This window comes from Methylicorpusculum oleiharenae (assembly GCF_009828925.2).
GTDB classification, from domain to species: Bacteria; Pseudomonadota; Gammaproteobacteria; order Methylococcales; family Methylomonadaceae; genus Methylicorpusculum; species Methylicorpusculum oleiharenae.
Genome location: NZ_WUTY02000001.1, coordinates 4,093,193 through 4,208,535, shown reverse-complemented (window position 1 = coordinate 4,208,535; position 115,343 = coordinate 4,093,193). Strand labels below are relative to the sequence as shown.

99 protein-coding genes, 1 tRNA gene, 3 pseudogenes and 1 CRISPR repeat array (2 of these 104 running past the window's edge) are annotated in these 115,343 nt (G+C 46.2%); of the genes and pseudogenes, 62 read left to right on the top strand and 41 right to left on the bottom strand.

Going from position 1 to position 115,343, the window contains the following annotated elements; translation table 11 throughout:
• On the top strand, positions 1-647 hold the final stretch of the coding sequence (locus tag GO003_RS18885; RefSeq protein WP_159659293.1) for a SulP family inorganic anion transporter. It extends 928 nt beyond the left edge of the window; 647 of the gene's 1,575 nt are visible here — the last part of the coding sequence; its start codon lies off the left edge, out of view; it ends in the stop codon at positions 645-647.
• Between the two features lie 257 nt (positions 648-904).
• Here GO003_RS18885 and GO003_RS18880 read toward each other — a convergent pair whose 3' ends face one another.
• The 4 genes and pseudogenes from GO003_RS18880 to GO003_RS18860 form a co-directional block, all read right to left on the bottom strand.
• Positions 905-2,653, bottom strand: a complete 1,749-nt coding sequence (locus GO003_RS18880) for a sulfite reductase subunit alpha (RefSeq protein WP_159659294.1) — start codon at positions 2,651-2,653, stop codon at positions 905-907.
• Positions 2,654-2,738: 85 nt separating this feature from the next.
• Positions 2,739-8,214: pseudogene (locus GO003_RS26675) on the bottom strand (glutamate synthase-related protein).
• A 619-nt stretch (positions 8,215-8,833) separates the two neighbouring features.
• The gene (locus tag GO003_RS18865) at positions 8,834-9,739 is read right to left on the bottom strand and encodes an NAD(P)-dependent methylenetetrahydromethanopterin dehydrogenase (protein ID WP_159659295.1); all 906 of its coding nucleotides are present in this window, start codon (positions 9,737-9,739) and stop codon (positions 8,834-8,836) included.
• 44 nt (positions 9,740-9,783) lie between these two features.
• Positions 9,784-10,692, bottom strand: a complete 909-nt coding sequence (locus GO003_RS18860; protein ID WP_159659296.1) for an NAD(P)-dependent methylenetetrahydromethanopterin dehydrogenase — start codon at positions 10,690-10,692, stop codon at positions 9,784-9,786.
• Positions 10,693-10,924: 232 nt separating this feature from the next.
• On the opposite strand from GO003_RS18860, the gene GO003_RS18855 reads away from it, so the two are divergent.
• Together GO003_RS18855 and GO003_RS18850 are read left to right on the top strand one after the other, a co-directional pair.
• Positions 10,925-11,551 carry a 5-formyltetrahydrofolate cyclo-ligase gene (locus GO003_RS18855; RefSeq protein ID WP_159659297.1) on the top strand — a complete coding sequence of 209 codons (627 nt, stop codon included), beginning with the start codon at positions 10,925-10,927 and terminating at the stop codon, positions 11,549-11,551.
• The gene (locus GO003_RS18850) at positions 11,548-12,693 is read left to right on the top strand and encodes a type III PLP-dependent enzyme domain-containing protein (RefSeq protein WP_159659298.1); all 1,146 of its coding nucleotides are present in this window, start codon (positions 11,548-11,550) and stop codon (positions 12,691-12,693) included. Before GO003_RS18855 ends, GO003_RS18850 begins: the two co-directional genes overlap by 4 nt.
• A 72-nt stretch (positions 12,694-12,765) precedes the next feature.
• Here the strand turns inward: GO003_RS18850 and GO003_RS18845 are convergent, their stop codons facing one another.
• Positions 12,766-13,227, bottom strand: a complete 462-nt coding sequence (locus tag GO003_RS18845) for a lysozyme inhibitor LprI family protein (RefSeq protein ID WP_159659299.1) — start codon at positions 13,225-13,227, stop codon at positions 12,766-12,768.
• A 913-nt stretch (positions 13,228-14,140) separates the two neighbouring features.
• Positions 14,141-14,530, bottom strand: a complete 390-nt coding sequence (locus tag GO003_RS18840) for a hypothetical protein (RefSeq protein ID WP_159659300.1) — start codon at positions 14,528-14,530, stop codon at positions 14,141-14,143.
• Between the two features lie 188 nt (positions 14,531-14,718).
• Here GO003_RS18840 and GO003_RS18835 point away from each other — a divergent pair, with 188 nt between their 5' ends.
• From GO003_RS18835 to GO003_RS18820, 4 genes are all read left to right on the top strand, one after another.
• Positions 14,719-15,996: a dicarboxylate/amino acid:cation symporter gene (locus GO003_RS18835; protein WP_159659301.1), complete on the top strand. Its 1,278-nt coding sequence runs from the start codon at positions 14,719-14,721 to the stop codon at positions 15,994-15,996.
• 111 nt (positions 15,997-16,107) lie between these two features.
• Positions 16,108-17,670, top strand: a complete 1,563-nt coding sequence (gene lnt, locus GO003_RS18830) for an apolipoprotein N-acyltransferase (RefSeq protein ID WP_159659302.1) — start codon at positions 16,108-16,110, stop codon at positions 17,668-17,670.
• A gap of 196 nt (positions 17,671-17,866) precedes the next feature.
• On the top strand, positions 17,867-18,349 hold the full coding sequence (locus GO003_RS18825; protein WP_159659303.1) for a flavin reductase family protein: 483 nt from the start codon (positions 17,867-17,869) through the stop codon (positions 18,347-18,349).
• Between the two features lie 61 nt (positions 18,350-18,410).
• The gene (locus GO003_RS18820) at positions 18,411-19,106 is read left to right on the top strand and encodes an SDR family oxidoreductase (RefSeq protein ID WP_159659304.1); all 696 of its coding nucleotides are present in this window, start codon (positions 18,411-18,413) and stop codon (positions 19,104-19,106) included.
• On the opposite strand, the gene GO003_RS18815 is transcribed toward GO003_RS18820, so the two are convergent.
• The 4 genes from GO003_RS18815 to arsC all read right to left on the bottom strand — a co-directional run bounded on the left by GO003_RS18815 (position 19,089) and on the right by arsC (position 21,511).
• The gene (locus tag GO003_RS18815; protein ID WP_159659305.1) at positions 19,089-20,042 is read right to left on the bottom strand and encodes a ketopantoate reductase family protein; all 954 of its coding nucleotides are present in this window, start codon (positions 20,040-20,042) and stop codon (positions 19,089-19,091) included. The genes GO003_RS18820 and GO003_RS18815 overlap by 18 nt on opposite strands.
• Positions 20,029-20,733, bottom strand: a complete 705-nt coding sequence (hda, locus tag GO003_RS18810) for a DnaA regulatory inactivator Hda (RefSeq protein WP_159659306.1) — start codon at positions 20,731-20,733, stop codon at positions 20,029-20,031. Before hda ends, GO003_RS18815 begins: the two co-directional genes overlap by 14 nt.
• 9 nt (positions 20,734-20,742) lie before the next feature.
• On the bottom strand, positions 20,743-21,084 hold the full coding sequence (locus GO003_RS18805) for a DUF2069 domain-containing protein (protein ID WP_206444817.1): 342 nt from the start codon (positions 21,082-21,084) through the stop codon (positions 20,743-20,745).
• Positions 21,085-21,163: 79 nt separating this feature from the next.
• Entirely contained in the window at positions 21,164-21,511 is a 348-nt protein-coding gene (gene arsC, locus GO003_RS18800; RefSeq protein ID WP_159659307.1) for an arsenate reductase (glutaredoxin), read from the bottom strand.
• 112 nt (positions 21,512-21,623) lie between these two features.
• Here arsC and ubiA point away from each other — a divergent pair, with 112 nt between their 5' ends.
• From ubiA to GO003_RS18780, 4 genes are all read left to right on the top strand, one after another.
• Positions 21,624-22,496 carry a 4-hydroxybenzoate octaprenyltransferase gene (gene ubiA / locus GO003_RS18795; RefSeq protein WP_206444818.1) on the top strand — a complete coding sequence of 291 codons (873 nt, stop codon included), beginning with the start codon at positions 21,624-21,626 and terminating at the stop codon, positions 22,494-22,496.
• A gap of 10 nt (positions 22,497-22,506) precedes the next feature.
• Positions 22,507-23,319 carry a YdcF family protein gene (locus GO003_RS18790; RefSeq protein ID WP_159659308.1) on the top strand — a complete coding sequence of 271 codons (813 nt, stop codon included), beginning with the start codon at positions 22,507-22,509 and terminating at the stop codon, positions 23,317-23,319.
• A gap of 54 nt (positions 23,320-23,373) precedes the next feature.
• Positions 23,374-23,449, top strand: a tRNA-Thr gene (locus GO003_RS18785).
• Between the two features lie 586 nt (positions 23,450-24,035).
• Positions 24,036-24,233, top strand: coding sequence for a helix-turn-helix transcriptional regulator (locus GO003_RS18780; protein WP_159659309.1), 198 nt, complete (start codon positions 24,036-24,038; stop codon positions 24,231-24,233).
• A gap of 33 nt (positions 24,234-24,266) precedes the next feature.
• Here GO003_RS18780 and GO003_RS26670 read toward each other — a convergent pair whose 3' ends face one another.
• Complete coding sequence (locus tag GO003_RS26670) at positions 24,267-24,494, bottom strand: helix-turn-helix domain-containing protein (protein ID WP_159659310.1); 228 nt, start codon at positions 24,492-24,494, stop codon at positions 24,267-24,269.
• A 111-nt stretch (positions 24,495-24,605) separates the two neighbouring features.
• Here GO003_RS26670 and GO003_RS18775 point away from each other — a divergent pair, with 111 nt between their 5' ends.
• The 17 genes from GO003_RS18775 to cas2 (GO003_RS18695) all read left to right on the top strand — a co-directional run bounded on the left by GO003_RS18775 (position 24,606) and on the right by cas2 (GO003_RS18695) (position 45,978).
• Positions 24,606-25,190, top strand: a complete 585-nt coding sequence (locus tag GO003_RS18775) for a hypothetical protein (RefSeq protein ID WP_159659311.1) — start codon at positions 24,606-24,608, stop codon at positions 25,188-25,190.
• A 446-nt stretch (positions 25,191-25,636) separates the two neighbouring features.
• Positions 25,637-26,596: a CRISPR system precrRNA processing endoribonuclease RAMP protein Cas6 gene (gene cas6, locus GO003_RS18770; protein ID WP_159659312.1), complete on the top strand. Its 960-nt coding sequence runs from the start codon at positions 25,637-25,639 to the stop codon at positions 26,594-26,596.
• 17 nt (positions 26,597-26,613) lie between these two features.
• Complete coding sequence (gene csm6, locus GO003_RS18765) at positions 26,614-27,723, top strand: CRISPR-associated ring nuclease Csm6 (RefSeq protein WP_231089083.1); 1,110 nt, start codon at positions 26,614-26,616, stop codon at positions 27,721-27,723.
• Entirely contained in the window at positions 27,720-30,392 is a 2,673-nt protein-coding gene (gene cas10 / locus GO003_RS18760; RefSeq protein ID WP_159659313.1) for a type III-A CRISPR-associated protein Cas10/Csm1, read from the top strand. The genes csm6 and cas10 overlap by 4 nt, the downstream gene beginning before the upstream one ends.
• 49 nt (positions 30,393-30,441) lie before the next feature.
• Positions 30,442-30,822 (top strand): type III-A CRISPR-associated protein Csm2, encoded by a 381-nt coding sequence (csm2, locus tag GO003_RS18755; protein WP_159659314.1) that lies wholly within the window; start codon positions 30,442-30,444, stop codon positions 30,820-30,822.
• A 14-nt stretch (positions 30,823-30,836) separates the two neighbouring features.
• Complete coding sequence (gene csm3, locus GO003_RS18750) at positions 30,837-31,535, top strand: type III-A CRISPR-associated RAMP protein Csm3 (protein ID WP_159659315.1); 699 nt, start codon at positions 30,837-30,839, stop codon at positions 31,533-31,535.
• Complete coding sequence (gene csm4, locus GO003_RS18745; protein WP_159659316.1) at positions 31,535-32,509, top strand: type III-A CRISPR-associated RAMP protein Csm4; 975 nt, start codon at positions 31,535-31,537, stop codon at positions 32,507-32,509. Before csm3 ends, csm4 begins: the two co-directional genes overlap by 1 nt.
• A complete protein-coding gene (locus tag GO003_RS18740) occupies positions 32,509-34,158 on the top strand; it encodes an RAMP superfamily CRISPR-associated protein (protein WP_159659317.1) in 1,650 nt (549 codons plus the stop codon). The genes csm4 and GO003_RS18740 overlap by 1 nt, the downstream gene beginning before the upstream one ends.
• Positions 34,159-34,374: 216 nt before the next feature.
• Positions 34,375-36,471: a CRISPR-associated ring nuclease gene (locus GO003_RS18735; protein WP_231089082.1), complete on the top strand. Its 2,097-nt coding sequence runs from the start codon at positions 34,375-34,377 to the stop codon at positions 36,469-36,471.
• Positions 36,468-37,607: a Card1-like endonuclease domain-containing protein gene (locus GO003_RS18730; RefSeq protein WP_159659265.1), complete on the top strand. Its 1,140-nt coding sequence runs from the start codon at positions 36,468-36,470 to the stop codon at positions 37,605-37,607. The genes GO003_RS18735 and GO003_RS18730 overlap by 4 nt, the downstream gene beginning before the upstream one ends.
• Before the next feature lie 73 nt (positions 37,608-37,680).
• A CRISPR array of direct repeats spans positions 37,681-40,769; the repeat unit is 37 nt; unit sequence ATATAAATAAGAGACCTTAATAAGAAGGGATTAAGAC.
• A gap of 571 nt (positions 40,770-41,340) precedes the next feature.
• Positions 41,341-41,529: a hypothetical protein gene (locus GO003_RS18725; protein ID WP_159659266.1), complete on the top strand. Its 189-nt coding sequence runs from the start codon at positions 41,341-41,343 to the stop codon at positions 41,527-41,529.
• A 104-nt stretch (positions 41,530-41,633) separates the two neighbouring features.
• Positions 41,634-41,924 (top strand): type II toxin-antitoxin system TacA family antitoxin, encoded by a 291-nt coding sequence (locus GO003_RS18720; RefSeq protein WP_159659267.1) that lies wholly within the window; start codon positions 41,634-41,636, stop codon positions 41,922-41,924.
• 270 nt (positions 41,925-42,194) lie between these two features.
• Entirely contained in the window at positions 42,195-43,466 is a 1,272-nt protein-coding gene (locus GO003_RS18715; protein ID WP_159659268.1) for a TIGR02710 family CRISPR-associated CARF protein, read from the top strand.
• Positions 43,467-43,590: 124 nt separating this feature from the next.
• Positions 43,591-43,875, top strand: coding sequence for a CRISPR-associated endonuclease Cas2 (gene cas2, locus GO003_RS18710; RefSeq protein WP_159659269.1), 285 nt, complete (start codon positions 43,591-43,593; stop codon positions 43,873-43,875).
• A 1-nt stretch (position 43,876) separates the two neighbouring features.
• Positions 43,877-44,836, top strand: a complete 960-nt coding sequence (gene cas1, locus GO003_RS18705) for a CRISPR-associated endonuclease Cas1 (RefSeq protein WP_159659270.1) — start codon at positions 43,877-43,879, stop codon at positions 44,834-44,836.
• Positions 44,837-44,905: 69 nt separating this feature from the next.
• Entirely contained in the window at positions 44,906-45,649 is a 744-nt protein-coding gene (locus tag GO003_RS18700; RefSeq protein WP_159659271.1) for a CRISPR-associated endonuclease Cas1, read from the top strand.
• Positions 45,649-45,978, top strand: coding sequence for a CRISPR-associated endonuclease Cas2 (gene cas2, locus GO003_RS18695; protein WP_159659272.1), 330 nt, complete (start codon positions 45,649-45,651; stop codon positions 45,976-45,978). The genes GO003_RS18700 and cas2 (GO003_RS18695) overlap by 1 nt, the downstream gene beginning before the upstream one ends.
• Before the next feature lie 1,131 nt (positions 45,979-47,109).
• Here cas2 (GO003_RS18695) and GO003_RS18690 read toward each other — a convergent pair.
• The gene (locus GO003_RS18690) at positions 47,110-47,526 is read right to left on the bottom strand and encodes an acetate and sugar kinases/Hsc70/actin family protein (RefSeq protein WP_231089081.1); all 417 of its coding nucleotides are present in this window, start codon (positions 47,524-47,526) and stop codon (positions 47,110-47,112) included.
• A 66-nt stretch (positions 47,527-47,592) separates the two neighbouring features.
• Here GO003_RS18690 and GO003_RS26430 point away from each other — a divergent pair, with 66 nt between their 5' ends.
• Both GO003_RS26430 and GO003_RS18680 read left to right on the top strand, forming a co-directional pair.
• Entirely contained in the window at positions 47,593-47,916 is a 324-nt protein-coding gene (locus GO003_RS26430) for an HU family DNA-binding protein (protein WP_456238218.1), read from the top strand.
• Between the two features lie 388 nt (positions 47,917-48,304).
• Entirely contained in the window at positions 48,305-48,871 is a 567-nt protein-coding gene (locus GO003_RS18680; RefSeq protein WP_231089080.1) for a reverse transcriptase domain-containing protein, read from the top strand.
• Positions 48,872-48,903: 32 nt separating this feature from the next.
• Here the strand turns inward: GO003_RS18680 and GO003_RS18675 are convergent, their stop codons facing one another.
• Together GO003_RS18675 and GO003_RS18670 are read right to left on the bottom strand one after the other, a co-directional pair.
• Positions 48,904-50,700 carry a recombinase family protein gene (locus GO003_RS18675; RefSeq protein ID WP_159659467.1) on the bottom strand — a complete coding sequence of 599 codons (1,797 nt, stop codon included), beginning with the start codon at positions 50,698-50,700 and terminating at the stop codon, positions 48,904-48,906.
• A gap of 143 nt (positions 50,701-50,843) precedes the next feature.
• Positions 50,844-51,173: a ribbon-helix-helix protein, CopG family gene (locus GO003_RS18670; protein ID WP_159659468.1), complete on the bottom strand. Its 330-nt coding sequence runs from the start codon at positions 51,171-51,173 to the stop codon at positions 50,844-50,846.
• A gap of 65 nt (positions 51,174-51,238) precedes the next feature.
• Between GO003_RS18670 and GO003_RS18665 the strand changes: the two genes are divergently transcribed.
• From GO003_RS18665 to GO003_RS18630, 10 genes and pseudogenes are all read left to right on the top strand, one after another.
• Positions 51,239-51,880: a reverse transcriptase domain-containing protein gene (locus GO003_RS18665; protein ID WP_231089079.1), complete on the top strand. Its 642-nt coding sequence runs from the start codon at positions 51,239-51,241 to the stop codon at positions 51,878-51,880.
• Positions 51,881-51,981: 101 nt separating this feature from the next.
• Positions 51,982-52,056 (top strand): annotated as a pseudogene (locus tag GO003_RS26265) (DNA-binding protein HU); the annotation flags it as partial.
• A 252-nt stretch (positions 52,057-52,308) separates the two neighbouring features.
• On the top strand, positions 52,309-53,523 hold the full coding sequence (locus GO003_RS18660) for an ABC-three component system protein (protein WP_159658293.1): 1,215 nt from the start codon (positions 52,309-52,311) through the stop codon (positions 53,521-53,523).
• Entirely contained in the window at positions 53,520-53,963 is a 444-nt protein-coding gene (locus tag GO003_RS18655; protein WP_159658292.1) for a three component ABC system middle component, read from the top strand. Before GO003_RS18660 ends, GO003_RS18655 begins: the two co-directional genes overlap by 4 nt.
• A complete protein-coding gene (locus tag GO003_RS18650; protein WP_159658291.1) occupies positions 53,960-55,813 on the top strand; it encodes a DUF3732 domain-containing protein in 1,854 nt (617 codons plus the stop codon). Before GO003_RS18655 ends, GO003_RS18650 begins: the two co-directional genes overlap by 4 nt.
• 829 nt (positions 55,814-56,642) lie before the next feature.
• Positions 56,643-58,103: a sel1 repeat family protein gene (locus GO003_RS18645; protein ID WP_159658290.1), complete on the top strand. Its 1,461-nt coding sequence runs from the start codon at positions 56,643-56,645 to the stop codon at positions 58,101-58,103.
• Positions 58,100-59,476, top strand: coding sequence for a hypothetical protein (locus GO003_RS18640; protein WP_206444743.1), 1,377 nt, complete (start codon positions 58,100-58,102; stop codon positions 59,474-59,476). Before GO003_RS18645 ends, GO003_RS18640 begins: the two co-directional genes overlap by 4 nt.
• 137 nt (positions 59,477-59,613) lie before the next feature.
• Positions 59,614-59,736, top strand: a complete 123-nt coding sequence (locus GO003_RS26260; protein WP_269144425.1) for a hypothetical protein — start codon at positions 59,614-59,616, stop codon at positions 59,734-59,736.
• Positions 59,737-59,804: 68 nt separating this feature from the next.
• A complete protein-coding gene (locus tag GO003_RS18635) occupies positions 59,805-60,011 on the top strand; it encodes a hypothetical protein (protein ID WP_231089078.1) in 207 nt (68 codons plus the stop codon).
• Between the two features lie 146 nt (positions 60,012-60,157).
• The gene (locus tag GO003_RS18630) at positions 60,158-61,837 is read left to right on the top strand and encodes an NUDIX hydrolase (RefSeq protein ID WP_159658289.1); all 1,680 of its coding nucleotides are present in this window, start codon (positions 60,158-60,160) and stop codon (positions 61,835-61,837) included.
• Positions 61,838-62,612: 775 nt separating this feature from the next.
• Here GO003_RS18630 and GO003_RS18625 read toward each other — a convergent pair.
• A complete protein-coding gene (locus GO003_RS18625) occupies positions 62,613-64,697 on the bottom strand; it encodes a GGDEF/EAL domain-containing response regulator (RefSeq protein ID WP_159658288.1) in 2,085 nt (694 codons plus the stop codon).
• Positions 64,697-68,194, bottom strand: a complete 3,498-nt coding sequence (locus tag GO003_RS18620; protein ID WP_159658287.1) for a PAS domain S-box protein — start codon at positions 68,192-68,194, stop codon at positions 64,697-64,699. Before GO003_RS18620 ends, GO003_RS18625 begins: the two co-directional genes overlap by 1 nt.
• A 902-nt stretch (positions 68,195-69,096) precedes the next feature.
• Between GO003_RS18620 and GO003_RS18615 the strand changes: the two genes are divergently transcribed.
• Positions 69,097-69,723 carry a transposase gene (locus GO003_RS18615; RefSeq protein WP_231089077.1) on the top strand — a complete coding sequence of 209 codons (627 nt, stop codon included), beginning with the start codon at positions 69,097-69,099 and terminating at the stop codon, positions 69,721-69,723.
• Between the two features lie 168 nt (positions 69,724-69,891).
• On the opposite strand, the gene GO003_RS18610 is transcribed toward GO003_RS18615, so the two are convergent.
• The 4 genes from GO003_RS18610 to GO003_RS18595 all read right to left on the bottom strand — a co-directional run bounded on the left by GO003_RS18610 (position 69,892) and on the right by GO003_RS18595 (position 76,223).
• Positions 69,892-70,167 (bottom strand): MafI family immunity protein, encoded by a 276-nt coding sequence (locus GO003_RS18610; protein ID WP_159659462.1) that lies wholly within the window; start codon positions 70,165-70,167, stop codon positions 69,892-69,894.
• A gap of 6 nt (positions 70,168-70,173) precedes the next feature.
• The gene (locus GO003_RS18605; RefSeq protein WP_231089076.1) at positions 70,174-70,569 is read right to left on the bottom strand and encodes an EndoU domain-containing protein; all 396 of its coding nucleotides are present in this window, start codon (positions 70,567-70,569) and stop codon (positions 70,174-70,176) included.
• Positions 70,570-70,704: 135 nt separating this feature from the next.
• Positions 70,705-71,046: a hypothetical protein gene (locus GO003_RS18600; protein WP_159659461.1), complete on the bottom strand. Its 342-nt coding sequence runs from the start codon at positions 71,044-71,046 to the stop codon at positions 70,705-70,707.
• Positions 71,043-76,223 carry a golvesin C-terminal-like domain-containing protein gene (locus GO003_RS18595; RefSeq protein WP_331001645.1) on the bottom strand — a complete coding sequence of 1,727 codons (5,181 nt, stop codon included), beginning with the start codon at positions 76,221-76,223 and terminating at the stop codon, positions 71,043-71,045. The genes GO003_RS18600 and GO003_RS18595 overlap by 4 nt, the downstream gene beginning before the upstream one ends.
• Before the next feature lie 822 nt (positions 76,224-77,045).
• Between GO003_RS18595 and GO003_RS18590 the strand changes: the two genes are divergently transcribed.
• A complete protein-coding gene (locus GO003_RS18590) occupies positions 77,046-77,975 on the top strand; it encodes a hypothetical protein (RefSeq protein WP_159659459.1) in 930 nt (309 codons plus the stop codon).
• Positions 77,963-79,384, top strand: a complete 1,422-nt coding sequence (locus GO003_RS18585) for a hypothetical protein (RefSeq protein WP_159659458.1) — start codon at positions 77,963-77,965, stop codon at positions 79,382-79,384. Before GO003_RS18590 ends, GO003_RS18585 begins: the two co-directional genes overlap by 13 nt.
• 115 nt (positions 79,385-79,499) lie before the next feature.
• On the opposite strand, the gene GO003_RS18580 is transcribed toward GO003_RS18585, so the two are convergent.
• The 6 genes from GO003_RS18580 to GO003_RS18555 all read right to left on the bottom strand — a co-directional run bounded on the left by GO003_RS18580 (position 79,500) and on the right by GO003_RS18555 (position 85,494).
• Positions 79,500-80,977 (bottom strand): IS3 family transposase gene (locus tag GO003_RS18580; RefSeq protein ID WP_407942120.1). Its coding sequence is split into 2 segments (ribosomal slippage): positions 79,500-80,531 and positions 80,534-80,977, totalling 1,476 coding nucleotides; the frame shifts between segments, so codons are not numbered across the junction.
• 234 nt (positions 80,978-81,211) lie between these two features.
• On the bottom strand, positions 81,212-82,168 hold the full coding sequence (locus tag GO003_RS18575) for a DUF4145 domain-containing protein (protein ID WP_159655362.1): 957 nt from the start codon (positions 82,166-82,168) through the stop codon (positions 81,212-81,214).
• An 85-nt stretch (positions 82,169-82,253) separates the two neighbouring features.
• Positions 82,254-83,396 carry a DUF3800 domain-containing protein gene (locus GO003_RS18570; protein WP_159655364.1) on the bottom strand — a complete coding sequence of 381 codons (1,143 nt, stop codon included), beginning with the start codon at positions 83,394-83,396 and terminating at the stop codon, positions 82,254-82,256.
• Between the two features lie 80 nt (positions 83,397-83,476).
• Positions 83,477-84,103: a DUF4760 domain-containing protein gene (locus GO003_RS18565; RefSeq protein WP_159655366.1), complete on the bottom strand. Its 627-nt coding sequence runs from the start codon at positions 84,101-84,103 to the stop codon at positions 83,477-83,479.
• Between the two features lie 757 nt (positions 84,104-84,860).
• Positions 84,861-85,274, bottom strand: coding sequence for a PIN domain-containing protein (locus GO003_RS18560; RefSeq protein WP_159655368.1), 414 nt, complete (start codon positions 85,272-85,274; stop codon positions 84,861-84,863).
• Positions 85,261-85,494, bottom strand: coding sequence for an AbrB/MazE/SpoVT family DNA-binding domain-containing protein (locus GO003_RS18555; RefSeq protein ID WP_159655370.1), 234 nt, complete (start codon positions 85,492-85,494; stop codon positions 85,261-85,263). Before GO003_RS18555 ends, GO003_RS18560 begins: the two co-directional genes overlap by 14 nt.
• 971 nt (positions 85,495-86,465) lie before the next feature.
• On the opposite strand from GO003_RS18555, the gene GO003_RS18550 reads away from it, so the two are divergent.
• Positions 86,466-89,612, top strand: a complete 3,147-nt coding sequence (locus GO003_RS18550) for a tyrosinase family protein (protein ID WP_159655372.1) — start codon at positions 86,466-86,468, stop codon at positions 89,610-89,612.
• An 809-nt stretch (positions 89,613-90,421) separates the two neighbouring features.
• Here the strand turns inward: GO003_RS18550 and GO003_RS26665 are convergent.
• Positions 90,422-90,529: a transposase family protein gene (locus GO003_RS26665; protein WP_159655374.1), complete on the bottom strand. Its 108-nt coding sequence runs from the start codon at positions 90,527-90,529 to the stop codon at positions 90,422-90,424.
• Between the two features lie 360 nt (positions 90,530-90,889).
• Between GO003_RS26665 and GO003_RS18545 the strand changes: the two are divergent.
• The 4 genes and pseudogenes from GO003_RS18545 to GO003_RS18530 all read left to right on the top strand — a co-directional run bounded on the left by GO003_RS18545 (position 90,890) and on the right by GO003_RS18530 (position 95,332).
• Positions 90,890-91,703 (top strand): annotated as a pseudogene (locus GO003_RS18545) (IS5 family transposase).
• A gap of 236 nt (positions 91,704-91,939) precedes the next feature.
• Positions 91,940-93,649: a M64 family metallopeptidase gene (locus GO003_RS18540; protein WP_159655376.1), complete on the top strand. Its 1,710-nt coding sequence runs from the start codon at positions 91,940-91,942 to the stop codon at positions 93,647-93,649.
• 11 nt (positions 93,650-93,660) lie between these two features.
• Positions 93,661-95,037, top strand: coding sequence for a hypothetical protein (locus tag GO003_RS18535; RefSeq protein WP_159655378.1), 1,377 nt, complete (start codon positions 93,661-93,663; stop codon positions 95,035-95,037).
• Complete coding sequence (locus GO003_RS18530; RefSeq protein WP_159655380.1) at positions 95,027-95,332, top strand: hypothetical protein; 306 nt, start codon at positions 95,027-95,029, stop codon at positions 95,330-95,332. The genes GO003_RS18535 and GO003_RS18530 overlap by 11 nt, the downstream gene beginning before the upstream one ends.
• Before the next feature lie 170 nt (positions 95,333-95,502).
• Here GO003_RS18530 and GO003_RS18525 read toward each other — a convergent pair whose 3' ends face one another.
• Genes GO003_RS18525 through GO003_RS18515 form a run of 3 tightly spaced genes read right to left on the bottom strand, consistent with a single transcriptional unit; the run spans position 95,503 to position 97,097 of the window.
• Positions 95,503-95,937: a hypothetical protein gene (locus GO003_RS18525; protein WP_159655382.1), complete on the bottom strand. Its 435-nt coding sequence runs from the start codon at positions 95,935-95,937 to the stop codon at positions 95,503-95,505.
• Entirely contained in the window at positions 95,934-96,437 is a 504-nt protein-coding gene (locus tag GO003_RS18520; RefSeq protein ID WP_159655384.1) for a hypothetical protein, read from the bottom strand. The genes GO003_RS18525 and GO003_RS18520 overlap by 4 nt, the downstream gene beginning before the upstream one ends.
• Positions 96,438-96,494: 57 nt before the next feature.
• Positions 96,495-97,097, bottom strand: coding sequence for a hypothetical protein (locus tag GO003_RS18515; protein WP_159655386.1), 603 nt, complete (start codon positions 97,095-97,097; stop codon positions 96,495-96,497).
• Between the two features lie 554 nt (positions 97,098-97,651).
• Here GO003_RS18515 and GO003_RS18510 point away from each other — a divergent pair.
• The 6 genes from GO003_RS18510 to GO003_RS18485 all read left to right on the top strand — a co-directional run bounded on the left by GO003_RS18510 (position 97,652) and on the right by GO003_RS18485 (position 100,907).
• Complete coding sequence (locus tag GO003_RS18510; RefSeq protein ID WP_159655388.1) at positions 97,652-97,873, top strand: hypothetical protein; 222 nt, start codon at positions 97,652-97,654, stop codon at positions 97,871-97,873.
• Positions 97,874-98,191: 318 nt separating this feature from the next.
• A complete protein-coding gene (locus GO003_RS18505; RefSeq protein ID WP_159655390.1) occupies positions 98,192-98,485 on the top strand; it encodes a class I SAM-dependent methyltransferase in 294 nt (97 codons plus the stop codon).
• A 273-nt stretch (positions 98,486-98,758) separates the two neighbouring features.
• On the top strand, positions 98,759-99,256 hold the full coding sequence (locus GO003_RS18500) for an amine oxidase (protein WP_231089075.1): 498 nt from the start codon (positions 98,759-98,761) through the stop codon (positions 99,254-99,256).
• The gene (locus tag GO003_RS18495; RefSeq protein WP_206444647.1) at positions 99,253-99,873 is read left to right on the top strand and encodes a glutathione S-transferase family protein; all 621 of its coding nucleotides are present in this window, start codon (positions 99,253-99,255) and stop codon (positions 99,871-99,873) included. Before GO003_RS18500 ends, GO003_RS18495 begins: the two co-directional genes overlap by 4 nt.
• Before the next feature lie 39 nt (positions 99,874-99,912).
• Entirely contained in the window at positions 99,913-100,308 is a 396-nt protein-coding gene (locus tag GO003_RS18490) for a bacteriohemerythrin (protein ID WP_159655393.1), read from the top strand.
• Positions 100,308-100,907: an alpha-ketoglutarate-dependent dioxygenase AlkB family protein gene (locus GO003_RS18485; protein WP_159655394.1), complete on the top strand. Its 600-nt coding sequence runs from the start codon at positions 100,308-100,310 to the stop codon at positions 100,905-100,907. The genes GO003_RS18490 and GO003_RS18485 overlap by 1 nt, the downstream gene beginning before the upstream one ends.
• A gap of 92 nt (positions 100,908-100,999) precedes the next feature.
• Here the strand turns inward: GO003_RS18485 and GO003_RS18480 are convergent, their stop codons facing one another.
• From GO003_RS18480 to GO003_RS18470, 3 genes are read right to left on the bottom strand one after another with little or no spacing between them, the layout of a single operon-like run.
• Complete coding sequence (locus tag GO003_RS18480; protein WP_159655396.1) at positions 101,000-101,815, bottom strand: symmetrical bis(5'-nucleosyl)-tetraphosphatase; 816 nt, start codon at positions 101,813-101,815, stop codon at positions 101,000-101,002.
• A 32-nt stretch (positions 101,816-101,847) separates the two neighbouring features.
• Positions 101,848-102,222: a hypothetical protein gene (locus GO003_RS18475; RefSeq protein ID WP_159655398.1), complete on the bottom strand. Its 375-nt coding sequence runs from the start codon at positions 102,220-102,222 to the stop codon at positions 101,848-101,850.
• On the bottom strand, positions 102,219-102,581 hold the full coding sequence (locus GO003_RS18470; protein WP_159655409.1) for a NifB/NifX family molybdenum-iron cluster-binding protein: 363 nt from the start codon (positions 102,579-102,581) through the stop codon (positions 102,219-102,221). Before GO003_RS18470 ends, GO003_RS18475 begins: the two co-directional genes overlap by 4 nt.
• A 308-nt stretch (positions 102,582-102,889) precedes the next feature.
• Between GO003_RS18470 and GO003_RS18465 the strand changes: the two genes are divergently transcribed.
• Positions 102,890-103,276, top strand: coding sequence for a NifB/NifX family molybdenum-iron cluster-binding protein (locus GO003_RS18465; protein WP_159655400.1), 387 nt, complete (start codon positions 102,890-102,892; stop codon positions 103,274-103,276).
• Between the two features lie 138 nt (positions 103,277-103,414).
• Here GO003_RS18465 and GO003_RS18460 read toward each other — a convergent pair whose 3' ends face one another.
• The gene (locus GO003_RS18460; protein WP_159655402.1) at positions 103,415-103,552 is read right to left on the bottom strand and encodes a hypothetical protein; all 138 of its coding nucleotides are present in this window, start codon (positions 103,550-103,552) and stop codon (positions 103,415-103,417) included.
• A 162-nt stretch (positions 103,553-103,714) separates the two neighbouring features.
• Between GO003_RS18460 and GO003_RS18455 the strand changes: the two genes are divergently transcribed.
• The 3 genes from GO003_RS18455 (at position 103,715) to GO003_RS18445 (ending at position 104,970) form a co-directional block, all read left to right on the top strand.
• Positions 103,715-104,269, top strand: a complete 555-nt coding sequence (locus GO003_RS18455; protein WP_159655404.1) for a flavodoxin — start codon at positions 103,715-103,717, stop codon at positions 104,267-104,269.
• Positions 104,270-104,347: 78 nt separating this feature from the next.
• Entirely contained in the window at positions 104,348-104,548 is a 201-nt protein-coding gene (locus tag GO003_RS18450; protein ID WP_206444648.1) for a hypothetical protein, read from the top strand.
• A gap of 14 nt (positions 104,549-104,562) precedes the next feature.
• Positions 104,563-104,970 carry an ankyrin repeat domain-containing protein gene (locus tag GO003_RS18445; RefSeq protein WP_159655405.1) on the top strand — a complete coding sequence of 136 codons (408 nt, stop codon included), beginning with the start codon at positions 104,563-104,565 and terminating at the stop codon, positions 104,968-104,970.
• Between the two features lie 30 nt (positions 104,971-105,000).
• On the opposite strand, the gene GO003_RS18440 is transcribed toward GO003_RS18445, so the two are convergent.
• From GO003_RS18440 to GO003_RS18430, 3 genes are all read right to left on the bottom strand, one after another.
• Positions 105,001-105,957: a hypothetical protein gene (locus GO003_RS18440; RefSeq protein WP_231089074.1), complete on the bottom strand. Its 957-nt coding sequence runs from the start codon at positions 105,955-105,957 to the stop codon at positions 105,001-105,003.
• Positions 105,941-106,087 carry a hypothetical protein gene (locus GO003_RS18435; protein ID WP_159658550.1) on the bottom strand — a complete coding sequence of 49 codons (147 nt, stop codon included), beginning with the start codon at positions 106,085-106,087 and terminating at the stop codon, positions 105,941-105,943. The genes GO003_RS18440 and GO003_RS18435 overlap by 17 nt, the downstream gene beginning before the upstream one ends.
• A 147-nt stretch (positions 106,088-106,234) precedes the next feature.
• Positions 106,235-107,452, bottom strand: coding sequence for a Fic family protein (locus GO003_RS18430; RefSeq protein ID WP_159658551.1), 1,218 nt, complete (start codon positions 107,450-107,452; stop codon positions 106,235-106,237).
• Between the two features lie 394 nt (positions 107,453-107,846).
• Between GO003_RS18430 and GO003_RS18425 the strand changes: the two genes are divergently transcribed.
• A complete protein-coding gene (locus tag GO003_RS18425) occupies positions 107,847-108,194 on the top strand; it encodes a hypothetical protein (RefSeq protein ID WP_159658552.1) in 348 nt (115 codons plus the stop codon).
• 190 nt (positions 108,195-108,384) lie between these two features.
• Here GO003_RS18425 and GO003_RS18420 read toward each other — a convergent pair whose 3' ends face one another.
• Both GO003_RS18420 and GO003_RS26425 read right to left on the bottom strand, forming a co-directional pair.
• Positions 108,385-108,513, bottom strand: coding sequence for a DUF3047 domain-containing protein (locus GO003_RS18420; protein ID WP_231089214.1), 129 nt, complete (start codon positions 108,511-108,513; stop codon positions 108,385-108,387).
• A 205-nt stretch (positions 108,514-108,718) separates the two neighbouring features.
• Positions 108,719-109,873, bottom strand: a complete 1,155-nt coding sequence (locus tag GO003_RS26425) for a tyrosine-type recombinase/integrase (protein WP_331001669.1) — start codon at positions 109,871-109,873, stop codon at positions 108,719-108,721.
• A gap of 631 nt (positions 109,874-110,504) precedes the next feature.
• On the opposite strand from GO003_RS26425, the gene GO003_RS18410 reads away from it, so the two are divergent.
• The 3 genes from GO003_RS18410 (at position 110,505) to GO003_RS18400 (ending at position 114,183) form a co-directional block, all read left to right on the top strand.
• Positions 110,505-111,476 (top strand): AcrVA2 family anti-CRISPR protein, encoded by a 972-nt coding sequence (locus GO003_RS18410; RefSeq protein WP_159658554.1) that lies wholly within the window; start codon positions 110,505-110,507, stop codon positions 111,474-111,476.
• Positions 111,477-112,260: 784 nt separating this feature from the next.
• A protein-coding gene (locus GO003_RS18405; RefSeq protein ID WP_407942126.1) for an IS3 family transposase occupies positions 112,261-113,744 on the top strand; the annotation gives its coding sequence in 2 pieces (ribosomal slippage) (positions 112,261-112,672 and positions 112,672-113,744; 1,485 coding nt in all).
• Positions 113,745-113,937: 193 nt separating this feature from the next.
• The gene (locus tag GO003_RS18400; protein ID WP_159659455.1) at positions 113,938-114,183 is read left to right on the top strand and encodes a hypothetical protein; all 246 of its coding nucleotides are present in this window, start codon (positions 113,938-113,940) and stop codon (positions 114,181-114,183) included.
• A 25-nt stretch (positions 114,184-114,208) separates the two neighbouring features.
• On the opposite strand, the gene GO003_RS18395 is transcribed toward GO003_RS18400, so the two are convergent.
• Positions 114,209-115,222: an IS3 family transposase gene (locus tag GO003_RS18395; RefSeq protein WP_407942104.1), complete on the bottom strand. Its 1,014-nt coding sequence runs from the start codon at positions 115,220-115,222 to the stop codon at positions 114,209-114,211.
• Positions 115,222-115,343: the final stretch of a hypothetical protein gene (locus tag GO003_RS18390; protein ID WP_231089073.1), read on the bottom strand. Its footprint extends 187 nt past the window's final position; 122 of the gene's 309 nt are visible here — the last part of the coding sequence; its start codon lies off the right edge, out of view; its stop codon occupies positions 115,222-115,224. Before GO003_RS18390 ends, GO003_RS18395 begins: the two co-directional genes overlap by 1 nt.

Sequence of the window (115,343 nt, the reverse complement as noted above, 5' to 3'; positions counted from 1 at the left end):
TGATCAGCGGTTTATTAGGTGGTTTGCCGATAACTGCGGTGATTGTTCGAAGCGCGGCCAATATCAATGCAGGCGGGCAAACAAAAGTGTCATCTTTTGTCCATGGCTTGCTTATTTTAATCAGCGTCATGTTTTTTGCTAACTACCTTAATTACATCCCTTTATCGTGTTTAGCGGCAATTTTATTGCAAACAGGTTATAAGCTGGCCAAACCCAAATTATTTATTGAATTTTTTCATAAGGGGATGAATCAGTTAATACCCTTTGTACTAACTATTGTTGCTATTTTGTTGACGGATTTGTTGAAAGGAATCATCGTAGGCATTGTGATTGGCTTGTATTACGTTATCCGCGCCAACTATCATGCGGCAATTTCCATGACACACACGGATCAACATTATGTTATTAGTTTAAATAAGGATGTTACCTTTCTCAACCGGTGGTTGCTGCGTAAACTATTAAATCAGGTGACTGAAAACAGTACTGTTTTGATAGACGGAACAAAGTCGCAATTTATTGATTACGATATTATGGAGGCGATTGATGACTTTCTACTTTCAGCCCCTGACAATAATATCAAAGTAGAGACTATTGATTTGGCAGGGAAAGAAAAGATACAGGATACACCCGCATTGTTAGAGAAATGAGTAAAGATGACAGCCGATAAAGTGTTGAATATACCTTTTGCACTTCAAATTTCGGCAGTGCCTAAGGAGGCAACGGGTTGTTCAGCAAAGGCTTTGCCAGCATGGATGCTGGCATAGAGCCTACATGGATGTATTTACGGCGTCCTTTGACGGACACCCCGGTGCTGAATTTCGATCTACGATGGGTATAGTCAATGCAGGTTGTTAGGTTGCTAAAAGCAGGCAACCCAACCTACGTTGAATAAGTACCTTAATTTTTAATAAACGTCTCTGACGTAACGTTTATCTTTTTTCAGTTGATTAACATAGTCAACGGCTTGTTGATCGGATAATTTTCCGTGTTTGGCTATGATTTCGTGCAAAGCCTTATCGACGTCTTTCGCCATCTTGTAGGCATCGCCGCAGACAAAGAAATAGCCGCCTTCTTCCAGCCATTGATAAAGTTCGGCACCGTATTCATACATAAGGTCTTGAACATAAATCTTTTCTTCTTGATCTCTGGAGAAAGCGAGGTCCAATCGAGTCAACAAGCCGCTTTGTTCCATGGTTTCAAGTTCTTCCCGGTAGATAAAATCAGTTGCAGCATTTCTGTCGCCAAAAAATAACCAGTTTTTACCTGTGGATTTGCGAAAGGCACGCTCCTGTAGAAAGGCGCGAAATGGGGCGATACCGGTTCCAGGTCCCACCATGATCATCGGCAAAGTATCATCTTCCGGTACACGAAAGACTTTATTGGGGATGAAAAAGCTGCGGACCTGAGTGTCGCTGTTTACAAGATCCGCCAAATAGGTGGAACACACGCCTTTATGCTGACGGTTGAAACTTTCGTATCGCACTGAAGCAACGGTTAAATGAACTGAATCGGGAAATTGTTTACCGCTGGACGAAATGGAATAAGCCCGGTGTTGCAAGGGTTTGAGTAAGGCGATAAATTCAGCACCTGAAAACTCCATACTTGGAAATTGTAACAACAGGTCAAGAATATCCCGGCCCCATAGGTATTGGGATAACGCTTCCTTATCACCACTTTCAAGCAAACTGTTGAGTTCTTGGTCTCCAGAGCGTTTACCGATTTCTTCTACCAGTTCCTTGCTGGGTAATTTTATTTCGTAATGGGAAAGCAAGGCATCATTCAAGGTCATTAATTCGCCATTGACGGGAAACTCCTCTTCGCCCTCATAGCCAATGGCTTTGATGACATCGGCGACCAGGTCAGGGCAGTTAGTGGGAATTACACCAAACGCATCGCCTGCTTCATAGGTCATTTCTGAACCGGCGATAGAAATTTCATAATGGCGGGTTTCTTTGGATGAGCCCGGCGCTGTTAACAAACGGTTAACGGTAAGACGCGCTGGGAACGGATTTTTTCTGCTAAACTTCGGCGCTTCTTTTGTCGGTGACTGCGTGTCGATAATGGCAGTAGTGCTGCTTGATGCACCTTCGGCCATATGCGGTATGACTGCAGAGATCCAGTTTTCAGCGGGTTCTTCAAAATCCACGTCACAATCAATCCGATCATAAATGCGGGTTGCACCCAGTTCGGCCAGTCTGTTATCCCAGTCGATACCCGCTTGGCAAAACTGATCATAACTGGTGTCTCCTAATGCCAATACCGAATATTGGGTATTCTCAAATTTGGGTGCCGACTCGGTTGAGACCGCATCCCACAACATTTGAGCATTATCAGGCATATCGCCTTCACCGTAAGTGCTGGTGACGATCAATAGATATTCCATTTTGGCAAGTACGGCTAGGTCGATTTCGTCCATGCTCTGAACAATCGGTTTCAAGCCATGCGTTTTAGCGACATTAGCGGCATCATTAGCTACAGATTCAGCGTTGCCGGTTTGTGAGCCGTATAAAATGTTGATAACGCGAGCATTGGCTTGATTCACGGAACCAGCACTCTGAATCATCTGTGTGTGCATGCCGGCAAAAAAACCATTCAGCCAAGCGCGTTGGCTATCGCTATAAGGTGCATCTTGAGGAATATGAGGTGTCTTCATCTTTAAATATGTCAAATAAAAAACCATGCGTTTCCAAACCGAATAGTGGATTCAGTTTGGAAGTGCATGAAAAGAGGGATTGGTATCAAGCCGCGTTAACGCTCATCATCTCTTGAACAATACCTGAGCCTACAAGCGCAGCCAGGTATTCTTCAATACGAGGAATTCCGGCGAGCGCGTCGCGGTTGATCTTGTCTTGTTCGATAATCCAGGCAGTGGAGCCCAATGAATAAATGCTTTGGACGTCACGGTTAGCTAGAGCCGTTTTGTAATCGTTAAGACGTTTGCTGGCTAATAACCAGGATAATTGATTGTCCGAGTAATTGCTGTAGGCTTCTCTTGTTTGTTTGACAAGAGCGTCCTGAATTTTTCGCGGACGTTTCTCTATTAATTTACGTGCGGATTTCTCAATTAACTCTGAAGTGAGAAGGGTATTGCCTTGCTGTTTGAGCAGTTCTTTTGCAATTTGGCACGCTTTGTCTATCACCGCAAAACTGTTTACCAATCTGAAAGTCAATTGTGTATCAGCGGCACCAAAATCAGGGATAGCTCCGGCAAACAAAGGCTTGTTAGCCTTGTAGGCTAATTTCATCTGATCGATTTGTTGAGCCGCGTAAGAAATGGCCAGCTCCTCGATCATCGCTTTCCGGTCAACGGTGCTGCTTAAAAGTTCGGCTGTTTGTGTCTTGTAAAGCCAAAGCGGCAGCGTAAATTTAAAATGATGACGTTCAGTTTCCCAATTGCTGAGAATGTTTCTCGCTTTGCTCGAGTTCGCATACTGTTCATGCTGTTCGAGCATGTAAACAACGAATTGCTCATGAGCACGGGCAATATCGGTGTTTTCAGTCAGGCTGTGAATTTCAACTGATGACTTGTCATACAGACTGGGCAGCAGATTGTCAGGGTCATACTGATAGGCATTGCCGCCAGACATGCCGTTGCAAAAGCCCTTGCCGAAGCGGCCCAGGTTCAATACTGCGCCGTTGGTCATATATTCGCAGGCAAAATCGCCCACACCTTCGACCACTGCCATTGCGCCTGAGTTTCGAACTGCAAAACGATCGCCCGCCTCACCGTTAATAAAGGCTTGACCGCCGGTTGCCCCAAACAGCGCGAAATTACCAATCAATACGTTTTTACCGGGGGTTTTGATACCGCCTCCAGGCGATTCTACGATCAACGTTCCCCCGCACGCCGATTTCCCTACGCCATCATTACAAGTGCCGGTATGCTCCAGACGCATGCCGTCATTCATAAAAGCAGCATAGCTTTGACCGGCTGATCCTGTGGTCCGGATAGTGATGGTATCCGGAGCGAAGTAACGCCGGCCATGTTGATTGGTATAAATATTCCGTGACGATTTGACCTGATCTTCCGTTAATTCATAAGCCAAAATGCGTTCAATATCAATCGCCGTTTGGCCGCCCACGGTTTTATTGCAATTGTTCAGTTTAAATTTTGATCCTTCGATCAAGATTGTTTCTTGGTTACCGTCAATGATCTCCGATTTGACCAGATCAATAATTTGATCATCAATGTGAAAATTGGCTTCCAGATAAATAGGCTTCTCAATTTTGACTTCGTTGACATAAGCCAACAGTTTGGTCAGATCAAGTTGACCTACCATCGTTTTATGGTTGATGAGGTGCAATAAATCGGTTTTACCTCTAATCTCCTTTAAGCTGCTGTAACCCACTGAAGCTAAAAATTCCCTGACTTCGTGAGCAAGGTTCATGAAATACTGAGCCAGAACGCGTGGGTCGCCTTTAAACTCCTCATGAGTTGTCGTGAGTCCGGCCGGGCATTTGATATTGCAATTTTTGGCCATCACGCAGCGAAGCATCATTAATGCAGTTGTTCCAAATTCAAATGAATCCCCGCCGAGTATGGCTGACTTGATGACATCCAGACCGCTTTGATGCGCCGCACTGCAACGGAGTATGACTTTGTCGCGTAAACCATTTGCAGCAAGCGCCTGATGAACTTCGGCGATACCAATTTCTGCAGACCGGCCTGTGTTCTTTAAACTGGTTACTGCAGCAGCTCCTGTACCGCCGGTATTGCCTGCGACATTGATGACATCCGCACCGGCTTTCGCGACACCGACGGCTATCGTTCCAATACCTTCTGAGGAAACGAGTTTGACGACAACCCTGACTCTGGCTGCTTTGGCATCGTGTATCAATTGGCCCAAATCTTCAATAGAGTAGGTGTCATGAGGCGGCGGTGGGCTGACCAGTTCAACTTGTGGAGTCCCCACCACGGAGGGCTGCAATCTCAACCGAAACTTTAGGTGCAGGAAGCTGACCGCCTTCTCCTGGCTTGGCGCCCTGGGCAATTTTGATTTCAATTTCTTCAATATTCAGGTCCGCCAGATAACCAGCCCAGACGCCGAAACGGCCTGAGGCAAATTGTTTGATCTTGCTGGAACGGATGGTATTGAATCGGCTGGAATGCTCGCCGCCTTCTCCGGAGTTACTGAAAGCGCCGACAATGTTGGTCCCATGCGCAACGGCTTCATGAGCTTCGGCAATTAAAGCGCCATGACTCATCGCTCCTGAAGCGAGACAGGTGGTTATTTCATGGGCAGGCTGCACATCCTTGAGAGCAATCGGTTCACGCGCTGTAATGATTGAACTGATATAAAAATTCAACAGGCTTGCTGAATCCTTGATCTGGAATTCACAGCCATTTTCAGTGACAGAAACAGTGAAATCTTCGTTATTGAATCTGTTTTTAAAGTAATTGGCCAGGCTTTCCAGTCGTTGCTGAGACGCGTGGTTTGTCAATGTCACAGTGTTGCCATTGATGACTTTCAAGCCACGGATAACAAAATTGTTATTCCCGATCAAACTTTGTTTACCCAATACCCGCTCGAATTCTTCGGTGGTCTCGCAATGGCTGACATCGGCAGGTAACTCCATAATGTCTCTAAGCGCAGCAGGACGGCTGTCTCTTTCTTTATAGAGATTCTCAACAAAACTGCGATACGCGGGTGTTATACCGAAACAATCGATTTGCTCAGGCGTGCGTTTGTCATAACCAAAATCAACATAAGCGGTGTCTTTGGCTTCAGGTGCTTTTTCTTCCGGAATATATAAAATGGGTTCGTCAGTCATATTGATATATTCTCTGACAGCCGTATTGCCAAACGTATGCCCCGCACCGTCCTGACGTTCCTTAAATAGACCCAGAAATGGAATATCCTTTTCGTCTACCACGGATAACGCTTTTTTATGCCAGTCTGCTGCACTTTTGGCAATGTCGGCATATTGAACGCCGCCTACCGGCGAATTAATGTTTGGAAAATAGACATGCAGTTTAGGCTCGTTCGTATCCAGGTAGTTGGACTCGAAAAATTCACCGCCGATATAGCTTTCAACAGTACACAGGCCGAATTTGCCCATGGTCTTCATCAAGGATTTTTCAGCCGCCTTTTTGAAGTTGACCAGGATTTTTTCATGCTTTTCAGCCGGATACTGAGAAATCACGCGATTGTAAACGCTGATAGGGCAGAGTGCCGATGCGCCAAATCCTAAAATTGTTGCTACATCATGTGCACTGACAACTTGTCCGGTTTCAGCAATCAGTGAAGAATTAAAACGCAAACCTTCTTTGACCAGATGCTGATTGGCTGCGGCAATCATTAATAACGCCGGTATCGCGGCTTTTTTGTCCGTTATACCGGTATCGCTCAGGATAATGATGCCCGTCTTGTCTTTGGCAGCCACTTCTACTTGGCGGCATACCTCTGCAATAGCTTCTTCAAGGACTTCTTCGTTTTTCCGGTAATCATCAAGTACAGGCGTAAACAGCATATCCAGCGTAACAACCTTAATGCTGGTTTGTCTGCGTATTTGCTCAAGGTCAGTTCTTTGCAGAATAGGCGAATCGAGCATCAATTGCTTGCTGGTTGCTTCTGAAAAGGTCGGTTTGGCACCGAGAGCGACTCTCAATGTCATGCCGTCACTTTCTCTCAACGAATCCAATGGCGGATTGGTGACCTGTGCAAAACGCTGACTGAAATAACGCGACATGCCGCCTTCATTGTCTGAAAGCGCGTTGGGTGCAATGCCGTATCCCATGGCGGACACTTTTTCAAGGCCGGTTTCCAGCATAGGGTCCAACAGAAATTTAAAGCTTTCCTGATTAAGCGAATAAGCCGTATGTTGCTGATCGATGTTAAAAAAAGTATTAGGTGCGGTTAACTCATTTTGAGTGACCGGGGGAAGTTCCGATTTATAAATACAACGGGTACGCAAGAGCGTTTCGTAGTCTCTCTCGTTGGCCAATCGTTCCATGACTTGATAATGGTCATAGGCTTCGCCGGTGCTGTGATCAAAATACAGCATACCGCCTGCCTCAATCCGGCCGCGTTTCAGCACTTCTTTGGGCGGGAAATCTATTTGTCCTGCCTCTGACATGACGGCCAGATACTCTCCTGTTTCAACGGAACGAAGCGGTCTTAAACCGAGGCGATCCAGCCTTGCGCCAACGCGAATCCCGTCGTTGAAAATTAACGCGGCCGGGCCGTCGTTTTTTTCTTCATACAAGCTGAAATATTCCAGCATTGCACGGACCTTGGGGGATAAAGTCGTATCGTTTTCCCAGGCGGGAGGCATCATCGCAATAACAGCGGTGACGATGTCGAGTTCGTCTTCATTGATACGCCGGGTCAGGGTTTGATCAAGACGTCCCGAGTCTGACTGTCCGCAGGGAAACACAATGTGTTTGTTATGTTGGCGGGCAATCGCATTTTCACTGAGCCGGTTTTTTTTATCGGTGTTCAATTCCCCGTTATGCGCCATGTAGCGGAACGGTTGAGCCATCATTGTGGCAGGTGCGGTATTGGTCGAAAAACGGGTATGAAAAAATAAGGTGCTGACTTCGTGGTCAACATCATACAAATCTTTAAAATACGGAATAACTTCAAAGGAGTTCAAACGGCCCTTGTAAACCTGAGTACGCGAACTCATCGATAAAGGATAAAAGCCATCTAATTCGGTTCTTGTGAAACCATCCGCTTCAATATTCAGCAAGGTTTGTTGAATGTGTTTTTCGAATTCGGCGTGCGATGCGTCTTTCAATTGCGCCGGACGTCCGAAAATCACCTGCTTGATCGGTAACTGGGCACGGCGCGATGCTTCATTAATGACTTTGTCATCAACCGGAATATTGCGCCAGGTGATAACTGGAAAATCTGATTTTCTTAGATGACTTTCAACCATTTCGATAGCGACTGAATCATATCGGTCGTGATCTTCGGGAAAGAAGAAATTTGCGACCCCGAAATCGCCGATTTTTAATTCAGCATTGCCGGTAATTCGGCGAAAAAATTTAAGCGATAAGTCAATGTTGACACCGGCTCCGTCCCCTATACCTTCCGCGCTCATGCCGCCGCGATGGGGAATTGTGCACAAGGCTTGATGAGACCTGACCAGCAGGTCATGTGTTTGTAAGCTTTTCTTATGAGTGATAAAGCCCACTCCACAGCTGTCTTGAGATAAGTCAGCGTCATAAAGCATGTTTACATTATTTTCTTGTCTGAAAATCATATTCATTTATCAAGCCTGTGCTAATCAGCCATTTTTGCGGTATTGGATTTGATTTAGATCAATGCATATCACTATCAAGTATACGTAATTCAATGAATTACATCCGATCAAGCGGCATGATTTAAATTAAAGTGTGTAGGATAAAAACAGGATAGATAATACCATGCAGTTATATCCCTGTCATTTTGAACAAAGTGATTTGGCTGTAACAACGAGTTTATAAAGGCTGGGCGGCCTTTGGCGTTTTGTAAGCGCCTTGTTAACCGATGTGTTTGCAGGATTAAAATTAGGCGTAAAGGCTAATGGAAGACTCGTAGTGCAAAGAGGTTTGCCCGCTAGGTAATACAGTTTCAGAAATATATACCTTTCGCACTTCAAATTTCGGCAGTGCCTAAGTAGGCAACGGGTTGTTCGGCAAAGTCTTGGCCAGCATGGATGCAAGCCGTCAAGCCCCCACGGATGGGTTTACGGCTTCCTGGCAAGGCTTACGCCAACTTCAAAGCCACATAAAAGTTCATACGGGGAGTTGCTGAGATCTTAGGATTTGAGTGTTTAATGTAAAGAAACCCGTAAAATCAAGCCATTGACTTGATTTAACAGGTTTCTATAACGGCAGCCTGGAAAATCAGATAATCGCCCTGGCTTTTTCGAAAGCATCTCTAAAATCAAGATAAAGCGGGCGCTCAGTTTCCAACATGGATTTAAGCAGTACCTGTTGCAATTTATATTTAATGTTCCCAACAGCTAAAGCACCTACGCCGACAGCGCCTGTGGCATTAATCGCATGAATCAAGGGCTTACCTAAATCCGTTGATTTGATCCCCTCAATTCCCATTGGCGGGACTGCATTCACATCACCGGCCACTTTCAGTAAGCGGGCATTTTCAAGAACCTTTGCGTTTAAAACCTGAATTCCCGCTTTCGCTGTACAGAAGACGATGTCATGATCGGCAATCAATTCAGCCTTTTGTTCATCAGAGCTGGCTTTTGCTGCTTTTAATGTCGCTTTAAAACGGCGGTTGTATTCTTTGACAATATCGTTAGCCGTATCAAAGGATAAATGATCTACGATCGTTGTTTCAGCACCGGCCAGTGAAGCAATTACACCTGTAGCGACACCTACCGGACCGGTGCCACCAAAGACAATTGCCTTACAGTCTTGCAAAGTTTTATTGTGATGTGTCACTAATTCTTTTTCTACGCAGGCAACCAACGCCGCAGCAGTGGTGAATGCGCCGCTGGGGTCAGCGAACACCGATATTTCAAAAGGTGGAACCATGGCCAGTTTGGCGGCATTGAGCATGTCAATTGCCAAGCCCATGTCTCGTCCACCGATAAACAGACCCGTCCGTTTTACTCCGGAGGGGCTGCGGGAAAATATGGCATCTTGCGTCAGTCCATACACACTATCCAGTTTCACATTGCTGTAAGGCATGAGTACTTCAAAACCGGCATCCAGCGCCATGTTGACGTCAAATGGACTGTTGTTGGGCATGGGGTCAAGCATGTGGAGTATGCTTCGTTTCTCCATGAAATTTCCTCTAAAAGTGGATGAGCTGTTAATTGCTAATGCATTCAGCCGTTTGCTTTGAAATATTCTCTAGCTACTTCAAACGCATGAGTAAAGTGCAAATAAATGGGTTTATCACTGTCAATCATCAGTTTCAGCAATTTATTTTGGGCCTGATATTTGACATTGCCTATTGCTAAAGCGCCGATGGCCACTGCACCACTTTTTGAACCTGGAACAGGTGCGCCGTTATGAAACGCATCAACGCCGGCTATACCGGAGGGTGGCACAGCATTAACATCGGCAACCACTTTAAGTTGCGGAGCATCGGTAAGAAGTTCGGCACTCAGCAGTTCTATACCGGCTGCACCGGTTGCAAATACAACATCCGCTGTCTGCATGTAATGGCTTTTTTCAGAATCGACACCGGCTGAAATTGCAATTTTTCCTTCACCGAATTCTTCGTTACATAGATCGGCTATGCGCTGCGCCTTGTCGAGCTGACGTCCTACAATCCTGACATTGGCGCCGGCGATTGCGGCTATAACTGCAGCTGCCTGGCCTACGGGCCCTGTACCTCCTAACGCCAGAATGTTGATGCCTTGCAGGGAAGTATTAAATTTGGATTTTAATTCGTTTTCAACGGCGGCAACCATGCCGGCTGCCGTAGTAAAGGCGCCGCTAGGATCAGCAAAAACCGATACTTCAAAAGGAGGTACCATTGAGTTTTTGGCTAGTTTAAGCATATCCATCGCTTGTTTTGTGTCTCTACCGCCAATAAATATACCGGTTTTTTGTAAACCTTTAGGGCTACGCGAAAAAATGGCGTCTTGAACCAACCCTCTAACTTCACTGGGCTCTACATTGGTATAAGGTACTGTGCAAACCCAGCCTGCATCCATAGCCATATTGACATCAAAAGGACTCAGATTTTTTGCAGTGGTCAGCATGTGTAAGATAAACGGCTTTTCCATGGATTTCCCCAAAATTATAATTTCCCCGGAAGTATAAAAGAAAAAAATGCATTTGGACAATGGCACGGACTTTAGAGTGGGAATTTCTGAGACGATCTTTTTTCTATACGTGTCCTTTAGGTGTGATAGTCATTTCAAATTAGTTCAAAATAGCTACATTATCGGTCTTTGCCGTATTTGCGCTTTGACAGTCACTTTTACATGAACTTTGCTTTGGGATAGTGAGCTTACAATGTGGACACCCGATTTAACTGAAAACATCAAATCCGATCAGCGCAAGCAGGCGTATGCGGCAAGAGCGGCCCAACCCAATAAAGATGTGCTGAGCCGCGTTATTTGTCAAAAAGTCCTGGATCATCCGGCCTATGCCGTGGCTAAAACGGTGATGTGGTATGTGGGATGCAAGTCGGAAGTTCGCACAGTTGATTTTATTGCTGGAGGCTTGTCCGCGCACCAAAGCATCGTGGTGCCATACTGCACTCAAGACGCAGAAGGTCAAAAAATACTGGGCTTATGGCTTTTGGACGATATAAATGAGTTGGTGAGTGGTACCTGGGGTATTCTTGAGCCGCCTCAAAATCGATGGCAGGAAAACCGCAAACAGGTCAACCCGGATCAGTTGGATTTGATCATCGTACCCGGGGTGGCTTTTGATGATAAATGCGGGCGTTTGGGCAATGGTGCAGGCTACTATGACCGGCTTCTAAGTCAATTAGCAAGCAGTACAGTACTGATGGGTATTTGCTTTCAGTCACAGATAGTGGATGAAGTAAAAATGGAGCCGCACGACGTTTACATGGATTGGGTTGTTACAGAACATTCAACTTATCATGGATCAGGCAGAAAACCGGGCAAATGAACCATCACAATATCAAAAAACATGTCAAGCATTCACCCGCTTTTGTCTTCGACAAAAACGCAGTCATCAGCGCTTTACAAAAAACGGACGCGCTCCGACAGGCCTCCGGTTGTAAAGTCTTGTATTCGATAAAGTCACTGTCTTTGGTTCCGGTAATGCAGTGGTGTTTGCCTTATGTTGACGGCTTTTCTGTCAGCTCGTTGTTTGAGGCAAAGCTGGCATATCAAGTTTTGGGTGGAAGGGGTTCCATACACTTAACCACACCGGGAATTGGACCTGATCAGGTTAGCGAATTGAATCATCTTTGTACCCACATCAGTTGCAATTCTTTGCATCAATATCAGTTATTTAATCAATTGACCGATAAAAAAGCCGAGCTAGGTTTACGCGTCAATCCGCAGCGGTCATTTTTGCAGGACGAACGTTTTGATCCCTGTCGGCCATTTTCAAAATTAGGCGTGATTTTATCGGAATTGGAGCAGGTTATCGAAACAGCGCCTATTGCCGGCGTGCATTTTCATACCGTATTTGCGTCCATGACGTTTGAACCGCTGATGCAGTCTCTGGAGGCTATCAAGGCCAGTATGGGCAGTGCTTTCAAGCAGTTGCGATGGATTAATTTGGGCGGCGGCTACCTGTATGATCAAATCGAAGATGCCGGTGATTTTATCAACCTGGTGAAAGCGCTGAAGAAGTCATTTGATCTGGAAGTTTACATTGAACCGGGTAAAGCGATTGTCGGGCAAAGCGGTTATCTGGTGACGACGGTCATCGATAAATTTGAGCGTAATGGAAAAACGATTTGCGTATTGGATACCACCGTTAATCATCATCCCGAAGTATTTGAATACCAGTATCAACCTCAACTGGTTGAACATCGGGAGGAGGGTCAATTTAACGCTATTTTGGCCGGTTCCACGTGTTTGGCTGGCGATCTGTTTGGAGAATATCGTTTTGATAAGCCTTTAGAAATGGGTGACAGGCTGATTTTTAAAGATGCAGGCGCTTATACTTTTGTTAAATCAAACCGATTTAATGGACACAACTATCCGGCACTCTACAGTTGTGAAAATTCAACGGTCAAGTTTCTTAAAAGTTACGATTTTGAGGATTATCTGAATTATTCCGGTTGGACAGTTTGAAAAGGCGGCCGCAAAGACGTAGCTCATTACTGCATGGACGGAAACGCTCAAGTTGGTGCATGTGAATCAAAATTATTTTTTCAAACTTAAAGGATAGGATCCAGAACAGACATCACCTTCATCCACGCCATCCAGCCACTTTTGCAGTTGCCTCGTTCGCTCTTGTGTGAAGCTTGAGAGTTGAGTACTCCAGCAAGCGGGAAAGCTGCTCCCGTAATACGATGGGTCATCCTTTTCAGGATACACGGCCTCCATTTCGGCGTCACGCCACATTAACCAGGCCCTTTGAGCGACTTTAAGTTTATCCAGGAACTTTGAATTGGTTTTGTGTTGCTCCAAAACAGCCTTGTAGACCGCATTCAACTCTTTATCCGCTGATTGAAAGTCCAAGCTTCCGCAGTGATTGATATCCAGCTGTGTTTGAGCTTCATCATGGCAGGTTCGAATCGCATCAGAGGATAGAGCTGGGCAAGATAGCATAAGCAAGGTTGTGATGAGCGCGAGATTTGCGTTTACGTCAAAATATTTGTTCATGGGTGCTACCGGGATTGTAATCCAGAGTTGCATAGTTTATTGGCTAATAACCTTTAAGTACAGGGTAAACGCATTAAAATAATCAATATATCAATATGTTATCTGGTTGCTTAGAACCTATATTGAATTTGGTTTAACTTATGGTATCTCTCCCTGGGTCCCGTTAGGCCGCGCCGAGCACTGGCGATTTTGTCGAGAATAGCCCGTTAGGGGAGCGGCAGGGATGCCGCTCATTTTCGAAGGGCAAGGGATTGCACTTCCGAAAACCCTCGGCAAAATCGTCAGCGCGCAGGATGATGCAGCGGCCTCCGGGTGTCTTTTCTTTGGATAAGCAAAGACAAAATCGGGGGGAACGATTTTGAACAGCTTTTGCTGGCCCGAAGGGCGAAACCCAAGGATGGGTTTCGTAGCAGTATCGCGGTTGTCGGTCCGCGAACCGACTCTACATAAGCGTCGCGATAGCGACAAAAAGCCTTTTTTAGGTTTCAAATAAACCGAGTCTTATAGTTAATCCGGAACAAGGAATATTTTAACAATTTAATTTTCTATAGTGTTTTAATGCGTTTGCCCTGCCTTTAAGTACCAATAAAATGTAACAATTGAGCTTGTAGTCAAACTGGGCGTCAACGAGTTATTTGTGCTGATCAGGATAAACCAGCGTGCGTTTATCGCTTGTTTGATGTGAAAACAGACTCGATCAATTGGCAATCGAGTCAGTTTGTCAGTTTAATTTATACCTTTCGCACTTCAAATTTCGCCAGTGCCTAAGGAGACAACGGGTTGTTTGGCAAAGGCTTTGCCAGCATGGATGCTGGCATAGAGCCTACATGGCTGTATTTACGGCGTCCTTTGACGGGCAACCCGGTGCCGAATTTCAATCTACGAGGGTATATATTGTTTTGTTTCGCACTACTTAGTCAATAATCACGGTAGGTAGCACATCCACCTCGCCATTGATAAGGGGTGAATCATAACTGTAAATAGCCGGGTTGTAGGCGGTATCCACATATCCGACATTCAAGGGAACTGTTGTTTCGGTTCCTGAATGGCTATAGCTATAAATGGCCGGACCATTAGCCTGGCTGACATAAATTAGCTCCGCTTGAAGGGAAGCCTTACTTTTGATATTGCTGGGGTAACTGTAAATATTATGGTTGATTGAATGAGACTTGTAGGTAAGTGGCGTGCTGCTTTGGGTATTTACCCTATCGTTTGCGCTGGCATTTAATGACAATGATCCGATAATTAATCCTGAAACGATTATCGCTAAAGCATGGGGTGTTTTTATTATTTGAGTTTTCATGGCAGACCTCCTGTTATGTTTTTATGGTCCGCCAATGAGACTCATGAAAGTGATTATAGTTCACATCACAGAGCCGTATTAAAAGGTCAAACTGGGAATTGCTGCCCTCGATTGATACTCAACCAAAGTACGCTTGGCTGCATGGTAGAATCGGTCCTTAATCATTGCTACCTTTTCGGTGTCATCCCATGCCAGTTCGACTGTACAAGCAAAATATTCACCGCCATCTGTATTTTCAAGTTTTGGTCGCCATCGCGGCGGGTATTTTATTGGGACATTTTTACCCTGATACCGGTGCGGCAATGAAACCTTTGGGTGATGGTTTTATCAAGTTGATAAAAATGATTATTGCGCCAATTATTTTTTGCACGGTGGTCATTGGGATTGCCGGAATGCAGGATATGAAAAAAGTGGGCAGGGTGGGTGCCAAGGCATTAGTGTATTTTGAAATACTCAGTACATTGGCTTTGATGATTGGCCTGATTGTTGTGCATGTTCTTAAGCCCGGTGCGGGTATGAATGCCAATGTTGATGTCCTGGATACCACTGCGCTTAGCACTTACACATCGGCTGCGAAGTCACAGTCTATTGTCGATTTTCTGCTCAATATCATTCCTGAAACAGTGATGGGTGCGTTTGCCAAAGGGGATATTCTGCAGGTGTTACTTTTTTCAGTTTTATTTGGCTTTTCATTGGCGGTGATGGGGCAGAATGGCAAAGCGGTTGTTGTGTTTCTCGAACAGGTTTCGCAGGCTTTTTTCGGCGTGGTAGCGACGCTGATGAAGCTTGCGCCAATCGGTGCTTTCGGGGCGATGGCTTTTACCATTGGAAAGTACGGCATTGTTTCACTGATTCCGCTTGCCAAGTTGATGGGCAGTTTCTATCTCACCTGTTTGTTGTTCATTTTTATTATATTAGGACTGGTTGCAAAGTTTGCCGGCTTCAGCATTATTAAATTTATTGCTTACATCAGGGATGAATTGCTGATTGTGCTGGGGACTTCTTCTTCAGAATCCGTGTTACCTCGCATGTTGTTCAAGATGGAACAATTGGGATGCTCCAAACCCGTTGTCGGATTGGTAATCCCTACCGGTTATTCGTTTAATCTGGACGGTACTTCTATCTATCTGACCATGGCGGCTATTTTTGTGGCTCAGGCTACTAACACGGTGCTCAGTTGGGAGCAGGAGTTAACCATTCTTGGTGTCTTGCTACTGACCTCAAAAGGCGCATCCGGGGTGACAGGCAGCGGGTTTATTACACTCACAGCAACCTTATCAGCCATACCTGATATCCCGGTGGCAGGGCTAGCGCTGATTTTAGGTATTGACCGTTTCATGTCCGAGGCCCGTGCTTTAACCAATCTGATCGGCAACGGCGTTGCGACCATTGTGATTTCCAAATGGGAAAATGAGCTATCTGAAAAGCAGCTTGATGCGGCGCTAAAGGGTGAAAACCTGCCTTGATCGACCCCTAAGGGTATTGGACCGTTAATGGTCCTCAGTATTAAAAGATTCGGCGTTCACTTTGCGCATGTAAGATAATCGGCAAGATTTTTTTCATTTATAAGTGTGATTATGAATTTTAAAGCGATACAGCGCTGTCAATGGTGGCTTCCGATATTGTCGGGAATTTTTATCGGAACCAGCTATATTCCTTTTCCGCCTTGGGCTTCCTTGTTTGGTTTTGTGCCGTTATGGCTATTTTGGATGCAACAGTCAACCCTGAAAAATGTGGTGTTGGGAGGCATGGTCACCTCGTTTGTGTTTACATTGATTGGCTTTAACTGGGTCACCCACCTGCTTCATGAGTTTGCGCATCTTAACTGGACTTTGTCTTTGGTTGGCATGGTCATCTATGGCTTGATAGCGCATTTGTTTGTGCCAATAGCGGGTTTATTCTGGTTTTTATGGCAACGCCGATTCAGCCCGGCTGCGCGTCTTTCGCTGGTCATGATGGCAATGCTGACGACCTTGAGTGAATTTTATTCCTTGACGCTATTTGACTGGAATTTCGGATACAGCTGGTTTGGTGCCGGTGTACCCCTTTATCAATGGGCTGAATATATTGGGTTTAGTGGTTTAAGCGCGTTAACTTTGTTGACTAACCTGGCTTTTTACCGGGCCTGGATAAACCGTACCAACCGGACCGGAAAACTGACGTTGATGGCCGTGGTTTGGGGGTTTGTATTATTGAATGCGGGCGGCTTATGGTTGAAAAGCCGGGTGCCGGCTCCGGATGCTTCGTTAAACGCGGCATTGGTGCAAGCCAATATAGGCAATTCTGAAAAAATGGCGGCCGAATTGGGTGAGGGATATACCCAGGAAATATTTAAACGCCACCTTCGCCTGACCGATAAGGCTCTGGTAAATTCTAAAGACAAGGTTGATTTTGTGTTATGGCCTGAAACGGCTTTTCCAGTTTTGCTGGGGGATGAATTTAAGTTTAATGACTATCCGTTGGCGTTGAGCCAGTTTCTGAAAGAACGTCAACAGGCCTTAATTACAGGGGCTTACAGTGTTGATCGGTCAGTGCGATTGATGACTAATTCTTTATTTGCGCTGGATAGCAACGGTCAGTTGACTGCGCCACATTACAGCAAGACCATTCTGTTGGCCTTTGGTGAGTATATTCCGGGAGAGCAGTGGTTCCCGGATATCCGTAAATGGCTTCCGCCTACCGGTCATTTTGCAAGAGGCGCAGGCCCTACAGCACTGCTAAAACTGGATGACTTTAAAATCGGTCCGCAAATATGCTACGAGAGCCTTTTCCCTAAATTCTCGCTTGGTTTAGCTCAATTGGGAGCACAATTTATTGTTAATGTGACCAATGATTCCTGGTACGGCACCTGGCAGGAGCCTTATCAGCATATGTACATGACGCTGGCACGAGGTGTTGAATTCAGACGGCCGGTTTTGCGGGTTACCAATACCGGAATATCTACGGTTTCTCTGGCAACCGGGCAGATACTGGAACGCTCACCTATCCATGAGGAATGGACAGGGCTGTATCAAGTACCTTATTTGAAGACTCCTCCGGTTACTTTTTATCAGAGCTATTTTTACTTGGTTCCGATTCTGCTCTGGTGTGGATTGATCACTTTGTTTGTCATGGGTTGGTTTGCCAAGGAGAAGCGCTGATACTCTGAGTTTTTCCCTTTCGTCGAATTATAGTATCATGAGCAGCTTTTCCGGCGGCTTCAGGTGATGCTTTACTCAGCATCGCCTGATCCTCGATTATCGTCAGGGTCTTCCAGCTACTGATAGTTGGCAGGTATTGCGGTTGAAGGCAAATACCGCCAAGCTCTGTTAAACACATCATTTAAAAGCAAATAACATGACTGTTGAAGCAAGTGAATTTAAAAATGCGTTACAACTCTGGGCCAGTGGTGTAACAGTCGTTACCACGCAATCAGAGCGTTTTGGATTGCAAGGCATGACGGCAACCTCTTTTTCCAGTGTTTCACTGGATCCTCCACAAGTACTGGTTTGTATTAACGAGAGGGCGGATACAGGAGAGGGTATTGAAGAGAGTCAGCATTTTGCGGTTAATATTTTAACGGCAAAACAGGAGCAAGTGTCTAATGAATTTGCCGGTAAAGCCAGCCAGGAAGATCGCTTTCGAAATGTATCCTGGAGCCAGGGTAAAGAGGGTATGCCATTGTTGGATGATAGCCTTGCCTCACTTGAATGCCGTGTTCTGCAGAAAGTCAAAGCAGGTACCCACTGGATTATTGTGGGTGAAGTGAATAATGTTGTTTGCCGCGAAGGTGACCCTATACTCTATTACAGTACCGGATATAGAAAACTGACGGCATAATTTTCAGTGCGCCAATTTAAGGGCGCACTTTGTAGTTTATAGATTTAATCTGAGGTTATTTATGTCAACTGTATTAATAACCGGAGCCAATCGGGGTTTGGGTCTTGAATTTGCGGCTCAATTCGCGGCTGAAGGCTGGGACACCATCGCTGGTTGCAGAAATCCTGAAACGGCAGCCGAGTTGAATCAATTAGGCAAAAAGTTTCTCAATCTGTCGATTGAGGCTTTGGATGTCATGTCTTTTGATCAAATTGATGCGCTTTCGGCGCAGCTTAAACACCGCTCAATTGATGTGCTGATCAATAATGCGGGTATTTACGGTGATAAGGCGGGTCATGGGTTTGGCGACTTGGATTATCAGATGTGGCAGCAAACTCTGTTAATCAATACCTTGGCCCCGGTCAAAATGGCAGAAGCATTTTTATCCCAATTGGAGCTTGGCGGAAAAAAACTGCTGGTCTCAATCACCAGTCAAATGGGGAGTATTGCGGATAACACCAGCGGCGGCAGTATTTTGTATCGCTCCAGTAAGGCGGCTTTAAATGCGGCGATGAAAAGCCTTTCATTGGACCTGAAAGCCAAAGACATCGGTGTGTTGGTCTTGCATCCCGGATGGGTCAGAACCGATATGGGTGGACCTCAGGGTTTGATTGATGCAAAACAAAGTGTGGCTGGTATGCGAAAAATAATCGAAAACTTTTCTGCCGAGCAGTCTGGTCAGTTCATTAAATATGACGGATCACTGTTGCCCTGGTGAAGCTTCATGCGTGAGATTAAACTGAAGTTCGCGCAGTTTTAATAAGCCATAAACAGTTTCCAAGTGAGGAATGGCGACGTTTTCCCTACGCCCTGCACGAACTGCATTGCCTATAATTGCTTCGATTTCCATCGGCTGTCCGCGTTCAAAATCAAGCAGCATACTGGTTTTATAAGGTGGCATCGCGTAGGTGTTTTTGATATTGGTATCAATGATATCGGCCGGTAGCTCATGACCACAGGCGCGGGCAATATCGACAATTTCCTGCATAATCGCACGTACCAGCTTTTCCTGGGTGCCCAGTATTTCCTGAGTTGCCAAGCCGCCTGATAATACTGATAAGGGGTTAAACGGCGCGTTCCAAATGCATTTTTGCCAGCGTGCTGTAACAATGTCCTCAGTAGACTGGCAGGTCATGCCGGCTTGATTAATCAACTCGCATAAGCGGTTTGTTTTAGGGCTAATCCCGCCCGGAAAATTGCCTAAAACCAGTTTGCCGTAGGCCAGGTGTAAGATTTTCCCTGGCTCAAGGCGGTTGCTGCAAATAAAAGCAAGTCCGCTGATGATTTCATTTTGGGGGAAGGCTTCATGCATTATCTGTTCGGTTTCGACGCCATTTTGGATGAAGACAACGACCGTATTTTTAGTGACGGCGGGTTTTATCAATGCCGGTCCGTCGATGTGTTTCACAGCTTTAGTGCATAAAATGACATAATCAGCTGTGCCCGAATATTCGCCTGCCTGTCTTAGAACCTGACTGGGCCGAAATATCCAATCCCCCAGGTTATGGCTATGGATGTTAAACCCCTGCTGTTTGACAGTCTCGTAATCTGAACGGCAGACAACTGCAACATCTGCTCCGGATTTTGCCAGTAAAGCGCCATAAAATCCGCCAATGGCGCCGGCACCGATGATCAATATTCTAGGGGAGGTCATTCTTGCCGAGGATTTGTTTCAGAAACGGTAGGGTCAGCTTGCGTTTTGCAGCCAGTGTGGCATGGTCCAACTCAATCAGTAATTGCCATAGCGTAACCGTATCTCTTGCATAACGGTTGAACAAAAATCGGCCGACTTGCGGAGACAGATCAAAACCTAATTGCTTCGCCCTGAAGCTCAAGGCCAATATAATCTCTTCGTCGGTAAGGGTCTGCAATTTTAGGGTCAATCCCCAGTTGAGACGGGTCTTAAGATCCGGCAATTCAATCGTCAGCCAGTTAGGCGGGCAATTTGAGGACAGGATTAACCTGTAACCATTATCCCGGTGCCGGTTGTAAAAATTAAAGAATTGCTGCTCCCACTCTGTGTGGCCTGCAATGGCGTCAATATTATCAAAACAAACCACTTCATATTCTTCCAGGCCATTTAATAAACCGGTGTCGGGTAAGCCCGGATTTATAAATTCATAATAGAAAGCCGTTTTTTTCTGTTCTTCCGCCAGCAGGCAGCAGGCTTGCATTAAATGGGTTTTGCCAAGCCCTGAGTTTCCCCAGATATAAATTTGCTGTTCTCCTTCAAATGATACGCATTGAATCAGATGATTGATCGCTTCCTGGTTTTTACCCGGGTAAAAGCTGTTAAACGAAGGTCTTAATCTGTGTTCAAATGCTAAAGGGATTTGCTCGACCATTATTCTTGCTTACGATTTCAGTGCCCGAACATAAAATGTCGCGCCCATAAACAGCATCAGGCTAAACAGAATCTCAAGCAGGGCAAGTGAGCGTTCGGCTGGATTGACATAGGCTTCAGCTGTGCCATGAATAATATAGATCAGGCTGATGTAAGCAGCCCACGCGCAGCTTTTTCGCCGGCCGTGCAGCAGTCCGCGCATTGGTAAAAGTAAAGGCGTCACGCTTAATAAAAGAATCATTGCCACTGGGAATCGGCTGCTTTCAGTCAGCACAGTTGGCCAAAGCATAAGTAAAGCGAATAAGCCAAAAAAACCGGCTAAGGCTATCGAATGATAAAAAGAGGGTTTCATAATAATGAAATTAAAACAGTTTACACGCTATCAGCGATAAAAAAGAGCAGGTTGTTTGAAACCTAATAGGGCGCAAGTCTCATAAAATAGTTAAAACATTTTCAGGAGGTCGGCCAATTGCCGCCTTATCGTTGGCCAGTACGATAGGTCTTTCGATCAATTTTGGATTGGCAACCATACCATCTATTAAGGCTTGGCGGTCCAGGTTCGAATTATCCAGGCCATATTCTTTGTATTCCGCTTCACTTTTTCGCATGAGCTCACGCGGTTCCATGTTTAACTTTTCTAGAATATCGTCGAGCTCCGAAGTAGAGGGAGGTGTTTTTAAATATTCAATGATTTCAATATCCAGGCCTTTATCCTGCAGTAATTGCAGGGTTTGACGTGATTTACTGCAACGCGGGTTGTGATAGATTTTTACGTTCATAGTGCAAACATAACGGAATATTAAAACGCTATAATACCATTTTTATTCCCGATGCCAGTAAAAGCGGGACACCTTTTCAATTGAACAACGCATCAATAAACAGGACATTCCGGTGAACAGTCAGCAGATTCAAGAGCGAGCGAAACAGTACTGGTTGCTAGCCAGGCTCGATAGACCGATTGGCATTTATATACTGCTTTGGCCTGCCTTATGGGCGTTATGGCTTGCCAGTGAAGGAAGTCCCAATCTAAAAATCCTGTTTGTATTTTGCGCGGGTGTTGTGCTGATGCGTTCTGCAGGCTGTGTAATCAACGATTATGCGGATCGCGATTTTGATCCTCATGTGGAACGGACTCGTCTGCGCCCGATTGCCGCCGGTAAAGTTACCACCAAAGAAGCCCTGATTATTTTTGTGATGTTGAGCCTTTGCGCATTCGCTTTGGTGTTACTGCTAAATACGCTCACCATAGGGCTTTCTTTTGGCGGTGCGTTTCTGGCTGCCAGTTACCCGTTTATGAAGCGCTATACTCACTTGCCTCAGGCCTATTTGGGAATAGCCTTCGGTTGGGCAGTGCCTATGGCTTATGCCGCAGAAACTGAAGCGATTCCGCTAACAGCCTGGGTACTCTACATCGCCGTTATCTTATGGGCTCTGGTGTATGACACCATGTATGCAATGGTCGACAAAGAGGATGATCTTAAAATAGGCGTAAAATCGACCGCAATCTTGTTCGGTGACAAAGACCGAGAAATTATGGGTGGGCTTCAATTGCTCATCATCAGTTTGCTGCTGACGGTAGGCTATTTGCAAGCCATGGGATGGGTTTTTTATGCGGGAGTATGTGCAGGGGCCGGATTTTTTATCTATCAGCAACAGTTGATTTTTAAACGCGAAAAATCCCAGTGTTTTAAGGCGTTTTTAAATAACAACTGGTTCGGTTTGGTTGTGTTTATAGGCATTGTGCTCGATTATTGGGTGCGTTGATACCGCCCTCATGGACACAATTTTTTTCTGGTGTTCGAAACTGATCTGGGCAATTGTTTCACCCGATCACCTTTTGCTTTTTGCCGTAACTCTGGCCTGTGTTCTTTTTTGGTTGGGTCGTTATAAATTAGCGCGTGGATTGCTGACGGCTTGCGTGCTGATTTTTTGGTTGATCGCCTTAATGCCGATTGGTCAATGGCTTTTGGATCCCCTTGAATCAACGTTTCCGGTTAATCCTCCTTTGCCTGATCATATTGACGGCATCATCATGTTAGGAGGCAATGAAAAAATCGAAGCCAGCATCAAATGGCAACAAGTTGAGCTCAAGGCTTACACTGAACGTGCTTTAGCGTTTATGCGTTTAGTCAGACAATATCCCGAGGCAAAACGGGTATTTGCAGGAGGATCGGGTGGCCTGAAAGCGTTAAAAAAATCAGAAGCGGATATCGCGGCGCAACTTTTTCAACAACAGGGTTTGGATGTTTCAAGCATTCAATTCGAAAGCAATTCAAGAAATTCCTACGAAAACGCAATATTAACCAAGCAGTTAGTAAACCCGAAGACTGGCGAGTTCTGGTTATTGATCACCAGTGCTTCTCATATGCCGCGAGCGGTTGGCGTATTTTGCCAGGTTGATTGGCCTGTAACGGCTTATCCGGTGGATCATTGGACAACACCATCGCAGCAGGTAAAAGTAGACTTTGCTTTTGCAGAGCATCTGGAGCAATTTGTTTACGGCACAAGAGAATGGCTTGGCCTTGCCGGATATTATTTTTCAGGAAAAACCAGCGCATTGGTCCCGAAAACATGCATCAAAAGTTAACCCTAAAAAGGGTTTGCAGTCATAAAAAAGTTCTGTATAATGCACAGCTTCTTTGCTGGTGTAGCTCAGTTGGTAGAGCAGCTGATTTGTAATCAGCCGGTCGCGGGTTCGAGTCCCATCACCAGCTCCAATAAAATCAAGGCCTTAGGTTTTTTACCAAGGCCTTTTTTTATTCCTAGGTAACACATAGGTAACAAATTAACTGAAACTTTCTGAAACAATGGAAGGCCTATTCAGGAAATTTTGATCGATCTAACTTTGCCACTAAGAATTGATCGCCCTATCCATAAATCATATGACAAAACAGTCCATCAGTTTTAAAGGTGATTTTGTGGTCGTTTTAATCAACCAAGTATTGGCTCAATTCTGTTGGCCATTGACAACTATTTTTGAGTATTCTTCGTAGTCCGGTTTATCGATGTTCCGTTTTGTGAACCCGTTCCGCATACCCCTCCAAAATATTCTATCAATCAAATCCAATAAATTGACTTAATGCGTGCGCTTAAGGTAATTGTCTTTTTATTTCAATCGCTTAGGAGCTCGTCAAAAGTCAATATAAGATTTTGGGGTGATCCGGGATAAAAAATCATTATGATAAAATTGAGTTACAAACCTAAACCAATCGATTTAATCGAGTGAGAGTAGGAGTGCCGGACCAGTCCGACTCAAAGGCCGAAACAATGACTGGCGGGTCAATTTTTCTGTGAGAACACAAGATGAAACAAAATTTAACATTTATTCGCTCAAGAGATGTTCAGGAAATTTATGGAATCTCCCGAACAACCACATGGCGTTATGTTCGGCAGGGCAAACTGCCGCCGCCAAAAAAAATCTCAGAGGGGATATGCGGCTGGGACCGAGCTCACTTGGATGAGTTTTTCGGAATTAAATCGGAGATTAGCAAAACTGAATAACCCGGCGAATTCAACCCCACAAAGTTCCAAACTTTAATTTTTATCAGCGACATATTCGACTAAATCAGAGATTTGGCAATCAAAAAATTTGCAAAGCGAATCAAGATTATTGGTTGTTGTATTGTGACCTAATGGATTATTAATTTTTGACAGCGTTGTTCTATTGACCCCCGTCACATTGGAAACCTCCTCCAGTGTTATTTTGCGGCCTTCCCTAAAGGACTTTTCGGCAAGAAGTTCTTTCAATTTAAATCTAAGCATAAGTTATTTAGTCACAAAATGTTCTTGACAGGAACAATTATTATTGTAGAATGTTCTTCACAGGAAGTATTATTCTTCTAGGGATATTATCACAGTATTGGAGACCTTGTCATGACCTATGAAACGCTTACTATCGCTTGCCTAAAGTGTGGAAAACCCCATACCTATGTTCGAACCAGAAGTTTCAGAAAATACTGCTCACATAAATGTGCCGTTGAATATAACGCACAATTAGCGCATAACAAACTTATCAAATCACGATTGATTACCGAATATTATATTAAATTTCCCCACAAAAGATTTTTAGCATCGACAAAAGCCTCAGCAAAAAAGCGAAACTTAGTGTTCGATATTTCAGAAGCCTGGTTCAAAAGTAAATTAGACAAGGGTTTCTGTGAAATTTCGGGACTGCCAATTAAAACTAAAACCTATGAGGCCGGTAAAGTTGGTGAACGCTCATTCTATTCTCCCTCAATTGATCGAATCGATAATGCTATTGGTTACATTGAGTCAAATTGCCGGATCGTTTGTTGGGGGCTTAATATGGCTAAATCCAAATTTACCGATCGCGATATTAATGCTCTGGCGTTGTCATTGGTTCTCAGCCATATTCCGGAAAGAGTGCAGCAGGACGTTATATCGTGTTTGCCAAAAAATCTATTGGCATCATTGCCATCAGGAAACCCATATTATTAACCGCTATAAGTGACGAGAGAGCAGATGTTAAAAATACTTATGAGTTGAATCTAAGCGGCTATTTTTTAACGCCTCGGCAATGTTGAGGTCGCAAAAAATAGAGTGTGTTAACACGTCACTTGGATTCGACTTATATGTTCTTTGGGAAGGATTAGGCTAACGCCCAATGCCATGACCCAAAAAATGAGGTCAACCAATTTAACAAGTGCTTTGTTTCAGGGCTTTAACACAATCATACTGACTCTATCAACAACAGCCGAGCCCTGGAAATTATTGCGTAGCCTGATATTGCAACGGAAAGTTATTCTTAGGAGCCACCGACTTCACCAACAACAAGAATGCCAGCTTTTCCTACTGAATCCCTCAAGCATTTTCGGTTATGACAAGCTTGTGAGTAATGAGTTTGTCTGCTAGATTCTGTACATTATCACAAGGAGGTTTTCACTATGTCCGTTTCAAATCCTGTCATCCCCATAAAAGCATACCGGTTTAAGTTCGATGTGGATTCCCCTATCAACTTACCTCGATTTCCGGGCTCTGCCTGGCGCGGCGCTTTCGGGCATGCGTTAAAAAAAACCGTCTGCGTGGTGCGCAATACACCGTGCAACCAATGCCTGCTTAAAAATGCCTGTGCTTACAGCTATATTTTTGAAACACCGCCCTCAGCGAATGCCGAAAAAATGCGCAAATACACAGCCGCACCGCATCCGTTCGTATTACAGTTTCCGCAGACATCAGCCACCTCTGGTTATGAGTTGGACATCATCCTGTTCGGACACGGTCAGCGTTATTTTCCTTATTTCATTCATGCCTTGCAAACAGCTGGACGCTCAGGGATTGGCGGTCACCAACAACTATTCAACTTACAAAAAGTCGACGACATCAGTCTTACAGACCACTGCCAAACCATCTATGAGAACAATGAACTCAAACCGCAGCAAGCGCCAGTGCATCCGCACATACCGACCATGCCTTCAAAGATAGTCATCACGTTTCATACCCCATTGCGTATCAAACAGGCTAATAAAAATCTTGTATCCTGGCAATTTACCTTTGGCGCATTTTTCAGCACATTGCTAAGACGCATTTCAATGATCAGCTATTTTCATACCGACACGCCACTGGAAACAGATTTTGCCGGATTGAGCGCCCAAGCCAAAACAGTCCAATTTAACCAGCAAAACCTGCAATGGTTTGATTGGACGCGCTATTCATCGCGGCAACAAACCGAAATGAACATGGGGGGGTTGATAGGCACCGTTGAACTGGACATGCACAACCTCGAAGCATTTTGGCCTTATCTTTGGCTAGGTCAATGGACGCACGTAGGGAAGGGGACAAGCATGGGCATGGGCGCTTATTCTATAAAATCGACAAACTTGCCAGCCACTACCCTCACAAGCTAATGGAAAATAATACAGGGATGACTACAAAAAATCAGTTACTTGCTGTCACCGGACTCAGCCCTCAAGTGGTTACAGAAACCTTGTTTGCACTGCATCAACAAGGCGAACCCTTACCGGAGGCAATCCACATATTAACCACTGCCGAAGGCTATCAACGTGCGCGTCTTACCTTGATCAACGATGGTTGGCTTGGGCGGTTTTATGATGACTATCAATTGCCTAAACCGGCATTTTCCGAACAACATATTCATGTTCTCGAACAAGCGGACAGAACACCCTTAACCGATATTCGCAGCCAAGCCGATAACCAAGCCATGGCGGACGGCATCACCGAGTGGATTAGACAATTGACCGAAGCTCCCGATACCACACTGCATGTTTCCATTGCAGGAGGCCGGAAAACCATGGGATTTTACGCGGGCTATGCGCTTTCGTTATATGGCCGACCACAAGACCGGCTCAGCCATGTCCTGGTGTCCGCCGATTACGAATCCCATCCCCAATTCTACTATCCCACACCGTATTCTCAGGTTATTTACGGCAATGATCCAAGCCGTAAACCGTTGGATACCCAAAATGCCGAAGTCATACTCGCCGACATTGCCTTTGTGCGCTTGAGGCACGGACTGGATCAAGCTCTGCTGGAAGGAAAAAGCAGCTTCAGTTCCTCGGTAGCCATGGCCCAACAAGCGCTCAATCCACCTCACTTGATCATCGCCGTCAAAGCCAGAGAGCTTATCGCCAATGGCAAACGGATCAAGCTGTCGCCAGCGGATCTGTCATTTTACCTATGGCTGCTGCACAGACAACAGACCGATCAAATGGCACCTACCTGTCCCAGCGATGGCGCACCGGATAGCGATTATGCAGCCGAATACCTCAACCATTACCGTGCGATCAATGGCGAGCTCGGTGGCGTCGACCGGACGCTGAGTCATTTGCAAAACGGCATGAGCAAAAGTTTTTTTGAACAACGCAAATCACGGATCAATAAAATCCTGAAAGCAAACCTGCATCAAGCAGCGCAGGCCTATCTTATTATCCCGGTGGGTCGAAGGCCGCAAACCCGCTACCAAATAACGTTACAAAAAGAACAGATTCACTATCAACAGGAGATTAACGGATGAGTATCAATCCTTTGCTTGAACAATCGAGTCGCATCGCGTTATCGGCTTTTTTACATGATCTAGGCAAATTTGCCGAACGTGCCAAAATACCGGTTAATCAAGAAACGCTTGATGCCAACAAACAACTTTATTGTCCGCATCGCAAAAAATATATCGATGATAAAGGCTATTTTAGCCATGTCCACGCCGCTTATACCGGCTTGGCAATGGACTTGATAGAAGACTGCATGCCCGATTTAAAGGGTGCAGATTTTTCCCCGTTCGGTTCCTGGAAAACCAATGATGTGGATGATTCGTTTATCAATGCTGCCGCTAAGCACCATAAGCCAGAAACCTTTTTGCAATGGATTATCGCTACAGCGGATCGAGTAGCATCCGGTTTTGATCGTGAGGAATTTGAAGAATATAACCATGGGGAAGATGTCACGGAAACAGGCAAAAACCATTACACCGCAAGGCAGTTGCCGCTGTTCGAGCAAATTCGCCTGAATAGCAAAGCCGAGCAAAAATATAATTACCGATATGAGCTTAAGCCCCTATCACCTGACAGTATCTTTCCAGTAAAGAGCGCAGAATGCGAAGGCAATGACGATAAAGCTGCCCAAAAAGAATATAAAGAGTTATGGCAAGGCTTTACTGAAGCATTAAAACTGATGCCTAAATCGCATCGCAACAACTGGTCATTATGGCTGGATCATTTTGAAACGGTATGGGGCGTTTATACCCAAGCAATCCCCTCGGCAACCGCGTTTAATATTCGCCCGGATGTATCGTTATACGACCATTCCCGAGTTGCGGCCGCTTTAGCGGCAGCATTGTGGCGATATCACCATGAACTTAAGCAAACTGACGGTGAGGCGGCAAAAGACCTTAAAGCCCAGGAAAAAAGTTGGGAAGATAAAAAGTTTTTGCTGATCCAAGGTGATTTTTTTGGTATTCAGGATTTCATCTTCGCCAGCGGTGGCGAAACTAACAAACGTGCTGCCAAACTTTTGCGTGGCCGCTCTTTTTACATCTCATTGCTCAGCGAATGTGCCGCTTTAAAAGTCCTGGATGCTTTGGATTTGCCATCCACCAGCCAAGTCATCAACGCTGCGGGTAAATTCATGATCGTGGCGCCTAATACGCCGGTAACCATTAAAAAAATACAACAGGTACAACAGGAGCTTGATAGTTGGTTTTTAAAGCAAAGTTGGGGACAAGCAGGCGTTGGTTTGGCTTGGACAGAGGCGTCCTGCAATGACTTTCGTCGTGGTAAAAAAGGCACAGACAGTCCCTATAAACAATTGATTAAAAAGCTGTTTGAACAACTGGAGTTTATCAAAAACCAAAGACTAAATCTGTGTGGTGATTTATCTGTTCCACTAGTTTTCAGTGACTTCCTTGACAGTTTTGATAATGAAAAGGGGGTCTGCAAAATTGACGGAAGATCACCCGCGACAGAACAGCTCGATATCAACACTTATATTAGTGCGCTTGCCAATGATCAAATTGAGACAGGGAAATGGTTAACACGCAGGGAACGAATACTGATTACTCGCCAATCCTTGGGGATGCCCAGCGCCTTAAAAATACCAGTCTTTGGCTATCATATAAGCTTTGCAGAATCAGAAGGTGGTCAAGGTAAATTCGGAGAACAAGCCCAAAACGGTAACCTACTCAGAGCCTGGGATTTTTCTTTGCCACAATCGGCTGATAAAGCTTTGTGGAATGGTTATGCCCGACGGACTATCAATGCCTATGTGCCTTTATTCAATGACAAAGCTCAAGCTGAGGCCTTATTAGGTAAATATGCGGGAGAAGAAAAGTTGGACATTGGTGAAGCTAAGACCCTTAATCACATTGCTTGCGAAGATCAAACATTACAAGAAAATCATCAATGGCAAGGCATCAGTGCGCTATCCACTTTAAAAGGCGATGTCGATAATCTTGGGATGATCTTTCAATCCGGTTTAGGTGACGACGTCAGCTTTAGCAAAACCGCTGCGTTATCCCGGCAAATCAACGCTTTTTTTACGGTTTATCTACCTTGGCTTTGTAAAACGGAATACTCAAACACCTATACCGTATTTGCCGGTGGCGACGATTTCTTTTTGATCGGCCCGTGGCTTTCGCAAATCAAATTAGCCAGCAAAATGCGACAAGCTTTTCAAGACTACGTAGCCGGGAATCCAGAAGTACACTTTTCAGCGGGCATCAGCACAACAAAACCGGGTTTACCCATAAGCCAGCTTGGGGAAATGGCTGAAAAATCGTTAGAAATGGCAAAATCATACAACCCAAATAAAACAATGCCTGCACCGAAGAATGCCGTTAGTTGTTTTAATCAGCATATGTTGTGGGAGGAATTTAGTGCATTGGAAACTCGTAGAATCCGTTTGCATGAACTCAGCCAAGAAATGAATTTAAGCACAGGCTATGTCTATGGTTTGCTTAACCTGATTGATATGGCCGAAAAGGTTAGTGAAAAGCCTGAAAACGCCATATGGCATAGTTATTTTGCTTACCGAACCGTGCGTATGCTCGAACGTAATAAGCAGCTTGACAAAGAACAGCGCAAACGTCGACAAGTAGAACTTGCTGAGGAAATTGCCAATTCCGGCATAATTCGACATGGGAGTAACTACCGGGTTGCGTTGTTTTGCCATTTGTATCAGCAGCGTGATTGACATTATCGAACGATCAAAATTGAGATTACTTTAAACAAAGGAGATTTACATGGATATCAAGCTCAGCAAGTCCGACGAAAAATTAGATCCGGAGTTATTCAACGGAATTGCCAAAAACGCAGCAAAACAGGTTGCCAGCGGGGGTGACCGAGTCAATAAAGCAACTCAACTTAGAAAATTCTATGACGAAATAGTGTTATGGGATAACAAAGTACTGCTTCACCCGGAAAAATTCGATGAATATTTGCCTTTTATTCGGATGTTAAACGCTAAAGTCGCTTATGCAGAAGGCCGAAAACTGGTGGATCATAATTTTGTCGGCTTACTGAATAACGGATTAAAGCAAGTCATTTGTCCAATAACATTGCACACCTTTAAATTGTTTATGGAAGCCTTCATGGGCTTTTATAAGCAAGAACGCCCAAACTGACTCGAGGCTAATTTATGCAACTTACCAAAATCCAAAAACTTACCGGCCAAATCGAACTCCTAAGTGGTCTTCATATCGGTAGCGGTAACACAGAAATTCATATCGGTGGCACTGATAATCCTGTAATTACAAACCCGATAACTCAACAGCCTTACATACCCGGCTCCAGTATCAAAGGCAAAATGCGCAGTTTGCTCGAGTGGCAGTTGGGTGTGGTCGGACTTACAGATGGCCAACCCTTAAGCTTTAAGCACCTCAAAAAGCTAGACGGTAATACACTCAATAAAGCTAAATCATTGATAAAACTTTTTGGCGGGGCTCCCGATGGCGATATTGCACAGGATTTATTGGCCGAAATAGGCCCGAGCCGACTGGCATTCTGGGATTGTTCACTCGATCCAAATTGGGTCGAAATAATGGATAAGAAAAATCTGATGCTCACGGAAGTTAAAATGGAAAATACCATTGACCGTATTAAAGGTACTGCGGAACATCCAAGAAATACAGAGCGCGTTCCGGCTACTGCCAAGTTTGATTTTAATTTGACTATCCGGATTCACGATGATGAGGATCTGACTGATACCATTCTGGTTGGGCTTAAATTATTAGAGCTCACAGGGCTGGGCGGTTCCGGTTCGCGTGGTTACGGCAAAATCGCCTTCCGTGACCTTAAGCTGGATGGACAAGACCTCAAATTGCAAGAGGTCGCCTGATGCAAAGCTTCTGCGTGACACTGACTCCGTTATCGGCTTTCGCTACGCCGTTAAAGGGCGACACGCTCTTTGGGCAACTATGTTGGGCTGTTCGCAATCGACTTGGTGAGGCTTACCTGGAGAATTGTTTGATGGGCTATACGGAAAATCAGCCGTTTGCCGTGATTTCCGATGCTTTTCCTGCTGATTATGTGCTTTTACCCAAGCTACCCAGTGTTTTTTATCAATCTATAGACGGGGAAGACCGTAAAGCCATCAAGAAACGTTGTTGGTTACCTGTTGCAGCTTTCGAACATCCGGTCTCGGAATGGTTGTGTCAAGCCAAGAGTACAGCCGAACTAGCGGAGAGTTATTCAACCGACAAGAAAACCTTTGGCTCCCTTAGCAAAACACATCCACAACCGCATAATACGATTAATCGCCAGTCCAATACGACTGGTGACGGTGGGTTTGCGCCTTATAGTATCGAGCAGGAATGGTTCGTTCCAAGTTTGCGTTGGACAATATACGTGCTACTGGACACTGATCGATTGAGTGCACAAGATTTTCAAAAATGTCTTACAGATATTGGTGATTTTGGCTTCGGTAAAGATGCCAGTATCGGTCTGGGAAAATTTGAAATTGTAGATTTTCAAGAAAAACCATTGCCAGCACAACCTGATACCAATGCTTGTTTAACACTTGCACCCTGTGCACCGCAAGGATTGAACTTTGATAGACAGAAAAGTTTTTACCAATTGTTCACACGTTTTGGCCGGCATGGAGATATAGCGGTACACCAGGAAGGAAAACCGTTTAAAAATCCGATTTTGTTAGCACAAACCGCTGCAGTATTGGGCGCAAAACCTAACGTTTTGGGCTTTATCGGCCAAGGCATAGGCGGCAACGGCGAATTATCCAAAACACTGCCTGCAACAGTACATCAAGGTTATGCCCCATTTATAGCTATCAACTTAAAAGCCAAGGAATGTTAATGACACATTTTTTGAACCACTACACCCTTAAGTACACTCCGTTGTCACCTTTACACATTGGTGCTGATGAAAGTTATGAGCCGGGTAACTATATAATAGATGACGAAGCTGGAGCCTTATATAGCTTTGACAGTCAAGCAGCTTTGTCCGGTTTAAGTAGCAGTGACGGAAAGCAATTGCTCACTATTGTCAATGGTAAACCGGATGACGCAATGCTGACTAAGGTACAGTCATTTTTTCATAACCATAGGGAAAAGTTACTGGCCTTTGCTAAGCCGCCCGTTCCTACTGCAAGTGGAGTCAAAGCCCTGTATGAAAAACGCATTGGCAAGACCGCCCAACATGAAGGTCAAGGCAAAAGGGTAATTAACAAGCTGGAAATTGATCGTACCTCTTATAACCCGGTTGACGGTTGTCCATTGTTGCCGGGTAGCAGTATTAAAGGGGCGATTCGCACCGCGTTGCTAGACCAGAACAATGACGGAAAGGATCGTAAAGAGCGTAATCAGCAAATTCAGCAACGCCTGTTTGCCGACGGTAAATTCCATACCGATCCCATGAGGTTGGTTTCGATCGGCGATGCCAGCTGGCAAGGAAATCCCGAAAAACCGGCCTGCCAAGTGCAATTTGCTGTTAACCGTAAACGCAAGTTAGTTACAAAAGATGGAATAGTGGTCAAATCGCAAGCCGAAGCCAGCAATCTCTATCAACTCCTAGAATGTGTTGCTCCGCATCATTACCAGAGTTTCACCGGAAGTTTAACCCTGCACAATACTCAATCTGTGCCACAAGATGATCGCAAACTACCTAAGCAACATTTACATTGGACAGTAAAAGAAATCGCCAAGGCCTGTAATATTTTTTACATGGGCCTATTCTGGCAAGAATTACAGGCCATGAAAGAACGAAACTACCTTGAAACTGAATGGCAAAATCAGATTGAACACTTGTTGGGAAATGGATTATTAAAACGGTTAAATGAGGGTGATGCGTTTTTGCTACGGATCGGCCGCCATAGCGGTGCTGAAGCTTTGACGCTAAATGGTGTGCGTAAAATTAAAATTATGCAAGGACGTGGCGAAAGACCTAAAGAAGAGAGTCAACCTAAAACCTGGTGGTTGGCTGCCGATGACATTAGTAACAAGCAGGGTTTACTTCCTTTCGGCTGGGTATTAGTCGAAATCGATCCGAAATCACCGGATAGTCCGCTTCAACACTGGTTGGAAAACAGCAACAATGATTTAACCGCTTGGATGCAGCAGCAATTAACTAAACAAAATGGACTTAAAGATAAAGCCGAATTACGGCAGCGAGAAGAGGAGGGAAAAATACAAGCTGAGCAAAAACAAGCCGAAGAATTGCTGTTAAAACAACAAGCAGAACAGCAACGCCTTGATAGCCTTAGCCCCATCGAGCAGGAAATTGAAACCTTCCTAAAACCAATTCAAGTTCAGGAGCACGATACGCGGTTGTTACAAGAGTTAGAAAAAGGCCGCTGGCAAAATGACGATGCCAAACGGGTTGCCGAAAAAGTAAAAGCATTGATGGAGCTGGCAGGCAAATGGATGCCGGATTTTGCCGGGGACAATAAACAAAAAGTCAAACTAAAAGAGCGTAGCCTCAAAGTGCTGAAATATCTTCAGGACTAATCATGGAGGCCGACTTTATCTGCCGCTTCAATGGCTCGATATGGAATTAATTACTTTGCAAATGGATCTGGGTGAAGCGTTACGTCAACAGTAGTTGGGTTGCCTGCTTTTCGCAACCCAACAATTCACGTCATGGCCTTGAAAGTTGAGTTGACAATTGCCGCCTAAAGACGAACACACAAGTTAGGAACAATCTAAAAAGGCGACAAAACCCCCATGACCAAAAACATCCTCCTTTGCACCCTGGGCGCCAGTTGGGCCGTTATTCCTGAGGCTTACGCATTTTTAGCGCCGGAAAAATTGCCTCTCTACCAAAACCATCCGCAGAAAGACCACCTGGAGGCGCTTAAAAACAGTTGCCAGCTCCAGGCGCCTGATGAAATCTGGGTGTGTACCACACAAGGTCAGCAAACTCAGCAAAGCTTGGACCTGTTGCAACAATGGCAACAGGCGTTGAATGCGCCGCCGATATTAAGGATTTGGCAAGCTGCGCACACCGATCAGCTCGCAAGCCAGGCAGAGTGCGAACATATTCGTGAATTGATTGTCCGTGCCGGGCTTAAAGCACATGCTCACGCCAATGGCGGGCAAGTGGTGCTTTCGCTGGCAGGAGGCCGCAAAACCATGAGTGCCGACTTGCAATGGGCAGGCAGCTTGCTCGGTTGTCAGGCTTTACTGCATGTCATCAGCGACGATAGCCGTTTAATAAACTCAGACTTGTTTAAACCTCAGCCTCAGTTGCTGGCTCAACAATTACGGGCCGAATTAGCCCAGCTGATTACTCCGCTGATCGCCGGACATACGCTTCGCAGTGATCTTCTGGATATTACTGTCGATCATACCGGCCCAATAGAAACGGACCTGTATCCATTATTGTTGCCGGAGGATAATCAAGCTTTACAATTTACCGGCGAGAATCAGTTAACCACAGAGCTGAGTAAACGCGAAAAAGCCAGTAGCCGCCTCTTTGGCAATTACTTACAAGACATCAGCCGCGATGAACGGCATGAAAACTGGCGCAGTTTATACCGCCTGCCGCCCCGACAGATCAATAAACTCCGCACAACGCAACTGGGCGAACAACACCGTGATTGGTTGATTAAGCTGCCCAAAGCCGATTTACACCGTCATCTGGGCGGTTGCCTGAACCTTCCCGCACAGCGGCAGGTCGCTCAAGCCATTTGGCAAGCGATGACCGGCGCCGAACAAAATGACGCGCTTGAGCAGTGCAAACCTCTATTGGAAAGCCCTAAATGGCCTATGGAATGGCCCGACACCATAAAAAAAAGGGACAAACGCAGCCATTTTTCGGCGGCATTATTGACCCATGCGAAAACCGACCAATTGGAATACAACCTCTGGGAGGCGACCGGGCCGCGACTCGCCTTAAAAAACAGTGCCTATGGTTTCGCCGCCTACGAACGCCCCGGTGAATTGTCCGGCTCCGCCTTGCTCAGTCATCCTGCTGCCATCAAACCCTATGCGGAAGCCATCGTTCAACAAGCCGTTGCCGAAGGTCTGGCTTATGTCGAGTTACGCGGCAGTCCTCAAAAATACGGCGATGGATTACGATTTTTAACAGACTTTTACCAGGCACTCAAAAGCGCACTCGCAAGCTTGACAACACAAAGACAACCAATATTTCGTTTTATTATCATAGCCGACCGCCGCGATCCGCCGGAAAAACTCAAGACCACCATCGCCATGGCCGTTCAAGCCAAATACGTTCTGCCCGACTTTATTGCCGGCATCGATTTAGCCGGTGATGAAAAACAGGCCTCGCCGGAACAATTAGCGCCCCTGTTTACCGACGCTTTTAAAGAATGTCTCCCCATTACCATACATGCGGGGGAAGGGGAGTCGGCGGAATCGATCTGGCAGGCCGCCTATCATTTGCACGCAGATAGAATCGGTCACGGTCTGACGCTCAATGACAATGACAAACTAGCGCAGCGCTTCAGAGACCGTAACATTTGCCTGGAGTTGTGTCCTACCTCCAATCGCGAAGTAGTCGGTTACCGGGATCCCCACTATCCACAAAGCCAGTCCTATCCAACCTATCCACTGATTGAGCTCTGGCAAAAAGGTTTACCCCTGACCCTGTGTACAGATAATCCGGGCATAAGCCGGACCACTTTGGCCGATGAATACCTGGCGGCGGCCAGAATGACAGACCCTGCACTCAGTCAGTGGGACGTCCTGGCTATAATCAAACAAGGTTTTGTGCACAGCTTTATGCCGGGAAGAGAAAAAGAAACACTGTTAAAAACGATCGATGCCCAACTGTACCAATTTATTTCGGAAACCCAATGACCCTCACCACCCACATGATCCTGGTATCTGCCCAACCGATACCGAACCTGACACCGTTGCTGGATGACAGCTTGGGCGTAAAAAAAGTGATAATGCTGGTCAGCACCGACATGCAGAAACGCAGCATTGCGCTGGAAGCCATCCTCAAACCGCGCGGAATCAAAGTTGAGCGTCACACGGTTGAAGACCCCTGGGATGCAGCAATGATCAGTGATCAGGTCCTGGACATCCTGACGGACTACCCCAATAGGAACATAGCCCTAAATGCCACAGGCGGCACCAAGTTGATGAGTATTGCCGCCTACGAAGCCTTTCGCAGCGACGACTTTCCGGTTTTTTATGTGCATCCGGAAAAAGACCGGCTCATCTGGGTAACGCCTCGGCAAGCGCCGGTCGAATTGGCCAATCGCCTGAAAATCAAGGATTACCTGATGGCCTATGGCGCCGAGTCTGTCACTGTTCCCTCTGTTTTGGGTGTACCGGAACCCGTCAGACTCCTCACCCAAAATCTGTTGACCGATATTGACCGCTACGCCATTGAACTGACGACACTCAACTTTTTAGCGTATGAAGCCAAAGACAAGCCCCGATTAACAGTCACCATCAAAGAAAGTCCTGCCGCCAGAGCCCGGCTGTGGGACTTGATAGAACTGTTTGAATGCGCGGGGCTTTGTTCAATCAATGGGCAACAGCTGAGTTTTGCTGACGAGGAGGCCCGTTTTATCGCTAACGGCGGTTGGCTTGAATTGCATACCTATGCCTTGTGCCTTAACTTGAAAAAAAGCCTGGATATTCAGGATGTCGCAGCCAACATCACCATTCATCGCAAACCGGGAGGGAAAGACGAGGTAAAAAACGAAATCGATGTCGCCTTGATCAAAGAAAACCGGCTTCATTTGATGGAATGCAAAACCAAACGCTATCAACAAGACAAAGACGCCGATGCGCTTTACAAACTGGACAGCTTGAGGGATTTGGTCGGCGGCCTGCAAGGCCGTGCCATGCTGATTAGTTTTAATGAATTGGACAAAACTGCCCGCGCTCGCGCCAAAGAGCTTAAAATAGCCGTGCACTGCAAAAGTGAATTACGCAATTTACAGCAACACCTCACCCATTGGCTAAAATCGGATAGATAACTTTTTAAAAATGAAAAATCCTGTTAACCACCCTAATAACCTACTGATAAATAAAGGAGATCAACGCCAAGCGATATAAATAAGAGACCTTAATAAGAAGGGATTAAGACTTCTGTTTTTTTCGCGTAGTTTTTCGACCAGTTTTATATAAATAAGAGACCTTAATAAGAAGGGATTAAGACGTTACTACTTTGTTAAACTTTCTCATGATACGTATATAAATAAGAGACCTTAATAAGAAGGGATTAAGACAATGTTAATTAATTACATTACATTATTGCTATTGAATATAAATAAGAGACCTTAATAAGAAGGGATTAAGACTCGATAGTTTCTAAAGTATAACCGCTTTTTAAATATAAATAAGAGACCTTAATAAGAAGGGATTAAGACGAGAAACTCGATACTCTTTTCTTCACTTTGTTTATATAAATAAGAGACCTTAATAAGAAGGGATTAAGACAGCATTAGCATTTAGCATTAATGCTTTTTTGATATAAATAAGAGACCTTAATAAGAAGGGATTAAGACGAATTATCTTTGTTTGCGGCTTTCTTATGAAACGATATAAATAAGAGACCTTAATAAGAAGGGATTAAGACGTTACCCTGCATACATAAACAATCTCAAAATCAAATATAAATAAGAGACCTTAATAAGAAGGGATTAAGACTTTTTTTGCAATAGCGGTTAAAACTATGTCTTTAAATATAAATAAGAGACCTTAATAAGAAGGGATTAAGACAAGAAAAAAGTTTTTCATTTAAACCGCCTGGATTATATAAATAAGAGACCTTAATAAGAAGGGATTAAGACTCTATAGAATGACAATCTATCTACAGATATAATTATATAAATAAGAGACCTTAATAAGAAGGGATTAAGACTATCCATCAATCGGTGTTCCTTCACCGTGATTACATATAAATAAGAGACCTTAATAAGAAGGGATTAAGACTCATTTAATGCCATATGGTACTTAACTTTTGAATATAAATAAGAGACCTTAATAAGAAGGGATTAAGACAACAATGACTGACGATTATCAAGCAATTTTTTAATATAAATAAGAGACCTTAATAAGAAGGGATTAAGACAACTGGTCAAGTAATGACTGACGATTATCAAGCAAATATAAATAAGAGACCTTAATAAGAAGGGATTAAGACTCGCTCCGGTAGATAGTAGCTTCATAAAACGTCGGTGGGATATAAATAAGAGACCTTAATAAGAAGGGATTAAGACTCTATCGTTAAAGTACTAGCGTACTCTTTTAAGTTCATATAAATAAGAGACCTTAATAAGAAGGGATTAAGACGCAGTTTGAACTGCAGGCTCAATGGCATATATGATATAAATAAGAGACCTTAATAAGAAGGGATTAAGACGTATAAATTGTTCATGATATTTCATCCTCTTATATAAATAAGAGACCTTAATAAGAAGGGATTAAGACAGCACAATGTTGTATAGACCGTCATTCTGTAATTATATAAATAAGAGACCTTAATAAGAAGGGATTAAGACTTTGAAAAACCCATTGATTCAATATCTTTTTTAGTATATAAATAAGAGACCTTAATAAGAAGGGATTAAGACAGCAACGTGTTGGGTAAGATTCAAAGTGTACATATATAAATAAGAGACCTTAATAAGAAGGGATTAAGACCAACTATAGTTGTTACACCGATAAAGGCGCTAAGATATAAATAAGAGACCTTAATAAGAAGGGATTAAGACACTTTTAGTATTGTTGACATGGTAAACCCTCTTTTATATAAATAAGAGACCTTAATAAGAAGGGATTAAGACTGAAGGCAATGGGGTAGTCATAGTCTAATGCCCCATATAAATAAGAGACCTTAATAAGAAGGGATTAAGACTCTTCACTGGTGGGTAAACTAGCAAATGTAAGAATATATAAATAAGAGACCTTAATAAGAAGGGATTAAGACCTCCTGCTCAGCCGGTACGTTGCCTTTTTTATTGATATAAATAAGAGACCTTAATAAGAAGGGATTAAGACATGACGGTGGCGTGTGATGGGTTGATATGGGAAAATATAAATAAGAGACCTTAATAAGAAGGGATTAAGACTCTATATTAAAACCCAATTCTGTAACATATCTTTTATATAAATAAGAGACCTTAATAAGAAGGGATTAAGACTGTTAAAGAGTAGCGGCTACGGCGTCAATTACTACATATAAATAAGAGACCTTAATAAGAAGGGATTAAGACACCACTTCGCGATACATAGTCGCAAAAGTATTCAAATATAAATAAGAGACCTTAATAAGAAGGGATTAAGACGAATTCGTTTCTTTTAGTGCTCATTGTTTAACCATATAAATAAGAGACCTTAATAAGAAGGGATTAAGACTCAAATACTGGCGACAATGCGCGTGACGATGCGATATATAAATAAGAGACCTTAATAAGAAGGGATTAAGACCTTCTCATGTTGTTCTCCAGGCTGGCGCATCCTATATAAATAAGAGACCTTAATAAGAAGGGATTAAGACCGCATTGTTGATCAACTGCCAGTTCATATACGCTATATAAATAAGAGACCTTAATAAGAAGGGATTAAGACACTTCAACTTTAACTTCCCCATCTAGCCCCTATATAAATAAGAGACCTTAATAAGAAGGGATTAAGACCACAGTTGTAGGTGTAAGGTGAGCAAAAGGATTAATATAAATAAGAGACCTTAATAAGAAGGGATTAAGACGATATTATTGATACTAGTAGGCTTATAGATTCTAAATATAAATAAGAGACCTTAATAAGAAGGGATTAAGACGATAATAAATGATTTAATAAGTTTGGTGTTCTTTATATAAATAAGAGACCTTAATAAGAAGGGATTAAGACCAGTACCTCTATCTGTACCTGAAGAGAATTCTTATATAAATAAGAGACCTTAATAAGAAGGGATTAAGACGCGATTTACCGCAAAGGGCGTCAACCATTGCAGACTATATAAATAAAAGACCTTAATAAGAAGGGATTAAGACTCAGTTTTGACGTTTGAATTGTGCAGCTCAGCAAATATAAATAAAAGACCTTAATAAGAAGGGATTAAGACGCACTGAGTGCGGTTAAGTCTGTATTAGAACGCATATAAATAAGAGACCTTAATAAGAAGGGATTAAGAAGTGCGTCCAGACATACCCATTAACTTGTGAGGCTATATAAATAAACAGGGTAGGATTCTCAGATATAGGATGTGCTGAGGTACGAAGCGCATCAATCGCGATGGATGCGCCTCCTATCGTCGGCACATCCTATAAATTGTCCCCCCCTTTTTTAGAATGGGAGATTGAGGGGGATATGTTTAAAAATGACTGTGATGGCATTAAAAGTGGGCGTCGCCCCGGCATGGATTGCCGGGGTCCAGAAGCCATGGAAGGCGTTGGGCTCTCACATCCCTGTGACCTGGGTTCCGGCAATCCCTGCCGGAATGACGGTGTTGATTTACTTTCAACTAATAACGCGGACATAACCTTTTTTCAAATATAAATCAGAGACCTTAACAAGAAGGGATTAAGAAGTGCGTGCAGACATACCGATTAACTTGTGAGGCTATATAAATAAACAGGGTAGGATATCTAAGATATAGGATGTGCTGAGGTACGAAGCGCATCAATCGCGATCGATGCGCCTCCTATCGTCGGCACATCCTATAAATTGTCCCCCCCTTTTTGAGAAAGGGAGATTGAGGGGGATATGTTTAAAAATGACTGTGATGGCATTAAAAGTTGGCGTCGCCCCGGCATGGATTGCCGGGGTCCTGAAGCCATGGAAGGGGTTGGACTTTCACATCCCTGTGACCTTGGTTCCGGTGATCCCTGCCGGAATGACGGCGTTGATGTTCTTGAAATGACGGATGCAAACCTAGTTTTTTCCAAAGGCTGAATTTTGGAATAATTCACTTGCAAAAAGTGATCAGAGGCGAGAAAGTTGCGTGTGTCGGTTGTACCACCAAATAATTTAGGTCCGCAAATTCCTTAGAGGCATTTATGACGACTACAGCTACTGTTGTAACCCGAACTGCAAGATTGGGCCTTCGCGCTACACCCGAGCAAGAAGCGCTATTACGTCGAGCAGCCGAGGTCGCGCATAAGTCTTTAACCGACTTTATTCTAGATAGCGCCTGTCAAGCAGCTGAGCAAACCTTACTCGACCAACGATTGTTTACGGTGTTAGGCAATCAATATCAAGATTTTTTAAATTTTTTGGATGGGCCCAGTGAAGAAAGTAAGGGCTTAACTGAGTTATTTTCCCGAACCGCTCCATGGGATGATTCATGAATTACTCTCGCCCTGAGTCCCTTGGGGCATCGCACCCTTTTGATGTTTTGATTGTGGCAAACCAGCGCTTAACGAGTGGTTGACTCGTCATGCCAAGCAGGTATTCGGCCAATGCTGACGCACCCGATTGATGCCGAGGCCGCCCGTTTTTACAGGCGCTTTGGATTTATCCCCTCGCCATTACAAGAGCAACAGCTTTTGCTATTACTTAAAGACGGGCGGCGTTGGGCCAGGTAAAGTTAAAGCCCATTTCACTCATTGACAAATAATATGACCTCTATCCTGATTTGCACCGTTGGCGGAAGCCATCAACCCATAGTCACCGCTATCAAAGATTTAAGGCCGGACTTTGTTTTGTTCATCTGCACCGATAAAGATCCTGCGACGGGGCGCCCCGGCTCCAATCAACAAATTACAGGCATCGGTAATTGTATCAAGGCTTCGAATCAGGACGAAAAACCCAGCCTGCCCAATATCCCGAGTCAAGCCGGTTTGAAACCGGATCAATTTGAGGTTTGTCTGACTTTATCCGATGATCTGGACCGTATTTATGCGGATTGTTGCCAGGCACTTGAGCGTTTGGTGGGGCGTTTTCCTGATGCCATCATCGCAGCAGACTATACCGGTGGAACCAAATCCATGAGCGCGGGTTTGATCATGGCGGCGATGGAACGTCAGGACATCCAGTTACAACTGGTTACCGGCAGCCGTGCCGATTTGATCAAAGTCCATGACGGTTCGCAATTTACCGCTACCGCGAATATCGAAAAAATCCGTTTCGAGCGTCTGATTGCACCTTATCGGCAAGCTTGGGGTCGGTTTGCGTACAGTGAAGCGGAGGCGGGGCTCAAAGCCATCACTGCGCCGAGTAATGCCCAACTTCGTGGCCAGTACACACGGTTTCGCGATTTAAGCCGCGCCTTTGCTGAATGGGATAATTTTAATCATCAAACGGCGGTCGACCTGTTGCAAAACTATGCGCCCAGTTTGCCGCAGGCACTTAAAGTCCATCTGCCTACCGTCCTGCGTTTACGCGATAACCGTCCGGAAAAACGTGAGGCCGCGCAGTTGTTTGATTTGTATTTGAACGCTCAACGCCGCGCTGCGCAAGGTCGATATGACGATGCCGTCGCCAGGATCTACCGGCTTATCGAATGGACGGCGCAATGGGTGTTGAAATTACAATGCGGGATTGATACCAGTGATATCAAAGAAAACGACATTCCGGAGGCGGTTGAACTGACCCACAATCGGGACAAACGGTATCAGGCTGGGTTATTTGCCGCGTGGCAGTTGATCAAGCATAAAACCCAAGGTCCTGCGGCTGCGTTTATTCGTGAGGAAGAAAAAACCCTCTTGAATCAGATCAAAAGCCGCAATCAATCGATTCTGGCGCACGGTTATGATCCGGTACAACAACACAACTGGCAGCAATTGTCAGAGTGGCTGGAAGCTCAATTTATCCCCATGCTGCTGGCCGAAACCAAGCAAGTCGGCATTAAAGACTTGCCGGCACAATTACCTCGGTATTTTGAGCTGTAACACCCGACACTTCAATGCGCTCGTCCCGATCACGGTCAAATCGATAGGCGCGATCTGACGCTTCCATTTCCTTCACAAGCTTGCCAATGCTTTCAGGCCGGATTGCCTGGGGTATTGTTTAGCCATGACACAACGACAGCTGTATTTAGCCGCTTACGATATTTCCTGTAACCGCCGTTTGCGCAGGGCACTGTTTGTGTTGCGCAGTTATGCCTCGGGTGGTCAAAAATCAGTGTTTGAGTGTTTTTTAACGGCGACAGAAAAAGCCCAATTGCTTGAGGACATCAGTCTGGTCATAGATCCTGATGAGGATCGCTTTATTTTACTCAAGCTGGCTGGCGTTAAGCACATACGGACATTGGGTAAATCGGTTCTACCTCAGGACGGTTCTTTTTATTATGTGGGGTGAGATGAGTAGTTTGTTTCTGGATAGAAAAAACTTGTCAGTCAAGCTGGATGGTCAAGCGCTGGCATTGTATGAGGATAATGTCAAAAAAGGCACCGTGCCGCTGCATTTGCTTGAGCGTGTGGTGTTACGGGGGAATGTGCAGTTGGAGAGCCGGGTGTTGGGCGCGTTAACGGAACGTCATATCGGCTTGTTGGTTTTGTCTGGTCGCAATACCGAGGCGACGGCGATGCTGGCTGCACATTCGCACAGTGATGCCCGGCGGCGCTTAGGTCAGTATCAGACCAGTCTGGATGAAGGCCTGAGAACAGCGTTAGCGCGTTGGCTGGTGCTGATCAAAATTCGCGCCCAGCAGCGTTTACTTCGCGATGCGTTGGCGGCCAGAGCCGATTTGCGTTACCCGTTAACCGGTGCGTTACACACCTTGGATGGCATTATCGATCAATTGCGTGACGATACCGTTGATGTGTCGCTGAGCAGTCTCCGTGGTTTTGAGGGAGCGGCGGCTGCGGCCTATTTTGGTGGTTTTACGCATTTGTTTGCCGACTCTCTCCAGTTTACCGGACGTAAAAAGCGTCCACCGCCCGATCCGGTCAATGCCTGTTTGTCGTTGGGCTATACCTTGCTGCATTACGATGCGGTGCGCGCCTGTCATTTGGTCGGCTTGGATTCGATGCTAGGGTTTTATCATGATCTGAGTTTTGGCCGGGAGTCCCTGGCTTGTGATTTGATGGAGCCGTTGCGGCCCGTGATGGATCGATGGGTGTGGCAGCTGTTTAAGGAGCGTCAGTTAAGAGTAGAGCATTTCAGTGATGATAATGGCCGGTGTTTGATGAATAAAACAGGCCGACAATGCTTTTATGCTTTTTACGAATCACAAGCCGGCGCTTCCCGGCGGCTTTTACGGCGTTATGGGTATGCGCTGGGTAAGCGGTTTATTGCTGATTGCAAACAGGCGGGTTAAGAGTTTTGCTATCAATTTTAGGTAATTAACGCGCTGTCCTGAGTCATCATTTAATTTTCCGGAGGATACATGCGGCCTCTTTATATTGACGGTTCACCCGGTTGCCGGGTCGTGCTGGATGATCCGGCATTACGCGTAATGGTGCCGGATAAAGCTGATCAATTGTTTCCGTTATCCCGTATTTCGCGGGTGGTTTGCAACGGTGTGGTGGATTGGTCAATGTCGGCGTTACTGGCCTGTGCCGATGCCGGAGTGTATCTGATTTTTCTGGAAAAGAACGGAGAGGTGAGGGCGCGCTGGTTGGGCCGAGGTAGTACCCGGCAATCGCTAACCCAGCGGTTGGTCGATTTGCTGGCCCGCGCCGATGGCTTACAAAGGTATGAAAATTGGTATTTATCCATGGAAAAGCTGGCCGCTCGCAGTTTTGCGCGCAGAATGGGAATCAAAGACTGGCGGGAAGTGTCGATCAATGATTTGCAACGGCAGTTGACCTTAAGTTTATCGGATGAAGGGCGCTACAAGGCCAATTTGCTTCAGGGCTTGCTGCACAGTGAATTATTGAATTGGCTGCCGGAGTGCGGCTTTAGCCATGACGATGACGCTTTGCTGTCAGGTGAATTAGATTTGGCGAAGGATTTAAGTAAGCTGTTACTGTGGGATTGTTATCCATCGCTGTTGTCCGGTTCAGAGGGCAATAATACTAAAGCGCTGGGTGCTGTGGCCATTTTGTTTGAGCAGCGAACCGACCGGTTTTATTTGCTGTTCCGAAGCACGATCAGCAAGTTGCATCAATTTTTGCTATCGGTCTGCTAATGGCCGACAGTCAACTCGGTTTATATCTTATTGCCTATGACATTGCCAACCCCAGGCGCTTGTCGAAAGTGCATCGAACATTGAAGCGAAAGGGTTTGCCGGTTCAGTATTCCGTTTTTACTGTGGTGTTAAAGCGCAGGTCCTTGTTACGATTGCTGGCACACATGGAAGAATTGATTGAGCCGGTTGAGGATGATATTCGCTGTTATCGTTTACCCGAACAATTGACGGTCAAAACATTGGGTCGCCAGTTTTTTCCCGAGGATGTGCTGTTGTTTACGGGCGGGGTTAACCGGATATTGAGTTCTGGTAAAGAAAATGAGAGTTAATTGATCAGCGCCTTGCCGGTTAATGTCAGTATCGGGAAAGCAGTGTTCAGGGATCATTGTTAGAAACTATTCTTCGGTCTACTCTTGGCTGGCTTAATAGTGGTCCAAGATTCTGGCTTCACGATTCCATCAATACACTCTCCTTCTGAACAACTATCTCTTTTTGAGCACAACCAAAAAGAGATAAAAAACAGGCTATCAATAACAGGTATTTTTTGGGTATAAAAAACAAGTGTTTTTTAGGTATAAAAATCATGTAAAACTCGCGTGTCAAAACGTTAAATGAGACCCTTAAAAAGCCCTACATTTGAGGGGCCTTGTGAAAGCTGAAAAGTTGATCTCCTATATGTATGTTACTGACTAAAAAAAACGCGTCAGTAACGCGCGTCAGTAACATGCGTCAGTAACGTTTTGTTACTGACCAGAATCAACCTGGAAATATAGGTACTATTATGATACCTATTATAGTACCTAATTTGATACCTAATTTAGTACCTATTATGATACCTAAATTGACACCTAATCCAACACCGATCAATCAAAATCCGAGTTACCAATCAACCTCAAGGCGCTACTTGAAACCTCCCTATTCAGGGCCTTGGGCGCGTTTTCCTCATAAACAACACCCGTACTCACTGGCTCAACCCTAACCTTCTTTTCCACGGTTTTCCGTGTCTTGATTGGCGAGTCTGCCCGACTTCTTTCGGTCTTTTGCCTGGGTACCCTCGGCGCATTGAGCTGTCCGATATACGCGAGCATCGCTTTTTCAAGGTGGATAGCTGTCTGCCTTCCCCGTCCATCTGAAGTTAATGAGTCCAGCCAATCAATAATAATTTCATGATTGGGGTTTAATTCATCCTGATTATAAAGATGTTTCAGCTATATATTCGGACGCGTCATTCCGGCAGGGATTGCCGGAGCCGTCAGACCGCGTTAGCGAATCCAGGTCACATGTATAGCTCGGAGCTTACCATCCATGGCACTGGATGCCCGTTTCCCGACGGGCATGACGGGCGCTTTTGGATTTAGCTGAAACATCTTGCTAATCAGGTAATTCATTGAGCGTCAGCTTGATCTGTCTTTTTTTATCCATAATGGATTACCTGGTTAGGCACCTGATTTCGCTTTCAGCTAAAGATGTATACCCCTGGCTACCGCAAAAAAGTTATCATCCATGAGTTCAGCATGAGGAATTGAGTTGCGAATCGCTCCAATAAAGTAAGGCGCACCACCCCCTGCAACAAAGACACGCATGTTTTTGGCGTTATCCCAACACCGGTAGATTTCTTTTATAATCGGCTCGGCAATCAGCACTGCGATACCGGAAATCTCTTGGCTCACATCGGTTTCAACATTGAGAATCATTACTTTCTTGGTACGCAGAACCTCGTAGATATCAGGTAGTTCGAGCTTCATGTTGTGTTCTTTACTGAAAAACAAAGCGCACTTATCAGCTAGAACCGAAACCCCTGTACACACGCTACCGGCTTTATTATGAGCAAAATCAACGGTTGTAGACCGCTTGATGGCGCCGGATATTACAGTCACGATTAATGCGAACAGTGCCTTCGAAAATATCACTCATTCTTTTCATTAATACTCAGCAACCTATCTATGAATAAATCCGAATTCATCGACGTCATCGCTCAACAGGCCCAATTGACCAAAGCAGATTCAGCGCGGGCATTGCATGGCTTGCTCAACACCATTCAAACGACCTTGAAAGAAGGGATTCCGTCACCTTGGTCGGATTTGGCAGTTTTGAAGTCAAAGCCCGCGCCGAACGGACCGGTCGGAATCGTGCGCCCACGAGGGCAACTTATTAACAGGGTGGAAGTCCCTGTCGGCGTAAGCCATAACGCCGTAGCTGAAAGTAACTGCGTCATTGCGAAGTGGGGTGGAGAGCAACTGGAAGCGAAAAGGCAGTCCGTAGGATAACGAATCCGATTCGGCAGGGCAAGGCGGCGAGTCTGCGGTTCCATGACGAAGCCTGAAAATCATCAGTTACGTTGACATGGCGAATGAAACGATAACTGGGCCTACCAAGTGGTTGGGAGCGGAATGTCAGGAAGGTAAGTTGAAGTAAGTGGGGAGACCTGCCGCTGAGGTGACGGTGGCAGGAGTCAGAGCCCTCATAGTAGTGACTCAGTAGATTGACAGAGAGAAAATGAAGTCGCTCCCTGGAGAAGCGGAAAAGAAATCTCCAACAACAAGACGTTGTGTGAAACGCCTCTCTGTTACACGTCCAATAGACTGAAGAAATCACGGTAAGCAAAGCCGTGACGAGCGAAGGGGGGCAGGAAGAGAAAGAGGAGGACTACATAGAATGCAGCTGAGACAAGCTATTTCGTCAGTGTTGGCAACAACTAAACAAGAAACAGACAGCTACGACCGTTGGTCGTGGGTAGAAGCATCACTATGGACGAAACCTATGTTGACAGCGCTGGAAAACGGCGTAAAAGGCGGCAAATGGTTTAGTTTGATGGATAAAGTCTATGCGATGGCAACGCTACAAGCGGCTTGGCAACAAGTGCAAAGAAACAAGGGCAGCCATGGTGTAGACGGGATGAGTGTGGAACGTTTTGCACTGAAGCAGGAGCATTATTTGCAAGAGCTACAACAAGCGTTAAAGGCGGGTAGTTATCAACCCCTTCCGGTCAAACGGGTGTTTATCCCAAAAGCAGGAGGTGGCGAGCGACCACTTGGAATTCCAGCAGTTAAAGACCGAATTGTGCAAACAGCTCTGAAAATGATGATTGAACCCATTTTCGAGAACGAGTTTGTCGAACACAGTTACGGATTCAGGCCACAAAGAGGCTGTAAAGATGCGCTAAGGAGAGTCCATAAAGGCCTGAAAGCAGGGCAAACCTGGGTAGTGTGGATGCGGATATGAAAAGTTTCTTCGATACCATCCCTCATGCCCCGCTAATGGCTGAAGTTGAAAAGCTCATTAGCGATGGTAAAGTTCTGCAACTGATACACGCGTATTTGAAACAAGACATCATGGCTGGACTGGAACGCTGGACACCCGACGCGGGCAGGCCCCAAGGGGCGGTCATCACGCCCCTTACACAAAAGAGAACTTTTATCGATCAGCATCGCATTTTGCTGGGCAGGCGATTTAGAGGTTTGCGGATTTCCGCCTGCCGGCGTAGTTTGTACCGATATGGAATGCTTGATCGTAATCAAACCCTTTCCCACAATGACCTCTTTAACCAGCAACCGCATAATTTTCTGGCGCTGACCAATGTCAAGGGTATCGGCATTTGAGCGCAAGCGATCCAGAAAGGCTGTGAGGGTTTCGGCTAAGCGTAAATACGCTGCCCGATCCGCCGTTTGGCTATTGATGGCCTGAAATTCTGCCTGCATCGCTTGTTCGCGTTGTCGTAAAGGCGGCATTCTGACACGAAGCTCCTCAAGCGATAGTAACTCTTCCTGGTAGGCCGTCAGTAATCGATCAATGCTTTTGCGTACGCGAATCAAATCGCGGTTAAGCGTTTCCAGTCGGCGCTTGGTTGGACTGGCATCGCGAGCGGCTTCCAGTCGGCGATTTAATTCATTTTGAATGAGTGTTGGATCCTCCAGCAGCCGGAGAATTTCGTCCCAAACCAGTTGATCCAGTAAATCCTGACGAATGGGTTTTTCATCGCAAAGGGCTTTCCCGCCATGACGATAAGCGTCAGAACCTGTACAACGGTAGTAGTAGATTTTACGTGCCGATGAGCGTGACGAATTTCGATAGAGAGCATAGCTGCACTGGCGACAATGCACCAGCCCCTGGAGAATACTAGGCTTGATGGTACGTCGTAAACTTTGCAGTTTGTTATTGGCCAGCTTTTCCTGCGCTAAAGCGAACGTGTCTTCACTCACCAAAGCGGGTACCGGAATTTCTATCCATTCGCTAGGTGGTCGTTCATGGCTAGCAGTATTACAAGACGATAGGCCGCCGCGCAACCGCAGTGGCCGGGTAATACGTTGACGTGCCGTTATAGCGGTTTTGCCAAAACAAGCGCGACCTTGGTAGGCCGGATTACGCAGTATTGCCCAGATCACGGAACGCTCCCAACGAGGCTTTTGTTTCCGGGTGGGCACGCTTAAATCGGTCAACTGGCGGGTAATCGCGCCAATACTCAGTCCTTCCACCGTATATAAGTTGAAGACCTTGCGCACGACCTCCACTTCGCTTTCGATAATTTCATAGTAGGCTGCAGCTTCATCGGTTTTGCGAATATATCGATAACCAAAGGGCGCGCCACTCAAGACGCTGACTTCACCTTGTTTTGCCCGATGCCGTTTACCACGCCGTGAGCGTTCCAGAATTTGCGCCCGCTCGTATTCGGCAATCATGCCCTGAAACTGAATCAGCAATTGATCTTCCGGGGTGCCTGAGTGCGGCGATTTGATGAACACCATCTCGACACCATGCCGGGCCAGTTCTTCAGTCAGTAAAACCTGGTAAGCGTATTTGCGGCTCAATCGATCTGGGGATAGTGCCAGAACCGATTGAATTTGACCTTCTGCGGCTAAATCCCGGATTCGTTCAAGCCCTGGCCTGATTAAATTGGCCCCACTATAACCTTCATCTTCGAAAATCCATTCATCCGGTACTTGGTAATTTTCTTGCTGGGCAAACTCTATCAGCGCCGCAGTCTGACTGGCTATGGTCTTCTCCTCCTTCTGCTGATCCGAAGAGACGCGGGCATAAATGGCGGCTATTTTCATGGCTTTCCCCTTTTAGTCCTGTGGATTCATCAATACGGCGTTCCCGGTTAGGAACCAGAATGGCAAATGCTTGCTCCAGCTTGGTGGCTTGCAGACGATCAAAAGTATATTCCAATTCAATATCATGACTTCGCCGAGGGCGATTAGCCATGGCGGTGCAACTTGTCGAGAAAGCTGGTGACGGCCTGCGCCACAATCTCGCCTATCGACATGCCGCTGGTTTGTGCGTATGACCGAAGTCGGCTCACAACATCTGCAGATATTTTGATCGTGATTGGGATAGAGGGGGAAGCGACCAATACTGGCGCATCGATTTTTTGAGCATCCTGCAGATATCGGTAAGCCTGCCGACGAGATAAACCAAATTGTTGTGTCAAGGTTTCGGCGGCTTCGGCCAAGGTGTAACCCTTTGCCAGCAAGTCGAATGCGGCATTCAACCGGTGAGTTTTGTCGGTGTTTGAGGATCGCATCATGAGTCATATATTTATTACCTTTTACGTCTCATGTCAATCAATGAATTTGAACGGCAGAATGAAATTTGCCGTTCAAACTCAAAGTTCTCTTTTGTGTCTATGGCGTGATTAGTCCGTTGTTGGCTAACCTGTATTTGCATTCATTAGACCAACGGATGGCGCAAGCCGGTTACACGATGCTCAGATACGCAGATGATTTTGTGATTCTCTGTCAAAGCCAGGAAGAAGCTCACAGTGCTCTGGTGTTGATTCAGCAATGGGTCAATGCTAAGGGTTTGGCCTTGCACCCAGACAAAACCCATGTGGGTGATTGCTTGGAAGAAGGTCAAGGCTTTGAGTTTTTGGGTTATAGGTTTGAGGCGGGTAAGCGCTGGGTCAGAAAGAAAAGCCTAAAAGCGTTAAAAGACAAAATCAAAAGGAAGACCAAAAGGACACGTGGTGACAGCATGGCAACGATTATAAAAGACCTTAATGCGATGCTGATAGGCTGGTTCAACTACTTTAAACACGCTCATGAATGGACGTTTCCAAAGCTTGACCGATTCATAAGGCGGCGCTTGCGAAGCCTAAGAAATAAACAAAGAACCGGACAATCAGGATTTGGACGTTCAATACACCTAAGTCAACTGATGCCAAATGCGTATTTTGCTAACCTTGGGCTTTTCACCATGAAAGAGGCTCATCGTATAGCTTGTCAATCCCGATGAGGAAATTCTCGACTGGAGAGCCGTGTGCGGGAAAACCGCACGCACGGTTCGGAGGGAGGGGAGGTTAATAGCCTTCCCTACCCCTATCACAAAACGGAACCCCCATTACCATTGCTGCCGCTAATATCCCTGGTTTCAAACCCGGAAAAAACCTGAAAGACGCGGTCAATAGCTAATGGGGGAGGGGCTGAGGATTTCGGCTCCGGATTATTCTGATTCAGTTTTATTGCAATTCTGAACCATCGCATTTTGTCCTTTCAACGCTGTTGTTTCCTTTTGGCTATGAATTTACGCTTCTTTATACCTGACATTCGCCAAGTGTCACTAACGACCCAAAGCGGACATTGAACCAAGTAAACTATCACCACAGTTCGTATAGCCTAAATTTGCAATAAAGATGAGCTAAAGAAAATTAGAAAGAGTTTAATGTGACGAGCAAGCCTCATACTGAAAAAACATCTGCCGCAGGGACAATTGTTGGATTTGATTTCCAATATTACTATTTCTTGTACAAGCTGCTGATACTCAAAAAAGGCGAAACAATTGGATTTGAGGCTTTGGATGATGTGCATACCCAGCTTAACAATGATCATCAAATTCTCATTCAAATCAAACACTCAATCCAAAAAAAATCTAATGGGACTACCGCCAACTTAACTGAGCTTGACCCCGACCTTTGGAAGACGATGTATAACTGGAGTGCTGTTATAACGGATAAAAATGATGGTCGAGAAAGCCAGATTGATCAAAGAAAATTTGTACAAAAAACCACTTTTATTTTGGCAAGCAATAAGTCATTCACATCGAGCAACACCTTTTTATCAAAGATTTCTGATTTTCAGGTCGGACAAATCGATTTTGAAAAAATGAGTAACCACCTCAAAGGGTTACACAAATCTACAAAGTCAGAAGAAATAAAGAGTCATATAGGCTTGGTTATTAGCCTAGATGAATCTGTCTTAAGTGAGTTCTTACGCAACATAAAATCCGAACTGAATGTTGCCAACATAATTGATCAGTGTAAAACAGCTCTTGAGGAAAAAGATGTTAACCCAAGAGCAATTGATAATCTATTCAATCAATTAGATTCAGTTGTACGACAGGATATATTTAAAAACTTCTCTGATAACAAAAAGCTTATTTATTCTTTTGAAGAAAGAAGTCGTAAGTTTCGCAGATACTTTGATATCGCAAATAACCCTGAGCTCAAGATACGAAAATTTGAAGGCGGGCTGCCTGACCGAATAGAAGAACAAACGTTTATTAAGCAGCTCTTAGAAATAGAAGACATCAACCTGAGCGAACAGGAAATTATCCAAAATTATACTCGTTATAGGATCATGTTAGAAAGTAATTTGTCTAATTGGGTTGCCGAAGGCCAACTGACATCTGAAGAAATTGGAATATTTGAAGATGATATTTTTCGCCAGTGGGAGACGGAATATAGGTCGTCATATAGGGGGAAGCGCAATCCTGATGAATATATTGATATAGCCCACAATATCCTGAAGGCAATGAGAAGTAAGGCGCTTTCAATTTCAGGGCAAAAATTACTCTCAGATATGAGCCATGGAAGCTTGTATAGCCTATCAAACAGACCTGTAATTGGCTGGCTTAAAGATTGGAAGGAAAAGTACAAGTGAGAACCGAGGCTTTAAATAACTTGGCCTTTGCTTCACTAGCAATTGCCATGGTTGTTGAAAAATCAGGAAAGCTCGAATTAACGAAAGCATTGTTAATAATGCCTTTCTTGGCACACAAAGAGCTGCTGTCATATTTGGCCAACGGAAAAACTCAGGTAAGAAGCCTAGACAAGTTGATCGTAGACAAGCTTCACTGCTTTTCAAATTTTAATGAACGATACTACGACAATCTGGGTACATCTTTAAATGCACTGCAATTTCTCTCTGAGGTCGATGTGGTATCAATAGAGAACTCACATATCGTTTCAAGGGAGAAAATTGAGTATATGAGTTTAATGGGTACTCGATCAGATAAAGCATCAAAAGCCTCTCATAATCTATCAAAGATTTTAAGCGAAGATGCGTCAAGCCTATATTTGAACTTAAGGATTGAGCTATGAAGTATTCAATACATAAAATAATCCTTTGGATGAACGACAACAGTGGCTATAGGAGAGAGCTACAATTTGAAGAAAACAAAGTAAATGTAATAACCGGAGAGTCAAACACTGGGAAAACAGCAATTCTGCATATTGTTGATTACTGCCTTTTCGCATCAAAGCACAAAATCGCCGAAAGCCAAATAAATGAGAACGTAGTCTGGTACGGACTTAATTTTAAAATTAACGACAAATATTTTACTATCGCAAGAAAAGCACCTAATAGAACCAACGTATCAAGTGATTATTACTTTTCATCGACTGGTGAGATTCCGGAGTTTCCATCACCGAACATGACAGAGGGAAGCTTAAAAGAAATACTGGAAACTGAATTTAATATTGATAAAGATGTAACAATCCCATTTGGCGGCAGATCCTTAAAGGCCAATAGTAAAATTTCATTAAGATATTTTATGTTATTTTGCACCATCTCGGGAGACATAATTCAGCATAGCGAAGTGTTTTTTGACAAGCAAAATGACAGCAGATACAGAGAGGCACTTCCTCGAATTTTTGATCTGGCCGTAGGAATTGAGACAATCGAAAACATTCTCAAGCGCGAGAAAGTGCTATCTCTGCAAGCTGAACTGGCGAAAATTGAAAAAAAGAATAAACAAATTTCGGAAAAAAAATCCGAATTTCATGACGAACTTAAAAGCATCGCTATGGAAGCAAAAGAATATGGGCTTATTGATGAAGGCGATGATATACCGGACTCAATAGAATCCCTAAAGTCTGTCATTGATGATGGAATTAGCCAAGCTTATGACACAAAAGGAAACAGGTTTGACGAAATAATATCAGAGAAAAATTTGCTGGAAAGAAAAGTGAGAAATCTCATGAGATTTCAATCCGCATACAATGAGTACAAGTCTAGCCTAAATGTTATAGAGGACAGTTTGAAACCAGTAGAATACTGGAGAAATAAAGACGAAATAGTAAAAACATCCATTTTTGACACTCTGATAACGTCGCTAGAGGAAGACTTACAGCGAATTAAGCAGCTCAATAGAAAAAGAACACCAATTGACGGGAAAACCTCTGATGAAATAGCCGCGTGCAGGCGTTTAATAAATGAACTTGAAGAGGAAGCAAGGGGCTTGCCCAAGCAGGCTAAGAGCTTTGGTGACGATAGAGATAAGTATATTTTTCTCGGTCAAACAAAAACAAAAATCGATATTTATCAGCCTAAAAATGATTATGATGAAATAAAATCAACAAAAGAAATTGAGGAGCAGATAAATTCAATTCAGGTTCTTGATATTACAGAAAGCAGAGAATTATGCATAAAGGTTGTAGAAGAAATTATTCAAGGGTATATGAAATTAGTTGAAACATCTCTAGAGAATTACGGTAATTATTTACCAGTCTTTAATTACAAAGACAAAAAAATTGATTTCAGAAAACCCAAAACGACTTATATTGAAGCCGCCGGGAGCAGTTCAAATGATATGTTTAAGCATTTATTTATGTTTTTAGGGCTTCATGAGTTAATGCTCACTAAAAACAACAAACATGTCCCTTCTTTTTTACTAATTGATCAACCAAGCAGGCCATATTATGGCGAAGAAGAAAATGTATCCGAGACGAGACTACATCACTCGGACAGAGCAAAAATCATAGATGCGTTTAAATTAATGGATACATTTATAGGCAACGTTTTAAACGACATGAAGCAATCCTTTCAAATGATTGTGTTTGAGCATGTCCCAAAGGATTACTTTAATGACTTTGACAACATCCATTTGGTTGAAGAGTTTCGAGACGGGAACGCACTCGTTCCTCAAGAATATTTGGATAGCTTAAAATAGTTTCTACATAGGTACTCCGGGGACAGTTCATTGAGATATTTGGGTGCAAAGTAAAAACTCAATGTCCGCTTTTGGCCGTTTGGTTGAGGTCACCAATGGCCGCTTTGAAGACTTCCAGTCCGCAAAACTGAATTTGGCTGACCGGCCGCTTTGGAGAAGCGCGAGTGGCAAAAATGGGTCGCTCGGCGACCGTCCGCTCTTCAGATTGATCGCCGGGAAGCTGTCATTGAATTCCGATACCCGATAGCTGCCGGTCGCCACAGAGTTAAACCGACCCCTAGCGGTCATCGGCTCCTAATAACTGACAGACTGGTTCACCAGGCATAGCGGACAGTCGTTCTGGGGACCCAACTAGCATTACCAGCCAAAGCATGAGGACTACCTTACCTATTGTGTAGCTGGGTGCAAGATTCCAAATGACAATATCAATTAGCTTTAGTCACCAAACCTTCTTCTACATAAAATAGATTATACCGATACACTTCAGTACGTTAAATTGTTCTCGATACTACCCAAAAACTCCCACAGTTCTCCCATTACATTGCTGGCAATTTATCTCATACTACACACCATGTTGTGAAAGCGGATTCATGGCGGAATACCAGCAGCTTCAAAATCAGGTAATTTCTATTTCCATTTATAGATGAACATAAAATGATAATCACGATAGCACAGTGATTACGACAGGATATTTAACCAAACGAATCAAGCGTAAATCATCGAGAATACTGACATGAAAAGATTACCTGAAGCCGTTTTTAAAAAAATGACGAATGGATGCTCCATGGCGAAACTTAAACTTATCAAGCACACAGGTTAGGTCGAATTAATGACTACAAACAACGAAATAACCGTTATAGAACCACATTTTGAAAAGTGCAAACGATTAGCTGAACAAGGGGACGCTAATAGTCAATGGTGGTTAGGGCGTATTTACCAATATGGACTTGAAGATGCTAGACAAGACTATGTAGAAGCATTTGAGTGGTACAAAAAAGCTGCCGAACTAGAGCCAGGTGTTCAATATGACATAGGCAATTGTTATCGATATGGATATGGAGTTGAACAGGATGATGTCAAAGCATTTGAGTCGTATAAACAAGCCGCAGAAAATCATAATTTGGATGCTCAACTTTGCTTAGGAGATTGTTACTATTATGGGTATGGAGTTGAACAGGATTATAGTCAAGCTGCTTATTGGTACGAACTGGTCGGTGGTTCAGAAGGAAAAATAATTTATCAATGGCTTAACTGTCAAATTAAGATGAAAAACTTTGAATTGGCAAAACAAGCTATTACAGAAGTATATAGCGATGCCTTTGATTCTGAAAAAGATTATAAAGACACTTGCTTAACCGCTATTGGACTGGCCGAGCAATTAGAAGAAAAAAACCAACAACTTGAATTAGAAATTAAGGAAAAGGAAAAAGCATATCGTGCTATACATGAAAAAGAAAAAGAAATGCTCTCTTTCTTTACTCACACCATGCGTAATGCCCTCGCCACTGCGCCGGAATCGCTTAGACAAGCCATTCATTTGTTAGGTGGCGAGGTCTACGAAAAAGACACCAAGCACTATCAAGCGATCAACAAAATTGCTTCATTGTTTTCCACGCTATCCTTGACCGATTGCTTGATTGACACCTTTAAGCAGTCGATCAGCGACCCGCAAGAGTTTAAACAATCCTGGCAAAAAGATCACACGGGGGAAGCAACGCTTAGGTTGGTGATTGCTTCGTCCTTACGGCAATCGCTAAACCGCATCATTTTTATGAGCGATACCAGCGAGTTAAGAAAGCTGCTTGATAACCCGGAAACGGCGTTAATAAAGGCAACGCGCAAGTCTTTTATTGAAGAAGTTTTGCCGCTTAATGTCGACAGTCAAGGTGTTAATGTATTCTATGCCTGGACGCTTAAGCATATTTCGGCAATTGATGTGTCTATAGTAGACTGCGATAAGCTAAATTTTGGCGTTAATCAAATCCGCTTTTCTTTGTTGTTTGCCATCACCTCTGAGCTTATTTTAAACGCTTTAAAATATTGGGATGGTGAGAACCGCATTCAAATTAGCTGGCAGTTGGCAGAGCAAGGCAACTATGCGTTCTCGGTTAAAAATCATTGCAAAGCCAATGCGACCAGCAACCTAGCCGGTACCCACAAAGGCTTGGCATTTATCAAGCGATTGGTTGAACTATTAGGCGACCAAGCACAATTTAATTGTAAAAGCGAAGATCAGCTTTTTATAGCGGAGTTAATTTTAAATAAAGCCTTATTTGACGGGGAAGTATGAATATCTTATGGATTGAAGATTTTGGGGGAGGATTTGACCGAGGCAAAGCCACATTAAACCTGATGTTTCAGGACTTAATCAGTTTTGACAACTGGGATGAAGATGAGCTGAGTTTATTAAGTAAACCCAGTGATTTGGAAAATTTTTGTAAAGAAAATTCGGCTTTGCATTGCGTCTTTTTGTGCCGTCATTATTTTGATTATGTTGATTTTAAGGCAAACAACCAGTTAGCCAGAAAAGTTGATGCAGTAATTATCGACATTCGCTTGGATAATAATGTCGATTTTGACTTGCTTATCCCCAACGATTCGCAAGAAAAACAAAAATTTCATATCAATGCCGGTTTTTATATTTTTAATGACTTGGTGCATTTAGGGTTTCCCGCTGAAAAGATGTGTTTTATGACCGGAGAAAAGAATTCTTTTAGCGGTTTTAAAAAACAATGCGATGACATTTATATTCCAGAAGTCGTAGGCTTTGAAAAAAGCGATCCTGAGTATGTGAAGTTAAGGCAATGGATTAAAGAACGAGAATCTGATTATGCGATTTTAAGGCGAGGGGTTATTAAAGGTTGTCGATATTTAAAAGCATTAAAGGAAAGTTTACGTTTTGACAAATTCAGCAAGGATGATAAAAAGCCAGCTTTCTTGGATGCAGATGATTATTTGGATGTTTTAGAAAACTTTTTACCATTGCGTGAACCCAGTAACAAAGCCGCATTGTATAAACTCTTTATCAGAACGTTAGCGCACGAATGGGAAGAATCGGTTGAGCCTAAAAGAATAGATGATAACCAAATAACGCTTGCATTTTCATGGATAATGAAAATGACTCGTAATTGGATAACCCATAATTCCACTGCTATTTTTAATAATCTGAATGAACATGACGTTGCTTATTTATTCATTTGCAATATGCGGGCAATTTTTGATTTAGGCAATGAAGCAAAGGGCTATGAAAAAAATCTGTTTTTGTTGTTCAATAAAAGCGAGGAAAGCGAAGCGTTTAAACAGTCTGAACTAATCGTTAAAGAAAAGCGTATTCCGCTGGTTAAGCACTATGTTTCATACTTTAATGAAAAGACCAAGACCAAGGGAATTCAGGTTCATAACATACTGCATGATTTACAAAATGATAAAGGTAAATTAAAAGCTAAAGGCGATGATTTTTTTATTACCGGACTTTATCACTCATTTTGGTTTTTGACTTCAGAGCATGATGAAAAAAAAGATATAGCCCTAGAAAATAATCGCAATCCAAATCAAGTTTACATATCAAAGCACTATACATTTTCTTTTTTTGATTACGCTCAGCCTGAGTTTTTACTAAAATTTGCCAGTCATATTTACAATCGTAGCTTTGCAGAGTCATAACCATCATGACCACCGTAAAAAATGATTCAGCAAGGCTGGGTCGCCAATATGGACGAATTGATTGCCGAATCCATGCGCCGTTATCTGGAATCGCATCTTGAAACGATGAATGAGCGTTTCATACGCGTGGGGCCTGCGTGGTCAAGATTAGCCCGGTCGTCGTTGCCGACGCGGGACTACTCATTCATCTGGATGAATTGGCTTGTCACGATATTCTGGCCGATTTTGGCAAGGTTATTGTACCCGAAGCGGTTTGCTGAAACTGCAGCGTCATCGTCCGCAGGCAATGGCATCATTACCAACGCTGTTTGCTCGGCAAAGCCCGCTAATGTCTTCCCCATTGGTCAAGGCGCTGAAGCCACTCTACACCTTGCATATCGTTGAACAAGAAGCTTTGCATTTGTGCGTTGAGTTCGGCGATTGCCTGCTGTTGACCGATGACACAGCTGCGCGTCTTGCCGCCAAAAGCCTGAGCATTCCGGCTGATGGCACGCTGGGCCTATTATTCAGAGCAATACGCAGACATTCCCGCTAAAAATCCTAGGTATTGGCCTTGTTGCAAGAAACTCCGAATCAAACGACTTTACATAATCATCCCCATCTACTGGCGGAAGCGATTATCGATGTGGAAGTACACGCTAAATAACAACGAGATGAGTCGCAAGCCCCCTTGAATTACTTATGACCAGAAACCTTATTAAAACCCTGATTACCGCAATGCCGCGTTACGCCGAAGAGGAAGGCGATTTTTATGGTGTTAAGCGAGGTAGTTTGATTGAGACGCTGCGCAAGCAGCACGATATTGATGTGGGTATCGCCGAAAACACGGTGTTGCTTTGCGAGTGTCTGTTGGATAGCTTGTCAGTACTAAAGGCCGATCTTCTGTTAGAAGGCGAATGGTCTTTTGTATCTTTTCCCGCACAATTAATGGCAACATCGGTGCTAACGACAATGTGCGACAGCCAATCGCGTTTTTTTGCTGCTAATTTCTGGAATACTCAAGGTATTTCCAGCGATAAAAAGAATCAGCAACGCGATGTGCTGAGGATTGTCGAAAACGTCCGGCTGGAGAATCACGCCGGCAACGACGCTCAACCAATCCGTTACTGTTACGTCGCCTGGAGCATTATAAAACTGGATGGCAAGGTTTTGTTTTACCAGCGCGAAGACACACAAAAACGCCATGATAAATCAGCAGGCGACTATGGGTTAATCGGCGGCCGGGCTAACCAAAATGATGTACCAATCGGTGGCAAGGTTTCGTTACTTAGAGAATTGCAATCGCCCAATTCCGGGTTAATCAAGAATGCCTTGACGTCTACCCTGAAACGAGAGTTACGGGAAGAAGCTGGCTTACTCTTTGACTTGCATTACACATTCAAACCCTGGCGCACTTTGAAGCCTTATCGGCAAGTTCAAGGCGCTGCGCCCAATCATGCGTTGACTGAATATTATCTGGAAATTTTCTATATTGACTTAACGTTGGAGGGCTGTCTTTTCTTGCACCAGAAAATCAAACCTGACGACCGTTTGGCCTGGTTTTCGATAGAAGATATGGTGCGGGGCGAGACAATTGACGGAAAAATCCCGTATATCAAGGCATTGGTAAAAGATTTTTCTGATGATAGTTCGGCACTTGCAACCGAGTTAATGGCTTTGCCGGACAGTTTTGCCAGCCGTTATTTGTTTCAGCCGCCAAAGTACGGATTGACCTTGCCTATCGATCATCGGATGCCATTGCTGGCAGGCGTGTTGGGTAAAGAAAAACCGTTGGAGATAAATTTAACTGAACGACAATTAGCGATTCTATTGGGCTTAGCCTCGCACTTACGTGGCTTTGAATTTGCAACCGTTGAGGAAAATATTAATTTTCATCCTTTTGGCTGGATTGAGGTAAAACGCAACTTTGCTTTGCAAACAGAGCTGATAAGTCTGGCTGGTTTGTTTACAGGTACTGACCTGATCATTGAAAATCACTGCGATAACTTATTCCGCTTGTCGATTAGTCCTTATGTGGTTTATTTCGATGAAAGGCTGTTTTCGTTTGCCGTCAAACAGGCCGACTTGAATGGTATCCAAACAAAAATCCCGGTGAACATTCATAGAGAATCTTTTGAAACGGCATGGGGTAAGGTTAAAGACAACACCGACGAATTCAAACTTACCCTTGAATTCGTCCATAAACTGCAATCATTAGTTGTTCGTCAGTTTCCTACAGATAATGAGGACGCTGTAAAAATCGAAGATACCTATAAAAAAGGGCTGCATAAAGAGCCCAGATTTTTAGCATTAGGCTTGAGAAGTTTAATTCGTCGCGAAGCGGGTATTTTTAAGTTTATTTTAGGATTTACAAACGCTTAAAGCATACCGATCACTGTCGTCTTCTGAATGACCGCTTTTCAAGGTTAAGCAGCCGTTAACTGGAAACTAGCGTCTGTCTCAAACTGGCCGATAGGGTGAGGTCGCCAATGACTGCTTTGGAGACATCCAGTTTACAGCGTTTGGATTGGCTGACAGGCAGCTTTGGAGAAGCGCGACTGGCAAAAATGGGTCGCTCGGCGACCGTCCGCTCTTCAGATTCATCGCCGGAAAGCTGTCATTGAATTCCGATACCTGAAAGCGGCCGTTCGTCACTGAGTCCAACCGACCCATTCCTGCCTGACGCGTTTCTCCAAAGCGGCCAGTCAGCCAAATCTAGATTCTGCGAACTGGAGAGTTACAAAGCCGCCATTGGTGACCTCAACCAATCGGCCAGCTGACAAATCGAACTGTCAAAATCAAACCACAACATTTGTCAATGCCGATGTCAGCGAGGATTTTTGGGGATGCCAAACAAATTCAAATTTTCGCGAAAACCCAATTGTATTGCTGGTTTCTGCTCTGCAAAACTGCCCCCGGATCGCACAACCGCTTACTTTATAATGGCTATGAACAAGTTGCAGGTTCAGTAATACCTTGGTTAGATTTACAGAGCTCAAAACCTTAATAAATCAGGTGTTCCGTTAGATCTGATGGTTTTGTTTTTCAAACACCAAGAGTCCAACCTGCAACTCAGTAATAGCCATTTACTTTATTACCCATACTGACACTGACTTTGAACAGTGACGCCAGCGCAACTAGTGAAATTAGCTAACGCTTATGGGCAATCGTTAAGAGTTTTAACCAATTCTTCGAAATCATCAATCGGAATTGGTTTACTAAAAAGATAACCCTGGAAGTGAGAGCACCCTTTGTCCATGAGAAGCCGCCGCTGTTCTTCGGTCTCGACTCCTTCAGCGATAACATCCAGATTCAGATTCTGCGCCATGGCAATGATAGTGCGTACAATCGCCTTATCATTGCTGTCGCTGGTAATATCACGTACGAACGATTGGTCGATTTTTAGTTCATTAAGTGGCAGACGTTTGAGGTATTGCAAGCATGAATATCCGGTACCAAAGTCGTCCAGCGAGAACTGGACGCCAAGTGCTTTCAATACATTCATGGTTACGATAAGGTCTTCGACATTTTTTAACAATACGCTTTCGGTAATTTCCAACTTAAGCCGTGCCGGGTTGATGGCATGGCGCTGCACGATCTCTTGGACTTGAGTAATAAAATCATCCTGCCGAAATTGCTTGGGACTCACGTTCACCGATAGAATCAGATCACGCGTGTGTGCCGCGTCCTGCCATGCTTTGAGTTGGGCGCAAGCGGTATCCAGTACCCATCGCCCGATTGGCAGGATCAGCCCGGACTCTTCCGCTAAAGGAATAAACTGCATGGGGGGCACTAGGCCTCGCTCAGGATGCAGCCAGCGAATTAAGGCCTCAGCACCCAATGGCCGATGTAAGTGGTCTACCTGCATTTGGTAATACAGGTGTAACTCTTGCTTTTCAATCGCATCATATAATTGGTTTTCCATTCTCATCTTTTCATGGGCGTGCAGGTTCATTACCGATGAAAAAAAAGTAAATACATTACCCCCCTCCGATTTAGCGATATACATCGCCGTATCGGCGTTTTTCATCAAATCATCAATCTGATCCGCATTGTCGGGATAGAGCGCAATTCCGATACTGGTCGAGGTGCGCAATGTGTTTGCGTCGATCAGGAAGGGCTGGCTAAGGTGTAGGTTAATTTTTTTGGCGACGATGGCGGCATTCACCGCTATGTCTTGGCCGCGCAAGATGACCACGAACTCGTCCCCGCCCAGCCTCGCTACAGTATCGTAGTCCCGTACGCACGCTTTGAGACGAGCGGCCGCTTGTATCAGCAACTCATCTCCAACCGAATGACCGAGCGTATCATTGACGTTCTTGAAACGATCGAGATCAAGAAACATCACCGCCAGCTGCTCCGAGTTGCGCCTGGCAATCAACATGGATTGCTCCAGGAATATCTGCAAATGCAGCCTGTTCGGCAAACCAGTTAGGGGATCATGGTGAGCCAAGTGTTCAATGCGCTGTTCTGATTCTTTGTAGCGGCTAATGTCGACGAAATTTGCCAGATAAAATTCGATATCCCCAACCCTGTCACGCACCACGGAAATCGTCATCATCTTGGGATAAACACTGCCATCCTTGCGACGATCCCACATCTCACCCTGCCAGAAACCGTCTTTCAGGATAGCCTCCCACAATATTCGATATTCCTCCTGAGCGGTGCGTCCTGAAGATAGCAACTTGGGGTTACGGCCTAGCACATCGGCATTATCATACCCGGTCAACTTTGTGAAGGCGGCGTTGACGTCGAGAATATGGTTGTTGCGATCGGTGATCATGATGGCTTCACCACTGAAATTGAAAACATACGCTGCTAAGCGCAGTTTGCTCCGTTCTTCGCTACGCCGAATCAGATTATGTACGCGTATGATCAGTGTGTCTTTGGAAATAGGTTTAATCAGATATTCGTCCGCGCCCAGGTTCAGTCCGGCCAGCTCGTTTTGTTCCGAGAGGTCGGCGCTCACCAGGATGACCGGAATAGCAAGCGTGTACGGGTTGTCACGCAGGCGACCCAGAACCTCGATGCCGCTCATACCAGGCATTTTGACATCCAAAATAACCAGTTTCGGTAAATCAGTCTGAAGGTTGAGTAACGCCAAAGCAGACGCACCGCTGGTGGCCGTCTTGAGACGAAAATTCGACTTGAGAGCAGATACCATAACATGCAAATTAGTTGGCAAATCGTCCACCAGCAGGATAAGCGGCTTCTTGTTTTGAATTCGGTTGCCGTCACTCATCATTGTTCCAGGTGTTTGGCTTTCAATAGCGTCAAGGTAGCCAATGCTTCTGGGTGTTCGAAGTTATCAATTTGCTGTTGTAACTCCCGTACAAGAAGGGAATACGGCATGTCAGCAGTGGCGAGTTGTCGCAAGACATCCAGTAATGGGGCGGGGATTATTTCCTGACCTATGATAAACGGTTCGAGAGAACGCAAAGCATCCGCTAATGAAGCCGATATAGTCGTCGCCGCCAAAATCCGGTCGGGTTGCACGTAGTCGTCGATATATTGCTGCATCTGTCCGAACGTCTCGACCAGGATGGCATCGAACGTGGAGTGAGAAGGCGGCGGTGCCGAAGCCCGCAATTCCTCCAGCAAATTGAAGCTGGCGTCGCTCAGTGCCATTGCGCCCAGATTGGAGGCAACCCCCTTTACGGCATGGATCAGCTCAATGGCTTCGTTGGCAGCCTTTTCGGTCAGCAACGCGTCCAGGCGTGGGATTAAGTCGCTATAGCCAGCAATAAAACTGAGTAGCAAGCGCTGTTGTAGCGCATAGTCGCCGTCCAATCTACTCAAGCCTTTCGCCCAATCAAACACCGCTTCGCTTTCCTGAATTACGGGCAGCGCAGCGGGTGGAATTTCCGCCCCCGGCTTCGTGTAAGCGCGGAGCACTCTGACAATGTCTTCGGGCTCCACCGGCTTGGGTATAAAGTCGAGCATACCAACAGCTATGCAGCGTTCCCGGTCTTCCGTCAAAACGGCTGCCGTCATGGCGACGATAGGTAGATTTTTCCCTTGCGCAAGTTCACGAATCTGGCGAGTGGCTTCGATACCGCCCATAACCGGCATATGCAGATCCATCAGTACCAGATCAAAAGTTTGCTGCTGCACCAGGGCAACAGCTTCACCGCCATGCCAGGCTATGGTGAGGGTTGCGCCGCGTTTTCTGATAATACTGGCGGCGACTTCCTGATTGAGTTCATTGTCCTCCACCAGAAGCACGCGGATGCCGTCGAATCGTTGGGTATTCGGTTCTTCCACAGCAGATATACTGCGAACTTCACCGCGCAACAAGGCATTGAACAGGCAGGAAGGTATTACCGGTTTGGCAAGCACCCCGTTAAAGTAAACGGCCTCAGGGTATTGCAACAGCATCTGCTTGGTGTAGGCCGTAATCATTAAGATCGGCAATGGCGTTGTCTGCCGGCTTTTTTCTTCTTGCGCCCTCAGTTCGACCGCCACCTCCAAACCGCTCATGCCAGGCATGCTCCAATCAAGCAACAAGGCATAAAAAGGTTGCCCACTCCTGTATGCTTCTGCGACTTTTGCCAGAGCTTCAGCTCCATTTTCGGCCTCGATTGCCTCCATGCCCCATGCTTTCAGCAAGAGCGAAAGTATCTCGCGTGAAGTCGCCTGATCATCAACCACCAGCACTCGCTTGCCATACATATTTAGCGAGTTACCGCCTATTTGCGCAATGTTATGCATGTCTTCAGACGCTATGCCGACCTTAATGGTAAAGGTGGCGTTAGTCCCCTTGCCGACCGTGCTGTCCAGCGTTATCTGTCCGCCCAACAACTCTACTAATTTTTTGACAATAGCTAGCCCCAAACCACTACCGCCGAATTTACGCGTGGTGCTGGAATCTGCTTGAGAGAAGGGTCGAAACAGGGTGCTCAGCTGCTCGAGCGAGATACCCATGCCGGTGTCGCGCACATTGAATTGTAACGTGATAGTACCATCTCCCTGGTGTTTGACCCTTACTCCGACCTTAATCTCGCCGTGATCGGTGAACTTGATGGCGTTACCCACCAGATTATTAAGTATCTGCACCAAGCGAAACGGGTCACCCATCACCAGCAGAGGGGTGTCGTGATCGATTTCAATGAACAATTCAAGCCCCTTCTCCTCGGCCTGTAAACCAAGCAATTCGGTAACTTCAAGGAGTACAGCCTCTAACCGCATCGGAATCCGTTCGATCGCCATGCGTCCGGCCTCGATTCTGGAAAAATCCAGGATATCGTCGATAATCCGCACCAATGCTTTGCCTGATTTGCGGACCTTTTCAAGTTGTTCTCGCTGTTCCGGTTTCAGGTCCGATTCCATCACCATGCGGGTTAATCCCAGAATTGCATTCATTGGGGTACGAATCTCGTGGCTCATGTTGGCAAGGAATTGCGACTTGGCAAGCAAGGCGGTCTGGGCTATTTCCTCGGCGTGCTTGCGCTCGGTGATATCACGCGCAGCGGCGAACACGCCAAGCACATTGCCATTGCTATCGCGGTACAGGCTGGAGTTATAGAGTACGTCGGTCACTTTTCCGGACACATGCCGAATCACCAAGGGGTAATCGGTCACAAATCCTTGCGAGAATACCTGCTGATAGCCCTCGCTCGCTTTCACCGGATCGGTAAAATAGTTCGCAAAATCGCTGCCGATCAGCTGTGATCTGGGTATTCCAGTCACTTGTTCCGTAGCGGCGTTGACGTCAGTAATCTTGCCTTGCGCACTGATCATCACCAACGGGTCCAAACTCGCTTCAATCAGACTGCGTGCGTATTGAGAGGCGGCCTGGATAGCATCTTCCGCCTTTTTCCGCTCGGTGTTGTCTGTACCAATCAGCAGGTAGCCGATAATAGCACCTCGATCATCACGTAGCGCCGTGACTGACACCATCGCCGGTAAACGACTGCCATCCTTTCGGATGTAAGTTAGCGCGTAGATATCCTCAATTCCGCGTGAGGCCTTAAAAACCAATGCCTCAAAGCCTGGAGTAATTGGAGTGCCGAGTTCGTTGCTCAATGATTCAGCGCGAGCAATCACTTCCTGTGGATCTGAAATTTCAGCCGGGGTGATCTTGTTTATTACGTCGGCGGCCGCGTAGCCCAGCATGCGTTCTGCGCCCACGTTGAAGATCTGAATGACGCCCTTTGCGTCAGTAGCGATACTGGAGAAATTGGCGCTGTTGAAAATCGCGTTCTGCAATGCTCCCGCTTTACATAGCGCCTCTTCAGCCCGCTTACGAGCACTGTTGTCGGTACCGATCAGCAGGTAGCCGATAATAGCACCTCGATCATCACGTAGCGCCGTGACTGACACCATCGCCGGTAAACGACTGCCATCCTTTCGGATGTAGGTCAGTTCGTAGATGTCTTCAATTCCGCGTGAGGCCTTAAAAACCAATGCCTCAAAGCCTGGGGTAATTGGAGTGCCGAGTTCGTTGCTCAATGATTCAGCGCGAGCAATCACTTCCTGTGGATCTGAAATTTCAGCCGGGGTGATCTTGTTTATTACGTCGGCGGCCGCGTAGCCCAGCATGCGTTCTGCGCCCACGTTGAAGATCTGAATGACGCCCTTTGCGTCAGTAGCGATACTGGAGAAATTGGCGCTGTTGAAAATCGCGTTCTGCAATGCTCCCGTCTTGAGTAAGGCTTCTTGGCGGCGAATCTCGATGATGACATCAGCCGTATCTGCAGTTGGATTGGGAAGGGAGTAATCGCATGGTCTGTTGGGCATGACTTTATTTTGTACCAATCGAAAATTGTCAATACCAATTTTAGCACCTATTGGGCTCAGTTGGAGCGGAGCTACCATTTAAAGCTATATCAGGCTAAACCAAAGTCAGAGCCGGAAAATCCGCACGCTACGGTCTGTGGGAGTCGGGTACAGGTGACAGCCCCGTCGGCCCGGTGGGTGTGGAACCGGGGCTAAGGTGCTGCAATTGAGGCACCGCCAATCGAAAGAGGCGGTAACAGCTAGGCCAAATCTTACGCTACCGCGCCACATCTCGACTCTACCGTATTGACGCAGTGATAATTTCAATTTGCTCGCCGAATAGCGGACAGCCCGACTGGGTTAAAGCTAGCCTTAACTATTTAAATTGGAAGGTTACCCCGACCCGCGGGTTTTGGCCGGGTCAAGCCAAAGAGAACGCAAAACTGCTTGCCGAAAAGTTGCCATTCGCTGAACTTAGGAATGGAAAATTTCGCCGGCATCCTCAACGGCCGGTTATGGCCGTTTGGTTGAGGTCGCCAACGGCGGCTTTGTAGCCCTTCAATCCCAGAATCTGGCTTCGGCCGAATGGCCGGTTTGGAGAAGCGCGAGTGTCAGCAAGGGGTCGCCAGGCGACCGTCTTCTCTTCAGATTCATCGCCGGAAAGCTGTCATTGAATTCCGATTCCCGAGAGCTGCCGTTCGTCACTGTGTCAAATCGACCCAAACCGGCCGGACGCAATTCTCCAAAGCGGACAGTCAGCCAAATCCAGATTCTGCGAACTGGAGGGCTACAAAGCAGTCATTGGAGACCTCACCAAATTAGCCAAAAGCCGCCGGTCGGGGTCGCTATCCAATTTCATATAGTTAAGGCATCCTGTGACCCAGCCGACTGTCCGGTATTTGGCGAGCAAACTGACAGGATAATTGTCGCCGAACACGTTCAGCAAGACTCGGGAAGTCCGTTATCAGGGTCAGACTTATTGGCAGTGGGTGGCAGAAACCGATGTGACGCTAACCCGTCCCGCCAAACCCAGTCAGAAGAAAAGCAAAAAGCCGGCTGTGCCTGGCATTCCTGTAGCGGCAAGGCTGGTGGTCAGTCGCGTCTTGTCCGACGAAGGTGAGGTGTTGGCGGAATGGCTGCTATTGACCAATGTAAAAGATGTCGATGCTTCGACTATTGCGCTATGGTACTACTGGCGCTGGCAAATCGAGTGTTTTTTCAAACTGGTCAAGTCGGCAGGCCACCACCTCGAATCGTGGCAACAAGAATCAGCCCTGGCCATTGCCAAACGCCTCTTGGTGGCTAGCATGGCCTGTGTTACGGTTTGGGCCATAGCCGCCGACAAAAGTAAGGAAGCGGCTGAATTAAGACTATTTCTGATCAAGCTCAGCGGCAGGCAAATGCGCCACAAAAAGGAGTTTACGAATCCAGCACTATTGTCGGGGCTGTGGGTCTTCCTCTCCATGCTTGAAATCATGGATGCCTATTCTCAAGAAGAACTGGATAGTTTGAAGGCAACCGCTCAGCAATTTTTAGGAAAAGATGTGTAGATACTTATGCTCAGCAAGAGGCGGACAAGTCGAATGGGTTTAACTGGAACCCAAACTGTAATAAGGAAGATTTGATTTGAGGCCAGCGCCTCCGAGTGCTGTTCGCGGCAGCTTTGGGTTTAAAACAATCCGGCGGTACCTGTGGGCGGTTCCGCCTTACGGCCTTGACTATTTCTCGTCGTCTGGTCGTGGTAGCCTCTGTAACAACTGTAATGAATCTAATGACATTAAATCTACTAAACGACTAATCAACGCCACCAAACCAGCAGATGCAATCTTTTTTTCCTCGGCGAATATGTGTACCGCAGTTTCTAAAGCAAGACCATATTCGCCAACATCAATAAAACTCTGAACCTCGGCACATTCAGACTCCGACAATACAGGTGCCGCAGTTTCTAACAATTTAGACAACAGTACTTCTACTTCATCAAAGTTTGATTCCATTATATTTCAACGTGGATTTCGAGGGACATTAGTAGGAAAGCCGGTTACGATCCGACCGTTCGAATCAACAATTACTGTTATGTCAATCCCATCACGAGTTCCTTCTACAACTTGGCGCCCATTACGTCCTGGTGAAACAGAAGATGCCGGGTCAGTAGCAACATCTGAAATTTCTCCTTTGATTTTGTCGTCAGACCAATCAGTTGGAAACTCAGTTTTGCCGGGGTTACCTGTGCCCGCTCGATGTCCACCACCAGTTTTATCGCCGTAAATTATATGATCTTCAGCTGTTGGATCGAGTAGGTTAGGCTTATCACCATCGCCACCATGAGCTTCATTTTTACATGACATAGCGTTGGAAATTGCATACCCAGTCCCTCCAACAAGCGCCAAATCAGCCAAAGCATTTATAGCGGTATAACCCAGGATTGGAACAAAGAAGAAGGTTCCTTTCGGGTCAATATACTTTAGCGGGTTATTCCCAACATAGGTATACGTATTAATGCCGCCTTACAAATCTAACTCGCCTCATCGCTTTCAAAGTTCATCATTTATCGATGAAATACTCTTTACTCTATCACCTTCAAATTTTAAAACGGTATCGTCAATTGTAATCTGATTATGCTCTTCTTTTACTATATGATCTGTTCCGAAATTTTCTTTGACAAGTGCCACTAGTTGGTTGCGAGATATGTAACTGGATGTTTTCAGTAATAATGCTTGCAACACATGTTCTCTTTGTCGTTGATGCTCTTGTTCTTTTCTGGCGTGATCAAGAGAAATTGCAGATGAAAAGGCTACGTAGCCAAGTATAGCAACTGCTAAAGTCAAAAACACGACTATCACGATGGTAAAAATTCCGCCCATTTTTACTTTCATTTTTGCTGCCCCGCATTGATTGCATCTTTAGCAAATGTTTTGCAAGTATTAGAGCTGAAAGGATTCCAGCTATAGGGCGCTCTATTAGAATCATTTTTTCTTTGCAAAGCAAAGTCTATTATTTTTTGGTAGTTCGCATCTGGGTAGTATGTAGCATCGACTGTAGTTTGATCGCCATATCGAGCGCCAATATAATTGTATAAATTACTTAGAGATGCAGGTGTTGGATTACCCTTTTCATCCAGTACAAGATCAGGCACAGTCCGTTGTTTAACTTGGCCGAAATCACTGTCATATCTACCATATTCAAAGTATTTTGTCGTACCGGTATTATCATCGACGGCAATTACAGCAGCATGTCCTAAAGGAAGCTGTGCCTCTGTTCCAGGAACAGTGATCGGATAGTTTGGGTAATTGACATATATTCCTGCTAAACCATTAGGATCAATCAGATTTAGCGGATTGTTGCTGACATATGCATAAGTATTAACGCCCCCCGCCAACCCAATCGGATCGGAGGTGATGTAACGTCCGGTTTTTGGATCATAATACCGGTGCCAGTTATAATTCAACTCGGTCTCTTGATCGAAATATTGGCCTAAGCGGATATTTTGTTCGATTTTGGCCGTGGTGATCGTTGCATCGCCATAGGGATCATAGTCGGCTTGCCAAACCACGCTGGCGTCGCTGTCGGTGAGTAGTTGCGGCGTGCCCAAATGGTCGTTGTGGATGAAGTAAATGCCCTGGGATTCGGTCGGCTGTTGCGTTGGAACCGAGACCAGGCGAATCGCATCGGCAATGACGTAACCGTCGGCCTGGTCGGACAGACTGATTGTGCTGTGTTGATCCAGCCGGTAAGTCCCCAATAAATGCCAGTCGCCGCCCTGTTGGCGTTGATCGACCGTGTGGGTGGTTTCGCCGTTGACATGGTGGACGGTGTATTGGGCGTTACTGGCCCGATTACTGTGCGCCGTCCATTTGGCATAGACCTGATAATCAGCGGACTGGTTTAAATGCGGCTGCCAGGACGCGGTTTGACCGGTGTTGGAGGAAATCGGATAAGTTCCGGCCGGTACCAGCGACACGGCATCGGCGATGACATAGCCGTTGGCCTGATCGGACAATTTAATCTGGTAACTTTCCCCTGCCTTAAACCGATAACGGCCAAGTTTGTTCCATTGGCCGCCGTGCTGCTGTTGATTGACTTCCTGCACCGTTTCGCCATCGGCGTGGACAATCGTGTACTTGGCATCGCTGGCCCGGTTGCTATGTGCAGTCCAGGTGGCATAGGCGTCATAGTCGCTATCGGCTGGCACCGTGACCGTCCAATTCGCCGCCTGAGTCGGTTCGTTCGGCGTCCCGGTCGGCGGCGTGCCGGCTGGTAACCAGGTGACGGCATCGGCGATGACATAGCCGTCGGCGGCATCGTTCAGTTCGATCGCATAGTCGGTACCAGCTTCGAACTGGAAGGTACCGAGTTTGTGCCATTGACCGCCATTAAGCTTTTGATTAACGGATACCTCGGTCGCGCCTTGGCTGTGGGAGACCCGATAGCGCGCATGTCTGGCCCGGTTACTGTGGGCGGTCCAGGTGGTATAGACATCGTATTCGCCTGCGGTTTCGACCTTAAGCGACCAGGTCGCTTTTTGGCTGCCATCGCCGGGGGCATGGTATTGATAATGGGCGCCCTGATAGCCTTTAACACTGGTCGATGTCGGCCAGGTTCCGGTCGCACTGAAGCCTGGACTGTCATTGTCTACCGGTTCGCCGAGCACCAGCGGGTAACTGCGGCCGGGATGCGTCTGATAGTTATCACCGATAAAGCCTGAAACCGACGTTGACAGCGCCCAGGTATCGGTCGTGTTGAAGTGAGCCGAAGCATTATCGACCGGTGTGCCTAACATCGGCTGCACGGTGGAACCGGCATGGTATTGGTAGTTAGCGCCTTCAAAGCCGCTGATGCTGGTCGATGCTGTCCAGGCATCGGAATACTGCATTGACGCGTCGCTGTTATCCAGAATGATTTCCACCGGTTGCGGCGGTGGTGAACTTTGCGCGCTGGTCAAAGCCATGGGCTGGCCGTTGAGATAAAAATATTCTTTGAGCGTTTCGCCGTTGGCATCGGCTTCGGCAATCAACAATCCTGCTTGATCGTAATGGTAATACGTCGTACTTTGAGCCGTGACTTTTTTCGCCCGTTGGCTGAACACATTGTAGGTATAACGGGCGAATGTGACGTTGTTTTCGAGAACTTCACGTAAACGGTTATCATCGCCGTAACGGAATTGGAAGCGCCCGTCATGGACAATGTTGCCGTTAGCGTCGGTTTGATAGGTTTTACCCGCGCCCGCTTCGAGCCGATTACCGTTCAAGGCATAGGTGTAATCCTCCGCTTGTCCGTTTTCGCTGAGGGTCAGGCGATTACTGTTGGCGTCGAAGCTGTATTCCTGCCGTTTGTCATGGCTTTGCGCCGCCGTTAACCGGCTCAGGCCGTCGTAAGCGAAGGTTTTATCCCGGTTGCTGTCGAGCAAGTCGGTCAACACGATCAAATTATCCGCCGGATCGTAATCTTGGGTATGTAACGCGACCGGTTCCAAATTGCGCTCAATAGGGCGGTAAGCCAAATCATACGCGATGGTTTTTGTCAGGCCGTTGCCATAGGTCAAAGCACTTAACGGGCCGAACGGCAGATAATCGATCTGATCAGCCAGGGTTTGAGTAACTCCGTCCAGAGTTGTTGTCAATTGAGCGATTTGACCTAAGGCGTTGTAAAGGAAGTCGACAGTGCGGCCACTGGGATAACGCATTTGAACGAGTTGCCCGGCGCTGTTGTACGCAGAGTGAGTAATCAATTGATGGCTGTCGATCTGTTCACTACGGCTAATGACATTTCCGTATTGATCATAACTCAGCTCGGTCAAACCTGCGCCATCGGAAATGGACGTCAGACGGCCAACGCTGTTTTGGCCCTGGTCATTTTGATCATAGCCGAACGTCACATCCAACCTATCGTCCGGATAATCGATGGCAATCAGGCGGTTTAAGGCATCATAACGGTATTCGACGGTTACGCCGCGGGCGTCGGTCTGTGCGATGCGATTGCCGGCGGCATCGTATTGGTAGTGCGTGATGCCGGTATCGGGGCTGTCGAGTCGTAGCACCTCGCCGAAGGCATTGACATCATAACGCGTGACTGAACCATTGGGGTCGGTGACTTCGATTAAATGACCCAAGGCATCGTAGCGATAGTCGCTGACCACGTCGTCATTGGCATCGGCCAATTGCTGCGGATGCACCGATTCAATCAAGCGGTTCAAACTGTCGTAGGTGGCCGAGACGGTATTATCCAATGCCAACGGATCGGTGGCTCTGGCTTGACCCCGATCTTCCGGGGTATTGCGCGGATGGGATGCGGCAGTCAGATTGCCGTTGGCGTCGTAATGATAGCGCCGGCTTTGGCCTTCGCCGCCGATCGAGAGCATCAGGCGGCCTAACTGGTCGACTTCCCGCTCCAGAATTTTGGTGAGCTGACCGCCAGCGTCGCTAACTTCTTCTTTCACCCGATTGCCCGACGCATCCAGAGTATAGCGAAGATTATTGCCAGCGCCATCGGTGATTGCGGTCAAGCGGTGGGCGTCATCGTAGCGATAATGCAAAACAACATTGTCCTGAACGGTCCATTGGATTAATTGCCCGGCCGGATCGTATTGATGGGACGAGACTTGGCCGCCCCGGTCGATCCGGGTGAGGCGCATGCGGGCATCGTAGCTCAAGGTCGTGCCCAGCCCGTTCGGGTCGATGATTTCTTCCACTTGGCCGTTGGCATGATAACGGCTGAAACGGGTGACATGGCCCAAGGCATTGGTGATTTGCTGCAATTGTCCGCGGCAGCCGACATGACCACCCTCGCAGCCGGCATCCGGCGCATAGTAATCGTAGGTGGTAATGTCGGCAACGTCAGTGCGCGGGCCGTTTTCGAACTTTTGCAACACCGCGCCGGGCACATCAGACGCATAGGTATATTCAGTCTGCCAGCTTCGGGTTGCACCGGTAGCTGTATCGGTGATCCTGTGTTCGGTGACTTGGCCTTTGTCATCATAAGTCCATACCTGAATCCGGCCCGGCTCGGTGATTTTCACCGGCAATCTGAAGCTTGGATGCCACTCGGTGGTGATAGTCCGGGTGTCCGGCGTCGACTCTCCGGTCGAAGTCAAGCCTTCGGTGCGGTTGATTTCGAGGTTACGGCTTAAATCATATTCATAATCGCTGCGATGGCCGTTGAAATCGGTGCGGCTTTTGACGTTGCCGTTGGCATCGTAAGAAATTCCACTGGACGCCGCCGAACAGCCGGAGCCGCCTGGTTGGTCGGTGCCGGTGCTTTTGACCACGCCGAGAACGGTGCTGAAATGGGTGGTACGCTCAGTCCCCAAAGGATCGGTGACCGTGGTGCTGATGCCATCCGGACTGTACGCTAAGCTGTACTTTTCAACCCCGCCGGCATGCTCGGTGAGGATGGCTTTGCCGGAAGCATCGTAACGGTAGGTGGCAAAGCGGATGCCGTTCTCATCGATGATCCCGGTCAGGGCGTGGGGCTGGTTAACCCCGGCAGTGTATTCGAGCTCGCCGTAGACATAGGTCTTTTTCGGGTTATCGGTCAAAATAGCCGGCGTTTCGTCCGGATAGGTCACCGTAGTCAGGTTGCCGTAACTGTCGTAACCGTACCGGTAAACTTCTCCTGAGGGAACGGTCAGAGCGGCGAACCTTCCGGAGGCGTCATAGTTCAAAGTTAATGCGGCTCCATTAAAGTCGTCGGTTATCTCTGTTAATCTTCCGGATTGGTATGAAAAATCAAGGCTCTTACCTTGACGATCGATCAGACGAATTAATTTGCCGGCTGAATTATAGTCTTCTATTCCATCGGTTTCAGTTCTAACCGTCCAACCTGTTGTTGCTCCATTAGAATCCTTGATTTGCAATAGCGTAATAGCAACATCTGAGTCTGGAATCCAAGCTCCATTGACTAAGCTGAAGAAAATCCTTTTTCCATCTTCACGCTGAAGTAATACAGAACTACTTAAGACGCGAATTAACTTGTCAAAATTAAACGACCACCCATTCCCGTTCCAGCCGATTATTCCAACTCCTTGACTGTGGAGAAACACTTGTTTCCGGGTCACAAATTTGTGATAACCGTTATAATTTCAATAATTAGTGACAGACGGTTTGTAGGTAACGAGCGGCAGTTATTTGAGACGGAAATTGATCGATGGCAATAAATAGCCCATCACTACGTTCTCCGGATTTATAACTCGGGTAACGGCAATGGAATATCCACTTAGGATGTCAGTTTGCGAACCCTCGAACGTCTGCTTGAGGGAGTACCTGAGCGGCTGGTTTTGGCCGTAGTGACGCGGTCATAATGTCGATTTGCTTGCCGAATACCTGACATTCAGCTGAGTCACCGGATACCTGAACTATTTAAATTGGATAGTGAGCCCGAAAGTCGGGTAATGGCCGTTTGGTTGAGGTCACCAATGGCGGCTTTGTAGCCCTTCAATCCCAGAATCTGGCCTCGGCCGAATGGCAGCTTTGGAGAAGCGCGAGTGGCAAAAATGGGTCGGTTGGACACGGTGACGAACGACTGCTTTCAGGTATCGGAATTCAATGACACCTTTCCGGCGATGAATCTGAAGAGAAGACGGTCACCTGGCGACCAAAAAGCGACATTCGAGGCTTTGTGCTGAATTTCGGTAGGGATTCAATTTAGCTGCCATTCAACGTAGAGCTAAGCCGACAGCAGGAGGAGCGAAGCGGAAGCGGGTTAAAGTGGACCCCGAATCCGGACAATAGTTTAAACTATGCCTATCTGAAAATTGGGGTGGTCAATGAGAAAAAAGCAAATGGAAAATTTTGATTGGGATATACATTTCTTATGGGGAATTACATGAAATGTTAAATAGATATAGTCGATATTTGTTTCTATTGTAAAAGTATTTATTATGAAATCACTGTGGAAATACACCACTAATAATATAATTAGTTCGGTGATTTTCAATAACGTTGTTTTTGCGGCGTTAATTACACTGCTAAGCGTTTTTATATTCTGGATTTCTACTCTTTTTTCAATTCCTAACTTTAGGATCGACTCTTGTACCGTAGCAAAGTTTTATTGCGAAAAATATATTCAGAATGGGTACCCTCAATACCCAAAGATCAAGATTTTTGTGCCTTCCAGTTTTATTGCTGATGACTTATGCGATCGTTTTTCGTCAAATGCTGCCTTAACGAAAAATTTTAGTAGTGTTCATGCTGAATGGAATCTTTCTGCACTTGAACTAGGGCAAAGCATTTTCGAGCAGAGATTTGATTTACTAGAAGTACGACCTGACGACATTGATATCATCAATACAGGCTATCAAAAAATCGCTTATTTTCCTCCCTATGAAGCCTATCTAATTTCTATTCATAGCATGCCTGAGCTTAACGCGGCATATCTCATGGGTAAAACTCTAGGACTCCTCCAGAATATAAATAGCCGCTCTGGTTATCGAGTGCCGATCAATTTGATTAGCAAAATAATTGATCCAAAAGAACTGACTATCAAACGTTATGGTAGCCATGAAGAATTGCGTAAAGCACTTGAAAATAGTGAAGTCGACTTAATAGGGTCTTTCTGGGGAGAAAATGATATTAAAGGGCGTCCAAGCTGGCATGCATTAGAGATTATAAAAATCCCCAATGGTATGAGTTGGTTTTTAACTAAAAGATTATTTGACAATCAAGAAGTACGATGTGAAATCATTAATCATCTTGAGTTTTTAGCTCGAAAAAATAAAAAAGAAGATGCGGAGAGTTACATAAAAGATAAATTACCTGATCCCTATTTTGCTGATCTTGAGATTGTTCCGGAGGCAAAATGCGATCATTAATCAGAATCCCACAAAATCGACAAATTATTTTATATCGCCTAGTGGCAGTGTTAATCGGTTTATTGATGATCGGATTAGCGTATATTTTATATGACGATTATAGATTTAATGACGACTTAAATCAGCTGAAAAATAGTTCTCTCATTGATTGTTTGAGGAAAACACTCCCTGAGCAGTTTATTGGCGATGGCGTGAGTAATATCGTAAATAAAAATGAGATTAAAAGCCAAATTCACCGATTTAATCAGCAAAATTGGTTCAGTTCGAACTCTATAAATTCGCTAGGGATAGTTAAAATAGGTGAGGTAAATAGTGACGAAATTACCAACGAATCAGGATATCCATTCTCGATTGTAATATCTGGAGAAAAATCATCCGTAACTATCGATCTTGTGGTGAAAAGAAATACTATAAACACAAAGTCCATGCTGACGATAAGCAATGCCACTATCGTGTTGCTATATGCTGTATTGTCTTTAGGATTAATATGGGTGTTACCAATTCCGGCTTCAATCAATACCTATCTCCTTGCAAGGGATATGTCTTTAGTATTCGACCGAAAAGTGAGCGCAGGACAACCCTGGGGCATATATTGCCTGTCTCATCTCGGTGGTGGCGGTCACCTTCCCGGCATTCCAGATAATGGTTTTAATGCGTGCAATAATGGGCAACTACTGAAAAAATGTTTCTACAATATAGAGTCAACTTATCAAAAGTTACGCTCGCATTTTGCTCACAGCATCACTGATACTCGCCTACAGACCTTGCTTGTATCGACCATGGATAATGGTTTTTTACTCGGTAATCAACGCATTCGTGATGCCGCACCAATCATTCTCGATGAAGGAGATGTGAGTGAAAAATTTCGACCTTTTATATATCAAGAGCTTTTTAGCTTTATCGTATTGAACTGCAAAGATCACGCAGCTATTTCATCGCTACTTAGAATTGACCCTTTGTACGTGACTATTGAGCGAGAGCCTATGTGGCTCATTGGAGGATATGAAATTTATTACCCTAAGCCGTTTTTTGAGGAGTTGGTGGAAGAAATCCGATCAGGTCTCTTGTCAGCATATGCACGCTCCTTTAATAAAGTAAGAATTTTCGCTAATAAAGATAAACCTTTTATATCTTTTGATTTTCAGTGTACAGATTTAGAAATAACCCCAGACAATGTAAATCGCCTTCAGCAGTATATTGATAAACCGTACCAAGGTGGACTTCATCGAATCCGTAACCTGATGATTGGGTTTGGGGATGTTTCTATTTTCGACCGAAAAATAGAATTCAGCATAACTCAACGTAAAACTTGCAATTTACGCAGTCATGATGCTCTTGTTGTTCGCCTCGACTTCCGACGAGTCTGGCCGAACGAGCTACAAAACCTCCGAAAGTATATTTCAACATAGGAAGAATGAGGAACATGCGATCAGTCTGGATAATGGATACCACGTGCGGAATGTGTCAATGACTTTGAGACACCCAGTTGTTTTATTTAGTGTCTAACTGTTGTGTATTTATGGGTCAAGTTTCTCCCTTTGTGTTAATAGGCGGATTAATCCAAACGGCGTTAGGCAAGCTGGGTGGTAAAGGGCACTTTCCTTTGAATCGCTTTGGATTGGCGAGGAAGGCAATCTCCAGGGTTTTTGCGCGGGCTTGGTATACCGTAGCCGCTTGGTCGAAATGGACGGTGGCCGGGGTCATGTAACCGATGCCCGAGTGGCAATGGAACTGGTTGTACCACGCGAAGAAGCGTTGGCAATGGCTGCGGGCATCTTCAAGGCATCCGAAGCGGATGGGGAAATCAGGCCGATATTTCAGGGTTTTGAACTGGGCCTCGGAATAGGGATTGTCATCAGAGACATAAGGCCGGCTATGGGTCTTGGTGACCTCCAGATCAACCAACAAGGCGGCCACCGGCTTGCTGCGCATGCTGGTACCGCGGTCGGCATGCAGCGTCAGCGTATGCGGCGGGATGTTGTGCTTGACCACTGTTTCGGCGATGAGGTGCTCGGCCAGTTCGGCGGTTTCCCGCGGAGCGACCATCCAGCCGACCACATAGCGGCTGAAAATATCCAGGATCACATACAGGTGGAAACAGGTCCATTTGGCCGGGCCTTTGAGTTTCGTGATATCCCAGCTCCAGACTTGATTGGGCGCGGTGGCCAGGAGTTCCGGCTTGGTATAGACCGGGTGCATCCGTTGGCGCCTGCGCTCCGCCGACAGGCCGTCCGCCTCCAGGGCGCGGTACAAGGTGCGCACCGAGCCGATGTAGCGCCCCTCGTCCAGCAGGGTGGCATAGACAAAATACGGCGAGCAATCGGCGAAGCGTTCGCTGTTAAGCACCGCCAGCAGTTGCTGGCGCTCACTGGTCGAGAAAGCCAACGGGGCGGACGGACGAGGCACCCGCGTTACCGGCACAGGCACCAAGAGGCGCCGACGGGCATCCTCGCGATAGACCGAACTGCGGTTCAAATTCAGGGCCGCACAAGCCGCCGCCAGGCCGACCTCCGGGGCTAACTGGTTAAGGGCTTGCATCAGCTGGACTCGCTCGGCGTCTCGTCCGTCGACAGACCGAACAAGACGCAAAGTTTTTTTTGGACATCAATAATGGCATTGGCCTGAGCCAGTCTGCGGCGCAGACGCTCATTTTCCTGGGTAAGTTGGTGCACACGACGATCCTCGGCCTGCGCAGGGTCGGCCTTACGCCCACGTTTTTGCGGCGCCAACGCGGCGCGCTCATCGGCAGCACGCTGCCTACGCCAAGTGGACAGATGGGAGGAATAAATCCCTTCTTTGCGCAATAAAGCGCCAATCTCACCCAGTTGGGTACAGCGATCAGCGGCCTCCAGGATACGGCGCTTGTCGCTGCTGGTAAATTGTCGGCGCTGGGCGGTGGCAACCACCTCTGGGTCGGGCCGCGCGCCGGAGGTCGCGTTTTCAGCCGCCCTACGGGCGTCTTCCAACGCGACCTCCGGCGCAGTTACTTGTGGTGATTCCATGGTCTCTGCTTTTGATTTGCTCATAATTCTGGCCTACCTTTATACTCTAATTTCCGAGGGGTAGGTGTCTCAGGTCATATTGACACAGGGGGAAGCGGCCAGTCGTCACTGATTCCTACCGACCCCTTGTTGACATTCGAAGCCTTGCGCTCAATGTCGGTAGAGATTCAATGAGCTGCCATTCAACGCCACGGGTAACCGGCCCGCCTTTGACTGTCCGAGTTTACGCGATTGTTAGCCAATTTTTTTAATTTCACCCCATAGCCTCCATTCACCCGTTACCTCTAAATTATTTGGTAATGAAACCAACGTAGCAGCAACAATATCTGCCTCGGTTATTTTTGCAAACTCTATATTTTTTACTTCATCGCTTGATATATCGACAATGACAACCATTTCCGACCCCAAATCCCTCAGAGAAATTTCGAACGGCTCACTGCTTACATCAATACCTAAAACTTCAAAAATCGACATTTTGTAAACCGGGGCACCTCTGTTGTTCATCGACATATCGAAACCGAAGGCCTGAGCAAAGAGATTTCTGGTTTGGATTAGAGCCTTATCAATTCCGAGATTTCCTGGGTCGTTATTCGCTGCTTCTTCAGTTACCTTCGTTATGATCTCAACAAACTTGGATGAATCGATTGTCGCATAATCAACCACCCCCAAAATATTTCCGTATATGTATTTTATTGAGTTCAGTGCCTTTAGGGCATCCGCTTTCAGAGCGGCAGAATTTTTTTGTTTGAAGCCCGCATTGTAGTGAAGGCAATCATTTCTCAATTTTCGAATTACATGGAATGCGTCAGCGACATTTTGTGTAATAGCGCTGATCGAATGTAAGCGATTTACTCTATCGTTTTGAGTTAAACCATCTAAGTTGTGACCTGCAGATATAGCGAAAAACCGACAAAGATCTTCAGCGCAAACTCCTACTAAGGAAATTGCACTGGTATACGCACCCAGAGAGTATGTGAATTCAGCTTCTTTGAGTAACTTAACAAAATCACCTGACTGTTCAGCAACCCCAATATCGTCAATTTCCCATTGCCGTTCGACAATTTTATTGGCAGCGTCATTAATCCACTTGACATAAGCTTCCTTAAGAAATTTTTTATCTCTTTCTACAAGCCTATCAGCGTCAGAATACGAAAATTTCTTGTAATCGAATTTTTTGCTGTCAATGTACATGCTTTTTCTTTGTATTGGCTAACGCCAATCATAACCGGACCCAAAAAGCGGGGCGCAGCTTTTTGGGTCCGAGTTTATGGCATTGTTATGCATTTATTGGTATTGGGTTGTAAACCAGGGCATGAGAAATTAGTTCAATATACTCTGCCATGCCCTCTAATAATGGGACTCCGTTAGTTGCTCTCGAATGAAGCTCCAACAACACGACTGCATTTCTTTGTACTTCTAATCGATTTAGGTCGATATTTTCCATATCTGGCACTATGCTTCCGTAAATTGCAAACTCCGGCAAATGGCTTCTCCATTTAAGCGCATGGGCACATTCGCCACCGTTGACTGCATAGATACACGCTGCTGCTACAACATCAGCTAACTGAACTCCATGAACTTGCTTTGAATCTACCAACTGGATTGGGCCAGACAAGTTAAATGTGATTGGTTGTCTTTCCCCGGCCACCGATGAAAAATGCTTGTCACTTCTGCCGATCATTACATTGTATATTTCTTGGTCATGCTGCAAAGGCTTGGCGTTGTCACAGACCGCAGTAAGCACTTCGTATTCAGTGCTCCAGTTGGCCAAAAGAGAGAATAACGAGGTATCTGTTAAATCAAGTATCCACTTTCCGACACCAGCGCCAGGCAGAATAGACAACTCTCCTCTGATAGGGCCTATTTGGCTTTGAGCGAATTCACGTATCTGAGTGAGTATTGGGGAATTATCTGGATGAACCGACGAGCCAAAAAGGTTGCTCAAATCAGGCTCATCTGAGGAGCGCATAAGCACCTCGAATTCTTCGAATATTTGTTCGGCCCCGGCACCTCTGGCCGTAAATTCCATATACAGTATTGTTGCAATGAACCTATGAAAATTAATGTGATAAAAAAGAGAGTTATTTTCAGAAATGCACGGCTCAAAAATATATTCAAAGAACTTCGAAGCCAAAGCATATTTCTTATTAGAAACAGAAACCTTGATATTGCCCTTGAAACGCTCAATGACTTCATCAATGGCCTTTCTTCCTCGATTGAACCTGACGAGATTTTTTCCTTTTAACTCCCCGTTCTGAATCTTATATTTGTTTATTAGGTATTCAGCAAAGTCGCGAGCTTCTTCATCGTTGGTTGCTACAGACGCATAAGAAAACCAAGTTTGCTGCGGGTGCAACAAGTTGTTTCCGGTAAAGCCAGATTCATCGAAGTAAATTTTTTGTGGGTCAGTTCCTGGCACAACTCATCCTCTGATTGCATAACGCAGAGCATAACCCGCGTAGCATAGCGAAGTCGGGTTATTGCGTTGGTTGGGCATAATCATAGAGTGGAATTTTCACTAAGGCGATTTTTATCCAAAACATTCCGGAGTGCGTCACTTCTTTCTTTTTCCTCTTTCTGTAAACGGTCAGCCCAGTCTGTTGCTACCGATTCAAATTCGAATAATATTCCGTCATCATGAAACTGATTTCGTAAATAATTTATAAACGGTCTAAATACTGATAGCTCTTTTGAAATTCTTGTCCCGTGCAATTGAAAAGCAAGCTCTTTGTCAAGAGCGCCAACCCTGTATGCGGCGCAGTATGATTCAAACTCATTAAGCCATTCCTTTGCAGTATTGAATAGCTCTTTATTGGAAACAATGATGTTTAGCTCATCAGTACTGATTTTGTTATTAAATTTTATATTGTGAGCTTCGCCAGCAGAATAAAGTTTTCGTTCAATCTCTGCGTTATGATCTGTTCTCAATCTGTCATAAGTTGAGTTTACTTTATTCCATGCAGATGTCTGTTTAAGTTCAATCTGCGCTAGCTTTATTGATTCAGCGGTTTGCTGAATTGCTCTAACAGCAGATTTAATTTGTATCACCACGAGGAACAACCCAATGACTGAGATAACCAAGGTAATGATGGGAACTACATCTTGCGAAAATTCATGAAGATTCATTTTTTGTACTCACCTTTAGATATGACGATCAACAAGTTATTAAGCTGTTAACAGTATATCTACCGCGAAACCTGGGTTGCAACACTAAATTTTTGAACTGCAAGGATATTTTGCCTTCCGTATATCATCCAAACTTCACTAAAAATTGCTTTGGCGGTTGTCATGTTGACCGTTTTCTCTCTCAGTCACTCAGTCAGTCAGGACTTCTAGTCGCAGCTTGCTCAGCGAAAGATTCCGGATAAGCAACGCCTCGATTTCAGTTGTGACTTCCTTATTAATTGGATTTTTGCGTTAAGGAAAGAAATCGGCCGTAATGAGCCAGTTTGCAGTCAGTGATCGGCGTATGCCTTGCGGCAGTAATTGGCCGTAGTGAAGCAGTGATATTGTCAATTTGCTCGCCGAATACCGGACAGTCAACTGGGTCGCAGGTGACCTTAATTATTGAAGTTGGATAGTGACCCCGACGGTCGGGTAATGGCCGGGGCGAGCCAAAGACGACTCAAGGTTGCTTGCCGAAAAGCTGTCATTTGCTCAAGTTAGGTATCGAAAATTTCGCCGGCATCCTCAACGGCCGGTTATGGCCGCTATGCATAGTTAGCTTCTATGCATAGCGGCCACTATGAATATCTATCCATAGTGGCCGGACTGTTACATTCATTTTTAGCCAAAAATGAATTTTTTGATGGTCTGCTATAGAGAATCTGAATTCAATCGATAAATCATAAGCTATGAGGAACATAGGTAGGATCAAGAAGTCTTAAATTTGAGCCAGGAAAGGGTTGGCAATCACAATACTGTTTTCGATTTTTTGGCCATGTTGCATGTCTTCCGAATACAAGGTTGAACAATCAGCAAGGAGTGCTGCTCCAACAATCAAGCTGTCGTAAAAAGAAAAGCCATACCGTTCCGCAATGTCCAAGCCCAATAGATGGGTTTCGACCGTCAAAGGCCGGACATCGCATACAGTACGGATAGTCACTAAATATTCCCGTATTTCGGCATAGGTCATCCCTAATTTTCGTGAGGCGACCGAGGCAAACTCATTAAGCACTTGGACGCTGATAATTCCGTTTTTTGAAACAATGGCTTCAACACAGGCAGCCTTTTCATTGTCACCAGACAAGAGATACAGCAAAATATTAGTGTCGAAAAAAAAGCTAGCGTCCTTCATTGGCTTCAAGACGGTCGAACTTGAAACCTTCCGGTAACCGGCCCCGGTATTTCCGGAGCCTCGCCAATAATTCTTGCGGGGTCGGTTTTTTCTCAAGCTCGAAAACCCGCTCACTGGCGATATGGATTTCGATGTCATCTCCTTCTTTTAGCTGAAGGGCTTCGACGATGGCGGCAGGCAAACGAACTGCTAAGCTATTTCCCCATTTAGCGACTTGCATACAAGATATCCTCGTTAGATATACGATATGTAATTGTATATCTTTACAGGCGGCTTTTGTTAACAAATTTAGCCATGCGTGTGGAAAAACTTACGCAGACAATGATAGAAGAAACAATAAGCAGGTTTTTGTGTAGAAAAAATAAGAAAGAATATAAATCATTAAAAAAAATTAAATACGCAACTGCTCCATAGCGGACTGTTGCTAATACCAACCAATTTTGGAAGATCGGCCATAACCGGCCGGTCAGAGTCACTATCCAATTTCAATAGTTAAGGCTTCCTGTGACCCAGTTGACTGTCCGCTTTTCGGCGAACAATTTGACGTTATCACTGAGTCACTACTACAGCCAACAAGAGACGTTTGATCCACACAAAATTTCGTTTAATGAATGGCCGGAGTTCTTTATTTCGCAAAAATAGCGATTCTCCGTGCAAGTAAGTACTTATACGAATTGCGGAGTATTTGAAATAATGTAATTTATGAGATGCGGATGGTAGGGAGATTAGCAAATCTTAATTTGATTATGCATGGAAGTTTTCCATCTTCACGTTGAATCTGAACAATCGCCAACGGCCAATCGCAAACATAATTCATTACAACGAAGAAAATAGGTCTAACAAAAGTTTTTCAATACGCGTTGATAATAATTTCACCACAAACGAAGTTTTGTACGCAATTCAACCGTTAGGGAATTATTCATTTTAGCCAAGGACGCATATTGTCAAGGTTAAACACACCTCCAAATTTGAGGCAATACAATTTCTTGACTACGCGCTCAGCCATGATGAATCTAGAGAGTAATCAAAATCGGCAGGCCAATATTGTATCTGAATGCCACTCATTAACGAAAAACTTGCGGCGTAAATCATTCTTGATTAACTGAGACTTATAAAGAGTAGGCGTTAATCATAACTGGACTTTTGCTTGTTAGGCCACTGTGTCCAATTAACCACTTATGGAGGTGGAATATGAAATGCCGTAAGAATGTACGCAACCTGACTCAAGCCGAAAAGAATGACTTCGTCCACGCCTGCAAGGGCCTCAAGGGGCTTCCAAGCCTCATGCATCCGGGTACTCAGACCCGCTATGACGATTACGTGGAGGTTCATCTCAATGCCATGAACTCCAGTCCCAACTGGGGACATGGCGATAGGGCGTTTCTCCCGTGGCACAGGGAATTGCTGTACCGGTTTGAAAAGGATTTACAGAGCATCGTCCCCGGCGTCCGCATTCCTTACTGGGATTGGACGCGTCACAAGACAACAGCGCACTCTGGATTCCCATTCAAGAACGATTTTCTCGGACGAAACGGTGGTCCGGGTAATCCTCCGGATCCAACAGTCGATATGCGTGTCATACGCGATCCTGCCGTGCCTCTAAATCCGGACAGTTCTTACCCATTTGAGTTTGATCCGGACAATTGGTCAATCGTCGTGAAGGATTTGGTTAGCGATCCAAACTTCCTCACGCGCTCCTTTGGAACGTTCAATGTTCCCGGAACCCAAAATGATGCGCCGAATCTCCCAGAAAACGACACGGTCGTCACGGGCACGAGCACTACCTTCCGGGCTGCCATCAGCTCCAGCAGTTATGCTACCCTGCGTTCGCGCTCCGAAGATCTTCACAACCTGGTTCATCGCTGGGTCAACGGCGCGATGCTAACCGCATCATCGCCAAACGACATGGTGTTCTGGCTGCACCACGCGGCGATCGACCGCATGTGGACTCTCTGGCAGAAGAAGAATCCCGCGCTTGATCCTTATGTCGGCTCGGCGACGGCAGGGCACGGCCTTACCGATACGATGATCTTTCATGATCCTGGCGATCCGGCCCCGTGGGTTGGCACAGCCACGCCGCAACAGATGATCGAAGGTCATACGATTCACGGCGACGGCGTCTGGTACGATACCGACCTTCCCGAGATCAGTCTCGATTCCGGGCCCACGCTTGCCTTTGGCGATATACCTGAAGGACTGACAACGTTTCGCGCCGTACGTTTCCGTATCCAGACCTGCCGGACGGCGCGCTTTCTTATCACTGCTGCGCCGACCGGCAATTTCGGTTTAACGCCACTCGGCGCTGAATTTATCGCTCAGCCGGACGAAGCCTCTGATTTTATTAATGGTTACGTGTGGGTGCAGTTCCACGCGGTTGGCGCGGTTTCACAATCCTCCAGCCTTTCCATCCAGGCCTACATCATCGACGACGAAGGCTACTATGCAGCAACCGAAGGCGGTGAAGTCGTGCTGGGGTCGTGGTCGGTCAATCTCACTGCAGGTGTTGAAGCGCGCGCGAATAACGCGGTAATGCTGGTGTTGGATCGTTCGGGGAGTATGGCTGCGGCAGCCGGCGGAACCAGTACCCGCAGCTCGCTGCTCAAGAACGCCGTGGGTGTGTTTCATACCCTTATGCTTCCTGATGATGAGATCGGTGTAGTCAGTTTTGATGATCTGGTCGAAACGCCGCTACCGCTCACCACGCAGAGCGCGGGGCTGGGCACCCTTCTTACCGGAACGGCTCTGGACCCGCGAGGATTGACCGGAATCGGTCTCGGTATCCAGACTGCTGCGCCAATACTGGCCGGCTCGACCCACACCAACCGCTCGATGCTGGTGTTGACCGATGGTAACGAAAATGTCCATCCCTATGTTAGTGAGCTACCAGCAGGCACCATCAGTAACCGTACTTTTTCAATTGGCTTCGGCCTGCCCGGCCAAGTGAGCGATGCTGTACTGAGCGCCATTGCCAGCAACACCGGAGGTTTTTTCACAGTAACGGGTAATTTGAGCACGGAAGAGCAGCGCTTCTTCCTCACCAAGCACTTCGTGCAAGTTTTGGCGGGTGCGACCAATGCAAATATCATCATCGATCCACAGGGCGAACTGGGCTGGGGCGATTCCCAGATCGTCGAGTTCGATGTTGCGGCGACCGAGGTTAGCATTGACGTCATTGCTCTGTGTCCGCTTGCCGACTTGCTGGAATTCGTGTTGCGGACGCCAGGCGGTCAGATCATCAACCCCGCCTCTGCAGCCATCGAGCCGAACGTGCAGTTTTTGGTGAAGAACGATGTAGCCTTCTACCGTTTGATGTTGCCGGTGTTACCGGCGGCAGTTGCAGGATCCCATGCCGGACGCTGGCAGGCACGATTCCGGCTGCGGAAGCTGGAAGAAGTAAAAGGCTGGCTGGCCGAACATCGTCAAGCCTGGACTTCGTTGGCAACACTGCGTCGGCGCGGTAAGCTGCCCTACAATTGTATCGTCCACACCTACTCGAACCTGAAGTTCGACGCCTTACTCATACAAGCCGACTTCACGCCCGGCAGCGAGATCAAGCTGGAGACAACTCTGTCCGAGTACGGCATACCTTTTGGCGGACACGCCAACGTTTGGGCCGAAGTAACGCGGCCGGACGGCTCGACGGACTCTCTGCTCTACAGCGAATCGGATTCCGGCCGTCACAAGGCAGTTTACTCAACCTCGGGCGCCGGTGTGTATCAGTTCCGGGTTCGAGCCAACGGCGCGACTTCGGCCGGACACCCGTTCACGCGGGAGAAACTGCTGACGGTCAGCATATTTGCCGGCGAGGGTGCTGGTAGTGGCGGTCTTGGCGATTTGATCGACGTGATTCGCGAACGCGACGAACGGCTATGCCGCTTGTTGCAATGCCTGACGGGGCCGAAGGTACTTGATGAACGCATCGAAAAAGCGCTCCGCGAGGCTGGCATCGATATCAATGCAATCCGGAAATGCATCAAGCAATGGTGCGCATCGAATCAAAGGCAGGCGGAATTGAGCATAGCGAAAGCCGCCGGAACTGCCGCCATCTCGTCCCGTTCAACCGAGCTGCTGGATGAATTGGTGGAGCGGCTGGCGGTAATCGACCCTGAAGTCTTCTTTACCACCACGCCGCCGTCAAGACCGATAGTGCGCCCAGCGCCGCTACCCAAGACGCGGATGCCCCACTCGAAGGGTGAACACTTCCCGCACATAAAGACCGAGGATGAAGATGAAGGCTGCAAACCTTGCCCGGATGAGCACGATGGTGGACATGATCAAGACGACTCGTTTCCGCATGGTCACGGCCATAACGAGGGCGGGAAAGATAAGAAGAAATAGATAATCAGAGCTGCATTTTGGATGCAGGGTCTATTTCCTGTGGCAAAACGAAGGCGAGCACCTGTCCGTCGAATAATTCGAGCCATGGGGAGCCGGCCGGACTAACAAATATAGTTAGGGACGTGCATGAGATAATTTAACATCTTACCCCCACTCTCTCCGGGAGAGGGCTGGGGAGAGGCGATAATACTCAAGTTATTTCGTGCACGGTCCTTGGCTTGTTTTAGCAAGGTGAACCGTTGATAGGTAAGCGAAAGGTTGATGTGTTGTTTTTTTCGTTTCATGAACCATCTGCAGAACAGGGTTATGTGATTCTGCTTGGTCAAATGAATTGCACTTGTTAGATGAATCCACGATTTGACCTTATAGGTCCGATCGCTCAGCGATCTAATACCGAGCATGGTAAATTTACCATACTCGACGCGCCAACGGGGTCCACCCAACTTTAATTTAGCGCCACCATGACTCGTTGGTCTGAGGCGAAGCCTCGTTAGTTAATGTCCACCAAATTTTAAACCATATTTACTTGGCTTAGGGTGCGGAATGTTGGCCCTATGCAATGGTGATTTTTCAAGCTTAAGATCTTTCGAACCGCGTGATGTTTTTCCATCTATGGCAATCACCTCGTCTTCTTTTTTTCTCTGACGCCTGCTACCCACGAGATAAAACAGTCCCTAAAACCCTCGGGAGAAAGGCGCGTAAATACCATAGGCAATAGAGTCTTGAGAGGGTACCCCGTTCTTTAAAGGAATAAAACGGTGTAGCTATTCCCGCTTTTCATAACCAAAGTCCACAATTCCTTGCCATCCCTAGACGCCGCTGATGGTCGCACAGATACTCATCACCATAATGTCGATTAAGTCATGAAGCTTTTTACGCTCAATGTGTGGGTCTTCAAGAGATGAAAAATGCTCCACTAACTCATTGTGACAATACTCGTCTATAAAAATTATGAAGAAGTAAGCTTAGCTTAGTGTTCTTTAATATTTTTTAATGCGTTTGTCCTGGCATAAGTATTTGTACGAATTGTTTATTTTCATTTGAAGAGATACTCTTTTGTCAAGACCAGCGCACCGTAAATAAAGCGAATAATTATTTTTAAACCATACCTCACACGATCACGCCAGCGGATTTTCCTAATAGTTGGAATTTTGGGTGTAAAAGTGTTTTTACTAGTTCCTTGAAAGCAGATATCACCTGAACAATGGGGTCCACTTTAGTGCGTGTTTTAAAAGTCGCCTATGCTATCTAAATCTGCAAAAATTTAAATTTTTGCCATGGCCAAGAAGACACGGATTAAACGCTATCCCACCGATTTAAACGATAGAAAATGGAAGTTGATCCAAGATTTATTGCCGGCCGCCTTGCCAGGTGGTCGGCCCAGGAAAGTGAATTTACGCAAAATTGTTAATGCTATTTTGTATATCGCTCGTAGCGTTTGCGCCTGGCGACTTCTGCCCCTCAATAATTTTCCGCCCTATCAGACGGTATATGGATACTACCGACGCTGGGCTAAAGACGGAACGTGGGAACGGATTCACGACACGCTGAGGAGGGGTCAGGTGAAAAGCGGGGCGTCATAAACATCCTACGGCGGGCAGTATTGATAGTCAAGGCGTCAAAACTACTGCTTTGGCCGGTATCAAAGGGTACGATGCGACCTAATGCATCCAGGGTCGTAAACGCCATATTCTGGTGGATACCTTGGGTCTGTTGCTGGTCGTCGTGACCGCAGCGAATGTGCCGGAGCGAGAAGGGGCGAAATTAATCCTGGCGTCACTGACGGGCAGCTGCAAAAAACTGCGACGCATTTGGGTCGACGGTGGCTACCGTGGCCAAGAATTCAGTGCGTGTATAGCGGAGCTTTTTCGTATTGCCTGGGCCGTTGTTCTTCGATCCGATAAGGCAAAAGGCTTTGAATTGTTGCCACGTCGCTGGGTCGTAGAGCGAACCTTTGCCTGGCTTTATCGCTACCGCCGGTTGAGTAAGGATTATGAAGTCAGTACTGAGTCCAGTCGAGCATTTGTACATATTGCCATGATTAATTTGATGCTCAATAGACTAACAAAAGGCTCTCCTGCTAACTTTTGAGACACGTACTTAGCGTTTTAGATCGGAAAATACCTCTTTGATAAATTATCTTTGTTTAAAGAGGGCGTGTATCAGCTCAATTTCTGGCCTAGACCCGATGCGTTTTTCTTGGGTTATTTTAAACGAAAATAATAGGTCTCTTAATAAAGCCTCATTAATCATAAAATAACTATAACAGGTCTAACTCTAAAGATTGGCTGATTTATGAATCTTCCAGGTCGAGAATAGGAGGAACAATGAGTAATCAACAACAAACAAATAAAAAATCGCAGATTAATACCGTTCAAATGTTCATACGGTTTATGAATCTGATATCGACCGTGAAAGCCAATATTTTTTTGGCACTGATAATCTCAATAGCGCCATTTAACATACGAGATGCCTATGCATTTGATTTTGAAGTTAAGGTAACGATAGACAAATTAAGCGCCCAAGTCAGCTTCGACAATACATCGGAAACCGATTTTTACGCCAGGGTCACCATCGACGGAACGACAACCAATAACTATGGCACCCCGGGCCAACTGGTGCTCGAAGGCAATGATACTATCGAGCCCGGGTTGTTGAATACAGGGGCATCGGATTGGTCCTTTTCTAAATTGGTCGATCCTACAAAAGGCACTATTCCTATCATGATAGAAATCTTCGATGATGATGATGGTTTTAATTTTGGTGATGATCAGGCTGATATTTTTAATGGTCCTGGAAGCAATCTCAATCTGACCTTGGATTTAACGACATGTACTTTCACCGGAGGAGTATCCGGCAGCTGCGGCGTTAGTCTGTCTAGTTCAGGAAATGGGGATGCCGACGGCAATGCCACAATCGAATTTACTGTCGAAATTGTCGGGTTTAATGAAAGCTCCGGGGTGCATATCTTCTGCATCCATGAGCCCATTTGGCCTCAACCGGGACAGCAGGTGAAAATTACCGCCATCGCAATAGCAGATAATCTAAAACCCAGGGTGGTGGATGAAATAGCAATCACACAAGGCACCACTTCATCGGTACTCGAAGAAACCAACACAGCTGTCTCAGTCTTTACGGCCGGTCCTTTTAATGGGCCTGACTTTAACTACAGCTGTACTGCTCTGAATGACGAAAACAATGATGGAAATCCTAATGGTCCTGATCCCGGTGAAATTGCATTTTCGGGTTATAGGACTGTGACCGTCGGGCTACCGCAGAATAGCAGAGCCGTACCCCTTATCAAAACGGGCTTTGAATCTACCCGGCAAGACATTGTGCTGATACCGGACAATAGTAGTTTTACCGGCGCGATGGATGGCGATTTCCTGCAGGATGTGCAAAACATGATCGAACTCTATTACCAGTCGGGTTTAGTATTGCTGGACAACCAAGGGCTGGTTAATTTTTGGATTGCCCAAGATACAGGTTTGGCAGGCGGGTTTGAAAATTCGGTCTGTGATAATAATACCCCCAATAATTGGAATACTGATTATACCTTCAGCAATTCCGGGGTCATTTTACACAGAAATGATTTGAGAGATTGCGCAGGTAATGGTATTGCAAGTGTTCAAACGATTCAATTTGTTAACGGCATGCCGGTCCCTTTTCAACCGGTCGTAGGTTTTACTCCATTTGTGCATGAATTGGGCCATGCCCTGTTCGGTTTAGCGGATGAATACTGCTATACCAGGCCCGGTGCAAATCCAAATAGTTCTTGTGACGGCGGTTATTGGCAAGCATTGGTAAATCCAAATTTGTATATGACATTTCAATCGTGTGAAACAGACAGAGCCACGGATCCCAATGGAGGTACAAAAACTTGCCAAAGTTTTGCCAGTGAAGCCAATAGTACAAGCGGACAAACCTTTTTTACCTTCGATCCGCCTGCTAAAGATATGATGGTCGATAATCAATTGCCTCAGTTCCTTGATAACAGGCGAATCAACGGCGTTTTTATCAATTGCACGGGCTGTTAAGGAGAGAAAAAATGAACATAATACTTAATACCCAATCCTCGGTTTTTTCTCGAACCAAAATTATTTTACGCATGGTGCTTTTAATCGAGTTGTTTGTTTTCAGTACCATCAATGCTTATGCGACACATCAGCCTAACTTAAGCCCGATACCGGTAATTGAGTTTTACCCTGCTAATCCTGCAAAAGCTTTCGTTCTTAATTTGACTTTTGATAGTGCTGCGCCCGTTTTTTATGATTCGGGCTTTGTCAGTCTTAAGCCCGCTGGTGGCTATCCGGATAGCCCGGGTGATGTGGAAGTCGATGTTTTCAATGTCTATAATGCCAACTCAAAAAATTTCACGTTGCCCAGTCTATTAAGGGTGCGGGTTTATAATTCGGATGGTACGGATAGCGAAGAATTACAAAGCAATGCACAAGGCTCAATCAATTTTTCGTTCGATCCCGATGCTAGTCATGCGGCAATTGCCGATACCTTCAGCAATTCTGATATCGTTGTCGACTTAAAGCCGGTCATCCATACGTTTTGTGTCGATAAACTTGAAGATCCGGAATGCTTTGATTCCGACCTGGAAATGTTATCGGTAGCGGCTGTCGATCAACCGCCATTCGTTTTGTTGGGAAAACCCATTGACTTAATAATTCAAAGTATCATCGATAATAATGGGCCGGAAACAAAACCGGCTCCCCCTGAAGAGGAAAAAGGGATAGATGCCCATTTTAATCAACAAGTAGCCGGTATTTCACAAGGAATAAGTATTTCACCTTCGGGTGTATCGGACCAACAAGAGGTTGGCCTTTTAGTCGGATCACCAAGAATGAATAATCAAACTTACACTATTACCTGCTTGGAACCGGGATTGCATAAGGCAACGTTTACGAGCTCGATAGAGCCTCTTTCGGCGGCGGTAATCGAGCCTCACGAATCCACCAATATCGAGTCAAACAATACCAAAGCATTTATATTGGAGGTCGATTGTGCGGTGCCGGTGACCATCAACAATAAACCGAAAAGCTTTCCTAACTCAATAAACACGAAACAAAATGGCGTAATTCCGGTTGCTGTATTAACCACGGAGCAAGGTGAATACGGAAACCCAATAGCGTTTAATGCCCAAGCCATCCTGCCGCTTACGGTTCATTACGGGATAGAAAGTCTGGCAAGTTTTGATAATGGCGCAATAGAAGCCCACGGCAAGATGCATATTGAAGACTCCTATGAGTTAGACGAAAAAACAAAGGATAAAGATCTTGATGCTGTTTTCCACTTTCCGGTTCAAGGTACTGGTTTGGTTTCGGGAGATACCAAAACCTGTATCAAAGGAAAATTTACAGATAATGGCAACACGTTTACTTTTTTTGGATGTGATTCGGTGAATATTGTTAAGTAATCCTGAATACTTGTGGCTCTGGATAGAAAGTATTTTTGGCTTTGGCGGCATGATCAAAGATCGTTTCGCAACCGAAGATGTTTTTCCTATCTTGGGATTGATGCAGTCGTCTAAGGCCACCAACAACCGGCCTTCCGTTTCAGGCGAAGGTATCAATCCCCAAACCGTCTGCCAAAGCTTTTGCGTATTTTTTAACAATTCAGCGTATTTGGGTTGGGTCATTGGTTTTTTATGGCGCCTGAATCCATTTATGCAAGCTGGCTGCAACATGCTCGACGGAACGGTGGTCATGTAAATTTTGTCGGGAACAAAATTCTTCCTAGTTGCACACAGCGCGATAAATCCACAGTATGGGGGTAGAAACGTTTTTAACGTTTCTACCCAGCACCTGCTCAATTTTTAGATTTTCATTGTAATTGATAGAGCTCTTTAAGTCATAAAGATCTTTAAAAATGAGTCAAGTTTTCATGCGGTCAATTTAGCCTCCTGAATAAGCCTGTCGACTGCTTGACTGGCTTGAACAAGAACACGAGGAGCTTGCCCGGACGTCAAGGGTTGTTCGATGGCAAGCACGGTGCTGAAAAACCGGGCCTCGGCTCGGGTAAAAAATAGGATGATCCGTATGCCGTCTTGAGTCACACGATACCGATTCGAATGGGGCTGGCGTTCGATCAATCCATGTAGCCGCAGTCGTCTGAGATCATAGGTCATCCTACCTTGTGAGTATGTGCTGGGATCGTGATTAACCAGCTCCGCCACTTTGTTCCGCAGGTCTGCATTCCGGAAGCCTTCAGGTAATAATTCAAACAAGCACAAGGCAGACATTAAAGCCAGTACGCGAGGATCGCCAAAATGAAGGGCGCTGGCCAGTTGTTTTTCGTTGACGATCGGTTGAATCACCGAGTGGAATTGTGCTTTGCCGATCGAACAGTCATGGCTGAGAGTTTGGACGTTGAGTAAACGACGGTTGGCTGAAAAGCCGATCTCCCGCAAGGCGGGCAGATTGCACAGCTTGCGGCCGATGGCAAATCGTAGGTGTTATTAATGGTGGTTTCGGTGCGTAGCGCCCGGCCTTCTTTATGGTACTGTTTGATCTTGGTGTGTTTGTATTGTGCGTACAGGGATGGCACAACCCCTTCGGTCAGTACGCGGGTGCGAAAACAACCCGGTGTGCGTTTGGTCACGCGCCGGTTAAAGATCAATTGCACCTGATCGGGCCGACCAATATCCAGGTTCTCACGAATCACTTGTTCAAAGAATTTCCGCCCTGTGCGGGGAAAGTCAAGTACCTGCGTCAGTGAAAACTCGGCCTGGAGTATGGACAACTCATAGCGATAACCGGCCGCACGCGCTTCGGGTCGGTAGGGATGAGGTAAGCGGGCGAGCCATTTGCGAAACACCGCGTCGATTTTTTCGCTATCGAGCGAATTGCACAGTTCTTGTAAGCGCGCGGGGTTCTAGCAGGACAGCACACCATTATCCAAGGCTTCGAAGGCAATGCCTTCTTTGGCTAATTGGCGCTTGACCCATTCATGACCGTTGATGCAGACCTTGATGGCATAAGGAAAGTAAGAACAGAATTTGATGAACAGAGGGCCGAAGTCTTCATCCAGCAGATAGAAGTAGTAATGGTTCGGCAAGGCCGTGCCGCGGCTGATCCAGGGATAGGACTTGCCGGTTTCGGCATTACGTTTATGAATCGTCCGGAAAACAGCGGCTTTTTCCTGAGCCTTGCCAATATACAACACCCCTTCGGCAAAAGAGGCGCGAGCCAGATAGTCTTGGGTGACGTCATCCTTGCGCTGGTTTTTATCGAAGGTGATCAAATCAACATGCTGGTCTTTGGCAAACACCTCTATCGCATGAATAACCGCCTGGGACAACGGCGAGATGACCGCCGTCGATGCAATGGGGAATCCCAAGTGTTTGCGCACGAAATGAACGAAACCGCCTTCTGTCTGAAGCTCTGGTACGTAACCATTCAAATACATCCGGTTAATGCATTCCACTTCCAGGACAACATGATTTTTGATTATTTCAGCAACGTTTTGAGATACCATAACCGCGGACTCCGTTGGCTTTTTATTATTTGACCTTATAGGTCCGATCGCTCAGCGATCTAATACCGAGCATGGTAAATTTACCATACTCGACGCGCCAACGGGGTCCACCCAACTTTAATTTAGCGCCACCATGACTCGTTGGTCTGAGGCGAAGCCTCGTTAGTTATTGAATTTTGGATAGTGACTCTGACCGGCCGGTTATGGCCGTCTGGTTGAGGTCGCCAACGGCGGCTTTGTAGCCCTCGAGTTCGCAGAAAATGGGATTGGCTGATTGCCCGGTTTGGAGAAGTCCGAGTGGCAAAAATGGGTCGCCTGGAGACCGAGTTCTCTTCAGATTAATCGCCGGAAAGCTGTCATTGAATTCCGATTCCTGAAAACAGCCAGTCTTCACTGAGTTCAACCGACCCTTGTGAGTGGTCGCAACTTCTGATTCAATGGTAGTGAATTTGCCATAATCGCTTTTCGCCGATGACATACTGAAACTTTCCGGGGATTCAACTAACATGCTCTAATAAATTGAAATGCTTATGAAGATAAGGGTGATCCATTAAATGAAAAATATCAGCAGAGAACCAGATTCTGTTCATACTTTAAAACGAAATCAATTAATTAGAAGCTTTAATAGCGTAGTTAAAGAATACCCAAAGGCACTTGAAATGGGGCGCGAGCAAGCAGTGGAGAAACTTCTGTTACTGGAAGAAGAAGGCAAAATAGTCATTTCATTTGAAACAATAAATAGTATCGTTTCGTGTAAAATCGACTGGATTTCTTAGAAAGAATTACACTTAAAGATAAAATGCATAAGCGTCTCCAGCCAAAAGCTGCGCCACTCGTATTTTACTCTGCATTTTTTTACTGCTAGTGATTTACGACATTGAACGACAGCTTTCAGGTTTGTAGCCGCCATACCTTAAAAAATTGAATTTCGCAAAGTGGCTGTAGTGACTCAGTGATAATGGCAATTTGCTTGCCGAATACCGGACAGTCAACTGAGTCAAAGGATGCCTTAACTATTGAAATTAAATAGAAACCCCGACGGTCGGGTGATGGCCGACTGCCTTACATATTTTTCGGCCGATTCATTTCCTGGCATGAATGACTCCTTTCAAAATCAAGATCGCGATTACACCAGTGATAACAGGGCTCACTTCGATGATTGGTTGAAACAACCACATCCGTTGAGTTGTATCAAAGATTTCGAAGACTTCGTGAATGGTGCAGACGGAGCCGGTTTACCAAGGCAAGCCGATCTCGTCATGCCGACTGACAACTTGCTGGTTATTGAGCGTCGAGTTTTCCGGCGTAAGATCGGCAGGCGCCGAAAGCTTAACAGGGTATTCGAAAGAGGAGACCAACTCCGGCGCCTAGTCCTCACCGCTATTTGACTTGTTCATCGGATTATCCTTCGTTCATCGACAAACTCAGAACGAGCTATCGCTTTAAAAAACCAAGGGCTGTTTTGTCGATCGGAAATTGTCGTGATCGAGACAATTCAGCGCTATTTTTACTTCCATTTCGTAGTATCGCTCCTCTGAGAACAAGATTCTCTCCAATCACAAAGGGGGTCTGTATCGACCAAATTCCTTACTGCTTCAACTCTTTTCGAGTCGACGGTTTGGGTATGTATTCGATTTATCCCGCATTGGCCCCGATATTGAATGTATTTTGTTTTTGTTTACAGCGAGGTTCCCAGCATGTCGCTAGACCAGCGTAACGACGTCAGCATGGTGCAGTTCCGGGATTATTTGAATCAGCGTAAATCCGGTATGAAAACAACTTATCAACAACGTTTGGCTGGGAATTTGTCGAGGCAGCAGTGGAACGGGTGTTTTCAGAACAATGTGGTGGACGTGCTTGCCGAAACGTATCGGGATGCCTTGGCCTACTTGCAAAGCTTGCCATTTAGCGGCGGAGCAGTCGATGTCGATCGTGGCATGTCATCATTGACCCGGCGCCTGATTCCCGTTTTCGATGGTTTTGTAGACGAATTTTTGTTGTTCGTTGTCGACATGCACCGTACTTCCTGTGCACTATCCAACTTCCCGGACGAGCATAAACCTAGCGACGACTATATCGATGCAGTCAAACGCGAAGTCGCCGAACAATGGCGCGATTTCGCACTTAGTGCTAACGAATTCTTTTTAGAATGCCGATGAAACTTTACATGACGCCCGGCTCTTGCTCGACAGGTATCCATATTTTGCTCGAAGAGCTCGAGCTGGTATTCGAGGCCCACATTGTCAATCTGCTGGCGGGGGATCAACACAAGACAGACTATTTGGCGATTAATCCGAAGGCCACCATTCCGGTTCTGCAAAAAGACGACGGAAGTGCCTTGACGGAGTTCTCTGCGATTGCTTGGTGGCTGGCAAGACGTTATCCAAAGGCCGGTTTGTTGCCGGAAGATATCGACGACGAAGCGAAAGCCATCGAGTTGATCGCATACGCTACCGGGACGGTGCACGGACAGGGCTTTGCCCGAATCTTTACGACCGACAAATTTACGCTGAATCCGGCCGATCATGAAGCGGTCAAAGCACAGGGTTTGGACATCATCCACCGTGGGTTCGAGATTCTGAACGGTCAATTGTCGGCCAAAGGTTACGCCATGGGACGCTTTGGTATCGCTGACGCGGCCTTGTTTTATATCGAATTTTGGGCAGACAGGTCAGGCATCACGTTGCCTGAAAACTGCCTGGCTCATTACCGCTTGATGTGTTCCCGGCCAATCGTCAGGCGGGTGATGATAGAAGAAGGCTATCGGCTGGAATAGAATCCAGGAAACGATGGGTATTGTTTAGGTGAAACTAACATGGCATTAATTGATTTGGCTAGCGTCAAGACGGTAAATCATCCTGCAATCGACACCGACCACCAGGCGTTCGTCGGGTTGCTTAACCAACTGGACGTTGCGAGTAACGCGGATTTTCCTTTGTTATTTAAGGCATTGTTCGAGCATACCGAGCAGCATTTTGACAGGGAAAATCAATTGATGAAGGAACACGGTTTTCCGGCCCGGGCAGAACACATGGGTGAGCATCAGCGGGTAGTGGGAGAATTCAAGCAGTTTCAAAGCCGGATCGACAAAGGCATGGTGGCTTTTGGCCGCGCGTTTGTTAAAGACCGTTTGCCGCAATGGTTTCAATTGCATGTTACGACGATGGACAGTGCGCTCGCGGCCCATATCAAAACAGGGTCGAAAGCCTGATGCAGTGTTCGGAATTGGAACTGATCGAGGATTTCTATGATGCAGGGGAATGCACACGATTATTGCACTATTTTCTGAAACAGCATGCCTGGCCGGACAATCGATACGAATACGGGGGGCGCCGATTCGTATTGCCGAGATTGCAGACCTGGCATGCCGATGCCGGCATCCGCTACAATTACAGTAACAATTTGCTCGTCACTCGGCCTTGGAACTCCGTTCTATCGAGCCTGCGCGCCGACGTGGAAGCCAAATTACAGCAGGCTTTCAATGCGGTGTTGGTCAACTGTTACCGGAACGGCGAAGATCACGTCGGCTGGCATGCCGATAACGAGCAGGAACTCGGCGAGTCGCCGTGTATCGCGTCCTTGAGTCTGGGCGTCACTCGAGCCTTTTCATGCCGGCACAATCGAACGCTGAACACCGAGAGCGTGTTGTTATCGGCCGGTAGTCTGCTGATCATGTACCCGGGTTTTCAACGCGATTGGCAGCATAGCGTGCCGATAGAGCATGGGATTCTTTACCCACGGATTAATTTGACGTTTCGTAAGGTGATTGAACCAGCGGTTGTAGCAAAGTCATTGAATTGGGAGGCCTGATCTGAGCGTTGGGATATTGAGTTGCGATCCCGGTTGCATATCCCGTAAACGTTCATTTTTTGGGTGCCACTTTTATCCCAGTCAAGGTCGACTCAAATCGCTTCTGGCAAGCCGTTATTACGTTCGATGCTGAAAACTTCCGGATCGGACGTTAATTTTAAGGCTGACAGTACCGTTTGACACGCCAACGGGAAAATGCCTGGAAAGACCGAATCTTCAAAACTGACTTCGTCACTGAAAACGATATTCAGATGAGCGGTGATGCGATTCGGTAACCGATACCAAGGCACTAACGGTGAAGTTTGTTGGTAGATCGGGCCCTGCTCCCTAAAATCCAGTTTGCCTTGGTCCGTGCAGTAAGCCATTGCTGTGTATGCATTGGTTATGAAATTCGTGCGTTTCCAGCCGGTCAGTTTGGCGTGCCAGCGAGTTTGGTCTTGGCGCCGGTTTTCTAAAAATGCAATGTACTGCCCACTGACAAGCACCGATTCTACTTCGTAAGCAAAGGTCAACGCTTGGCTGAACGTCCATTCGGTCGGTATCCCGGCATGCACCATCGTAAAATTCAGTTTGGAATCGTGGTGGATCAAGGTGCGTTGGCGCAGCCACTTCAAAAGTTCGTCCTTATCCTCAGCGGCCAGTATGTCGTCAAACGTATCGTCGGTTCGACTGGGCACGATGCCCGCGGCGACGCTGAGCAAATGCAGTTCTTGGCTACCTAATACGGTAACGGCATTTTTGCCAAGATTCTTGACAAAACGGAGCACGGCCAGCGAATCTGGGCCGCTATTGACGAGATTGCCGGCAAACCCCAAGCGATCGGTATCCGCTTCGTAACCAATTTTTTGCAGGAGCTGAATCAAGGCGGGGTAGTCACCGTGCACGCTTCCGATGGCATAGCTGGTCATGATGTTACCTCATGCCCACGCGATCGTCGGATTCATTGCTCTGCTTCGTCATCGTCATCGTCGGCGCCATCCAATAAGCCTTGCTGCCTGATCATGGTTTTAAAGCCTTTCATTACCGGGCGGGAAATCGCGGTTTCCGCCAATACTCTTTTTTCATAAATCAACAGCTTCAGTGCTTCGTCGTCATGATGACGCGCCGAATCGATCAAGGAATGCAAAGAACTTTCCAAAACCTGACCCGGAAACGATTTGATGGCATCATAAAGCATAGTCATGACGCGTTTTTCGCCTTCGCGCATTTTGCATTTGCCGTCAAGTATCTTTAGCATGACGGCAGTGGCGCAATCGATGTGCAAGGGATGCAAGGGGTGGGCTTTTACCCAAGTCTGAACTTGTACGAAGTTCATGGTGTTGCCTCAGAGGTGTCTAAGTGACTGACATAATCGATTAATGAAGCTTCGATGGCTTGGTAGGCGAAATCTGAAACCGCTTTTACTCCGATGGCCTGACATTTTTCAATAGGTCCTTCTCCAATTTTAGCGATGAATACGGCATGACAATCTTTGATAGCCTCCAGGATGCCCACCATTGCGGACTGGTCTCCCTGTTGGCCCAGGCAATAGTTGGAGACTTCCCGTATTTCAAGCAATTTGCAGCTTTCCGGGCTGACTTCGTAGATGCGAAATTGTTTGGTGTGGCCGAAATGCTCGCTAATGGCTAGTCCTTCTTTGCTAGCGACCGCCACTTTTACAGGGAATCTAGGCATGCGTTTTTTACTGTCGGAAATGGCTTTATTTGAGCGCAGCAAGACGAGTGCCAATCTGAAAAGATCTTATAGTCAAGGATTTAGCGGTTACGATCAGATACGAACTCGATGAATTTGTTGGCTTTGTAACAAAAAATAACGCTTACTTTTACGGTTGAGGGCACACATTCGGTCGGCGTTTACTATTTCAGTAGGCCGGTGCCATTAATGAATTTCCTATTAACCATTGAAGCTCACGTGCAGTTGACTTATTCCTGGCGAAGCGTTCTACTTCCCAACAAATTTCATTTTTACGAGGAATTTTTACAATGACCGAAAAACTGATTGCATTGGCTGTCGGAGACGATGGAAACCTTGCGCCTCATGCGGGGAGAGCTTTACGATGGCTAGTTTACGTGGTTTCCGACGCGTCGGAACCAAGCCTTGCGTGGACACTTGACCTGACAGATGCCGGTAGTCTTCATGAATGGCATGTGCGTGGCGATGGTAATCGTCATCCTTTGCATTATGTTGATGTCGTTATTGCTGGATCGGCCGGAGACGGGGTCAAACGAAATTTATTGCAGAGAAACACGACTTTATTGACCACTGTTGAGACTTTACCCCTCACTGCTTTGGAAGCCTATCGAGCTGGCAATTTAACCGAAGATTTACCGCATCTGGAACAACAATGCCGAAAAGAGGATAACAGTTAATTAACACGTTTAAACCCGAGTGATTAGCACGGTAGGATGCGGTAAGGAACGAACCGCATCGATCGAGAAGCCTGAAAATATAACTTTATTCTGACCCCCCGATTATTTCATGCGCTTGTTCGTCGAGCGCTCCTCTACTCATCTGGCATTGTGCTCAACCTGTTTTTCGAAGCCGATCGCAACCCGGACTTGAAAGGCCAGATTTCCAGTTTGCTGGACGGCCGGAGTCCACACCGGGTAGGGCAATTGTTGCATTTGCCCTGCAATTGTAGCCATGACCTCATTTGCCCGCAGCTTTTCCGATCAACATCCGCTACAAATAACTGATATTTAATAAAAAAATATTCCCATTGATTCTTCAAAACCTGGATCGAAATTTGCTGCTTTGAAATAAAAGGCAGCTTGGCCTAACCCAGCAAACTCGATGACAGGTGACTTATGAGCAAAATCGGCATTTTTTTCGGCACGGATACCGGCAGCACCCGCCTGGTGGCCAAAAAAATTCATGGCCTGTTGGGCGAAGAGTTAGCTGACAAGCCCAAAAACATCAATCGCACCAGCCCCGCCGAACTGCTGCGGTACGACGCTTTGATCTTGGGTACGCCCAGTTACGGCGTCGGCGACTTGCCAGGTCTGGCGGCGGGTTGCCTGGAAGCCAATTGGGCCGAGTTCTTACCCTACCTTGACGATGCCGATCTGAGCGGCAAGCGGGTTGCCCTCTTCGGCTTGGGCCATCAGGAGCGTTACGCATCGCGCTTCGCCAGTTCCTTGATCAAACTGTATCAGGTGTTTTACGGCAATGGTGCCAAAATGGTCGGCCGCTGGAGCACCGAAGGCTACCAATTCGAATATTCGGCCTCCATCATCGACAACCAGTTCGTCGGCTTGGTTTTGGATCAGCGCGGCCAGCCGCATTTGACCGATGAACGGCTTAGCATCTGGCTGGAGCAAATCAAGCCGCAACTGTTGCCGAATTTGGCGCAGGCGGCTTGATCATGCTATCCGCCAATCACGAACCCGACCTGACCCCGCTGGCCGACTAAGGACGGCCGCGGACGCGTTGGAGCCTTGTTGAGTAAGCCACGCCACCTAGGGTCTGACTTGCCCATGCCTGGCGGTACGGTTAGCTTGATTGCCGCTACCGTGCTGACCATAGATGAACTGAAATTTCTGCGCGGTAAGGGTCCGGCCGGGCGGATGGAATTGGCGGACAAACTTTACGAGGCCGGTGTCGGCCATTTATCCCTGCTCCACCGGCCCTCGGTAGTTTGAACAGGCAGGTTGAATTGAACATATCCGAAGAAATTTCCGGCTGGTTTATCGCTAACGGGTTTCATGCCAAGGCGCCGCTGGCGACTAACGACAAGGGGCTACACCCGTTAATTATAGCGGCACAGCAAGCCCGGCCCGACATACTGGCTTATCTTTTAGATAACGGTGCCGATTTAAACGTACGGGATGATTACGGCAACAACGCCTTATGGGCCGCCTGTTTTGCCGGGTCCGGCGCGTGCATCGGCTTGATGATAGCGGCCGGAATTAATGTCGATTATCAAAACCCCAGCGGCGCCACGGCCTTGATCTATGCCTCGTCCAGCGGCAAGCATGCAGAGGTGGCGCAACACTTCCGTCTACCCTTAATAAACTTACGCCCAATCTTTATAACCAGCATGGCTCTCTTTTCAAGGCGATAGTGCCTGGAAAAAGGACTTATACGCTATCAATCATGGCTTGATCTTTGCCGCAAAATGAATAATATCCGGAAGGAGTTGCAGATAGACCGCCAACTTGCCTAAAACATCGACCGCATCGTTTGGTGGTTTGATGACACGCTTCCTCACTTGCTCAATGATTTCAAGTAACATCTTTTTGCCTCGAAATCGATTGATGCCAACTTCCAGCAAAGGTGATAAAAAAGGCGCGATGATGAGGGTGGCCATTAATCCGCTGGTTGCCCCAACCCAACCTACCCAAGCAGGAACTCCGGTTAGACTCACCCATAAACTGCCCCACCAGGACAGATTGCTGGTATAAATCGCTGTTGCAGCAGCCTGTCCAGTAGCGATGCTGCTGCCAAAGCCACTGGCTCCCAGACCTTTCCCGAGTAATCCGGTCAATAAAAACATCAAGGCTTCTCGTGAACCTTCAACAGGAACAGACATTCGTTCAATATGATGGGCGAGTTGTCTCTCAACGTCTTCACGCTGATGGGTGGGCAGTCCGTCAAGCAAATCACTCAATTGAGCCTCGAAATTAGCTTGATAATGAGCAATATGATCCTGGAGCTTTTTGTCCAAGCCGGGTAAATCAAGCAACTCGACTTCAATCACGGAATACAACTCAAGTTGCTTACCCGATAAAGCAACCGAATTGAGTTGTTTATTCGGTTGATTTTTCTTCCGGGTGGCGGTTGACTTGATAAAACCCCAAACAGAACGGGGCAGGGCAGCTAACTCCCTGGGAATATCGCCTCGGTGTCGCCAATGGCGGCTTAAGACAACACTTGTTGAAGCAAAATAAGCCAAATAGACGGGTGTGACACGGTTTTTGGCCTCATCAAGATGCGACTCAACGATGTTGCTTAGATTTTTCCGGTGTTGTTCGAAAGTTTGCGCGAAACCACAAGCAAGACACTGGCCCGGAAGCTTTGCTTGATCGTTTTGATTATCGGGCTGAGACATTCAATTTATCGTTATCGGCTTCGTGCATTTCTCCCTCGTCCCTGATGTATTCCCACAAGCCGTGTTGATGCAGCCAAATGGGATCAGCATTTTGCTGGATGTACTCGTCAGCATCAATTCCTTCGATCATGGACGGGTCTTTTGACTTTTACTTGATTGCCATTATTTTACTCAAATGGCTAAGACAGGCGGCAGATTCCTCGTAAACCAGAGTTCACCTTGCCGTGTGCCTTGGTAACCCGTTGAGCACATACAAAATATCTTCCCAGTTTCATGACTAAAATAGCGTTCTTCTTTCATCCTTTCTATCTTCATTTTGCAAATCAGAGGGTGAACTATTCAGCAGTTTAATAGCTTCCAGGGCGACAAATATTCTGTTCCGTTGGCGATCTGATTGCTCAACAATACCCATTTGATTTAATTTGTTCAGCGCCGTATTTGCGGCAGGAAAGGAAATGCCAAGCTTGTCTTTGACTTGATTTACACTAACAACAGGATTAGCGATTAGAAGTTCGGGGAGCTTATTAATCGCTGAATCAGAACGCTGTCCGAGGTCATTGACGGCTATTTGCCATCGCTTAAGGATAGAAAGAAGTCCTTTAGCTGTCATTATTGAATCATGTGCAGCGAATTTGACGCCTTCTGCAAAAAAAACAATCCAGTCTTGCCATTTTTCTTGCAGTTGCACATTTGCCAAGGCGTCATAATACTCTTTTTGGTTTGATTTTAAGAAGCCAGCCAAGTAAACCGGTGGATAATCTTCTTTTGCAAGCATCAGGGGTAATAATAACCGCCCCACTCGACCATTGCCATCAATAAAGGGATGAATAGTTTCAAATTGTGCATGCGCTATCGCCATCCGAAGTACGATTGAAATTACCCCATAATCTTCTTCATCAGGTTCATAGTTCAGAAATGATTCGAGGTCATTCATGCAGTATTGAACATGACAGGCGGGAGGGGGCACAAATCGAGCGTCATAGATTTTGAATCCGCCAATCCAATTTTGCTTTTTTCTAAACTCCCCAGGTGTTCCTTTGAACTCTTTAACCCCCTCCATAAGATGCCGATGTAATGCTAATAACAATTCATTAGTCAATGCCTTGCTGTTGCCGTTACGAATTCGTTTAAGGCCATAATCAAGCGCTTTGACATAATTAAGGGTTACTAATACATCTTTTGGTAAACCTTCATCACTTCCGGTCGCTTCGTAGATAAACAAGTCGTTGACATCAGAGTGAGTGCCCTCGATTTGACTGCTCAGCACCGCTTCACGTCGATCCAATGTCCGCATCACGATATCTGGATTTGGAAGTTGATGTGTTAGCAGCTTTAGATCGCTAAGCGCCTCGTGAGCATGAATTAATTCGTTAGGAATGCCAGCTATCGCCATCTTTCGCGGTGTGAGTGGCGGTACAAGCGCAAAAGCGCCAGAATAACCATCGACAGGCACCAGCAACTTTTGTCTTGATGCGCAAAGATCGGATTTTTTCATGACGATAGCCTTTAATAACAAACTTCATTATTAAATTTTAGCACGTTATTCTTTAATAACGAGGCGCGTTATTAAAGTTTATATTCCTGCTTGGATTCAAGCTTTAACCGGTAATCCTCTGCGGAGTGATGAGCGTGTTTTCGTAAGGCGCTTAGCTAGACCGAAAAGGTAAGGGGCTCATTTTGGAGGGAGGCGTTGATTCCACTTCCCCAAAATCGGTTAAACGGGTTACAAGAAATACAGGTATCAACTGACGAGCGAGTCGTTATCGTCTAAGCATTCTTGTTAAGAATGCCCCACTTTGAATGGCTGCTAAGCGATGTGTGAGGGCTAATTTACGCAATTAAACACGTGTCAGGGGTGATCCATTATGGAGAAAAAGAGATATATCAAGATGGCTCTGAGCTCATCAAACCCTAATCATAAGATCATCATGGCTTGGCTGGATTCATTGAGTTCAGATAAGCGAGGAAGATTAACGGCAGGGCATTTTCAGAAGGCCTTGCTTGATTATATTGGTCATATCAAGACAGTGAAGACCGCCAGGCAGGGGCTTAAGGTTAAAAACGGTTCAGCAGGTCCGGTAAGCAAAGCCCGGAAAATTGAAGAAAAAACGGATATAAAGGTTTTGGCTGAGCCGGTAAATAGCGATGTTGTCTATGAGGATAATACGCACAAAACCCAGAATGGCCAATTTTCAAGCAGTCTTTTGAAATTGATTAACAACTCGGATTTTGATTAATGGGTATCACGTTAAATTTAATGTAAATATCACTGCAATAAGCCGTTGCCTTGTGCCTTGAGAATTATCGCTGTCGGACAGGATAGCAACCGCTCAAGATAGTGAATATCTTCCCGAAATTCGTAATTAAGGCCATCATAAATAGCGCCTTTTTCTGAATAACAGGTATCCGTTTGATCGGTTGATGATCTCAGTGCAATTTACCGTTAAGACCTGATTGGGCGTAGGTATTAAGCCAAACTTTGCCGACCGGCAGGCTACTTGAACCAACATAATTGATGGCCATGGTTTGCCAGAAAGCAGGGCCGCCACTGACGATAACATAGACGCTTGCTGCATAATCGTCGCCGGATTTGGTCTGCTCATTACTTCAGCCCGGATAGCAACACGGAGTAGCATTAAAATTGATGAGATTTTTGCACGAAGGGATTGCTCTATAGAACTGAATTATCGAGGTTTCCAACACTCAATTTGCTGGCTTACAACAAAATTAGAGTGCTGAATACGCTGATATCCGGCAACCGTCACCTGCATTTCTGCTTTGCCGCTGCCATATCGAGCAAGCGGTCACTCCATAACATTAAGGCATCGCGTTTTTCTCGGTCATAACTGTGCCGATCATAAACAGCGGTGATTCCGCTCTCACTGTGATTGAGTATCTTTGACACCGTCAGTCTCGATACGCCCAGGCTGGTCATGTGGCTCGCAGCAGTCCGGCGCAGATCATGAGGCGTAAAAGGCGGGATTTGAAATAAGGCTTCATTTTTATGTAGCGCATGATCAATACTGGTATCCCGTATAGGTTTATCCCCTTTAGCGGAAGGGAAGAGCCAGCGTGATTCTCCAGAAATCAATTTAATTTTTTCAAGCAGACTTAAAGCCGACGGGGATAACGGAACCCGATGGGATAATTTGTTTTTGACTTTTTCACTCGGAATTGTCCACCAGCCATTATTAAGATCAAACTCGCACCATTCGGCGATGACAATTTCACCTTTACGTTGCGCCGTCACTAACTGAAACTGCAAGCATAACCGAGAGAGTTCACTCATGGATGCAGAGCTTAGGGTTTCCCAAAATTGGACAATCTCGTCTTCTGAAAGCACGCGATCTTTCTTGTTTTCTTTTGCCGGCATTTGAACCTGAGCACAGGGGTTGATCTCAAGCAAATCTCGGCTGATTGCCCAGTTAAATAATTTTCGCACTAAAGCGAGGGTACGATTAGCTTGGATGGGTGCGCGCAGAACGATTTTATCTAACAGCGCAATTATGTCGCGTCGTTTGATCTCATGGGCTTTTACATTTTTCCACAGGGGTAAAGCGTCATGGTCAAGGATACGTTGATCTTCCTTCCAGGATTTTTTTCTAGCCTTGGCATGTAACTCAATATATTGCTCGGCTAATTGGCCGAATGTGACAGCGCCGCGATTGACTTGCTTTTCACTTGCAGGATCATTGCCCAGCGCCGCTTCGTGCAACAATGCTTTGGCTTTTTCTCGGGCGTCCGCTAAGCCGAGGGCAGGGAAGGTGCCAAGCGTATAGCGGCGCAAACGACCGGCATGGCGATACATGACAAACCAGCTTTTCCGTCCGGCAGATGAAATGCGTAATCCGAGTCCAGTGGTCCGCTCATCAAAATAGTCGGTCTGGCCTTGGTCTGGAAGTTTCACGGTATCAATCCAGCGAAGCGTAAATGAACATTTGGGATGATAGGAATGAGAAGGCTGAGTTTAGGTAACAGATAGGTAACAAAATGACGTTGACAGTATAGTTCAGCCTGAAACAGATTGAAACAATAACTTAAATATAACACATATATTACAAATAGTTACTATCAATAACTTGTTTCATGAAGTTTCAAAATGGCACTATAATGACCGATTTGTAATCAGCCGGTCGCGGGTTCGAGTCCCATCACCAGCTCCAATAAAATCAAGGCCTTAGGTTTTTTACCAAGGCCTTTTTTATTGCCTGGGTTAGGTATGGGTTAGGATTATGAGAGAACGTGGAGGAACATAAGGGGGCTTTTTCTCTTATACATAATCCCCGCCATAGCTTTTCTTTAAGAAGTCCCCAATTGCGTTATCGCTTTTAAATCCACTTAATGCAGTTTCATTTCAAGTTCAATGGCCCACGCAAAGCAGGGGCTTAATTTTTGTCAGTCCTTCAAAGGGCCCTCTTCATGAACTACCCAAAGGCGGTTAGTCTCTAAATCTACTCGTCTGTTCCTATCGATCGTTATTAAGGCATTATGGGGTAATTTGGGCGATTTATGCTTAAATAACCTGTTCGTCGGACCCGTATCTTTTCATGTTACGCCCCATTCAGCAGCTGAACGCCATTGCTAAACGCTACCCTAACGCTTGGAAACAGGTCGATATTTTCCGGCAAAACCGGGGCAAAGATTTACCCGATTGGCCGACGTGGTGCTTTATGCCAATGGCTGCTTGGTACTCGATTATCAGCACGCATCATAAAACCGAGCGTTTACCGTTGAATCTCATTGGCGACGTGGCGCAACTTGCCGCATTGGGTTCATGGCGTTACAGCCAAGGTATTTACCGGTTCGACCCGGACACGTTTTCGGCATTGTCGGATACTCTCTTTAAAGGCGAAATCCCGAGCGAGGTTTTACTTCGTTTACCTGAATGGTGTATTTACATTGAAATACCGGAAGATTACCTGTGGTTTGATGAAAAGCTGTATGGTTTTTGGGTGTATCTCGAACAAGACTCTAACACGCATCGAAATGAATTACGTTTTCTGCTCGATACTGAAACGAAACTGCAGCCACAAATTCTGAATATCGGACCTTGGACGATTACCGAAGCGGTGGACCGGTGGTTTAGCGAAGGGAAACGGCAGGCAGTACACGCAAAGGTTTTAATTCATGGAACATCGGAATTAAGCAATTCGATCGAAAAAATAGCCCAATTGATTAATCCGTTGGTGAGTCTGGTACTGTATTTATCCAGTAAAGAACCGGAAATTGTCGACCGGGCAGAGCCTGAAAGCAAGCCAAGTTACCCGCGACCGAAAAAAGTCAAAGCCGGTTGGCGTTTGTTTCCGCCCGACAAGCCGAAAATCTGGACGATCGGCGAGAAAACCGGCGAACAATTGCGGCAAGCAAACGCCACAGAACCAACCGGGCGCTCCGTCAAACCACATTTGCGCCGGTCACATTGGCACGGCTTTTGGCGAGGCCCTAAAGCTGGTGAGCGTCAATTTAGCTATAAATGGCTTTCACCTATTATAGTGAGGGGCAATGACCAGGACGATTAATAATACCTGTTTAACCCCACTTTTTTGGGTGGGAAACCGAAGCCGCTCCTAACGAATTATTTATCAAGATACTATTTTTAGTATGCATATTCCATTCGAAACTGCCAAATTCCTTTATCGAGGCGGCTTCTATCTTAAGGCGAAACTGCTACTTCCAAGATTGGGACTGAAGGAGATTGGAATGACGCGGGCACAAACGCCCTACCACAACTGTCCAGCCTTAAGTGTGAAGCCATAGAAGCAGTTAAACTATGAATGACAGCTATGAAGGAGGGGTTGCTTCAATGGCGAATTAACAATTCCGGCCAAAACCGTCCATTGAAGATGCCGACGAAATTTTTGTCGCTAACCTCAACGAATGGCAGCTTTGCGGCGAGCTACCTTGAGTCCTCTTTGACTTGACCCGGCCAATTCTTGACATTCGCTGATGGCCAAAATCAGTGAAATGAACGTCAGCAATACCTCAGACTGCCGACGTTCTCTAATGTCTGACGATCTCCCGCACTTCGGCAGAAAAGCTGACTGTCCAGATCATGGTTTTATTAGGGTGATGCCGAGGAGTTTCTTTCGTAAAGGCGGGAGAGATAGCTGGCCTGTATGTGATTGAAGAGTGTGAAGTAGATCAGCCAAGTTTTGGTTTATATCTTGTTCTTCTGCCTCATATTGACCCTGCGAAATCTTGCCAGCTCGAACCCCCTGTGCCAATATGACCTGAGACACCTACCCCTCGGAAATTAGAGTATAAAGGTAGGCCAGAATCATGAGCAAATCGAAAGCAGAGACCATGGAATCACCACAAGTAACTGCGCCGGAGGTCGCGTTGGAAGACGCCCGTAGGGCGGCTGAAAACGCGACCTCCGGCGCGCGGCCCGACCCAGAGGTGGTTGCCACCGCCCAGCGCCGACAATTTACCAGCAGCGACAAGCGCCGCATCCTGGAGGCCGCTGATCGCTGTACCCAGCTGGGTGAGATTGGCGCTTTATTGCGCAAAGAAGGGATTTATTCCTCCCATCTGTCCACTTGGCGTAGGCAGCGTGCTGCCGATGAGCGCGCCGCGTTGGCGCCGCAAAAACGCGGGCGCAAGGCCGACCCTGCGCAGGCCGAGGATCGTCGTGTGCACCAACTTACCCAGGAAAATGAGCGTCTGCGCCGCAGACTGGCTCAGGCCAATGCCATTATTGAGGTCCAAAAAAAACTTTGCGTCTTGTTCGGTCTGCCGACGGACGAGACGCCGAGCGAGTCCTGCTGATGCAAGCCCTTAACCAGTTGGCCCCGGAGGTCGGCCTGGCGTCGGCTTGCGCGGCCCTGAATTCGAACCGCAGTTCGGTCTATCGCGAGGATGCCCGCCGGCGCCTCTTGGTGCCTGTGCCGGTAACGCGGGTGCCTCGTCCGTCCGTCCCGTTGGCTTTCTCGACCAGTGAGCGCCAGCAACTGCTGGCGGTGCTTAACAGCGAACGCTTCGCCGATTGCTCGCCGTATTTTGTCTATGCCACCCTGCTGGACGAGGGGCGCTACATCGGCTCGGTGCGCACCTTGTACCGCGCCCTGGAGGCGGACGGCCTGTCGGCGGAGCGCAGGCGCCAACGGCTGCACCCGGTCTATACCAAGCCGGAACTCCTGGCCACCGCGCCCAATCAAGTCTGGAGCTGGGATATCACGAAACTCAAAGGCCCGGCCAAATGGACCTGTTTCCACCTGTATGTGATCCTGGATATTTATAGCCGCTATGTGGTCGGTTGGATGGTCGCTCCGCGGGAAACCGCCGAACTGGCCGAGCAGCTCATCGCCGAAACAGTGGCCAAGCACAACATCACGCCGCATACGCTGACGCTGCATGCCGACCGCGGTTCCAGCATGCGCAGCAAGCCGGTGGCCGCCTTGCTGGTCGATCTGGAGGTCGCCAAGACCCATAGCCGGCCTTATGTCTCAGATGACAATCCCTATTCCGAGGCCCAGTTCAAAACCCTGAAATATCGGCCTGATTTCCCCGTCCGCTTCGGATGCCTTGAAGATGCCCGCAGCCATTGCCAACGCTTCTTCCAGTGGTACAACCAGTCCCATTGCCACTCGGGCATCGGTTACATGACCCCGGCCACCGTCCACTTCGACCAAGCGGCTAAGGTATACCAAGCCCGCGCCAAAACCCTGGAGACGGCTTTCCTTGCCAACCCAAAGCGATTCAAAGGACAGTGCCCCTTGCCGCCCCGCTTGCCCAACGCCGTTTGGATCAATCCGCCTAATAACACAAAGGAGAAACTTGACCCATAAATAAACAACAGTTAGACACTAAATAAAACAACTTGGTGTCTCAATGTCATTGACACATTCCGGTTTCGCAAACCTAGTTTGCAACTATGAGAATTTGTATTATTGCTGTGGTAACTGCAATAGTCGAAAGAATAATGATTGGCCGCTTGACGAGAAAGTCGGGCCTTACGTTGTAAACCCCTGTGACCACGAGATGGCTGCGCATCTTCGATTCGATGCAAAAACCGGTATGGTCGAGGCCCGAACTGCCTATGGAGAACACATTAAGGAGCTACTACAGTTAAACGATGATACCGTAGTTCAGTACCGGCTAGGTACGTTGACAACTGTTCGCTTGTACTCTATTGAGATTGATCAGTTGGGTCGTCAATTAAAAGCTCTTGCAGGACAGCTTCCGGAATGTGTCAATGACTTTGAGACACCCAGTTGTTTTATTTAGTGTCTAACTGTTGTGTATTTATGGGTCAAGTTTCTCCCTTTGTGTTATTAGGCGGATTGATCCAAACGGCGTTGGGCAAGCTGGGTGGTAAAGGGCACTTTCCTTTGAATCGCTTTGGATTGGCGAGGAAGGCAATCTCCAGGGTTTTTGCGCGTGCTTGGTATACCGTAGCCGCTTGGTCGAAATGGACGGTGGCCGGGGTCATGTAACCGATGCCCGAGTGGCAATGGGACTGGTTGTACCACAGGAAGAAGCGTTGGCAATGGCTGCGGGCATCTTCAAGGCATCCGAAGCGGATGGGGAAATCAGGCCGATATTTCAGGGTTTTGAACTGGGCCTCGGAATAGGGATTGTCATCTGAGACATAAGGCCGGCTATGGGTCTTGGCGACCTCCAGATCAACCAGCAAGGCGGCCACCGGCTTGCTGCGCATGCTGGAACCGCGGTCGGCATGCAGCGTCAGCGTATGCGGCGTGATGTTGTGCTTGGCCACTGTTTCGGCGATGAGCTGCTCGGCCAGTTCGGCGGTTTCCCGCGGAGCGACCATCCAACCGACCACATAGCGGCTATAAATATCCAGGATCACATACAGGTGGAAACAGGTCCATTTGGCCGGGCCTTTGAGTTTCGTGATATCCCAGCTCCAGACTTGATTGGGCGCGGTGGCCAGGAGTTCCGGCTTGGTATAGACCGGGTGCAGCCGTTGGCGCCTGCGCTCCGCCGACAGGCCGTCCGCCTCCAGGGCGCGGTACAAGGTGCGCACCGAGCCGATGTAGCGCCCCTCGTCCAGCAGGGTGGCATAGACAAAATACGGCGAGCAATCGGCGAAGCGTTCGCTGTTAAGCACCGCCAGCAGTTGCTGGCGCTCACTGGTCGAGAAAGCCAACGGGACGGACGGACGAGGCACCCGCGTTACCGGCACAGGCACCAAGAGGCGCCGGCGGGCATCCTCGCGATAGACCGAACTGCGGTTCGAATTCAGGGCCGCGCAAGCCGGCGCCAGGCCGACCTCCGGGGCCAACTGGTTAAGGGCTTGCATCAGCAGGACTCGCTCGGCGTCTCGTCCGTCGGCAGACCGAACAAGACGCAAAGTTTTTTTTGGACCTCAATAATGGCATTGGCCTGAGCCAGTCTGCGGCGCAGACGCTCATTTTCCTGGG

Excerpts from the sequence above, each read along its gene's own strand:
- GO003_RS18435 (WP_159658550.1), bottom strand. The coding sequence starts at position 106,087 with ATGATCGAAGGAATTGATGCTGACGAGTACATCCAGCAAAATGCTGAT.
- GO003_RS18565 (WP_159655366.1), bottom strand. The coding sequence starts at position 84,103 with ATGAATCTTCATGAATTTTCGCAAGATGTAGTTCCCATCATTACCTTG.
- GO003_RS18560 (WP_159655368.1), bottom strand. The coding sequence starts at position 85,274 with ATGAAGGACGCTAGCTTTTTTTTCGACACTAATATTTTGCTGTATCTC.
- GO003_RS18680 (WP_231089080.1), top strand. The coding sequence starts at position 48,305 with ATGCAGCTGAGACAAGCTATTTCGTCAGTGTTGGCAACAACTAAACAA.
- cas2 (WP_159659269.1), top strand. The coding sequence starts at position 43,591 with ATGACACAACGACAGCTGTATTTAGCCGCTTACGATATTTCCTGTAAC.
- GO003_RS18610 (WP_159659462.1), bottom strand. The coding sequence starts at position 70,167 with ATGGAATCAAACTTTGATGAAGTAGAAGTACTGTTGTCTAAATTGTTA.
- GO003_RS18465 (WP_159655400.1), top strand. The coding sequence starts at position 102,890 with ATGACCGAAAAACTGATTGCATTGGCTGTCGGAGACGATGGAAACCTT.
- GO003_RS18790 (WP_159659308.1), top strand. The coding sequence starts at position 22,507 with ATGGACACAATTTTTTTCTGGTGTTCGAAACTGATCTGGGCAATTGTT.
- GO003_RS18500 (WP_231089075.1), top strand. The coding sequence starts at position 98,759 with ATGTATTTTGTTTTTGTTTACAGCGAGGTTCCCAGCATGTCGCTAGAC.
- GO003_RS18510 (WP_159655388.1), top strand. The coding sequence starts at position 97,652 with ATGAAAAATATCAGCAGAGAACCAGATTCTGTTCATACTTTAAAACGA.
- csm6 (WP_231089083.1), top strand. The coding sequence starts at position 26,614 with ATGACTACAAAAAATCAGTTACTTGCTGTCACCGGACTCAGCCCTCAA.
- GO003_RS18495 (WP_206444647.1), top strand. The coding sequence starts at position 99,253 with ATGAAACTTTACATGACGCCCGGCTCTTGCTCGACAGGTATCCATATT.
- GO003_RS18840 (WP_159659300.1), bottom strand. The coding sequence starts at position 14,530 with ATGAAAACTCAAATAATAAAAACACCCCATGCTTTAGCGATAATCGTT.
- GO003_RS18815 (WP_159659305.1), bottom strand. The coding sequence starts at position 20,042 with ATGACCTCCCCTAGAATATTGATCATCGGTGCCGGCGCCATTGGCGGA.
- GO003_RS18555 (WP_159655370.1), bottom strand. The coding sequence starts at position 85,494 with ATGCAAGTCGCTAAATGGGGAAATAGCTTAGCAGTTCGTTTGCCTGCC.
- cas2 (WP_159659272.1), top strand. The coding sequence starts at position 45,649 with ATGGCCGACAGTCAACTCGGTTTATATCTTATTGCCTATGACATTGCC.
- GO003_RS18775 (WP_159659311.1), top strand. The coding sequence starts at position 24,606 with ATGACCTATGAAACGCTTACTATCGCTTGCCTAAAGTGTGGAAAACCC.
- GO003_RS18740 (WP_159659317.1), top strand. The coding sequence starts at position 32,509 with ATGACACATTTTTTGAACCACTACACCCTTAAGTACACTCCGTTGTCA.
- cas6 (WP_159659312.1), top strand. The coding sequence starts at position 25,637 with ATGTCCGTTTCAAATCCTGTCATCCCCATAAAAGCATACCGGTTTAAG.
- GO003_RS18600 (WP_159659461.1), bottom strand. The coding sequence starts at position 71,046 with ATGAAAGTAAAAATGGGCGGAATTTTTACCATCGTGATAGTCGTGTTT.
- GO003_RS18700 (WP_159659271.1), top strand. The coding sequence starts at position 44,906 with ATGCGGCCTCTTTATATTGACGGTTCACCCGGTTGCCGGGTCGTGCTG.
- GO003_RS18640 (WP_206444743.1), top strand. The coding sequence starts at position 58,100 with ATGAATATCTTATGGATTGAAGATTTTGGGGGAGGATTTGACCGAGGC.
- arsC (WP_159659307.1), bottom strand. The coding sequence starts at position 21,511 with ATGAACGTAAAAATCTATCACAACCCGCGTTGCAGTAAATCACGTCAA.
- GO003_RS18650 (WP_159658291.1), top strand. The coding sequence starts at position 53,960 with ATGAAGTATTCAATACATAAAATAATCCTTTGGATGAACGACAACAGT.
- GO003_RS18720 (WP_159659267.1), top strand. The coding sequence starts at position 41,634 with ATGACGACTACAGCTACTGTTGTAACCCGAACTGCAAGATTGGGCCTT.
- GO003_RS18715 (WP_159659268.1), top strand. The coding sequence starts at position 42,195 with ATGACCTCTATCCTGATTTGCACCGTTGGCGGAAGCCATCAACCCATA.
- GO003_RS18675 (WP_159659467.1), bottom strand. The coding sequence starts at position 50,700 with ATGAAAATAGCCGCCATTTATGCCCGCGTCTCTTCGGATCAGCAGAAG.
- csm4 (WP_159659316.1), top strand. The coding sequence starts at position 31,535 with ATGCAAAGCTTCTGCGTGACACTGACTCCGTTATCGGCTTTCGCTACG.
- csm2 (WP_159659314.1), top strand. The coding sequence starts at position 30,442 with ATGGATATCAAGCTCAGCAAGTCCGACGAAAAATTAGATCCGGAGTTA.
- GO003_RS18430 (WP_159658551.1), bottom strand. The coding sequence starts at position 107,452 with ATGAAAAAATCCGATCTTTGCGCATCAAGACAAAAGTTGCTGGTGCCT.
- GO003_RS18725 (WP_159659266.1), top strand. The coding sequence starts at position 41,341 with ATGTTTAAAAATGACTGTGATGGCATTAAAAGTTGGCGTCGCCCCGGC.
- GO003_RS18490 (WP_159655393.1), top strand. The coding sequence starts at position 99,913 with ATGGCATTAATTGATTTGGCTAGCGTCAAGACGGTAAATCATCCTGCA.
- csm3 (WP_159659315.1), top strand. The coding sequence starts at position 30,837 with ATGCAACTTACCAAAATCCAAAAACTTACCGGCCAAATCGAACTCCTA.
- GO003_RS18455 (WP_159655404.1), top strand. The coding sequence starts at position 103,715 with ATGAGCAAAATCGGCATTTTTTTCGGCACGGATACCGGCAGCACCCGC.
- GO003_RS18635 (WP_231089078.1), top strand. The coding sequence starts at position 59,805 with ATGTCTTCCCCATTGGTCAAGGCGCTGAAGCCACTCTACACCTTGCAT.
- GO003_RS18425 (WP_159658552.1), top strand. The coding sequence starts at position 107,847 with ATGGCTCTGAGCTCATCAAACCCTAATCATAAGATCATCATGGCTTGG.
- GO003_RS18585 (WP_159659458.1), top strand. The coding sequence starts at position 77,963 with ATGCGATCATTAATCAGAATCCCACAAAATCGACAAATTATTTTATAT.
- GO003_RS18625 (WP_159658288.1), bottom strand. The coding sequence starts at position 64,697 with ATGAGTGACGGCAACCGAATTCAAAACAAGAAGCCGCTTATCCTGCTG.
- cas10 (WP_159659313.1), top strand. The coding sequence starts at position 27,720 with ATGAGTATCAATCCTTTGCTTGAACAATCGAGTCGCATCGCGTTATCG.
- GO003_RS18860 (WP_159659296.1), bottom strand. The coding sequence starts at position 10,692 with ATGGAAAAGCCGTTTATCTTACACATGCTGACCACTGCAAAAAATCTG.
- GO003_RS18620 (WP_159658287.1), bottom strand. The coding sequence starts at position 68,194 with ATGCCCAACAGACCATGCGATTACTCCCTTCCCAATCCAACTGCAGAT.
- cas1 (WP_159659270.1), top strand. The coding sequence starts at position 43,877 with ATGAGTAGTTTGTTTCTGGATAGAAAAAACTTGTCAGTCAAGCTGGAT.
- GO003_RS18475 (WP_159655398.1), bottom strand. The coding sequence starts at position 102,222 with ATGAACTTCGTACAAGTTCAGACTTGGGTAAAAGCCCACCCCTTGCAT.
- GO003_RS18850 (WP_159659298.1), top strand. The coding sequence starts at position 11,548 with ATGAACCATCACAATATCAAAAAACATGTCAAGCATTCACCCGCTTTT.
- GO003_RS18645 (WP_159658290.1), top strand. The coding sequence starts at position 56,643 with ATGACTACAAACAACGAAATAACCGTTATAGAACCACATTTTGAAAAG.
- GO003_RS18410 (WP_159658554.1), top strand. The coding sequence starts at position 110,505 with ATGTTACGCCCCATTCAGCAGCTGAACGCCATTGCTAAACGCTACCCT.
- GO003_RS18505 (WP_159655390.1), top strand. The coding sequence starts at position 98,192 with ATGAATGACTCCTTTCAAAATCAAGATCGCGATTACACCAGTGATAAC.
- GO003_RS18670 (WP_159659468.1), bottom strand. The coding sequence starts at position 51,173 with ATGATGCGATCCTCAAACACCGACAAAACTCACCGGTTGAATGCCGCA.
- GO003_RS18880 (WP_159659294.1), bottom strand. The coding sequence starts at position 2,653 with ATGAAGACACCTCATATTCCTCAAGATGCACCTTATAGCGATAGCCAA.
- GO003_RS26430 (WP_456238218.1), top strand. The coding sequence starts at position 47,593 with ATGAATAAATCCGAATTCATCGACGTCATCGCTCAACAGGCCCAATTG.
- lnt (WP_159659302.1), top strand. The coding sequence starts at position 16,108 with ATGAATTTTAAAGCGATACAGCGCTGTCAATGGTGGCTTCCGATATTG.
- GO003_RS18400 (WP_159659455.1), top strand. The coding sequence starts at position 113,938 with ATGGCTGCGCATCTTCGATTCGATGCAAAAACCGGTATGGTCGAGGCC.
- GO003_RS18805 (WP_206444817.1), bottom strand. The coding sequence starts at position 21,084 with ATGAAACCCTCTTTTTATCATTCGATAGCCTTAGCCGGTTTTTTTGGC.
- GO003_RS18395 (WP_407942104.1), bottom strand. The coding sequence starts at position 115,222 with ATGCAAGCCCTTAACCAGTTGGCCCCGGAGGTCGGCCTGGCGCCGGCT.
- GO003_RS18865 (WP_159659295.1), bottom strand. The coding sequence starts at position 9,739 with ATGGAGAAACGAAGCATACTCCACATGCTTGACCCCATGCCCAACAAC.
- GO003_RS26670 (WP_159659310.1), bottom strand. The coding sequence starts at position 24,494 with ATGCTTAGATTTAAATTGAAAGAACTTCTTGCCGAAAAGTCCTTTAGG.
- GO003_RS18855 (WP_159659297.1), top strand. The coding sequence starts at position 10,925 with ATGTGGACACCCGATTTAACTGAAAACATCAAATCCGATCAGCGCAAG.
- GO003_RS18575 (WP_159655362.1), bottom strand. The coding sequence starts at position 82,168 with ATGTACATTGACAGCAAAAAATTCGATTACAAGAAATTTTCGTATTCT.
- GO003_RS18460 (WP_159655402.1), bottom strand. The coding sequence starts at position 103,552 with ATGGCTACAATTGCAGGGCAAATGCAACAATTGCCCTACCCGGTGTGG.
- GO003_RS18515 (WP_159655386.1), bottom strand. The coding sequence starts at position 97,097 with ATGGTATCTCAAAACGTTGCTGAAATAATCAAAAATCATGTTGTCCTG.
- GO003_RS18590 (WP_159659459.1), top strand. The coding sequence starts at position 77,046 with ATGAAATCACTGTGGAAATACACCACTAATAATATAATTAGTTCGGTG.
- GO003_RS18535 (WP_159655378.1), top strand. The coding sequence starts at position 93,661 with ATGAACATAATACTTAATACCCAATCCTCGGTTTTTTCTCGAACCAAA.
- GO003_RS18470 (WP_159655409.1), bottom strand. The coding sequence starts at position 102,581 with ATGCCTAGATTCCCTGTAAAAGTGGCGGTCGCTAGCAAAGAAGGACTA.
- GO003_RS18730 (WP_159659265.1), top strand. The coding sequence starts at position 36,468 with ATGACCCTCACCACCCACATGATCCTGGTATCTGCCCAACCGATACCG.
- GO003_RS18630 (WP_159658289.1), top strand. The coding sequence starts at position 60,158 with ATGACCAGAAACCTTATTAAAACCCTGATTACCGCAATGCCGCGTTAC.
- GO003_RS18835 (WP_159659301.1), top strand. The coding sequence starts at position 14,719 with ATGCCAGTTCGACTGTACAAGCAAAATATTCACCGCCATCTGTATTTT.
- GO003_RS18820 (WP_159659304.1), top strand. The coding sequence starts at position 18,411 with ATGTCAACTGTATTAATAACCGGAGCCAATCGGGGTTTGGGTCTTGAA.
- GO003_RS18845 (WP_159659299.1), bottom strand. The coding sequence starts at position 13,227 with ATGAACAAATATTTTGACGTAAACGCAAATCTCGCGCTCATCACAACC.
- GO003_RS18480 (WP_159655396.1), bottom strand. The coding sequence starts at position 101,815 with ATGACCAGCTATGCCATCGGAAGCGTGCACGGTGACTACCCCGCCTTG.
- GO003_RS18485 (WP_159655394.1), top strand. The coding sequence starts at position 100,308 with ATGCAGTGTTCGGAATTGGAACTGATCGAGGATTTCTATGATGCAGGG.
- GO003_RS18550 (WP_159655372.1), top strand. The coding sequence starts at position 86,466 with ATGAAATGCCGTAAGAATGTACGCAACCTGACTCAAGCCGAAAAGAAT.
- hda (WP_159659306.1), bottom strand. The coding sequence starts at position 20,733 with ATGGTCGAGCAAATCCCTTTAGCATTTGAACACAGATTAAGACCTTCG.
- GO003_RS18780 (WP_159659309.1), top strand. The coding sequence starts at position 24,036 with ATGAAACAAAATTTAACATTTATTCGCTCAAGAGATGTTCAGGAAATT.
- GO003_RS18735 (WP_231089082.1), top strand. The coding sequence starts at position 34,375 with ATGACCAAAAACATCCTCCTTTGCACCCTGGGCGCCAGTTGGGCCGTT.
- GO003_RS18825 (WP_159659303.1), top strand. The coding sequence starts at position 17,867 with ATGACTGTTGAAGCAAGTGAATTTAAAAATGCGTTACAACTCTGGGCC.
- GO003_RS18540 (WP_159655376.1), top strand. The coding sequence starts at position 91,940 with ATGAGTAATCAACAACAAACAAATAAAAAATCGCAGATTAATACCGTT.
- GO003_RS18440 (WP_231089074.1), bottom strand. The coding sequence starts at position 105,957 with ATGTCTCAGCCCGATAATCAAAACGATCAAGCAAAGCTTCCGGGCCAG.